Here is a 112,582-nt window from a genome sequence, read left to right on the forward strand (position 1 = left end):
TATACGCCGGCATAGGTGCCGTTCATGAAGAACGACATGAGCACGCCAGCCAGCATGATCTGCCCGTCGCTATGCGACAAGGCCAGTCCCAACGCGCTGGCCCCGCCCAGCAGCATGTAGCTGGCGATGGTCGCCTGCCGGCCGATTTTCTCGTTGAGCCAGGCCGCACTGAAGTAGCCCGGCACCTGCGCGCAATACATCGCCAACGAATACGAAAAGCTCTTGGTGATGCTCATCCCGCTCTCGACCAGCAGGCCCGGGATCCAGACAAAGAACGAGTAGTAGCTGAAGGTGATGGACAGCCACATGATCCAGGTCATGTAGGTAATGCGGGCCTGGCGGCCGCTGACCAGCAACGCGAAGTTGCCTCGCAGACTGCCACCGCCGCGCGCAGGCTCGGCCGGCTCGGGCCGTGGCTCCGCCAACACATGGCCCCGCCGCGCGAAGTCCGACTCGATCCGATCCAGGATGGCCGACGCCTCCTGCTCCCGGCCCCGGCTTTCGAGCCAGCGCGGCGACTCCGGCAGCGCCCGCCGCCACCACAGCAGCATCACGACCGGCAGCGCCGTGATGACCAGCACGATGCGCCAGCCGCTGGGGTACGCCGGTACGATGAAATAGCCCAGCAAGGCGGCCGCGACGAAGCCGAATGAGAAGAATCCGGCCAGCGCGCCGGTGAAACTGCCGCGGAAACGCCGCGCCACGAACTCCGCCAGGTAGGGCGCGATGATCGCGCTCTCGGCGCCCGTACCCATGCCGGCGACCACCCGCGCCGCGAAGAACGGCGGCCAGCTGTCCACCCAGGCGCTGACCAGCGACGCCACGCAATACAACGCCAGAGCCCACATCATCACCGCGCGCCGGCCGATCAGGTCGCCAAGCGTGCCCGCCAGCAGCGCTCCGAAGAAAAAGCCGATGAAAGTGCTGCTGCCCAGCAAGCCGATCTGCACGCTGCTCAAGCCCCACTCCGTGCGCAGCACCGGCAAGATGAACGCCAGCACCGCGGCGTCCATGGCGTCGAACATGTAGCCCAGGCCGCCCATCAGCAGCAGGTGCTTGTGAAAACGCGCAAAAGGCAGGCGCTCGATCCGCGCCGAGATCATGGACATGCGGTTCCCCTATGGTCGACGGCTGAGGCCGTACTTGATGAGAAAGCGCATGATAGGCACGCGGGATTTCATGAATCCAATTTATAGTTATGATGCCCTCTATCACTAGCGTGAATACTCTTCCATGACCTTCCGCACCCTGGACCTGAACCTGCTCAAGGTCTTCGAAGCCTTGATGACCGAAGGCAGCGTGACGCGCGCGGCCAACGCGCTGTTCATGACCCAGCCCGCCGTCAGCAACGCGCTGGCGCGTCTGCGCGAAAGCCTGGGAGACCCGCTGTTCGTGCGCGCCGGCAACGGCGTCATGCCGACCCAGCGCGCCGCCGTCCTCTGGAACGAACTGGCCGAGGCCCTGGACCGCATGCGTGGCGCACTGGATCCCGACGCCTTCGACCCGGCGCGCGCCAAGGTCGAGTACAGCCTGTCGATGTCCGATTACACGGCAGGGATCGTCATGCCTCCCTTATGCGGGCTGTTGGCCCGGGCCGCCCCGCAGGCGCGCGTGCGCACCCTGCCCAACAATGTGGTGGACATTCCCGACCAGCTCGAAGACAACCGCGCCGACTGCGTACTCAGCGCCTACATCAACGAAGCCCAGTACCCGGGCCACATCCGGTCGCGTTCGCTATGGCTGGTCGAGTACGCCTGCTTCATGCGCCGCGGGCATCCATTGGCTGCCATGAAGCGCCTCAGCACGCGGGCCTTTCTCTCAGCCCGCCATGTCGACGTCAGCCTCGGCGGGCAGACGCCGCCTTCGTATGACGTGTACCTGTCGGCCCGCGGCCTGTCGCGCGATGTGGCGGCCCTGGTGAACCACTACAACGTCGCCTACGAAATGCTGCGCCACACCGACATGATCGCCGTGTTGCCTCGCCACCTGGGCGCGCTGTCGCCGCATGCACCCTATCTGCACGCCATGCCGTTGCCCATGCTGGCGCCCCCGCGCACCATCACGCTCTTCTGGCACCAGCGCAATGACACCGTGCCGGCGCAGCGTTGGTTGCGCCGCACGCTGGTGGAGCTGTTCGCCAGCGGCGAGAACACGGTGACACCAGCAGCCTGAGCGCACGGCAGCCGCCGTCCGACGGTTCAGCGCGCGGCCGCCACCGCATCCAACACGATATCCGCCACCAGCTTGCCGGCTTCCCATTGCGGCATGTGGCCGGCGTCCGGCAGCAAATGCAGCGCGGTCCTTGGCGGCGCGTTCAGGGCGTGACGCCACGGAATGACGGCATCGCACCGGCCGTGGATCAGCGTGCAGCGGCAGGCAAGATTAGCCAGGTCCGCGACGATGCTCAGTTGCTGCACGCCATTCCAGCCGACTTCCCTGCACAGCTCGATCAGCGGCTCGCGGCGCGCCTGGGTGCTTTGCCGCAAGGCGTCGATGAAGTTGCCCGAGGGCGTCATGCCGGAAACGGTGAGCTTCTGCAGTTCGCGCTGCGCGGCCTCGTTGGTGCCGGCGTGCGTCATGCCAGTGAGAAAGCTCTGATCGATCTCCGTGCCTAGTCCGACCGGCGCGATCAGGATCAGGCCGTCCACGGCCATGCCGGGCCGGGACGCGGCCCGGGCTGCCACGGCGGCGCCGAAGGAATGGCCGATCAGCGTCACGGGACCCTTGCATTGGGCCGTGACGGTATCGGCCACCGCATCCACGACCTGCTCGAAGCGCGTGGCCTGCGAGCGCGTGGCGCCGTGGCAAGGCAGATCCATTACCAGCACGCGCAATCCGGCGCGGCTGAGCGCGTGCGCCAGGCTGGCCCAGGCGTCGCGGTCGCCGAACATGCCGTGGACGAGCACCGCGGTCTGGCTGCCCGCACGGCTTCCTTCCCACAAGGTCACGCGGACATCGCCGTGGCGTGTGGAAGCCCAGGCCTCACGTTTTTCTCCCGGCGCACCCCGGGCCTGCATGCGGTCTTGTCCGTCAATACCTGTCTGTTCGACGTCCGCCACGGTCACACGGCCGTTCGGGCCCGACCCTTGCACCCCGTCCAGCGCGATGCCTCGCTCGGCCGCAACGCGGCGGGCGGCGGGAGTGGCAAATTTGCGCGCACCCGGCGGCAAGACCTCCGCCGGCTGCAGTGCTGGTTTCGACGCCGGCGGTGCCTGCATGGCAGCGGGCGCATCCACCTGCGCAGCGCCTGCGGGCATGGCGGAAGCAGACTGCGCCGCCACGGCAGCGCGCGGAGCCGGCACTGGCTCCCCCTCGCCTTCCATCTGGATTCTTGCGATCACCGTGTCCGCATTCACAATGCCGTCCACGGCGACGAGATGTTCCACCATGATCCCGTCATCGTGCGCGGGCACCTCGATGATGGACTTGTCCGTTTCGATCTCGACCAGCACGTCACCGGCCTTGAAGGCCTGGCCCGGCGTCACGATCCAGGCGACCAGGCGGGCTGCGTCCAGGGCCTCGCCCGTCGGCGGAACGACCATATCCAGCGTTCTCGTCATGCTTGTTCCTTCGAAGATCGATGCGCGCCCCGGCCTGCGGAGCGCATTGCGCCAGCGCGGCGTCAGGCCGCCGGATTCATGAACTGGATGAACTCCGTGATGGCGCCTTCGGGCTCCATCAGATAGAACACCTTGGTACGCCCTTGCCGCATGACGCGCGGCGAGGACACGCTTTCGTAGCCGGCCTGCGTCGCCTGCTCATACACCGCATCCACATCCGCCACCTCGAAAGCCATGTGGCTGTAGCCGAAATCGCATTGGCGGCGCGGCTGCTTGTCGCCGTCGGGCGTGTAGTACTTGAACAGCTCGACCCGGTACCCGCCGTGGCGCAGCATGGCCCAGCGTATGGTCGCGCCCGGCAGGCCGACCACCTCGCCCAACGCGGGCTCGCAGCGGTGGTCCATTTCCCCCTCCAGCTCGAAGCCGAGGAAGCCGGTGTAGAAATTCCGCGCGCGCTCGAAATCATTGACGCAGACAGCCGTATGGTGCGTGGCAAGCAATTTGTCTTTGAGCATTTGTCTCTCCCAGGCGCAAACGCCTGCTTCAGCGTGAGCCGCCGCGGCGGCTATCCAGGGACCGCAGCGCCGTCTCCACGGCCTGCGCATCCGCCAGCGCCGCGCGCTCCAGCACCTTGGAAACCACGGGCGAGGAATTGGCGCCCGTGACGTGCACGATCTCGTGGTCCAACCAGTCGAACAGCCGGGACTGCGCCTCGCTCGCCACCCGCGAGCCGATCGAAGTGCCGCGCGTGGTCTGCTCCACGATCATCAGCGCCTGGGTGCGCTTGACGCCCGCCGCGATGGTTTCCCAATCGATGCCTAGCGGATCCAGCGTGCGCAGGTCTATCACCTGGGCATCGATGCCGGTCCGCTCCGCGGCCTGGCAGCAGATATCGACCATGACGCCGTAAGTCAGGATGGTGCAACGCGCGCCGTCGCGCGCGACGCGGGCCCGCCCGATGGGCACGATGTAGTCCCAATCTGCTGCCGGCACCTTGTCCACCTGCTTGAACAGGTCGTTGTATTCCACCATCAGGACCGGATCGTCGCAGCGCAGCGCGGCGTTGAGCAGCCCGATGTAGTCGTAAGGCCGCGACGGCGCCAGGATGCGCCATCCCGGGTATTGCGCGAACAGGCCGCTGGCGTCCATGGAATGCTGCGAGCCGTAACCGGTGCCGGCCGTGACCCGGCTGCGCACCAGCACGGGCACCGCGAACTTGCCGCCGAACATGTGGCGCACCTTGGCGATCTGGTTGAACAGCTGATCCGCCGCTACCAGCGCGAAGTCGGGATACATGATCTCCACCACCGGGCGCATGCCATTCAAGGCCGCGCCCAGCGCCAGGCCGGTGAAGCCGTTCTCGCAGATCGGCGTGCCGATAAGGCGGTCCGGAAAATGGTCGCCGATATCCTTGGTGGCGCCGGCCGTGCCCCCTTTCAGGCGATGCACATCCTCGCCCAGGATGAAGATGCCGTCATCGCGCTGCATGTTCAGCAGCATGGCGCGCGAGATCACATCCTGGAACTTGGCGTCCGCCAGATCGGCCGGCGCCTGCTCCTCCAGCTCGACGGCACGCAGGCCCTTGAGCTCGCCCAGGTCACCGCGGATGCCGCTGTCCACGCTGGCCGGGTCCGGCCACAGCTCGGGGCGGATACGCTGCGCGGCCTCGTCGCCGTAGTTCTCCAGCAACCGGTCCAGCGCGCCGTCTATCAACTCGTCGGCGCGGCGCTCCAGGCGGGTCATGCCGGTATCGTCGATCAGGCCGAGCGACTTCAGCTGCGCCGGGAAGGTCGAAATGGGATCACGCGCGCCCCAGGCCTCTTCCTCGTCCTTGTCGCGGTAGCGGAAAGCGCTGCCCTTCAGGGCGCCGGATTGGTGCAGGTAGCGGTAGGTCTGCGCTTCCAGCAACACCGGCCCGCGGTCGCGGCGGATGATGGCGCGGGCCTCCTGCATGGCCAGGCGCGCCGCGACGACATCCATGCCGTCGAACTCGATGGCCGGCACGCCCAGGGACAGGCCGCGCGCCGACAGGCGGGTTTCGCGGGTCTGCTCCGACACGTGCGTGGACACCGCGTACAGATTGTTTTCCACGAAGAATATCGTCGGCGTGTTGTACAGCGCCGCCAGGTTCATGGCCTCGTAGGCCGCTCCGCTCTGCATGGCGCCGTCGCCGAAGAAGGCCACGGACACGTGATCGCGCCCGCGCAGCTTGTCGGCGAAGGCGTAGCCCACCGCGTGCGAAGGGTTGCCGCCCACGATGGCATTGGAGCCATAGATGCCCGCCTCGGGATAGCGCAGGTGCATGGAGCCGCCGCGCCCGCCGCAATAGCCTGGCGTCAGGCCCAGGATCTCGGCATAGGTCCGATAGATCACGTCGCGGTGCGCGTCCAGCGCATCCGAGGCCAGCGGCGAATAATCCGCCGGCGTGGCGTGGTTCAGCGCCTTGGCCAGGAACTGGTGGTGCATGCGATGGGTGCCGTTGATCTTGTCCGCCGACTCCAGCATCGACATGACGCCCACGGCCGCCCCATCCTGGCCGATGCTGGAATGCGCCGGACCATGCAGGATGCCGGCCACGCTCAGCTTCAAGAGCTTTTCCTCGAAGCGCCTGATCAGTATCAGCTGCTCCAGCATGCGGACCATTTCGCGCGGCTCGATGGCCTGCGCGTCCGCGGCGGTGGCGCTGAGCCGCCACCAGGGCGTCTCGGTATGCAGGGCGGCAAGCCGCGAGGTCTTCGCGGCGGGCGCCGCGCCTTCATTGATATGCTTCATCGATGCTTCCCTTCAGTGGGCCGCGGCCAGGGCGGCGTCCAGCGGTTCGGTCTCCTGCGCGCGCAGCAGCTTCCAGATGTGCGTGCGCAAATGCACGAACGCCTCCATGTCCATCACGTCCTCGATGCGCTCCATGCTGTCCCAGGCCTCGCGCTTGCGCACGTCGGCCACGTTGATGATTTCCTTGATCTGCCCGGGGCGGCCCGTCAGCACCACCACGCGGTCGGACAGGTACACCGCTTCTTCCACGCTGTGGGTGATGAACAGCACGGTGCGCGGATTGAGCCGCGACAGCTTGACCAGTTCTTCCTGCATGACCACGCGGGTCTGGGCGTCCAGCGCGCCGAAGGGCTCGTCCATCAGCAGCACGTCGGGGTCCAGCGCGTAGCTGCGGGCGATGGCCACGCGCTGCTGCATGCCGCCGGACAGCTGGTGCGGATAGGCCTGCTCGTAACCCGACAGGCCCATCAGTTCTATGTAGCGCGCCACCGTCTTGGCCCGCGCCTCGCGCGTGGCGCCCTTGCACTTCAGGCCAAAGCCGATGTTCTCGGTCACGGTCTTCCAGGGAAACAACGCGAACTGCTGGAACACGACGGCGCGGTCCGGGCCTGGTTCCTCCACTTCCTTGCCGCCCACACGCACGCTACCGGCCGAGGGAAACTCCAGGCCGGCAGCCATGCGCATCAGCGTGGTCTTGCCGCAGCCGGACGGCCCGACGATGGAAACGAACTCCCGCTCGCCCACCTCGAAACTCACGTCATCCAGCGCCAGGAAGCTTTCCCCGCCCCGGCTGAACGTGCGCTGCACCCGTTCGAAAGTAATCTGACTCATGCTTGCGTTCCTTTATAGAGAGCCGCGGCCGCAGGCCTACTTCGCGACATCGGCGACGAAGGCCCTGAGCTTGGGATCGTCCTGGATCATCTGCAGATACTTGCCCGTCACCATGGTCTTGGGATCGGGGATCTTCTTGACCACGCCCGCGGACACCATGAATTCCCCCACGCTGTTCCACCAGCCAACCATCTCCGAGGTACCGCCCGGGCCGGGCGCGAACAGCTTGGTCTGCTCCGCCAGGTCGAAGGCGGGCCGGTCGCGCAATTCCTGCTCCAGGTACTTGTCCGGGAACTTCACGCCCACGCTGCCGAAGAAGGCTTTCAGGTAGGCCCTCGCCTCTTCAGGATGCGCTCGCTGCCAGGCCACCGCGCGCAAGTAGACCGCCAGGAAGCGGGCGACCTTGTCCGGATGCTGCTTGGCGAATGCCGGCGTCGTGAACAGGTAGCTGTGGATCGGCATCTTCAGTTCGGCGCCGGTGCAGATCACTCTTGCGCCTATGGCCTCTTGCAGGATGTAGGTGTTGGGCGCCCATACCGAAGAAATGTCGTACTTGCCGCTCATTACCGCCGCGTTGATGTCGGGCGGAGACAGATTGACGAAGCGATAGTCCTCGGGCTTGAGCCCGAACTTCCTGGACAGGCATTCCGCCGCGCCCCACTGGCCGGTGGAGTTGCTGGTGACGGGAATGGTCTTGCCCTTGAGCAGCGCCGGATTCTTCAGGTATTCGTCGGCCCGGTCCTTGGTGGCCATCAGCGTGATGATGGCGGCCTCGCCGTCGGCGATGCCTATGGTCTGCAAGCCGTACTTCGACGCCCCCAGCAGCGACGGAATATTGCCCGCCCCGCCCACGTCCCATGATCCGGACGCGCCCGCCGCGATTTCCAACGCGCCGGAGGCGAAGGTCGAGATCTCCGGCTTCAGACCCACCTCTTGCCACCAGCCTTTCTCGCTGGCGATGTACCACTCCAGCGCCCACCGCTGCGGCTGCTGGCCGATGCGGATGGTGAACAACTCTGCGCCCGCGGGCGCGGCCTGGGCCGCCGCCTGTCCGGGTCCCCCCAGCCAGCACCCGATCACGAGCGCTGCCAAGGCCTTGAGGCCTTTGTAGTGTTTCATCTGTCTCTCTCCAGTATGGAATGCCGCTACCTGCACTGCCTGCCTGTACTCCCTCCTTTTTTCTGGATCAACGCGACCAATTACGCTGCACCCGGCGCTGCAAGGCGCGCATGCCGTAGTCGATGCCCGCGCCTATCAGGCCGATGGTGATCATTCCGCTGATCACGATGGCGGGCTCCAGATTGCTGCCGCCCTGCACGATCATGTAGCCCAGCCCGGTGGAACCCACGATCAGTTCCGCGCCAATCAATGACTGCCAGCCGAACCCCGCCCCGACCCGGATGCCGGCGACGATGTGCGCCAGCGACGCCGGCAGCAGGATCTCGGTCAGCGTCACCCAGCGTCCGGCCCCCAGCATCTGGCCGGCCTCGATCAGGGCACGGTCGATCTGCTTGGCGCCGCGGTAGGCGTTCAGCACGCAAGGCGCGAAAGCCCCGGCAAAAATCACCAGCGTGGGCGACAGGAAGCCGGTGCCGAACCAGAAGATCGCGAACGGCACCCAGGCAATGGGAGGAATGAAGCGGAACGCCTCGAACACCGGCGCCACCGCCCAGTCCAGCGCCTTGAAGCGTCCCATGAACAGCCCCAGCGGCACGCCCAGCAGGACCGCGATGGAAAAGCTGATCAGGAATTTCTCCAGGCTGGCCAGCAGATGCATCTGCAGCACCGAGCCCGCATAGGGTTCGCGCGTGTGTTCGGCCATGCTGCGCAACACCGTCAGCGGTCCCGGCAGGAAGGCCGGCGACACCAACCCCATGCCGGAGAGCAGCGCCCAGCCGCCAAACAGCGTGGCGATGCCCAGGGCCGGCATCAGCCAGCGTTCCAGCACCCGGCGCGAGACGATGGCGTGGCCGCTGCCACGGAGTGCCCTGTTCACGCTTTCCATGGCATCACCCTGCGTTCGATTTGCGCCAGCAGCGCCGACATCAGCATGCCCATGCCGGCCACGGCAGCCATGGCCACCACGATCATTCCCGAGTTCAGGTCGCGGGTGGCGATGATCAGCACATGGCCCAGGCCGATGAAGGAGCCGACCAGTTCCGCAGCCACCAGCACCATCCAGCAGGCCTGCAGCGAAGTCCGCAGGCCCGTGAAGATGGCGGGCAGCGCGCCAGGCACGATGACATCCAGCAGCATGCGGCGGCCGACGGCCCCATTGACCCGCGCCGCCTGGATCAGCGTGTCGTCGATGTTGCGCACGCCGGTATAGGTGTTGATCACGGTGGGCGCGAAGGCCGCCAGCCAGATCACGAAGACCTTGGCGCTGGTGCCCAGTCCGAACCACAGGATGGTCAGCGGGATCCAGGCAATCGGCGCGATGGGGCGGACGATCTGGAACACCGGGTTGACGTAGGCTTCAACCAGCCGGCTCTGCCCCATCAGGATGCCCAGCGGCACGCCCGTCAGCGCCGCCGCCGCGAAGCCATACAGCACCAGCCCGGTGCTGGACGTGATGTGCTGCAGCAGCGTGCCATCGGCATAGCCCTCGCCGGCGATCTCCAGCAAGGCATCCCAGGCATCAACGGGTGACGGCAGTTGCACCGCGCTCAGGAGTTCCAGCGGCCCCGTGACCAGATACCAAGCCAGCAGCAACGCCACGACCGAGGCGCCGCTGACCAGCCAGCGCAAGGACAGGCGCCGACGTACCGGCGCGGGCGGATTGGCGGGGGGGCTGACGACAGTCATGGCGGCGCTCCGGTCGAGCAGAGCCAGGGCGCCGGCGACGGCGCGGGGGGACAGGGGATGCCGGGCCATGTCAATGCGTCCTCAGCACGATCTTGGCCGACGCCGCGCGGCCGCCGTCCAGGTCGGAGAAGGCCTGCGCACCCACTCCCAGCTCGCGCTCCTCGACCCAGGACAGATCGCCGAAGACGCCCCGGTGCAGCGCGTCCACGGTCGCCCACAGATCGGCGCTGGTATAGGTGTAGGCGCCGATCAAGGTGATCTCGTCCAGCGTCAGCCGCCGCATGTCGATCTCGCTGGCCCAGTCCTGCAGGCCAATGTGCAGCATGACGCCGCCCGGTTGGACCGCGGCCAGCGCGGCCGGACGCGTGAGCTTGCCGCCCACCGCGTCCACCACCAGTTCATAGGCGCCCTGCGCCGGAGCAGTCTGGCGCGGGTCAAAGGCCATGCAGCCCGCATGCCGCTGCGCCGAGGCGCGCCGCAGCGGGTTGGTTTCGGCCAGGCTGACGCGGCAACCCTGGCTGCGCAGCAGCAGCGCCGTCAGCAGGCCGATGGCGCCGCCGCCCACGACCAGCGCCCGGGCTTCGGCCAGCGGACGGAACAGTGCCCGCTGCGCCAGCGCCACGCCGTGCAAGGCGGTGGCCGCCGGCTCGGTCAGCGCGGCGGCGGCGGCCGGCATTCCCTGCGGCACGGGAATCAGGCAGCGCTCGGGTATGGCCATGAATTCGGCGAACGCGCCGGGACGCGTCATGCCCACCATGCCACGGTTGCGGCACAGATTGTTGCGGCCCTGCACGCAGAAATCGCAGAGGCCGCAATGGATCAGCGGGTTGCCGGTGACCCGCTGGCCGGCGCGGCTGCCGCCCACCCGCGTGCCGACGAATTCGTGCCCCAGGATCAGCGGCGGATTGCGGCGCGGGTCATGCCCGTGATAAGCATGCATGTCGGAGCCGCAAATGCCCACGGCCTCGATGCGCAGCAGCGCGTCGCCGTCCGCCTGCACCGGATCGGGTTCCTCGCGGAACGTCAGCTGGCTGGGCGCGGTATAGACAAGGGCTTTCATGGCGGGACTCCACGGATGTGCCGGTCAGCGGGCCGAAAAGCCGCCGTCTATGAACAGGGTCTGCCCGGTGATGTAGGCCGAGGCCTCGCTCGCCAGGAACACGGCCGCGCCGTGCAGGTCCTCCAGCCGGCCGTTGCGTCCGATCATGGTGCTGGCAGCCAGCGCCTGCACACGGGCCGGATCGCTCATGACGGGCGCGGTCAGCGGCGTCTCGAAAAAGCCCGGCGCGATCGCATTGCAGGTAACGCCATGGCGCGACCAGTACTCGGCGATGGCGCGGGTCAGCTGCATCAGGCCGCCCTTGGACGCGCCATAGGGCGCACTGTCGGGGAAAGCGCGCACGCACTGCAGCGAAGTGATATTGATGATGCGGCCCCAGCCGCGCTCGCGCATGGCCGGCGCCAGCGCGCGGGTCAGCAGGAACGGCGCGGTCAGGTTGATCGCCAGCGAACGGTCCCAATCCTCATCGGCGGTGTCCTCGAAGGGCTTGCGCACATTGATGCCCGAGGCGTTGACCAGGATGTCGGGCGCGCCGAACGGCCGGGCCGCGCGGGCGGCAAAGCCGCTCAGCGCATCGCGGTCGGCCAGATCGCAGGGCAAGGCGCGTGCGCGCAGCCCTTCGTCTTCGAATTCGCCTGCGGCAAAGGCCAGCTCCTGCTCGCGCCGCGCCACCAGCACCACGCTGGCGCCGGCCCGCGCCAGCGCCAGGCCGATGGCCTTGCCGATGCCGGAACTGCCGCCGCTTACCAATGCGACGCGGCCATCCAGGTCGAACAGGCGGGACATGTCGTTCTGCATGATGGTCTCACTCCCGCACGGGTTCGCCCAGTTCGAAAGATTCCTGGGGGAAGTACTTGGCCAGGCGGTCGTCCGCCGTGCGCGCATGCGCCTCCATGCCTTCCAGGCGCGAGATCCGGGCAGTCACCTGGGCGGTGTCGCGGCTGGCCTGGCGCGTCATGCGCTGCCAGGTCACGGTCTTGATGAACTTGTGCACCGACAGCCCGCCCGAATAGCGCGCCGCGCCCTTGGTGGGCAGGATGTGGTTGGTGCCGCTGGCCTTGTCGCCGAACGCCACCGTGGTTTCCTCGCCCAGGAACAGCGAGCCATAGCAGGTCAGGTGCCGGAACCACCAGTCCAGGTCTTCGCAATGGACCTCCAGGTGTTCGCTGGCGTAGCGGTCCGAGACCGCCACCGCCTCCTCGCGCGTATCGCACAGCACCACCTCGCCATAGTCGCGCCAGGCGGCGCCGGCCGCGTCCCGCGCGGTGGGCGGCAAGGACCCGATCAGCTCGGGCACCCGCTGCAGCACGGATTCGGCCAGGACCCGGTCGGTGGTAATCAGCCAGGCCGGCGACTCGTGCCCGTGCTCGGCCTGCCCCACCAGGTCGGAGGCAACGATGGCCGGATCCGCCGAGGCATCGGCGATGATGCAGACCTCCGACGGGCCGGCGAAGACGTCGATGCCCACGCTGCCGAACAGCATGCGCTTGGCCTCCGCCACGAATTTGTTGCCCGGCCCGACGATGATGTCGGCCGGCTTGCCGGTGAACAGGCCGTAGGCCATGGCGGCGATCGCCTGCACGCCTCCCAGCGTCATCACGGCGTCCACCCCTGCCACCTTCATGGCGTACAGCACCTGCGGATGTATGCCCTCGCCGCGGTAGGGCGTGGAGCAGGCGATGACCGTGGGGACCCCGGCCGCCTTGGCGGTGGCAATGCTCATGTAGGCCGACGCGATGTGCGCATAACGCCCCGTGGGCACGTAGCAGCCCGCCACGTTGACAGGTATCAGCCGCTGCCCGGCGACCAGGCCCGGCGCCAGTTCCAGTTCGAACTCGCGCACCGAAGCCATCTGCGCCTGCGCGAACTTGCGTACCTGGCCGGCAGCGAATTCGATGTCGCGCTTGATGCCGTCGGGTATGGCGGCGGTGCGCCGTTCGATCTCGGCGGCGCCGACCGGGATGTCCCCCTCCCATTTGTCCAGCCGCCGGGCGTAGTCGCGCACCGCGGCCTCGCCGCCGGACTTGATGTTCGCCAGCATCTCGGCGGCGACTTCACGCGCGGCGGCCTCGTTGCCCTGGGGCTGCCTGGCCGCGGATTTGAGCTTGCTTACTGCCATGGTGTGGCCTCGCGGAAGAAGGATGAAGCTCAGTTGGTCTTGTTGGCGAAGGTCTTGAGCGCCGGGGTCTGGTCGACGCGCTTCATGTAGTCGTCCGTGATGTAGGTCTTGGGATCCGGCACCTCGGTTATGGTGCCCACGCCCTTCAGGTAGCCCGACAGGGCTTCATAGGCGTTGTCCAGCGTGGACTTGCCGCCGGCGCGCGACATCAGCTTGAGCTGCTCGTCCAGCGTGAAGATCGGCCGTTCCAACTCCTGCCCCAGATAGCCGTCGTTGAGCTTGATGCCGTTGGCCTGGAACAGCTTGCGCAGGTAGCCCATGGCTTCCGCCTTGTTGTTTTTCTCGAAGCTGACGGCCCGCAGGTACACCGCCAGGAACTTGGCGACCGCGTCCGGGTTCTGCTGCGCGAATTCGCCGCGCGCCACCAGCGCGCCCGGGATCATCACGCCGGCGTCCTTGCCGCTGCATACGACTTCGGCGCCGATCTGCTCGTTGAGCGTGTAGAAGTTGGGCGCCCAGGTGCCGGCCAGCATGCCGTTGCCGCCGGTGAAGGCGGACACCAATTGCGCCGGGGCCAGCGTCACCACGCTGACGTCGCTGCGCTGCATGCCCCATTTCTTCAGGCAGGCCATGGTCGCGTATTCGCCCGTGGAGTTGGGGCTGAGCAGGATCTGCTTGCCCTTCACTTCCTTGGCCGCATTGCTGCGCACGGCCGCGGCGTTCTCTTTGCGCGCCATGACGCCGTTGGCGGTCGATTCATCATTGGTGACGCCCAGCGTCACGATGCCGTAGCGCTGCGCGCCCAGCACCGCCGGCGGCGACCCCGTGCCGCCCACGTCCCAGGACTTGGACGCGGACCCGGCGATCTGCTGCGCGCCCGCGGGATACACCACGAATTCCGGCTTCAGGCCTGCTTCGGCCCACCAGTTCTTTTCGGTGGCGATGTAGATCGGCAGCGCCCAATAGGCAATCTGGTAGCTGACCTTAATGGGCGTCGGCGCCTGGGCCGACACGGACGGGCTCAACAGCAAGGCGCCGAGCGGCGCCAGGCACAGACCCAGGATGCGGGGGATTCTCGACATGCTTAGTCTCCAGATAGTGGATTCCGGTCTGCATGCGCGAGCTGCCGCGGCATTCCCCGGATAGCAGGCCCGGATCTGCGTCTGGGCTCGGTTTTTTGAAAGCGCATACAGAGAATAAGCGCGCAGCCATCTCATTCAACCCCGAGAAAACCCTAGAAATCGCCCACGGCGTTTCAATAACTGTATATTCACACCATCCAATTTCTGAAAGCGCTTTCAAAAAATGAAGCGAAAGTCCGCTCCCCTATCCGGGGACACCCTGAAGTCGATTGCCGCCAGCGGCGGCATCTCCTCGGCCACCTTGTCGCGGGTGCTGAACCACCCTGAACAAGTGCGGCCGGACCTGCGCGCCCGCGCCATGGCGCTGCTGGCGCAAGCCGGCTACGTGCCGCACGGCGCTGCCCGTTCGCTGGCGTCGCGCAAGACCCGCACCATGGGCGCCATCATTCCCACCGTGGACAGTGCGCTGTTCGCCAAGCTGGTCGACGGCATGCAGCAGACCATCCATGAACACGGCTACCAGCTGCTGCTGGCCAGCACCAACTACAGCCCGGTGCGCGAAGCCGGCGAAGTCCGGGCGCTGATCGAGCGTGGCGTGGACGCGATGATGCTGGTCGGGCGCAGCCGCGACCCCGAGATCTACGAGCTGTTGCAGTCCAAGGGCATTCCCTTCGTCACCACCTGCCATTACGACGCCGCCGATGCCTGGCCCATGGTGGGCTGGGACAACGCCGCCGCGGCGCAGCGCATCGCCGACTATTTGCTGGACATCGGCCACCGCCGCCTCGGCGTGATCGCCGGCATTTCCAAGGACAACGACCGCGCCGCCGACCGCGTGGCCGGCTTCACGCGCGCGCTCAAGCGCCGCGGCATCGACCTGCCGCCGCAATACGTCATCGAAAAGCCCTACACCGTGCCGGAAGCCCGCCGCGCCATGGCCACGCTGCTGCGCCTGCCCGAGCCGCCCACCGCGGTCATGTGCGGCAACGACATCCTGGCCTACGGCGCGCTGCAGGAGTGCCTGTGGCAAAACCTGCGCGTGCCCGAGCAGATTTCGATCACGGGCTTCGACAACATCGAAATGGCCGCCCATTGCCGGCCAGGCATCACCACCCTGAACGTGCCGGCCTTCGAGCTGGGCCAGCGCGCCGCCAGCATTCTGCTGGCGGCCGACGCCGACACGCCGCCCGAGAACGTCTGCATCGAACTGGAACTGATCGTCCGCGACACCACCGCGCCGCCGCGCAGCAGCACCCGCGCGCGGCTAGGCAGCTGACCACACCGGAGCAAGCCCCATGGAACACACCGAACCACCCCGCATCGCATTCCTGGGCCTGGGCGTCATGGGGAGCGCGATGCTGCGCAACCTGGCCGCGCAGGGGTATGAAGTATCAGGCTACGACGTCGTGCCCGCGGCCATGGAGCGCTTGGCCGACACGGGTTTCCGGCGCGCCGCCACGCCGCTGGACGCCGCCCGCGACTGCGATGTGGCGATCACCATGCTGCCCACTTCCGCGCATGTCCGCGACGCCCTCTTCGGCGCCGACGGCGCGGCCGCGGGCTTGAATCCGGGCGCCCTGGTCATCGAAATGAGCACGGGCGACGCGGTCGAGACTGACCGCATCGCCGCCGATCTCGCGGGCCTGGGCCTGCGCTGCATCGACGCCCCCGTGGGGCGCACGCCGCGCGAGGCGGCGCAAGGCAAGGCGCTGATCATGGCTGGCGGCGCGCAGGCCGACTTCGACCAGGCCGCGCCCATCTTCGCCGCCATGGCCGACGAGATCGTGCATGTCGGTCCTTTCGGTTCGGGCATCCGGCTCAAGCTGGTCAACAACTACATGTCCATGGTCGGCATGGTGCTGACGGGCGAAGCGCTGATGTTCGCCGCCAAGCTCGGGCTGGACCGCGCCACCGTCGTCAAGGTGTTGTCCAACACCACCGCCGGGCGCGGACAGCTCCTGACCAATTTCCCCGGCAAGGTGCTGGCGGGCGACATCAGTCCCGACTTCCCCATGCGCATGGGCTACAAGGACATCAACCTGGCCATGAACCTGGCCGCCTCGGTGGGCGCGCCGCTGGGACTCGGCGGCTACGCCCGCGAGATGTTCGCGCTGGCCAAATCCTGGGGCCGGCAGGAGCAGGACTGCACCGCCATGTTGCTGCTGCTCGAAGACGTGGCCCATCTGGAGCGCGACGCCGCGGGGTCCGGCCATGAGTGAACACATCGCCACCCTGCCCGCGCGGCGGCCGCGCGCCTCGCGCCGCAGGATTACCGTGGGCGTGGCCGCCGTCGCCGTGGCCTTCGCCGCCTGGTGGATCGTGTCGGCGCTGGGCCTGGTCAACGGCGCGCGCTTTCCCACGCCGCTGACGACCTGGCAGGCCGCCGTGCAGCTGTCGCGCGATTCCGGCTACGCCGGCGGCACGCTGTTCCAGCACATCGGCCACAGCCTGCGCCTGGTGTTCCTGGGCTTTCTGGTCGCCATCGGCACTGGCGTGCCGCTGGGCCTGCTGATGGGATTCAGCAAACGCATCGACGCGCTGGTCGGACCGGTGTTCTCGCTGCTGCGCCCGATTCCGCCGCTGGCCTGGATTCCGCTGGCCATTCTGTGGCTGGGGCTGGGCGACCCGGCGAAGATCTTCCTGATCTGGGTGTCCTCGTTCACGCCGGCCGTGATCAACACCTATGCCGGCGTGCGCAACATCGATCCCACGCTGATCGAAGCCGCGCGCGTGCATGGCGCGGGCAATCCGCTGCGCATGCTGCGCGACGTGCTGATCCCCGGTTCCATGCCCATGATCTTCACCGGCCTGCGCCTGTCGCTGCAGACCGCGTGGATGACCCTGGTGGCAGCGGAACTCATCGGGGCGTTCATCGGCCTGGGCAAGGTGCTGGACACCGCGGCGCTGGACATCCGGCCCGGCATGATCCTCTACGCCATGGTCTGGGTGGGCCTGCTGGGCGCGGTGATGACCCGGGGACTGGAATGGATCGAAAAGAGGGCATTGCCATGGCTACGCTGACACGCGCCTCGGGCGACTCGCCCGCCTTCACCTTCGGCCTGTCGTGCCTGGGGCTGGCCGGATTCTTCATGGCCTGGCACCTGTTGAGCGTGGGCGGGGTCTTTCCGCCCAACTACCTGCCTGGCCCGCTGACCGTGCTGCGGACCATCGTGCAGTACAGCAACGAGCCCTATTCCGGCGCCACGCTCTGGACGCACCTGGGCGCCAGCCTCTACCGCTTCGCCTGCGGCTTCCTGCTGGCCGCGGCGGTAGGCATTCCGCTGGGCCTGCTGATGGGCTGGTACCGCTGGCTGGACGACGTGGTCAGCCCGTTCTTCGATGCGCTGCGCTTCGTGGCGCCGATTGCCTGGGTGCCCTTCGCCGGCCTGTGGTTTGGCACCGGCATAGGCGGCCCCACCCTGATCATCTTCGCCGGCGCCTTCCCGCCCTGCCTGATCAGCGCGTACCGCGGCGCCAAGTTCGTCGACACGCGCCTGCTCGAAGCCTCGCGCACGCTGGGCGCGAGCGGCCCGCGCATCGTCGCCGAAGTGTTGCTGCCAGCCTCGCTGCCGTCCATCCTGGCCGGCCTGCGGGTCAGCGCCGGCATCGGCTGGCAGTCGCTGGTGGGCGCGGAACTGATCGTGGTGGGCAACGGCATCGGCTACATGATGGTGCAGGGGCAGCTCAACGTCGCCACCAATATCGTCATGGCCGGCATGATCGCCATCGGCATCGTCGGCATTGGCATCGACCTTGCCCTGCGCCTGTTCGAACAGCGCCTGAAGGCGCGCTGGGGAAGATGAATGGACGATTCCACAACGGACCCGACCCTGTCGGTCATCGTGACCGGCGGCGCCAGCGGCATCGGCGCGGCGGTGTGCAGGCGCGTGGTGCAGGCGGGCGGCCACGTCGCCATCCTGGACCTGAACCTGGACGCCGCGCAGGCGCTGGCGCAGGAGCTCGGCCCGCGCGCCGCGGCGGCCCCGGGCGACGTGCTGGACGAGGCCGGGCTGCGGACCGCGGAGGAACAGCTGGCTGCCCGCCTGCCGCCGGTCACGGGGCTGGTGAACTGCGCCGGCATCGCCCAGGTTCCCACCGCCATCGAGGACTATCCGGTCGAGGCCTGGGAACGGGTGGTGGATTCCCACCTGAAGGGTACCTACACATCCTGCCGCGTGTTCGGCAGCGCCATGGCCGCGCGCGGCCGCGGCGCGGTCGTTAACGTGGCGTCCGTGCTGTCGTTCCGTCCCGGGCCGGTGCTGGCCTACGGCCCGGCCAAGGCGGCGGTCGTGAACCTGACCGAGGCTCTTGCCGTGCACTGGGCGCGGCGCGGAGTGCGCGTCAACGCCATCGCGCCGGGCTGGACCGACACGCCTTTTCTCAGGCCCAAGGAGCGTCAGGGGGAGCGCGACATGACGCCGATCCTGAATGCCACGCCGCTGGGCCGCCTGATGCAGCCGCGTGAGATCGCGGAGGTCGTGTTCTTCCTGCTGTCGCCCGCGGCCGCGGTGGTCACTGGCGCCACCATCCCGTGCGACGGCGGCGTCATCGCGGGATCGGGGTGGGCGCCCTACGGAGGCTTTCCGCAGGCCTAGCGCGTTTCCGTCTGCCGCAGCTTGTAGTCCAGGATGGGCTGACCGCCCGACAGGATGTCGGTCTGCATGGCGATGCGGGCGGCCTGTGGATCCTTGTTGCGGATCGCGGCCATCAGCGGGTAGTGGCCGTCGATCATGTCGCGTCCGCCTTCCGCGTAGATCTGCGCGATCAGCGGCCCCATCTTCAGCCATAGCCGCTGCAGGATCTCGAGCATGGTCGGCATGCCGGCGATCTTGCAGTATTCGAAATGGAAGCGCTGGTTCAGCCCTACCGCCGTGCGGATGTCCTGGGCCTTGAGCGCGTCCTCGTTGGCCTGCACCATGGCCTCCAGCCGCGCGATGTCCTCGGGCGTGGCGTTCTGCGCGGCCCGGGCAGCCGCCATGCCTTCCAGCTCCAGCCGGATGTCGCGGATCTCCAGGTACTCGGCCGTGCTGACCTCGTAGACCCGGATGTCGCGCGCGCTGCGCATGACCAGTGCGCCGTCCTGCACCAGGCGCAGGATCGCGTCGCGCACCGGCGTGACGCTGACGCCCATGCTTTCCGCCAGCTCCCGGATGCGCAGCCGGTCGCCCGGACGCAGCCTCCCCTCCATCAACGCCTGCGCCAGCCGCTCATAGACGAGCGCACCCAGGCTTCCATATTCCAGCTGGGAAAAGGCGGCGGCGGTCTGCGTGTCGGGGTTCTGCGTCATTGTGGTGGGAGGAGGGGCGCGTGGCAGGGATCAAGACGATACGACAAAGGCCCGCAGGCCGCCTGAGGGCGCACCCGTGGTTTCAGGAGATTTTCAATATGATGCATCATAAATAAGGAAAACCCCCTTCGGGAGCCATGTTAAACCCCTATCACGGCATCCTGCTGGAATCTGGAAATTGCTTTTCGAAGCCATAACAGCGCAAGCAACTTCAATAACCCAATGATTATCAACAATTAATTATTATCCAAGGATAAGCTCTGCTAGAAACTTGCTCGGGTAATCACTGATTCGGCGCTTTCTGCACTTGATGCATGATGCATCATCCTGAACTACAGATTCCGCCCAACAACGTGTCGGCCCACCCTCTGTGTACCGTCGAATCCGCAGCGCTCACCGCAGCCCTGCTGACCACCTCCCCGCCCGCCGTCTCCCTGGAGGACGCGGCAGCCGTGGCCCGCAGCGGATACGGCGCCGCCGATTGCCAACCATTGACCGGCGAGCGCGACCGCAACTTCCGCATGCGCCGCGGCGATGGCTCGTCGTTGACACTGAAATTCATCAACGCGGCCGAAACCGTCGCCGAGACGGAGATGCAGATCGCCGTGCTGCGCCATCTGGCAGGCCGCTGCGCCGTGCCGGTGCCGGCTCACCACGCGCCCCAGGGCGTGGGCGCCGCCGACTGGCTCTCGCACCAGCCGCCGGGTCCAGGCGAACCGGCGGTCCGGGTGCGGGCCTACAGCTTCCTGGAAGGCGAGCCCGGTTCAGCCCTGCGCGCGGAACCCGCCGCCTGGACCGCCCTGGGCCGCGCGGCCGGCGAACTCGACGCCGCCTTGGCGGATTTCTCGCATCCGGCCGCGGGGCGCCGGTTCCTTTGGAACGTGTGCGAGGCGCCGTCCATGCGGCCGCTGCTCGAAGCAGTCGAGGACGCGAAGCATCGCCGCCTGCTCGCCGGCTTCCTCGATCTGTACGCCAGCCACACCGCGCCTGCGCTACAGGGGCTGCCGCAGCAGATCATCCACAACGACCTGTCGGCCAGCAATCTGCTGACCGACGCCAGCGGCCAGGCGGTCGCGGGCGTGCTCGATTTCGGCGACATGGTCCAGGCGCCGCGCATCGCTGAAATCGCCATCGCGGCCTCCTACCAGATGACCCAGACCGACGCGCCGATGCGCGTGCTGGACTGCATGCTCGACGGCTACGCCTCGGTGCTGGCATTGAGCCCGCAAGAGCGCGCGCTGACCTTGGACCTGGTGCTGGCGCGACTGGCGCAGCGCATGGTCATCACCGCCTGGCGCGCGCGCCAGTTTCCCGGCAACCGCGACTACATCCTGCGCAGCCACGCCGCCGCCACCCGTCTGTTCGATGCCCTGATCGGCCCTTGGAAGAACGGGCGCGATCCTCGCGCCGCCGCCTCCGCTTCCCATTGACCCCCACGGATACCGCCATGTCCCAGGATCTGCCCTCATCCACTCCTCCATCCGGCGACCTGCTGGCGCGCCGCCGCCGCGCGCTGGGCGCGGCCTACCGTCTGTTCTATGACGAGCCCGTGCACCCCGTGCGCGGCGAGGACGTCTGGCTGAAAGACGCGCAGGGCAAGCGCTATCTGGACGCCTACAACAACGTGCCCGTGGTCGGCCACGCGCATCCCGCCGTAGTGGAAGCGCTGGCGCGTCAGGCGGCGGTACTGAACACGCACACCCGCTATCTGCACGAAGGCGTGGTGGAGTATGCGGAACGGCTGCTGGCGCTGTTCCCGGCCGGCCTGGACAACGCCATGTTCACCTGCACCGGCAGCGAGGCCAACGATCTGGCGCTGCGGGTCGCGATCGAGGCCACCGGCCGCACCGGCTTCATCGTCACCCGCAATGCCTACCATGGCGTCACGCGATCGCTGGCGGACATGTCCCCCTCGCTACGCCCCGTGGCCAGCCATGTACGCACGGTGCCTTCGCCCGACAGCTATCGCGGCGATCCGGCGCTGGCCGCCTCGCGCTTCGCGGAAGCGGTGGAAGCCGCCGCCGACGAACTGGCCCAGGCCGGCACGCCGGCGGCCGCGCTGATGGTCGACACCGTCTTCGCCAGCGACGGCATCCACACCGAATCCAACCAGGCGCTGGCCCTGGCCGCGGCGGCCATCCGGCGGCGCGGCGGCCTGTTCATCGCCGACGAAGTCCAGGGCGGCCTGGCCCGCGCCGGACGGACCTGGTGGGCCTTCCAGCGCGACGGCGTGCTGCCGGACATGGTGTCACTGGGCAAGCCCATGGGCAACGGCCATCCGATAGGCGCGCTGGTGCTGCGCTCGGACCTGGTCGAGGAATTCGGCCGCAAGTGCCGCTACTTCAATACCTTCGGCGGCAACACGGTGTCGGCCGCGGTCGGGCTGGCGGTGCTGGATGCGCTGCAAGGCATGGACGCGCCGAACCGCGTGGCCGAGGTTGGCGCGTACGTGGAGGCCGGCCTGCGCCGCCTGGCCGCGGCCCATCCCATCATCGGCGACGTGCGCGGCCGCGGCCTGTACTGGGGCGTGGAACTGGTGGACCCGCGCCGCCCCGCCGAGCCCGCGCCCGCCGTGGCGACGGCACTGGTCAACGGCCTGCGCCACGCCGGCGTGCTGATCGGCGCCAGCGGTCCGCAGGCCAACGTCCTGAAGATCCGCCCCCCGCTCACTTTCCAGAAGGCTCACGCGGACCTGCTGTTGCAAGCCCTGGAACAGCAATGCGCGGCCGTGCTGCCTTGACGCAACCGGACCGCCCTCTCGCAGTCTCCACGCTACAGATAGGAAAAAAGAAAATGAAGCAGCTTCCACCCAAGATGAAATCGATACTCGGCCAGCTCGCCCTGGGCGCCGCGCTCCTGGCCTCGGCGGCCTCCGGCGCCCAGGCGCAGACGCGCGGCGGCACCTTGAACGTCATCCTCAACCCCGAGCCGCCCACGCTGATCTACGGCCTGAACCAGCAGACGCCCACGCAGATCGCGGCGGGCAAGATCTATGAAGGCCTGCTGACCTATGACTTCGACTTGACGGCCAAGCCGTCGCTGGCGAAATCTTGGGAGATTTCGCCCGACGGCCTGGTCTATACCTTCCATCTGCAGCAGGGCGTGACCTGGCACGACGGCAAGCCCTTCACCTCCGAGGACGTGCGCTTCTCGCTGCAAGACTACCTGCCGCAAACCCACCCGCGCGCGCGCGGCAACCTGTCCCACGTGTCCAGCATCGAAACGCCTGACGCGAACACCGTAAAGATCACGCTGAAGCAGCCTTACGCGCCCTTCCTCAATGCGTTCGAAGTGTCGAGCGCGCCCATCATGCCCGCCCATCTGTACAAGGGTACGGACTTCCGCAACAACCCCGCCAACCAGACGCCGATCGGCACCGGCCCCTTCAAGTTCAAGGAATGGAAGCGCGGCCAGTACGTGCAGCTGGTGCGCAATGACGCATACTGGCAGGCCGGCCTGCCCTACCTGGACAACGTCTACTTCCAGGTCATCCCGGACTCCGCATCGCGCCTGCTGGCGCTGGAGAACGGTTCGGTGCAGGTCGCCAGCTTCGGCGACATCGACTTCGCCTTCCTGCCGCAGATCAAGGCCAACCCGGCGCTGGAGGTCACCACCAAAGGCTATGAGTTCGCCGGCCCGCTGTCGTGGATCGAACTGAACCACCGCGTCAAGCCGCTGGACGACAAGCGCTTCCGCCAGGCGATCCAATACGCCATCGACCGCGACTTCATCGCCAAGCGCATCTTCTTCGGCGCCGCGCGGCCCGCCACCGGCCCGATCTCGTCGGTGACGAGCTTCTACGACGCCAACATCCCGCAATACAAGTACGACCCGAAAAAGGCCGTCGCCCTGCTCGACGAAATGGGCCTCAAGCCTGACGCCAATGGCAAGCGCGTGTCGCTGCGGTTGCTCGGCCTGCCCTACGGCGACACCTGGAACAAGGTCTCCGAGTACGTGAAGAACTCCCTGGCCAAGGTCGGCATCGACGTGGTGCTGGAGAGCACGGACGCCGGCAACTGGGCACGCCGCTATGCCAACTGGGACTTCGACATGACGGTCACCTACCTGTACCAGTACTCGGACCCGGCGCTGGGCGTGGACCGCAGCTACCGCTCGGACAACATCCGCCAGGGCGTCTACGGCACCAACATCTCGGGCTACACCAACCCCGAGCTGGACCAGGTGTTCAGCGCCGCCTCGCTCGAGACCGACAAGCAGAAACGCCAGCAGCTCTACACTCAGGCAGCCACCACGCTGGCGGAAGACGCGCCGTCGGCCTGGCTGGTCGAGCTGTCGTTTCCGACCATCACCAGCAAGTCAGCGAAGAATGTGACGACTTCGGCCATCGGCGTCGCCGAGACCTTCGCCACGACCTACATCCAGAAGTAAGGAGAGGCTGGCCATGAAGCCCCTGCTGGCGGTCGCGTCCGTCCTGATCAAGTCCATCACGGTGCTGCTGGCCGTGGCGGTCATCAACTTCATGCTGGTGCGGATGGCGCCGGGCGATCCCGTCAGCGTCCTCGCCGGCGAGGCGGGCGCCTCCGACCAGCAGTACATCGACCAGTTGCGCAAGGAGTTCAACCTGGACAAGCCGCTGCCGGTGCAGTTGGCCGGCTACCTGGGTTCCATGGCGACGCTGAACCTGGGCTTCAGCTACCGCCAGCAACAACCGGTGTGGGACCTGATCGCGGACCGCCTGCCCGCCACGCTGGTGCTGGCGATCCCCGCGTTCCTGCTGTCGCTGCTGGGCGGCGTGCTGCTGGGGGTACTGGCGAGCAAGTACCGCGGCACCTGGAAGGATTCCGCCATCACCGCGGGATCGCTCGCCTTCTACGCCACGCCCATCTTCTGGGTGGGGCTGATGCTGGTGCTGCTGTTCTCGGTGCAACTGGGCTGGTTTCCGCCCTTCGGGCTGGAGGCCATGGGCTCCGGCAAGAGCGGCCTGGCGCGCGCGCTGGACATCGCCCACCACGCGGTGCTGCCAGTGCTTACCCTGGCGGCGTTCAACCTCGCGCTGTATGCCCGCATGACGCGGGCCTCGATGAACGAGGTGCAGACCGCCGACTTCGTCAAGACCGCCTGGGCCAAGGGCCTGTCGCCCGCCCGCGTGGTCTGGGTGCACCAGCTGCGCAACGCGGTGCTGCCTGTCATCACCCTGGCCGGCATCCAGGCCGGGCAGCTGATCGGCGGGTCGGTGCTGGTGGAGACGGTGTTCGCCTGGCCCGGCATCGGCCGCCTCGCCTTCGACGCGCTGATGCAGCGCGACTACCAGGTGCTGCTGGGCGTGTTCTTCTGCACTTCGCTGATGGTGGTGGCCTTCAACCTCATCACCGACCTGATGTACCTGCTGATCGACCCCCGTATGCGGAGTGCTGCATGAAAGGCCTGTCCAAACGCTTTGCCAAGAACGTCGGCGCCGTCGCGGGCCTGCTGGTGCTGTGCCTGATCGTGCTGATGGCGCTGGGCGCCAACGGCCTCTATCCGGAAAATCCCTGGGACCCGTCGGTCGCGCCCTTTCTCAAGCCGCTGCAGGAGTCCGGCGTGTGGCTGGGCTCGGACTCGCTGGGACGCGACATTGCCTCCGGCATCGTGCACGGCGCGCGCGCCTCGCTGCTGGTGGGCTGCGTCGCCACCGCCGTGGCGCTGGTGATCGGCCTGGCCGTGGGCATCCCCGCCGGCTTCCTGGGCGGGCGCAGCGACGAAGTCCTGATGCGCCTGACCGAGATCTTCCAGACCATCCCCAGCTTCTTCTTCGCCATCGTGCTGGTGGCCATATTCCAGCCCTCCTTCGCCTCGGTGATCGCGGCGGTGGGGCTGGTGAGCTGGCCGCCGGTGGCGCGGCTGGTGCGGGCCGAATTCATGCGCGTGAAGTCCAGCGAATTCGTCGAGGCCGCGCGGGTGCAGGGCCTGTCGAACCTGCGCATCGTCCTCGCCGAGATCCTGCCCAACTGCCTGTCGCCGTTGATCGTGATGGCTTCGCTGATGGTGGCCAACGCCATCCTGCTGGAAAGCGCCATCAGCTTCCTGGGCCTGGGCGATCCCAACCTGATGAGCTGGGGCTATATGGTGGGCGCGTCGCGCTCGCTGCTGCGCCTGGCGTGGTGGATGTGCCTGTTCCCCGGCATGGCCATCTTCCTGACCGTACTGGCCATCAACCTGGTGGGCGAAGGCCTGAACGACGCGCTCAACCCGCGTCTGCACCGCAAGGGACAATAACCGTGAACGGCTTGCTCCAGATCGAAGACCTGTCCATCAAGCTGCCCGCCGGCGCCGACCGGCCCTACGCGGTCGAAGGCGTCAGCCTGGACATCGCGCCGGGCGAAATCGTCTGCGTGGTGGGCGAATCCGGCTCGGGCAAATCCACGCTGGCCCACGCCGTGCTGAGCCTGCTGCCGCGCGGCGTGAACGTCAGTAGAGGCGCGATACGGCTGGACGGCCAGGCGCTGACCGGCCTCAGCCTGGGCGCGCTGCGCAAGATCCGCGGCAAGCGCATTGCCATGGTGTTCCAGGAGCCGCTCAGCGCCCTGAACCCGCTGATGCGCTGCGGCGACCAGATCGTCGAGATGCTGCGCGAGCATGGCGCATCCGATGCCGCGCAGAACGCCGAACGCCTGGCCGCGCTGCTGGTGTCGGTGGGCCTGGACGACCACCGCCGCATCGCGGACTCCTATCCCTTCCAACTGTCCGGCGGCCAGCGCCAGCGTGTCATGATCGCCATGGCGCTGGCGCTGGAGCCCGAGATCCTGATCGCCGACGAACCGACCACGGCGTTGGACGTGACCACCCAGGCCCAGATCCTGGAGGTGCTGCAGGACATCCAGAAACGCAAGAACCTGGGCGTGCTGTTCATCACCCATGACTTCGGCGTGGTCTCGGAAATCGCCGACCGCATCGTGGTCATGAAGGATGGCCGCGTGGTCGAGACGGGCGCCGCCGCGCAGGTGCTCAACCACCCCCAGGCCGATTACACCCGCCGCCTGCTGGCCGCGGTGCCCTCGTCCGTGCCTCCGCCGGCGGCCCCGGTCGCGGCCCAGGCGCTGCTGTCCGTGAGCGGGCTGCGCAAGACCTATGTACGCAAGGGCGGCCTGTTCAAGCCGGCGCGCCAGTTCCCGGCGGTGCGCGAGGTCAGCTTCGAGATCGCCCGCGGCGAGACCGTCGGGCTGGTGGGCGAATCCGGATCGGGCAAATCGACCATAGGCCGCATCATCGCCGGCCTCATCGGCGCCGACGGCGGCTCGGTGCGCCTGAAGGACGCCGACCTCACCGCGCGCGGCGCCTTCGACGACGTCGCCGTGCGCCGCTCGGTGCAGATGGTGTTCCAGGACCCCTACGGTTCGCTCAACCCGCGCCACCGCGTTTCCACCATCCTGACCAGCGGACTGGTCGCGCAAGGCGTGCCGCGCGAACAGGCGTTGCGGCGCGCGCGCGAACTGATGGAACTGGTGCGGCTGGACGCCTCGGCGCTGGACCGCTATCCGCATGAATTCTCGGGCGGACAGCGCCAGCGGCTGGGCCTGGCGCGCGCCATCGCGGCCCAGCCCGAGCTCATCATCGCCGACGAGCCGGTATCGGCGCTGGATGTGTCGGTGCAGGACCAGGTGCTGACGCTGCTGAAGGAACTGAAGGACAAATTGCATCTGTCGATGCTGTTCATCACCCACGACCTGCGCGTGGCGGCTCAGCTCTGCGACCGCATCGTGGTGCTGCAGCAAGGCGCCATCGTCGAGCAAGGCCCGGCCGCGCAGGTGCTGCAGGCGCCGTCGCATCCCTACACGCGGCAGCTGATCGACGCAGTACCCGGCCGCCAGTGGAAATAGACCCGATGCCCAACGCCGCCCTCTTCCCGTTCATCCCCCCGGCTATCCAGGAATCCCAACGATGAAGGCCCTGCTTTCCCCCCTGCACGACGCCGACTGGACCGGCAACGCCCTGGTCCGCGGCCTCCTCAAGCCGCACCACGACGCGCGCGGCCGCGGCCGCGAGATCGAAGCGGCGCTGCGCGACCTCGGGCTGGATTGCCAGACCGTCGGGCCGCTGGCCCAAGGCGTGCCGGAGCTGACGCAGATCCACACGCCCGGCTACCTGGCCTATCTGCAAAGCGCCTGGGCCGAATGGCGCAAGGCGCCCGACGCCTCGTTCGAGGTACGCCCCAATATCTGGCCCAACCGCCACTACCCCGACATGCGCGCCACCACGCCAGTAGCCATGGCCGGCCGCTACCTGGCCGATGGCGCCACGCCCATCGTCGAGGACACCTGGCGCAACGTCTACGCCAGCGCCGAAACGGCGGTGGCTGCCGCCCAGGCCGTGCTGGACGGCTCGTCCAGCGTGTACGCGCTGGTGCGGCCCAGCGGCCACCACGCCATGGCTGACATGGGCATGGGCGGCTGCCTGCTGGCCAATACCGCGCTGGCCGCGCAACGCCTGGCCGGGCAATGGGGCCGCGTCGCGATCCTGGACATCGACGTGCATCACGGCAACGGCACGCAGCAGATCTTCTATGGCCGCGACGACGTGCTGACCGTCTCGATCCATGGCGATCCCGCCAGCCTCTATCCCTTCTGCAGCGGCTACGGCGATGAAACCGGCAAGGACGCGGGCGAGGGCTACAACCTGAACCTGCCGCTGGCGGCGGGCACCGAAATCGCCGGCTATCTCAGAGCCTTCGAGCCCGCCCTGGAGCGCATCGAACAATTCAAGCCGCGCGCGCTGGTGGTCGCCACCGGCTACGACACCTTCCGCGGCGACGCCTTCGGCAACCTCAGCCTGGACACGCCCGACTACGCCCTGCTGGGCAGGCGCATCGCGCAACTAGGCCTGCCCACGCTGTTCGTGCAGGAAGGCGGCTACGCCATCGACGCCCTGCGCGCCAACACCCGCTCAATGCTGGAAGGCTACCTGGGCCATGCCCGCTAGGCCCGCCGATCGCCACAGACCTGGAATCCCATGCAATCCTCATCCACACCCCGCGTCGCGCTGATCAGCGGCGCCAGCCGCGGCATAGGCCTGGCCATCGCCCGCGAACTGCTGGCCAACGGCTGGTGCATCAGCGCCGGCACCCGCAGCGCCACCGAAGCCTTCGACGGCTTTCCTTCCGCGCAGGTGCACCGCGCCCGCTTCGACGCCGAGGACCCCGCCAGCGAGGACGCCTGGATCGAATCCGCCATGGCGCGCTTTGGCCGTATCGACGCGCTGATCCACAACGCCGGCATCCTCAGCAAAACCCCGGTCGTCGAGGCCACGGACGATGAATTCGACCGGCTCTTCGCCGTCAACGTCAAATCGCCCATGCGCCTGACGCGCAAGGCCTGGCCGCATCTGATCGCATCGGGCGCGGGCAAAGTGCTGGTCATGGCCTCGCTGGCCGGCAAGCGGGTCCGGGCGCCCGAGGGCACGCTCTACGCCATGAGCAAATTCGCCGTGCTAGCGCTGGCCCATGGCATCCGCCACTGCGGCGATCCTCACCAGATACGCTGCACCGCCATCTGCCCGGGTTTCGTGGCCACCGACATGGCGGATGGCGTACCTGCGGAAATCAAGACCCGCCTGACCCAGCCCGAAGACATCGCCCGCATGGCCCGGCTGGTGCTGGAACTGCCGCCCAGCGCCAGCGTGGCCGAGATCCCCATCAGCTGGCAGGTGGAATCGGAGTACTAAGCATCCTGGCCCGCAGCCTCCAGCACCACGGCGCGGAACTCCTGCATCAGCGGCGACCAGGTGGCGCCGTGGCGCGTGACCAGCGCCATGCTGCGCCGCAGGGGCCGGCCCAGCGCCACCGGCAGCTCGGCGATATCCGGGGCCAACGCGCTGTGCGGCATCAGCGCCAGCAGGTCGGAGCCGGCCAGCAATGCCAGCGCGCCCCCTGAAAAATGCTGCACTTCCAGCGCCGCCGACGGCGGCGCCAGTCCCGCTTCGGCATAGCGGGCCTCCAACGCCTGGCGCGCCACCGAGCCCTGCATGGGCAGGATCCAGCGCTGGCCGGTCAGGTCGCGCAGCGCCAGCTTGCGCCGCGAGGCCAGCGGATGCTTGCGGCTGGCAGCCACGCACAGGCCGTCCTCGCGGATCGGTTCCTGGTGCAGCGAACCCGGCACGTCGGCATAGATCGGCGTCACCGCCAGGTCCAGCTTGCCGCCCGCGACCTGCTCATTGAGATCGTCCGACTGCCCTTGCGTCAGCTGCACCCGTAGCGCTGGCCGGCGCGGCAGCAGGCGGCGCAGCGCCGGTATCACCACGCTGTCGACCGTGGCGCCGGTGGCGCCGATGCGCAGCAGCCCGGCCTCGCCCAGGCGCAACTCCATCGCATTGCGCACGGCGTCGCGGTATTCCGCCCACAGCCGCTGCGCATGTTCGCGGAACGCCAGGCCCGCCGAAGTCAGCCGCAGGCCGCGCCCGCCGCGGTCCAGCAAGGCCAGTCCGGTGTCGGCTTCCAGCCGTTGCAATGATTTCGACAGCGCCGGCTGGCTGACGCCGCAGGCGGCAGCCGCGCGGTCCAGGTTGCCGTGCTCCACCACGGCCAGGAAATATTCGATGTCACGTAGCGACAGATTCATAATCATTGGTTATGCATAAACTCAGCTTCAGGAATATTAAGCCGAGCCCGCGCTCCTAGAATCCCTGGATAAACCCGAGGACCGACAGGAGGCGCAGCGCGTGGACAAGAAGCCCAATATCGTATTGATCGTGGCCGACAACCTGGGATGGGGCGAGCTGGGCTGCTACGGCGGCGGCGCCCTGCGCGGCGCGCCCACGCCCAATATCGACCGGCTGGCCGCCGAAGGGCTGCTGCTGCAGAACTTCAACGTGGAAAGCGATTGCGTGCCTACGCGCTCCGCGCTGATGAGCGGCCGCCACCCCATCCGCACCGGCTGCCTGCAATCCGTGCCTCCGGGCCTGCCGCAAGGATTGGCGCGCGACGAAATCACCCTGGCCCAGCAATTGTCGGGCCAGGGCTACGCCACGGCGCACTACGGCAAGTGGCACCTGGGCGACATCCCCGGCCGCTATCCGTCCGACCGCGGCTTCGACGAGTGGTACGGCATTCCGCGCACCACCGACGAAAGCCAGTTCACCTCATCCATCGGTTTCGACCCCTCGGTCGCCGACATTCCGCACATCATGCAGGGCCAGGCTGGCGCGCCTTCGGAAAACATCAAGGTCTACGATCTGGAGACCCGCCGCGGCATCGACGCCGAACTGGTCGAGCGCTCCGTCGGCTTCATGCGCAAGCATGCCGCGGCCGGGCGCCCCTTCTTCCTGTACCTGCCGCTGGTGCATCTGCATTTTCCCACCCTGCCGCATCCGGACTTCGCGGGCCGCACCGGCGCCGGCGACTTCGCCGACTCCATGGTGGAAATGGACCACCGCGTCGGCCAGATCGTGCAGGCGGTGGACGAGCTGAATCTGCGCGACGACACCGTGTTCATCTTTTGCAGCGACAACGGCCCGGAATTCCGCAAGCCTTACCGCGGCACCGCCGGCCCCTGGACGGGTACCTACCACACCGCCATGGAAGGCAGCCTGCGCGTGCCCTTCATGATCCGCTGGCCGGGCAAGGTGCAGCCGGGCCAGGTCTCCAACGAGATCGTGCACGTCACCGACCTGTACACCACGCTGTCGCGCATCGGCGGCGCATCCATTCCGCAAGACCGGCCCATCGACGGCATCGACCAGACCGACTTCTTCACCGGCGCCTGCCCGGCGTCGGCGCGCGAGGGCTTCCTGTTCTATATCAAGAACGACCTGCGCGCAGTCAAATGGCGCGACTGGAAGCTGCATTTCTATTGGGAGCCCGAGGTCAACGAAGGCAAGGGCAAACTGGAGTCGCCGTACCTGTTCAACCTGAAGCAGGACCCCAAGGAAGAAAGCGACATCCTCATCTTCAATACCTGGGTGCTGGGGCCTATCCTGAAAATGGTGCAGTCCTTCAACCAGTCCTGCGCCGCGCATCCGAATACGCCGCCCGGCAAGCCGGACCCGAGCTGAAACGCGCGGCGGCCTGAGCAAAAGAACATCAAGGGGAACACATGAAATTCGCTATCCGCTGCTGCGCGCTGCTGCTGGGCGCCGCGCTGACCGCCACCGCCAGCGCGGCGGACGCCAAGCTGGAATGGCCCGGCAAGCAGATCACCTGGGTGATCGGCTTCGTGCCGGGCGGCACCGCCGACGTACTGACCCGCATCGCCGCCCAGGAACTGGCCCGGCGCAGCGGCCTGAACGTCATCGTCGAAAACCGCCCCGGCGCCGCAGGCGCCATCGCGCTACAGCTGGTGGCGCGCAGCAAGGCCAGCGACGGCTACCTGCTGACCGTACCCGGTCCGTTGATCTACCCCACGCCCCAGCCCGAAATCGGCCGCGAGCTGGCGCCCGTGATCCTGATGGCCCAAGGCCCCATGGTCATCGTCGGCCCCGCCAAGGACGCCAAGCCGTCCTTGCAGGACGTGCTGGCCGATGCCCGCCAGCGGCCCGAGGCCTGGAGCTACGGCAGCTCAGGCAACGGCACCTCGCAAAACCTGGCTGGCGAACTGCTCAACCAGTACGCCGGCACCCGCATCGTGCACGTGCCCTACAAGGGCGGCGGCCAGGCGGTGGCCGACGTGGCCGGCGGCCAGATCCCCCTGGCCATCCTGGGCTCGGCCCCGGTCATGCCCCAGATCAAGGCTGGCGTACTCAAGGCCTACGCCGTCACCACGCCCTACCGCCTGGACAGCCTGCCCGACGTGCCAACCGTGGAAGAAACCGGCTTCAAGGGTTACGCCGCCACCCAATGGTTCTCGGTCGCGGCCAGCAAGGACATCCCGGCCGCGCAGCTGGATCAGGTCAACGCCGCGCTACGCGCCGCCGTGGCCACGCCGGAGTTCAAGGCGGCCCTGGAAAATGCCGGCATGATCGCCGGCGGCGGTTCGCGGGATGAATTGCAGTCATTCATCCAGGCGGACAGCGCCAAGTGGCAGAAACTGATTGATAGCGGGGCGGTGAAGCTGGCGAATTGAGCGCGGCGGCGCACTAGCGCGCCGCCTCCTCGGATTCGAACAAGCTCTTGCCGTGCCGGTGCAGCAGCGCCAGCAGACGGCCGGCGGCCGGCGACAGCGGCAGGTCCTTCAGATAGGTCAGGCCGAAGTTCCGCTGCAGTGTCGTAGCGGCCAACGGAATCTCCCGCAACTGGCCGCGGCTGGCCCGGATCGTCCTGCGCGAAACAAAGCTCAGCAAATGCGTGTCCGCGATAACGCGCGGAATCAAGGGAATCGAATTGGTCTCGATCTGCACCATCAGCGGCGGCAGCCCGCGAGACGCGAACACCTGGTCCAGCCAGCCGCGGCTGGCCACCGAAGCGTTGGGCAGCGCCCAGCGGTAGCGGCCCAGGGTTTCAAGATCGACAGGCTGTTGGCCGAAAATGGGATGGCTGCGCTCCGCCGCAACAACAACCATGTCCCTGAGCAAGGTGTCGCAGGCGAACTCGCTCTCCTGCTCGGGCACGAAACCCAGGATCAGGTCCAAGCCTCCATCGCGCAACTCGACGCGCAACTCGTAATTCATGCGGATGGCGAGTTGCAGGCGGACGTCCGGCGCCTCTTCCAGCAACAGGCGCGAAATGGTGGGCAGCAGATACTCCGCTCCCAACGGGCCGCTGCCCAGCCGCACCAGACCCGCCGTTCCGCTGCCCAGCGCGGCGACTTCCGCCCGCGCCGCCTCGGCCGCGCCCAGCAGCGGCCTGGCCCGCGCCAGCAGCGCCGCGCCCGCCGCGCTCAGGCGCTGGCCGCGGCCGTCCTTCTCGAACAGGCGCGCGCCCAGCGAGGCCTCCAGACGGTCCACCGCCTTGGTCAGCGTGGGTTGGCTGCGGTGCACGACTTCCGCCGCGCGCCGGGTGCTGGCGTGCTGAGCGATGGCGACGAAGTACTTCAGGTCGCGCAGGTCCATGAGGCAGATCTCCGCAAGGCAAATTGATCAATAAAACGATTCGTTTGATGAAAATTTTAAAGTAGACGGAATCAATTGGCGAAATCCACAATGCTCCAAAAATCATGGAGACAACCGTGGCCTTCGCCTCGCAGCCGCACACCGTACTGGTCACCGCACCCAAGCTGGCTCCCGCCGGCGCCGAACTGCTTGCACAGTCGGGCGCCCGAGTGCTGTATCTGCCCGCCCTGGGAACCGCCGAAGATGTCGCGCGCATCCTGGCGCGGGAACCGGTGGATGCCGTTATTTCAAGAACGGTCGATCTGACTGCCAGCGCCATCGGCTCCTGTTCCACGCTGAAGGTGATCTCCAAGCACGGCGTGGGCGTCAGCAACATCGACGTAGCCGCGGCCACCGCGCGCGGCATTCCCGTCTACATGACGCCAGGAGCCAATGCGCAATCCGTCGCGGAACTGACGCTGGGCCTGTTGTTCGCCGTTGCCCGCCGCCTGTCGTGGATGGATGCCGAAATCAAGGCTGGCCGCTGGTCCCGCACCCAGGACGGCCTGGAACTGAGCGGCCGCCGGCTGGGACTGGTGGGTTTCGGCCAGGTCGGCCAGCGCGTTGCGCGGGTATGCCAGGCCCTGGGCATGATCGTGCACGCCCACGATCCTGCGTTGCGTGGCGGCGCCAGTCCCGTCGCGGGCGTCCAGTGCTGGGAGGATCTGGACGCCATGCTGGCGCAAAGCGACGTGCTCAGCCTGCACGTGCCGCTCAATCCGCATACCCGCGGGCTGATCAATGCCGAACGACTGGCCCTGCTGCCACGCGGCGCGATCCTCATCAACACGGCGCGCGGCGAAGTTGTGGACGAAGCCGCCTTGATCGGCGCGCTATCCGCCGGACGACTGCGCGGCGCCGGCCTGGACACGATGACGGTGGAGCCTCTGCCCGCGGACAGCCCGCTGCTGGCGCTGCCCAACGTGGTGCTCACGCCGCATGTCGGCGGCTCCACTCCGGCCGCCCTGGATGCCATGGCGGCGGGCGCCGCCCGCAATGTCCTGGGCTGGCTGCAGGGACGGCCCGCGGATTCCGGCGCCTGTGTCAATCCACAGGTTCTGGCAACCCCTTCCCATCCCCTCTGACGACATGGACTCCTGAAGCATGACCGTAGAAGCAAGCACCAAGAACTGGCCGCCCGGCTATCGCATCAATCCGCGCGCCGAAGGCGCCGACCCCGCCGTCGTCGCCGCATTCCTGGGACTGCCCGTGGCCGCCATCGGCGACGCCATGAGCCGCAACGTGGGCACGGTGGGCCTGCGCCAATACCATGCCCGCCTCGACACCACGATGTGCGGCCCCGCCCTCACCGTGCGGGTGCGCCCCGGCGACAACCTGATGATCCACAAGGCGCTGATGATGGCGCAGCCCGGCGACGTGCTGGTGATCGATGGCGGCGGCGACCTGACGCAGGCGCTGGTGGGCGGCCTGATGCGCACCACCTGCCTGGCCAGGAAACTGGCCGGGCTGGTGATCGACGGCGCAGTGCGCGACCTGACCGAATGGGCCGAAGACGGCATGCCGATATATGCGAAGGGCCACACGCACCGGGGCCCGAGCAAGGACGGTCCCGGCGAAATCAATGTGCCCATCAGTTGCGCCGGACTGGCCGTGCTGCCCGGCGACCTGATCGTGGGAGACGCCGACGGCGTCATCGCCATCTCCGCCGCGGATGCCGCCGGCGTGTTGGCCAGGACCCTGGCGCACCTGGACAGGGAGGAAGTCATCCGTGCCGGCAATCGCAGCGGCACGTCGGATCCTGAACGCTTCGACGCAGTCCTGCGCGCCAAGGGACTGCCGATCTGAGCCAAACGTCCCGTGTCGAGGACGGAACATAAAACCAGAACCCAAGAGGAGACATCCATGCAACGACGTCAATTCCTGCAGGCAAGCCTGCTGGCGCTGGCCACCCCCGCCGCCCTGGCGCAAGCCGGCTGGCCTCAGCAAGCCGTACGGCTGATCGTGCCGTTTCCGCCCGGCGGCGGCACCGACACCGTATCCCGACTGCTGGCCGAGAAACTGACCACCCTGAAGAAGTGGAACGTCATCGTGGACAATCGTCCAGGCGCGGCGGGCAACATCGGGCTGGATGCCGTGGCCAAGGCCCCAGCGGACGGCTATACGCTGGGCATGGCCCAGACTTCCAATCTGGCGATCAACCCCGCGCTGTACTCAAAGATGCTGTTCGATTCGCTGACGGATTTCCAGGCGATCGGCGAAGTGTGCGCTCAGCCCGTCGTGCTGGTGGTGCGCGACGATTCCCCGTTCAGGACGCTGGCTGACTTCGTCAAGCAAGCTGGGCTACATCCGGGCAAGTACACCTTGGCCCAGGCCGGCATGGGCACCGTGGGCCATCTGGCCGGCGAAATGCTGGTGCGCAGCGCCAAGATCAAAGTGCTGCAGGTGCCCTACAAGGGCGCGGGCCCAGCCATGAACGATCTGCTGGGCAATCAAGTGGATACCTATATCGGCAGCAGCGCATCGGTCATGTCGCAATTGCAGACAGGCAAGATCCGCGCGCTGGCAGTGACGTCCGCGCAGCGCCTCAAGGCGCTGCCCGACGTGCCCACTGTGGCCGAACAGGGCCATCCCGGCTTCGAAGCCACGACATGGCTGGGCCTGGTAGGTCCGGCGAAGCTGCCCCCGGAATTGGTCCAGGCCATCAACCGGGAACTCGTGCACATCCTGGCACAACCTGATGTGCAGGAACGGCTGGTCGCCGAAGGCAATGTTCCCACGCCAGGCACGCCGCAAGCCTTTCAAAAACTCATCCGCGACGAACACGCGAAGTGGGGAAAATTGATTCGCGAAGCCAATATCAGGATCGATTGAATCGGACGGCAAGCCGGCATCCGCCGGCTTGTCCTATCCTGAACAGTTCGCCTGAGTATCTCGCCTTGTCAGGCTCGCTGCCCCGCCCTCAACTCATATACACGCCGCCATTGATCGCGTAGTTCGCCCCCGTCACGAACGCCGCCTCGTCCGATGCCAGCCAGGCGCACAGCCCCGCCAGATCCTTGGCCGTGCCGAGACGGCCCACCGGCACGCTTTCGATGATGCGGTCCAGCAGGGCCGGCGGAAACGCCTTCACGGTATCGTCGGCGATGAAGCCCGGCGACGCCAGGTTGACGGTCACGCCGCGCGCCGCGACTTCCTGGGCCAGCGAGCGGGTGAAACCGATGACGGCGCCCTTGGCCGTGGCGTAGTTGATCTGGCCGATCTGGCCTTTCTCCGCCGCGACGGAGCCGATGTTGATGATGCGGCCCCAGCCCCGGTCGGCCATGCTGTCGACCACCTGCTTGGTGGTGTTGAACAGCGTATCCAGATTGCTGCGCAGCACCGCCGACCAGTCCGCGTGGCTCATCTGGCGGAACCGCATGTCCAGCATGGCGCCGGCATTGTTGACCAGCACGTCGATCTCGCCGACTTCGCGCCGCACCTTGGCGAAGGCCGCCTCGGTCGAGACCCAATCCGTGGCGTCGCCCTCGGACGCGATGAAGTCGTAGCCCAGGGACTTCTGTTCCTTCAGCCAGTGCTCCTTGCGCGAGGAGCGCGGCCCGCAGCCCGCCACCACGCGGTGTCCCGCAAGTTGCAGCGCCTGGCAGATCGCGGTGCCCGTGTGGCCCATTCCGCTGGTGACGTAAGCAATGCGCAAAGCCATGTACTTCCCCTTTTGAAAAGACGGTATCGCGCCGCCGCTCAGGCCACCTGGCCGACCAGCGGAAACAGGCCGAACGCCAGCGCCGCGGCCAGCATCACCAGGCAGACCATCGTGGCCCACTTCAGCGCATAGCGCTGGTGGTCGCCAAAGTCCACGCCGGCCAGGCCGACCAGCAGGTAGGTCGACGGCACCAGCGGGCTCAGCAAGTGCACCGGCTGGCCGATCAGGGAGGCGCGCGCCATCTCGACGGGCGAAATGCCATAGCCCTGGGCCGCCTCGCTCAGGATGGGCAGCACGCCGAAGTAGAAGGCGTCGTTGGACATGAAGAAGGTGAACGGCAGGCTGACCAGCGCGGTGATGCCGGCCAGGTACGGACCCATGGCATCCGGAATGACGGCCAGCAGGCTGCGCGACATGGCCTCGACCATGCCGGTGCCAGACAGGATGCCGGTAAAGATCCCCGCCGCGAAAATCAGCGACACCACCGACAACACATTGCCCGCGTGCTGCGCGACGCGGCGGCGCTGTTCGGCCAGGTCCGGATAGTTGATGACCAGCGCGATCGCGAAGGCGATCATGAACAGCACCGGCAGCGGCAGCACGCCCAGCACCAGGCTCACCATCAGCGCCAGCGTCAGGCCGGCGTTCACCCACAACAGCTTGGGGCGGCGCAGGTCCTGGTCGACCTCGATCTCGGGCAGGTTCTTGGGGCCGTCCTCGTCGTAGCCCGCGTGCAGCGACGCGCCGTCCGGCAGCGACAGCACGCCCAGGCGGCGGCGTTCATGCAGGCCCAGGAAGAAGGCCAGCACCAGGATGGATACGATGGCCACGCCCATCACCGGCACCAGCGGCACGAAGATGTCGCCCGCGTCCACGTGCAGCGCGCTGGCGGCGCGCGCCGTCGGGCCGCCCCAGGGCGTCAGGTTCATGACCCCGCTGGCCAGCATCGCCAAACAGGTCATGGACAGCGCGTTCATCTTCAGGCGGCGGTACAGCGGCAGCATCGACGCCACCACGATCATGTAGGTGGTCGAGCCGTCGCCGTCCAGCGAGATCACCAGGGCCAGCACGGTCGTGCCCACCACGATCTTCAACGGATCGCCCTTCACCGCGCGCAGGATGCGGCCCACGATGGGATCGAACAGGCCGGCGTCGATCATGACCCCGAAATACAGGATGGCGAACATCAGCATCACGCCGGTGGGCGCAATCTTGCGGATGCCGTCCAGCATCATCTTGTCGATGCCCGACCCGAATCCGCCCAGCAGGGCGAAAATAATGGGGACAAGGATCAGCGCCACCAACGGCGACAGACGCTTGGTCATGATCAGCGTCATGAACGTGATCACCATGCCGAAGCCAAGCAGGGTCAGAAGCATGAGGGTTATCTCCGGCTAGTCGTTGTTATGCATGTGTCGCGCCTCCGGCTGGGGAAGCGCGACCGCAAGACTAGAAATAAAAGCTGTCGGCAACCTGTCGTTTTTGAACAAGCGTGCAACGTGGGAAGGCCCGTCCAGCCATGCGACAATCGCCGCTATGCGCATACTGGTGATCGAAGACGACGCGGACCTTGCCGACGCACTCGTGCGCCGGCTGCGCCGTCTCGGCCATGCCGTCGACTGCCAGAACGACGGCCTCAGCGCCGACGGCGTGCTGCAGTACGAAACCTTCGACCTCGTCATCCTGGACATCGGCCTGCCCCGCATGTCGGGCTTCGACATCCTGCATCGCCTGCGCGACCGCGGCAGCAAGACGCCAGTGCTGGCGCTGACCGCCCGCATCGACATCGAAGACCGCGTCCACGCCCTGGATACCGGCGCCGACGACTACCTGGCCAAACCCTTCGATTTCCGCGAACTGGAAGCCCGCTGCCGCGCCCTGCTGCGACGCCCCAGCGCCCAGGCCGCCGGCGTGCTGCGCTTTGGCGAACTGGTCATCGACAGCGCGGCGCGCCAGGTCACGCTGGCCGGCCAGCGCATCGAATTGCCGAAGCGCGAATACAGCCTGCTGGAAATCCTGCTGGCCGGCATGAACCGCGCCGTCAGCAAAACCGAAATCGCCCACAAGCTGTTCGCCTTCGACGACGATGCCGCGCCCAACGCCATCGAGGTCTATATCGCGCGACTGCGCCGCAAGCTCGAAGGCTCGCCCCTGCGCATCGAAACGCAGCGCGGCACCGGCTACCTCCTGACCGCCACCGATGACCACGACAGCCCCGCCGCGTCCGGCCCTGGCCGGGACTGAACCCGCCCGGCCCGCCGCCGCGCAGGGCCGCATCTCGATCAAGCGCCGCTTGCTGGCCATGCTGCTGGCGCTGTTCGTCGCCGCCTTGATCACGCTCTACCTGCTGGTGCGCGGCTACGCGAATCAGACGGCCGACACCACCTACGACCAGCTGCTGCGCTCCTCGGTGCTGTCCATCGCCGACAGCCTGCAGCTGGTGCAGGGCGAATGGCGCATGGACATGCCCTATGCTTCGCTGGCGCTGCTGGAGCAGGCGCCGCGCGACCGCGTGTTCTACCGCGTCGGCGACGCCGGCGGCGCGCTGATCTCCGGCTACGAGGGTCTGCCGGCCCCGCCCGCCCGCGGCAACGACGGCCCGGCGTACTCGCCCCGCCTGTATGACGCCAGCTACCAGGGCGAGCCGGTACGCGTTGCCTGGATGGAGCGCAAGATCGCCGGCCCCCGCAACGCCGAGACCGCGCTCATCCAGGTTGCGCAAACTCGCGAAGCACGCAACGCGCTGGCGGCGGGCATCCTCTGGCAAGGCACGCTGGCGCTGATCGGCTTCACCGCCGCGGCGCTGGCGCTGGCCTACTGGGGCCTGCTGCGTTCGCTCTCGCCCATCCGCCGCATCGAACGCGAGCTGGCGGCCCGCAGCGCAGCCGATCTGCATCCCATCGCCGCTCCCGTGCCCGAGGAACTCGACACGCTGGTGCACTCGCTGGACGGCTTCATGGCGCGCCTGTCGGAGAATCTGGACACCTTGCGCCTCTTCATCGCCGAGGCCGCGCACCAGCTGCGCACGCCGCTGGCCGCGCTGCATGCGCAGATGGAAGTCGCGCTGGACGAAGAAGATCCCGCCGAACAGCGCCGCAGCCTGCTGGCCGTGCTGCGCAACGCCGAAAAGCTCTCGCGTCTGGTCAACCAGTTGTTGAGCGACGCCAGCGTCATCCACCGCAGCAACGTGCGCCAGTTCCAACCGGTGGACCTGGCCGAACTGTTGCGCCAGGCGGTCTACGACACGGTGCCGCAAGCCGATCCCCAACCCGACGTGCGCCTGCATCTGCCCGCCTACCCGCCCGGCAGTCCTCCCTCCGTGCTGGGCGACAGCCTGATGCTGCGCGAAGCCTTCAAGAACCTCATCGACAACGCGCTGCGCCACGGAGCCACGGAAGACGGCCACATCGACGTGCGGCTGGAGCCGCAGGACGAAGGCTGGCGCATTGCCGTATCCGACCAGGGACCGGGCATTCCGCCGGCGCTGGCCAACGCCGCTTTCGAGCGTTTCGTGCGCGGGCCGAACCCGCGCGCGCCCGGCGCCGGCCTGGGCCTGTCCATCATCAAGCGCGTGGTCGATATCCATCAGGGCCGGCTGGCCCTGAGCAACTGCGTCGGCGGCGGCCTGGACGCCGTGGTCACGCTGCCGGCCCGCCCCCATGAAGCTTGATCTCCTGAAACCCCTGCGCCTGCTGGCGGCGCTGGCCGCGTTGCTGCCGGCCGCGGCCGGCCATGCCGCGGAAACCAGCGCCGAGGGCCTGACGCTGGGGCCAGCCGACAGCAAGAACGTGCTGGTCGTGCACGCTTCCAACAGCGTGCAGGTGTTCCGCGGCGTGCTGGAAGACTTCAGCAGGCTCCACCCCGGCTTGCGGCTGGAATACACCGAACTGTCCACGCAGGATCTGTACGCCGGGACCGTCGCCCGCAGCGCGCGGACGCCGGCGTCCCGGTCCGGCCCAGACATCGTCATCAGTAGCGCCATGGATCTGCAGACCAAGCTGGTCAACGATGGCTACGCGCAGGCGCACGTCTCGCCCGAGACCCGCGCCCTGCCCGCCTGGGCCAACTGGCGCGATGAAGTCTTCAGCATCGGCACCGATCCCATCGTCATGGTCTACAACACCGGGAAGCTCGCTCCCGCACGGGCGCCGCGCACCCGGCGCGAATTGCTGTCCCTGCTGCAGGCGCCGGACCAGCCGTTGGCAGGCGCCATCTCCACCTACGACGTCGAAGGCAGCGGCATCGGCTACCTGGCGGCCACGCAGGACACGCGCCTGGACAGCATGGCCGGCGCGCTGCTGGCCGAGCTGGGCCGCAACCGCGTCACCGTGCACGCGTCCACGGAAGACGCGCTGGACAAACTCGAACGCGGCGAGATCACGCTGGCCTACAACCTGCTGGAGTCCTACACCCGGCACCGCATCGGCCAGGGCGCGCCGCTGGCCATCGTGTATCCGCAGGACTACACGCTGATGCTGTCGCGCTCCGCCATCATCCCCAGGCAGGCGCCGCGTGCGGATCTGGGCGCGATGTTCCTGGACTACCTGTTGTCGCCCCGCGGCCAGGAAATGGTCGCCGGCCAGTCCGGCATGCGGCCGGTAAACGCTTCGGTCAACCCTGAAGCGGGCGTGCGGCCGGTGGGACTGGGCGTGGGGCTGCTGGTGTATCTGGACCCGCTCAAGAAGCGGCATTTCCTGGACCTGTGGCGCGCGGCGGTCCATCCGCCGGTCGGCGGCGCACAGCCCTGACGCAGTTTCCCGGCACGCTGGTAAGCATGGCCCGGTAGGCGCGCACCAGTTCCCGGTTGATGAGGCGCCCGGCTACGCATCCGGCCCCCTTTCATGCTCGCCCAGTACCCATTTTTTTCATCTGACCCGGGATTTTGCGAGGATAATTTCCTCAGGGCAGGACCGCCGGCAATCAGACCGGCCAGTTGCCTTCGCGCCGCCAGACCACGGCCGCGCTGCGCTCCTCCCGATCTGGCCGGAGCCACCTCTACAACGATCTGTGATGCGTGACGGCGTTTGCGTCTGAACCAGAGTTGGAGGCACCAAATGGCTGAACACCAGATTGCCGTCCAGAGCGCGATCGAGGCGCTGGACCACCTGGCCAGTCCCGATCCGCACTGGCATGACGTCCTGCTGAGCTCCCGCGAGCTGGCCCAGCGCGAGAAGACGCTCGCCATCGGATGGACAGCTATCGAAAGCGCACTCACCGATGTCGGCGAAGCGGTGCTGCTGGTCAGCCGCGATGCAATCGTGGACAAGATGTCCGCGCTCGCCGTGCGGTATCTGGACGACGCGCGCGGCTGGAATGTGCGGGGCGGCAAACTGCTCCATCCCGACGCAAAAATACAGGCGCTGTTCGACGCCTATTGCCAGGCGGTTGCGCGCGACGGCAAGGCGCGATCGCTGGCGGCGGCCGCCGGCTGGGGCGAATTGACCTGGGTCGACATCAGCGCAGCCCCGCAAGCGCTGAGCCTGCCCGGCAACCGCATGCTGCTGGTGCGCATGCGGCGCAAGAGCGCCTTCGCCCAACCCGACGTCGACCGGCTGGAATCCGTGTTCGCCATCACCCACGCCGAAGCGGCGGTGCTGGCTGGACTTGCCATGGGCCATAGCGTGGAGGAAGTCGCCACCCTGCGCCATGCCTCCGTGCTGACGGTGCGCAAACAGGTGGCGTCCCTGCTCAACAAGATGGAATGCAACCGCCAGTCCGAGCTGGTCAGGCTGGCCTCGCTGCTCTAGGCGCGCTGGCAAGCCAGCGTGACGTACTCAATATTGAGTATGTGGCGTCCACCCGCGCCGGCCTACGATGAGCACGAAGGCATGAGGCCCGGACGCCCTATCCGGCCCGAGTCGTAAACCTGGCGGCGTGGCTCCGCGCCAGGAGCGCGTCCGCGCCCGCCGCGGGCCGGGTCGGTCTGCCCAAGAAAAACACCAATGCGCCAATCCGGTCGCGCAGCTGTCCCTGCCCCGGGCTGCATTGCCGCAAGCCCCCATGGACACCGGTTTCCAATGCTGCGGTCACTCACGTCATCAGGAGCATTTCATGAACACTGCCCTAACCGTCCGCGCCGCGATTCCCGTCGTCCTGGCAGCCTGCGCCCTGCTCGCAGGCCCCGCCGTCGCGCAAATGTCCGCCGCGCCCACCACCGCGGCGCCCCCGTCCGACGTCCAGCTCAGCCGCGATCAGGTCGAACGGGATCTCGCTGCCTGGAAGCAATCCGGCGTTGAAAGAAACTGGGATAGCGACAGCACCCCGGACATCAGCAGCCCCGAGTATGTTGCCGCCTACAAGAAGTACGTGGACACGGTCAGGCCTGCCAACGCCCCGCAGATGCAGCAGTCGCAGGGCCAGAGCAAGTGGTGATGCGCCGCCAGGCGCGCCCGGCAGCCCGCAGGCGTTTCCGCCTGACTCACACGGCGGCGAACGCCAGCGGGGCTCAGAACGTCACTTTGACCGAGGGCGCGCTGCGTTGCGCCTCGCCATGGAACACGGCCTCTATGTTGTTGCCATCTGGGTCCAGCACGAAAGCCCCGTAATACCCCGGGTGGTAGTCACGCAAGCCCGGCGCTCCGTTGTCCTTGCCGCCATTTGCCAGCGCCGCCTCGTAAAAAGCATCGACCATGGCCTGGCCCTGCGCCTGGAACGCCAGGTGATGGCGTCCGGTCAGCTCTCCTGCCGCCGCCTTGCTGTCGAGCGTGGACACAAACAGTTCGTCGGCCCAGAAATAGTTGTCGCCCGTGCCGCCCATGGGAACCTTCAACACGTCGAAAACCGCCTGATAGAACCGCTGGCTGGCCGCCAGATCCCGCACCACCAGCTGGATGTGGTCGATCAGCCGGCCGCGATGGATTTCGTTGGTCTGCATGTGGCGCTCCTGTCGGAAAGGGAGCCTTTGAATATACCCCCGCCATGCGGCCTCGTCGCCTCGGGTCAGGTCAGGTAGGAAGCGACCTCTTCGGATGTGAGATAACGCGTGAACGTCATGGACGGCTGCTGCGCCTCGTGCATGGCGCCGTTGAAGCCCGACCAGTTGCGCTTCATGCCTTCCTCCGTCTCCAGCGCGATCAGCACCCGCTTGCCGTGCCGCGACGCGTTGTGGCGCAGCGAGGCCTCGCCCCAGGCAAAGCGCATGGCGTCGATCAGTTCGCCATTGGCGTAGGCATCGGCCTGCAGCCATTGGAAATCCGCGGTATCGCCATCCTGGTCCGGCTCGCGCGCCGCGATCTCGCGCTGCACGCCCAGCGCCTGCGCGTGCCCGCCGATGATGATCTGCAGCAGTGTGAACGCGTGGAAGTTGTTGTTGACGGCATGCGCCCGCGCGACAAAGCCCGTCATGGAAGCAGGCAGCACCACCACCAGCTCGTCCTCGTAGCCCAGCTGCGAGGCCAGCCACAGATAGTGCAGGTTCTCGAACGGCAGGCTGTCGTTGCTGGTGGCCATGGGATGCAACAGCGCCATCAGATCCGAGTCGGACACCAAGCCGGCATGATTGCCCCGGTCGCGCAGCGCCATGGTCATCATCGGCAGCACCAGCAGGTCCACCGCCTGATGCAAGGCTTCCACTTGCCAGCGCCGGTCCGCAGGCACATCGGCCATGCTTGACCGGGCGTCCAGCCAGGCCCTGCGGTCGGCCTCCTCCACCTCATCGTCGTCATCCTCGACCTCCTGCGCGCAATACGGGCTCAGCGTCTGCAGCCACTGCCGCAACAGGCCTTGCAGGACAGGGAAGAGAATCGCCGGATCGGCGCCGTCTTCCACCAGCGAACCGCACATCAAGGCCACGGCGGCGGCGCGGCCGGGGTGCAGCGCGGGCAACAGACCGGCGCAGGTCCGCAGGCTGGCGGTAGCCTGCCCCGGCTCGCGGGCCTGGGCAAGAAAGGCGCTGACTTCGGGGCGCTGGAAAAACTGCTCCAGAGGGTCCAGATCATCGGCAGCGGTGACCGGAGTGCAAAGCGCAGCGGAAAATGTCGTGTCGGAAGCGGGCATGGAGATGGGCAGGCATGAAAATAGCGGCGTTCGCCTTGCGGCAGCCCGGAGTTTACTGAAGCGGCTCCGGACGCGACAGCACCCAGCCCGCGCACGCCAGCATGCCCAGCCCCACGCCCAGGGCCAGCCACCAGGCGGGATGCGCGCCCCAGGCAAAGCCCGCGTAGCCCAGCGCCATGCCGGCCACCGCGTAGCGCTTACCCTTGCGGCTGATCGCGCCTTGTTCACGCCATAGCCTGAGCGTGGCGCCGAAGCGCGGATGCGTCAGCAGCCAGTGTTCCAGCCGCGGCGAAGACCGCGCAAAGCACGCCGCCGCCAGAATCAGGAAGATGGTCGTCGGCATGACGGGCAGCAAGGCGCCTATCAGGCCCAGCGCCACCATCAGGAATCCCAGCAACAGCCACGCGGCGCGCACCGGCCCGCTACGACTGGCGCCGTGCGGGCGCGCGCCGCAACGCGCCCACGCGCGACTCACGCGAGTTCCTGCTCGACATAGCCGCGCACGGTCCCGAATGCCGCCTGGGCGCCCGTCACGACGAGCTGCTCCTGTTCCGGCGTCAGCGGCACCGCGTCCAGGGCCGCGGCGAACCCGCGCCAATGCCGGGCCACGCCTTCGGGATGTCCGTCCAGATGCCGCGCGCCAAAATCCCGGTCCAGGCCCAGCCGGCTGCCGGCCAGCTTATAAAGAACGGCCGCGCCCAGCGTTGAGCCTTCGGACACGTACAGCCATCCCAGCGCATGCGGCAGGGGCGTGGCGGCGCCGATGGCCGACGGCTCGGACGGCGCGGCGGCGCGCAGGTCCGCCAAGTCCTGCGCGACCCGGTCCAGACGGCGCCGCTCGCTCAGGTCGGGCAGCAGCGCCGCCAGGTCGGCCCGCGCATAGAGCGCGTCGACGTCGCGCATGAACCGGTATTGCACGCGCAAAAAGCCTGCGTACCGCTCGCGGCTGTCGAATATGCCGGCGTCCATGATGCGGCGGTCCAAGGTATCGTGCGTGGACGTCGTGAGCGCCTTCAGGCGCCTGGCTCGGTCGGCAAGAGTGGGGGATGCTTGTGTCATGGCAGACTCCTCGGGTTAGAACCTGGTCTGCAGCCCCACGCGCAGCGTGCGGCCAGGCGCGGGCATGAAGCTCATGGCCAGCGGATCCAGGTAGTAGCGGTCGGTCAGGTTCTGCAGCGAGACATTCACAACGGTGTGCTCGCGCAGCTTGTAGTTCAGGAACAGGTCGAACAGCGTGACCTGGTGGTAGACGAGTTGCGGCGTGGTTGCTCCCGTCTGCCAGGGTTGATCGGCCTTGGCCGTGGGGCCCGAGGTGTAGGTCATGCGGCCGCCCACGGTCAGCGTTTCATTGAAAAAACGCAGGCCGGTCGTCAGGTTCACCGCCAGCCTGGGCGGGTTCTGCGTGTTCGTGTACGAACCCATGAAGCTGCCGGGCGTGCAGTTCGGCGTATCGCCGGTCTTCTGGTATCTGTTCGCAGCCGCCCGCAGGCGCGCCGCGAACGCCGCATCGCAGGTCTCGGTCTTCAGGTAGTAGGTGGCCGACAGGTCCGCAAACACGCGTCCGGCGTCGTAGCGCGATTGCAGCTCCAGGCCGCTGGTCTTGTAGCTATCTGCGTTGCTGAACCGCATCAGACCGTTCATGCCTGGCGAGGGATCGTAGTAGCGGGTGATGTAGTTCTTGATGTTGTTGTTGAAGTACGCCAGCTTGACGGCCGCCGAATCGCCGTCCGTCAGCACATTACCGCGCAGCGTGCTGGCGCCGACCTCCCAGCTGTTCGAGCGTTCGGGCTTCAGACCCTTGCCCGGATCGGTCTGCAGCACTCCGCGGCTCGTCTCGAACAAGGACGGCAGGCGCAGGCCCTGCGTGTAGGACGCATAGACGAAGGTATCCGGCACCAGCTCGAAATTGAAGCCCGCCGACGGCGCAAAGCCGCCGCCGCTACTGCGCTGCTTGCCGGAATAGCCGAAGCCCGTGACCACCTCCGAGATTTGCGACGGGTAGGCGCGGGTCTCGGTCGCGCCGAATTCGTCGAACCGCACGCCTTCATAAGGATTGTTGGTGTTGCCGAATACGATTCCGTTATTGAGCCGGGGATCCGTGGCGTCGGTGTACTGCCCGTTCTGGTCCGGGAACCACATCATGTTGCCCCAGCCTCCCGGCTTGGACACGGACACGTAGCGCAGCTCGCGCTCCTCGCGCCGCGCGCTGGCGTAGACGCCATTGTCCTTGTTGGTGTAGTGGCTGTAGCGGCCGCCGCCCCACAGGGTCAACTTGTCGGTCGGCTTGTAGTCCAGCTGCCCGCTGAAGCTGAACTCCTGCCTGGAGGCGTCGCGCAGCATGCGGTTGGAGTTGATATCGTGCTGCGTGGTGACCACGCCTTTCTGCGGGCGGATGTCTTCGATCTGGAACGATCCGCCCAGAGCCAGCTTGAAGTCGCCCACGCCTGTCTGGAACCGCGAGGTATTGCCCAGGTCGCCGCCTATGCGGCGGTCTGCCTGCCGGGTCCAGTTGCGGTCCGAACGGTACGCCTGCGAAGCCGGCGCAAGCACCGAAGTCAGTTGGCTGGTCTTGGCATCGGTCATCCACAGGTTGGCCGTCAGGTCGACCAGTGGATTGCCCGCCGGTTGAAAGTCGTAGCGCGCCGTGTAGGTATCGATCTTGGTGTCGCTCAAGGGGTACTGATAGATGCCCGCGGTCCCCATGCGAAAGATGTCCGACGGCATGATCTCACCCATGCGGCCGTCGAAGCTGCGATAGCCCAGCTTCAGCGTATGGTCGTCGGCCGGGCGTATCGTCACCTTCAGCAAGATCGACTCGGTGTCGGCCGAGGAATTCAGTACTTCTTCCCCCGCGTTGTACACGGTGGCGACACTTTTCTGCTCGCGGCCATACTTGTCGTAGACGCGATAGCGGTCCTGCCCCCTCTTGCCGCTGAAGTAATTGCCCTGGTTGCGGCGCGCATAGGCGGCAACCAGATCCAGCTTGTCATTCGTGTACCCCAGCGCGATGCTGCCGGACTCCGCCCGCGACCCGAACAGGCTGCCCCGGCTGTCGTGCGGCGGGGACGCCAGGCTCCCCTTGCGGGCGTTCGGGTCGCGATAGGCGGGCGCGACGCCGTTGTTCCAAGCATCGCCCGTCAGGCGCACGCCGAACGTATTGCCATCCACCAGGATGTCCTGGATCCCGATGGTCTGCATCTCCACCGAACCGCCTATGGCGCCGGACTTGATCGAGGGGCCCTTGTTGATCGTGACGCTGCTGATGAGGTCGGCGTCGATGTAGCTGCGCTGCTGCGTACCCGCATAGCCCCGGTACACGTCCAGCGCCTGTTCCGAACCGTCCACCCGCACCGCCACGCGGCTTTGCCCCTGGATGCCCCGGATGTTCACGTCCAGCCCGCCGCCGTTGCGGCTGTCGCCCACCTGCACGCCGGGCACGCCTTTCAACAGGTCCCCAGCCGAAACGCGGCCAAAGCGGTCGATGTCTTCGCTCGACAGGTACACGGAGGAACGCGGTGCGAGGTAGACCTCTTTCTCGGGCAGGGCGTCGGCGGCTATCAGCACCGAAGGCAAGGCGAATGCACCAGCGGACGCCCCCTGCGCAGGCGCCAGCGCGTAGCTGCCGTCCTGCCGCGGCACTAGCCGCAACTGCGTGCCCGCCAACAGCGATTGCAAGGCGCTGCGCACCGTGTAGCGCCCCGCCAAGGCAGGCGCCGTCAAGCCGCGCGTCAACGCCGGGTCGAACGACAAGAGCAGTCCCGACTGGCTGGCGAAACTGCCCAGCGCCGCGCCCAGCGATCCAGCGGCAATGTCGTAATTGCGCGGCGTGGGATCGTCCAACCTCGCGGCGGCGCTTGCCGGCGCGGCGGGAGCGGCTGCCTGCGCTTTCTGCACGGGAGCGGCGACGGTAGCAGCAGGCAGGCCGATCAGTGCGCAACGCAGCGCAAACGCAGCCGGGCGCAAGCGCCATGGGGATTGAGGTCCGGGGGAAGAACGGCGTACTCGATGCATGCTTTTCCTAACTCGTGGGGTCTGGGTCCCGCGCCTGGCGCGAGTTCTCAGACCCCTTGCCGCACGAGATCGGAAAAGGGATATGTTTTTTGCGGAATTATTTTTCGCGCGTAGCCGACCGCGCGGATCGCCGCCATCGAAATCGTCTGGTCCAGCCATGGAAACAGGGCTTGCGCTGTTGCTTGCTGACTTCACATCGCCCCCTGAATATTGCGAAGCGCCAAAACCTGAATGATAATTGTTTTTATTCAATTGCCAATACTGCATTCGGTCAGGTCCCTTCCTGGCGCTGCCTGAATCGCCCGTCCCCGTGATGACCACCCCAAGTCCATCGTTCGCCGCCCCACAGCGCGACAGCATCGCCGCCCTATACATCGAGAACCACGCCTGGCTGCGCAACTGGCTGGCCTACCGGCTGCACTCCTGGGGCGCGGGCATGGCGGACGACCTGGCTCACGACACCTTCGTCCGCATCCTGGCCAGCCGCAGCGACGCGCGGCGCGAGTCCATCCAGCAGCCGCGCGCCTACCTCACCACCGTGGCCAAGGGCGTGTTGTTCAGCTGGATGCGCCGCCAGACGCTGGAACGCGCCTGGCTGGATGCGCTGGCCGCGCTGCCCCAGCCGCAGCACCCATCGCCCGAACGGCAGAGCATCATCCTGGAGGCCCTGCACGAGATCGACGCCATGCTCGACACGCTCAAGCCCCGCGTCAAACAGGCCTTCCTGATGGCGACGCTGGACGGCATGAAGCAGCAGGAGATCGCGCAAGCGCTGAAGGTGGCCGTGCCCACCATCAAGAGCTACATCCACAAAGCCTATCTGGCGTGCCTGAGCCTGATGCCCGATGAATGACGCCACCCTCGCTCCGCACATCCTGGAGGAAGCCGCCACCTGGCTGCTGCTGATGCAGGACGCGCCGCTCGCGCCCGCCCAGCAGGTCGAGTTCGAACGCTGGCGCGGCAGCAGCAGCGATCATCAGCGCGCCTGGAAGCGCGCCGAACGGTTGCTCGCCCGCATGGGCTCCCTGCCGCCCGTCCTGGCGAAACCCACGCTGCAGCGCCCCGCGCACGCGAGCAGGCGCGCCATGCTGCGCAGCCTGGTCGTCCTGCTGGCGGCGGCGCCTTTGAGCTGGCTGGCATGGCGGCATCAAGCCTGGCGCGAATGGCTGGCGGCCGACTACGTCACGGCGGTGGGCGAACGCCTGGACATCAAGCTGGAAGACGGCGCGCAAATCGCGCTGAACACCGACACCGCGCTGGACGTACGCTACGACGAGCGGCAACGACTGCTACGCCTGCGCAGGGGCGAAATCCATATCGCGACCGCGACGGACACGCAGCGTCCGCCGCGCCCCTTCCTGGTGCAGAGCGACCACGGCCTGATGCTGGCGCTGGGAACACGCTTCACGGTGCGCCAGTTCACGGACTGCACGCTCCTGGCCGTGTACGGAGGCGCCGTGCAGATCCACCTGGACGGCACGGGCGCCATGGCCCGCGCCAACATTATCGAATCGGGCCAGCAGGTCCGGTTCGACCGCGACAGTCTGGGCGCAATCGAAGCCGCGAATGCCAATGCCCTGGCCTGGCGCAGGGGCCTGCTGGTGGCCGACGATATGCCCGTGCTGCAATGGGCCGAGGAACTGATGCGCCACGGTGGCGGCACCATCGATTGCGACGCGCCAATGCGCTCGCTGCGGGTCTCTGGCGCCTTCCCCATCAACGACCTGCCCCTGGCCGTCGGGATGCTGGCCCAGACCTACGGCCTGCGCACGCGTCGCGACGGATCGCGCATAAACATCAGCCGCTAGGTATTGATTTTTCTACGCGACCTGCCACAATGAAATCACGCATTTCCTGTTGGCCGACAATCCGTTCCTGGTCCCTGACCACCTCCGCGCCTTCCAACGCGTGTTCAAAGGAGCCCACGATGCCGCCGATACTCCTCCCCTCCGTTCGCGTAGCGAGCCCGTCCTTCCCCTGCTCCAGGTAGTAGTCCATACGCCAAGTTCCGGCCACGGCGGCATTTCGCCAAGTGGACTGATGCGCTTGCGTTACGGCTGCAAGCCGGCATGGGCTCGCGCACTCGAACACGGCCGCCGACGGCTTACGGTTAACTTTCGCCGTCGAATGCCGTAAATGAAGTGAAGACAGACATAGCTATCCCCTCCGTTCCCAGTCGCAAGGAGTTGCTGTCATGTCCAAGCTCCAATATCGCCTTTCCCTGCTTTTGCTGTCCGCCTCCAGCATCCTCCCCGCCGCCCACGCCGCGGATGGAACCATCCACTTCCAGGGAGCCATCGTCGAGGCGGCTTCGTGCATGCCGCAGGTTCAATCCCGAAAAGTAGCCGTCCGCCTGGAATGCGATGCCGAACGCGCCCGCGCCGCTGGCAAGCCTGCCCGCGACCGCGTGAGCGCCAGCCGCGTGCAGGTCGACGTGCAGCCCGTGTCCCTGAAGGCATCGCGACCCGGGCAGAAAGATACCCAGGGCTACATCGTCACGCTCGCCTACCTGTAGTCGTCAGTGCCTGCAATCTGGCGGCCACACGTGCCGCCGGATTGCCTGCGCTTCGCCCTTGCCATAAAATGCGAAACAATCTTATTTGCATTTAGGCTGCTACCGTCAGCCCAGGGGAGAAGCCCATGGAGGCTGACAACTGCGATCCGCGTCAGCAAGTCGGCACGCTGTACCGCGACCATCACGCGTGGCTGCAGCACTGGCTGCGGCGCCGGCTGGGCAATGTGGGCGACGCCGCCGACCTCGCGCATGACACCTTCGCGCGCATCCTCGATTCGCGCCTGCCTGCCGTGCTGCATGAACCTCGCGCCTATCTGACCACCGTGGCGCGCGGCATCCTGGTCAATTGGTATCACCGCCGCGCGCTGGAACAAGCCTACCTGGAGGCGCTGGCGCAACTGCCCGAGGATCAGGCGCCCTCGCCGGAACGCCAGTTGATCGTCCTGCAAACCCTGCATGAAATCGACGCCATGCTGGATGCCTTGCCGACGCCAGTGCGGCGCGCCTTCCTGCTGTCGCAAATAGAAGGACTGACGTACGAAGCGATCGCCGACAGGATCGGGGTATCGCTCATCACCGTGAAGCGCTACATGGCGCGCGCCTTCCGCCTGTGCCTGGCGTGCATGGAGTGAATCGCCGATGAGCGCCGTGGACGACTCCATCCTCGACCAAGCCGCCGAATGGCTGGTCGTCATGCACGCCGGCGCCGTGTCGGCCGAAGACCGCCGCGCCTGGATGGACTGGCGCGCGCGCAGCGCCGCGCATGAACAGGCCTGGTTGCGCGCCGAGCGGCTGCTGGGCACGCTGGGCGACCTGCCCCCCGCACTGGCCATGCCGGCGCTGGATCGTCCCGGCTCCCGCCGCGCGGCCCTGGCCAAGCTGGCCACCCTGCTGGCGGTGGCGCCCGCCGCCTGGGGCGCCTGGCGCTGGTCGCAAGCCGAGGGCTGGACCGCCGACTACCGCAGCGCCACCGGCGAACGCCGCGAGATCCGCCTCGATGACGGCACGCGACTGACGCTGGACACGGCCTCCGCGGTCGACGTGCGCTATGACGCCAACCAGCGCATCGTCCTGCTGCGCACCGGAGAGATCTACATCGAGACAGCAGCCGACCCTCGCCCCTTCGAGGTCCACACGCGCGATGGCAGACTGCGAGCGCTGGGCACCCGCTACACGGTGCGGCTGCAGGAGGACGGCACGCACCTTGCAGTTCAGGAAGGCGCGGTGCGCATCGCCACGGAACACGACACGCTGGTCCTGAACGCCGGCCAGCAGACCACCTTCTCGGCGCGCCGCATCGACGCCGCAGCCCAGCTGGATCCAGGCGCCATCGCCTGGACGCGCGGCATGCTTTTGGCCGACGGCATGCCGCTGGGCCTGCTGGTGGCCGAGCTGGCGCGCTACCGCAAGGGCGTGACGCGTTGCGATCCGGCCGTCGCCGCCTTGCGCGTGTCCGGCACCTTCCCGCTAGCAGACACCGACCGCTCGCTGGCCATGCTGGCCGCCACCTATCCGGTAGCCGTCGCTTCGCGGCTGGGCGGCTACTGGATCACGGTAGGCCCGGCCTGAAACGGGCAGGACGCAGACCGCGTCCCGCCGCCTAGCCCTTCACCACTTGTACGACACGTTGGCGATCACGCTGCGGCCCGCGCCCAGCAAGCAGGCATTGTTCAGGAAGCAGCCCGCCACGTAGTACTTGTCCGTCAGGTTCCGCACATTGACCGACGCGCTCAAGCCCCTCAAGGACGGATCGGCGCGGCCGAAGTCATAGCCCACCATGGCGTCCACCAACGTGTAGGCCGGCACCTTGAAGGTGTTCTGCGCGTCGCCATAGCTGGACCCCGTGTAGCGCACCCCTGCCCCCAACGTCAGGCCTTCGAGCGCGCCGCTGGACAAGGTGTAGTCGGTCCACAAGGACAACAGATGCCTGGGCACGCGCACCGGGGCCTTGCCCTTGTTGCTCAGGCCCGCGAAATTGGGATTGTCCTTGGTCACTTCCACGTCGTTGTAGGTGTAGGAGGCGATCACGTTCAGCCCGCGCACCGGACGCAGCACGCCCTCCAGTTCGATGCCGCGCGACGTCACCTCCCCTTCCTGCACGCTGAACGAGGTGTTCTGCGGGTTGGTCGTCAGCACATTCTGGCGCCGCAGATCGAACGCCGCCAGCGTCACATAGCTGTCCGAGCCCGGCGCCTGGTACTTCACGCCCACCTCGTACTGCTTGGCCTTCTCGGGCTTGAACTGCGCACCGTTGATGTCCGTGCCCGTCAGCGGCGAAAAGGACTCGCTATAGCTCACATAGGGAAAGAAGCCGCTCTCGAAGGCATAGCCCAAGCCGGCGCGGCCCGTGAAGTCCTCCGCCGCCGTGTCCGTGCGCACATCCCGCAGCACATTGGTGGTGCGCTGGTTGACCCAGTCATAGCGGCCGGCCAGCGTGGCTACCCATTGGTCCAGCTTGACCTGGTCCTGCAGGTACACGCCCAACTGGCGGCTGCTCTCGTCCGTGCTGAGCAACGAGGTATAGCGCGAGGTGTCGATGCTGACCCGCACCGGGTGATAGATATTGATCGGCGGCGCATTGCCCGTTTGCGTATCCGCGGTGCGTTTGCTGTACTGATAATCCAGCCCGACCAGCAAGGTATGGTCCAGCGCGCCCGTCGCGAACTTGCCCACCAGCCGGTTGTCCACCGAGTACGTGTCGCTGTCGTAGTCGCGCAGCTGGTAGTAGCGCGCAATGTCCGTGCCATTGATCACGCCGCTGTTGCGGAACAGCTGATCCTCGTAGCCCTTGAAATGGCCATAGCGGAAATTCTGCTGGAAGGTCCACGTGTCGGAAAACGCGTGGCTGAGCTCGTAACCGATATTGGTGAGTTCGCCCTGCTCCTTGTCGAAGCCCGGCTGGTTCAGCGAGCGATGCCGCGGCACCCGGCCATTGGGGTTGGAGCCGTCCAGCACCGAATACGGCAGGTTGCTGGTGAACAGGTTGCGGTTGCGCTGGTAAGAAGCCAGCAGCGTCACCGAGGTGCGCGCGCTGGGCGCCCAGGTCAGGCTGGGCGCCACGTATATGCGGTCGTCCGGCACGCCGTCGATACTGCTGTCGGCGTTGCGGCCCAGGGCGACCAGCCGGTAGGCCAGCGTGCCCGGCTCATCGATCACGTCGCCAATGTCCATCGAACCCTGGACCCGGTCATGGCTGCCCGTGGACAGTCCGACTTCCCGATGCGATTCGAACAAGGGGCGCTTCGACACGAAATTGATTATGCCGCCCGGAGAGCCCTGGCCGTACATCACCGACGACGGTCCTTTCAGCACCTCGATGCGGTCCATGCCATAAGGCTCCGGCGCGAAATATCCGGTATTGCTGTTGCGCAAGCCGTCCGTGTAGGCATTGGTCGAAATCTGCTGGAAGCCGCGCACCATCAGCGTATTGTCGGTCGGGTTGTCCCCCGCCACGTTGGCATAGACGCCCGCCGTGTAGCTCAGCGCGTCGCTCACCGTCTGCACGCCCTGCACCGCCATGCGCTCCTGCGTCACCACGGAAATCGACTGCGTCGTCTCCATCAAGGGCGTCGCCGTCTTGGTCGCGGACGTGGCGTTGCCGACCAGATATGGATTCGCGCCCGAATAGCCCGCCGCGCCCGTCACCGTGATCGCCGGCAGTGTCGCCGCGTCCGACAGCACCTTGCGCAAGGTGTAGCTGCCATCGGCGCGCGGCGCCATCTCCAGCCCGCTACCGGCCAACACGCGCCGCGCCGCCTCGGCCCGGCTCAACTCCCCGGAGACACCGGGGCTTTGCAGACCGTCTGTCCAGGACGGCTCGAACGCCAGCGAAATCCCCGACACCAGCGCGAAGCTTGCAATGGTCTTGCCCAGCGGACCGGGCGGGATGTCATAAACCTGACGGGCCTGTACAGCGGCGGGCGCCGAAGCGCCCTGCCCGTGGACCACGCCTGCGGTCAGGGTGCCGGCCAGCACAGCCATGGAAATCGCGCGGCGGCGCCTGATGGAGGGGGAACGCATGCAAATAGCCTCTCGAACTGGGGTGGATAGTTGCTATGCCAGTTGAGAAAGCAAAAAGTATCAGGGGACAGGAAAATATTTTGTGGAATGCGGGCTGGCAGAGGTTTGGGAAACCCGCATCGCACCAAGATCAAGCGGCGTTCAGCGCCTTGGTCAGCACCGTGAATACCCGCTCGTCCGTGGACTGCGCAACATTGAACCGCAGGAAATCCCCGGCAGCCAGCGACTGGCTGAACGCGTTCCCCGGCGCCACCACCACTCCTTCCTTCAGGCACAGGCGGGCGACGGTGGCCGCATCCTTGCCCTCGGGCAAGCGACACCACAGGAACATTCCCGCGCGGGGCGTCAGCCAGGGCTTGATGCCCAGCTTCAGAAGCTTGGCGGCGGTCTTTTCCATCTGCTGCGCCAGGCGCAGCCGGGTCGATTCCATGTGCCTGCGGTAGCCGCTGCCCGTCAGCGTCCTGAAAATGATGTCGGCCGCCAGCCGGCTACCGCCAAAGGTCGTGGCGACTTTCAGGTCGGTCAGGCTTTCCACCCAGTCGGACCGCAGCGCGATGTATCCGCAGCGCACCGACGCCGACACCGTCTTCGAGAAGCTGCCGATGTGTATGACCCGCGACAGCCCGTCGAACGCCGCCAGGCGCGGCGCGGGCGTGTGCTCGAAATCCGCGAAGATATCGTCCTCGACGATTACCAGCTCGGAATCGTCCGCCAGCTTCAACAGACGATGCGCAACCAAGGGCGACAAAGTCGCCCCCGTCGGATTGTGAATGCCGGAGTTCGTGATGTAGAGGCGCGGGGCATGCTCGCGCAGCGCCGCTTCAAACGCCCGGACGTCCGGACCGTTCGGCGTATAGGGCACCCCCACCGCCTTGACGCGATGCGCCTTCAACAGCGCATGGAAATTGAAGTAGCAGGGATCGTCCACCAGAACAGTGTCCCCCGGTTCCAGCAGAAAGCGCAGGATCAGGTCGATCGACTGGGTTCCGGAATCGGTCAGCATGATCTGTTCCGGCCCGGCCTCTATCCCCATGCCCGCCATCCGCCGCGCCAGCAGCTGCCTCAAGGGCGCGTGGCCCAAGGGCGTCCCATACTCAGTCAGTTCCGCGGCTTCGGCCCGCGCCATGCCGCGCATGGCGCGCCGCAGCCCTTCCTCGTACATCCAGCTGACCGGCAGCCACCCGCAGCCCGGCCGCAAGCTGTCCGCATCGGCCGCCAGCGACTGGCGCGATACCCAGAGCGGATCGACTTCCCGGTCCAGCTTCGGCCCCATCTCGGTAAGCGCCAGCGGCGCCACGGGTCCCGCCACATAAAACCCCGCCCCGGGACGCGACACCAGCACCCCCTCGGCCGCCAGCCGCTCGTAGGCTTCCACCACCGTGGACACCGACACGTCCAGCGTCCTGGCCTGCACTCTCACCGAGGGCAGGCGCGCGCCAGGCAAAGCCGTGCGTGCCGCAATCCGCCCCTGGATCTCGCCCATGACCTGCTTGATGAGAGTGCCGCCACGCGCCATGGAATGCTCCGCTGTACTGGCTTTTATTACATAACAGTTCCGTAAAATTGTACTGGATTGTGCGTGGACTCGGGTCAGCCGCCATGCTGTACTGACGCCCGGAATCAAGGAGCTTCAGATGGACAAGGCCACCAGCGGCTGGGTAAACGGTTTTATCGGTGTAGTGATCTTCGCGGGCTCCCTGCCCGCCACCCGGGTCGCCGTGGCGGACCTCGATCCCATTTTCCTGACTTGTGCGCGAGCCGCCATCGCCGGCCTGCTCGGTCTGGCGCTCCTGATGCTGCTGCGCCAACCCCGGCCCTCTCCGTCCGACACCCCCTCCCTGGCGCTGACCGCATTAGGCGTCGTCGTCGGCTTCCCCCTGCTGACGGCCCTGGCCCTGCAGCACGTCACCTCGGCTCATTCCATCGTCTTCCTGGGCCTGCTGCCGCTCAGCACCGCCATCTTCGCGGTGATACGCGGCGGCGAACGCCCGCGCCCGCCGTTCTGGATGTTCTCCATCGTCGGCGCCGCCTGTGTTGCAGGCTATGCCGCCTGGGGCGGCCTGGAGGCCTCGCCCACGGGCGACCTGCTCATGCTCGCCGCCATCATCGTCTGCGGCCTGGGCTACGCCGAAGGCGCCAAGCTCTCCCGCAAGCTGGGTGGCTGGCAGGTCATCAGCTGGGCGCTGGCGCTGTCGCTGCCCGTCATGCTGCCCATCGCGCTGCTGACCATGCCCGCTTCGTTCGAGCACGTCAGCACGCCAGCGTGGATAGGCTTCGCCTACGTGTCGCTGTTCAGCATGCTTATCGGGTTCGTGTTCTGGTATCGCGGACTGGCGCAGGGCGGGATTGCCGCTGTGGGGCAGTTGCAGCTGTTCCAGCCTTTCATGGGCCTGGGCTTGGCGGCGCTGCTGCTGCATGAGAATGTCAGCTGGACGATGTTGATCGTGACACTGGCGGCAGTGGTTTGCGTGGCGGGCGCAAAGCGGTACGCGTAGGGCTGGCGGACAAGTGTGAAGCTGACGCCATCCCTGGCTGGCCCATGGCTAGCGACGCGGCGCTTGGCGTTGCTCAGCGTATGCTTTAAGTGATTGCATGGTTTGAGGAAGCCCCTCCCGAATCTGCTTGGCAACACGTGGCCCGAAAATAACAGCAAGGGCGCCAGAGAACCATACGCGGTGAGCGACTTCCGAGCCGCCATCCACCGGCGAAACGGTGTGCTCGAAGTGCATGCGGAACAGAGGGATGTAGCCCTCTACGGTGAACGATCGGCCCTCGGATCGCTCTGTGACAACCATGGGCACGCCCATGCCCTTGCGGGGAACTATCCGGCCTCTTGTTCCAACTACGAATGGCCCGTTCAATTGGGCTTGCTTGGTGTCCGGGTCCCAAAGGTGCCATCGGTCGACTTCGCTCCAAATATGATCGATGACCATGGGAGGCACTGCGATTTGGATACGTTCTTCGATATGCATGAAAGGGCTGATTCCTCGGCAGGACAACGGTGTCAGACTACAATTTCGCAGCATCTGGGTAGGCAAATTGTAGCCGGGCACCTATTTCCTACACACGGACGGGTCATAGCTCCACGTGCTCAATCCGGTTTCGCCCGTTGTTCTTGGCCGCGTACAGTTGCTGATCTACGGCCTTGACGAAACCAGCACGGTCTGTCTGCCCGTCTGGCACCACCGTGCCTGCTCCGATGCTGACGGTAACGCGCCTGCCATGCGGTGACAGCGCGTGCACGATAGCCTTCTTCTGGAGCAACCGCTGGCAACGGTCAGCAACCTTCCGCGCGACTTCGGCATCGGCTTCGGGCAGCAGCACGACAAACTCTTCCCCGCCGTATCGCGCAACCAGATCGCGCGGGCCGTCCAGCGCAAGGTTCAAGGTCTGCGCGATATCCACCAGGCACTGGTCGCCCTGGGTGTGGCCATACAAATCGTTGTACTGCTTGAAAAAGTCAACGTCGAGCAACAATACGGACAGGGGCTTTCGTTCGCTGTCCGCGCGCGCCCATTCCAGTTCGAAACCACTATCGAAGCGACGCCGGTTGGCAATATTCGTCAAGCCGTCCTTGAAGGACAGCGCCTCCAACTCCTTTTGCAAGGTCAGCAGCTTTTCCTCGGTCTTCTTGCGTTCGGTGATGTCGAACATGAAGCCGATCAGCGCTTGGACTTCGCCTCTGTCATCGCGCATGACGTGCACGACGTCGCGGATCCACACATAGCCATTGTCCTTGGTCAAGGCTCGGTAGTCTGCCTCATGATCGACGCCGGCCTGGGATTGGCTGACGCAAAAATTCACCACGGAATCGCGGTCGTCCGGGTGCATGCGCATGGCCCAGTCCTCCACGCTCACCCAGCTTTCAACCGTCCAGCCCAGCAACGCCTCGATCTGCGGACCGATATAGGCGAACTTCTTCGTGGCCCAATCGATCTTCCAGGGAATCGCCTTGGTCGATTCCAGCAAGGTCCTGTACACCGCGTTGCCATCAAGAAGCGTGCTTTCGTCGGACATACTCAATCCACCCTTGATCCACATGAACCAGCCACTTTAGCCTGAACCCGTCAGCGACTCTAGACGATGCGGATATGGAGTCGGCTGCGGTGGTTTGCGTGGTGGGAACCAAGGGATGCGCCGAATGACAAGGCCGCACTCGACGCGCCCCTATCGAAACCCATCAAGGCGCCAGCACCTCGATGATCCGACGCCCGATATACGCCGCATGCGTCTCAAGCGCAAAATGTCCGGTATCCAGTAACTCAACCTGCGCGTCCGAATTGTCCCGCTTGAACGCCTCGGCCCCAGGCGGAATGAAGAATGGATCGTTGCGGCCCCAGATGGCCAGCGTCGGGATTTTCGCCGCGCGGAAGAAGGCCTGGAAATCCGGATACCGCTTCAGGTTGTTGGCGTAGTCCAGAAACAGATCGAGCTGGATGTCCTTGTTGCCCGGCCGCTCAAGCAACGCGGCATCGAGCGTGTAGCTTTCCGGCGCCACGTCGTCCGGATTGGCCACGCCATGCACGTATTGCCACTTGGTTCCCTCGAAGTTCAGCACGGCGTCGGCGATGACCTGCCGGTTGGCGGCAGTCGGCTCTGCCCAATAGGCACGGACCGGCGCCCAGGCATCGCCCAAACCTTCGAGATACGCGTTGCCATTCTGCGAGACCAGGCCGGTCACCCGCTCTGGGTAGGCAAGCGCCAGGCGCAGCCCGACGGGCGCCCCATAGTCGAAGACGTACATCGCATAGCGCTTCAGGCCCAACGCATCGACGAACGCACCGAGCGATACAGCCAGGTCGTCGAACGTGTACCGATAGCCACGCTCCTCGGGAACTTCCGTGAAGCCAAAGCCGGGCAGATCCGGGGCAATCACGCGAAAGCGCGTGGCCAGAAGCGGGATCAGGTTGCGAAATTGATGAGAGGAACTGGGGAACCCGTGCAGAAGCAGCAGCACGGGCGCATTGGGATCGCCTGCTGCACGATAGAAAAAATTCAGGCCGTCGGCTTGCAGGCGACGTGTTTGGATCTGGCTTTCAGGGGTGCTGGACATGACGATCTCCGTGGTCAGGGACTGGATCAATGGCCGGATTCCTCAGGCCGTTCGCGCCATTCTTTCTCGTTTTAAGTAACCTGTCAATTTAAGTTTTAACGGTTACTTAAATAGAGGAAGACTATTACCAGGAGAGGTTCATCCAAAAAAAATCCGGCCTAGCGGCCGGATGGGTGAGCAAGCAAGCGCTCAGGAAGCCGCGTCCTGGGCTTCCCTTTGGCGAAACGCCGCCACCTTATGACGGTTACCGCAAAGCGACATGCTGCACCACCTGCGCCGGTGGGATCGCGTGCGATCGTAGAACCAGAGGGAACAGAGCGGGCTTTCGCATTTGCGCACCAGTTCGAAATCCCCATGCGCGAGCAAGTCCGCGGCGGCCTCCGCGGCAGGCAGCAGCCATTGATTGGGGGTGGCCGCGTCATAGCGGCGTGCCAGGCTCGGCGCGCCCGCCACAACGGTAAGCTCGAGATGACTGCCGCCGGCCGCGAGCGCCTGGTTGAGCGCGTTAAGCTTAAGCGGCAAACCCGCCTTTCGTTGCGCGACCAACACACGCACGGTCTCGCGCAAGGCTCGCGCGGATTCGAGCAGGCCCTTGGGGGCCTTGCGCTGGGCAGACTCAAAGCCCGAGACTTCCAGCCATGCCAGCACATCGTCATCCGATTGAAGGCGGTCGCGAGGCCCGTCGTCGGATTGCTCGATGGTGTTGATCAGATCCAGAGCGATGTGGTCGCCCAGCAGGCGAAATTCGGGCGCGGGGGTAGTTTTGGTCATGGCATTCTCCACCCCCAATGTAACCACTTAGATTTAGACTATCAAGTTACAGAAGAAAATCGCCTGGCCACGTCCGACAGGCATGGAACACGCAACGCCATTTGCCTGGCCGCGCTACATGAAGCTGTGCCATTTGCTGCAAAGACCCGGAACGCTGGTCTTGACCACAGACTCCTGAGTCGCATCGACAAAGTCGACCAATCTCGACCGGCAACTCGACCCGTCCTCGATCATCACGAGCTCATAGTTGTGACCTGCCTCTGGAACGAAACTCCGGGAAACGAAGCACTGTTCCCGGGCATAGGCCGTGACGCGGCCGTAGCCGATGAAATCCAACGACAGCGGTTTACCTGCGGGCACGCGCACTTCGGTGTTGTAGAAATTCGATTTGGACGATGCCGCCGTCCACTTGCTGTCCGGCATGGCCAGATCTTCGTTGTTTCTATGGGCAAATCCATCCCTGGCGGCTATCACCCCTGCGCCGGGGTGATACCAGTTGATGCACTCGCTGTTAGGCACCCCACGAACCATGCCGTTTGTGATCACCCGCAAGTTCGCAGTCTCGCCCTCGGCAGGACTTTCGAACTTCGTCGAAAACGACTTCACCACCGCAATGTTCCCGCATCCCGAAAGCGCCACGACAACAACCATACAAGCAAGCCGCAAGTACACGATTCCTATCCTCTTTCCACATGATCGCGCTGATCAAACGCCCGCCCTATGCGGGAGACCTGGCGCCAGCGATAATATTATTACAACAAATATTTTTTTAATTCAAAATAAAACATTATTAGACGTCCTTCACCTTGAGTTCGAGGCCGTCAGCGTGATGACCGACGACCTCGACGCACTGATCGCGCAAGTGCTTGCGGACGGCGAGGCGATTGCGCTGCTGGGCTGACAGTTCCGGTATATTCGGCCGACCCGTCCCCTAGAATCCCAGGCCCCTCGATGCTTTGCTCACCGTTCGGTATGCACCACCGTAACGTCCGCGCCGTGCTTGCGCTTGCCGTCCTGTCCCTTTCGGCCACCCAGGCCGCCGCCACGCCCCGCACCGTCTACAGCGGAACGCTGCAGGGCGCTGGCGACATCGTGCTAGAACTGGACACCGAAGCGGCGGCCAACGGCAGATTGACCGGCCGCTACTTCTACGCCAAGCACGGCGTGGACATCCCGCTGCAAGGCACCGCCGGGGAACTCTTCGAGCCCAAGCCCCTCCAGGGAGGCACGTCGGCTTCCAAACTGGCGGATAAAGCCGCAAGCTGGCAAGGCACGCGCGACGCCAACGGCTACCGCGGTCTCTGGACCGACGTCCGCACCGGCAAGCAACGCCGCTTCGACCTGAAGCAGGTCGCCCAATACGACACGGCGCAACTGGAAAAGGACCGCAAGCAGGCCCGCGCCAGTCAGGTCAATCTCGGCGATGTCGACGTCCAGGCAGGCATCAATGCCGTTCGCGCGCCGTACGAAACGCTGAAGCTGGCGGAACACGCCCAGCCCGTTGGCAAGGAGATCGGCCATGGCGTAGTGGCCTATCGCATGTGGCGCGACCCGCGCACCAAGTTCACGTATCCCCGGTTGACGCGCCATCCCGACGCGCAGGTCCTGCAGCGCACGAACTATCTGCTGGAACAGCGCCATTGGCAGAAAAGCCTGGGCGCGCTGGATTGCATGGCGTCGGCCTACACCAGCGGCAATCCCGGCGCTGGCACGCTGGGCGGCTTTGATGAGGAAGCGGTGAACGTCACCTGGCTGTCCGGCGCGCTGATGACGGTGACCGAGTCGGGCAGCCTGGACTGCGGCGGAGCGCATCCCTACAACCATTTCGAGCCCTATACCTTCGATCTGCTGCGCGGCGAGTACCTGGACTGGAATCGCGTGTTCGACGCGTATGCGCCGGGCAAGCGCAGCTTTGGCGGGGAAAAGAGTGCTGCCCTGCTCGGGCTGGTGCAACAGGCCGTCAAGGCGGGAACGGCCGTGCAGCAGTCCGAGGATCACCCCAATCTGGAAGATTGCGCGGACCTCTGGCCCGACTATCTGGCGCTAGGAGTCCAGGCGCCCGGTGCGCTGAGCCTGTCCGTGTCCGGAGTCGGACACTCGGCGGGCGCTTGCCTGGGCACGCACGCCAGCGTGCCGTTCAAGGCCTTGGCGCCTTATCTGAAGCCGGGCGGACAGGCGTATCTGGTTTCCGACTGAGCGGGACGGATACGCGTGCGCTCGCACAGCCTCGGATCAAACACGGCTGGACCGCCCTACTTGCGCTGCGCGAAGTACGCCTGATACCACTTCTGCGCCCTGTAGTCCCCCACGCCACGCGCGAGAGGGCACATCTCGTCTGGGTCCTCATCCGGTCCCAGCCATGTTCCAACCAGCGTCCAGGTTCGCCTGTCCCGATTGACATATATCTCGGCCTTCCAACCCGCCGTCTGCACGTACTCGCCCGACGGCAATTCCTTTTGTAGCGCCTTCAACGATTCAGGCAAGGCGTAGCTGCAGAGAGGCTCTCTCTCCAGTCCGTACTCGTCCAGGTTGGGCTTCCCGGGAGAAGCGCCGAAAGCTGGCACGGCGAGCGCCGCGGCCATAAGGGACGTGATGAGTCGGCAACAGGTATTCATGGGCGGACGTCCGGATATCAGTCGGGCGGCAAAGAGAGGGCACTACTCCCGTGCCGCGAGCCCCCCCGGCCTGATCCATCGTATGCATGCCAGCGCCACACACGCAAGCCCACGCTCTCCCTTGGCGGACAGGCAACGCCAACAGCTCAATCCTTTGGATTCATCCCTAAGGATTCTTGACCACCGGCGCGCCCGGTGGCAAGAATCACACGACGATTGCAACGCCAGGAGTACATAGCGATGCCGATGCCACTCTGCAGATCCGCCCCGTTCGCCATGGCGCTCTGCACTCTTGCCGCCGTAAATTCCGCCCTTGCCGCTGAATGGGAACGCGAACGCGATGAGATCGGCTTCTACAAGGAACCAGTGTGCGACTATGGCTTTCGCGTCAAGAGCGCTCTCGTCAATATCGCAAAGCAAGTGCCGACGGGTGTCACAGCGACAAATGCACAATGGGAGATGGAGGTCTTCAACAATCCCGAATCGAAGAGCTGGACGCTGGTTGGCAAGAGCAGGGCCGGCGATGCCAACCCCGCGAAGCTTTGCCGGATAAGCAGCGGCCAGCAATCGCCATACGAAGAGCAGCCATGGTTCAAGAAGTACTTCGGCAGGTAATTTCGGCTTCGTGCAGAGCCACTACGCGTTGGAATACGGCGCGTAGTCGGCGATGTCCGCCAGCGGCCAGTATTCGCCTGCCAGCCGCTCCCGCGGGAACGAGGTGATGTCGGCAGTGCTCAGGCCCACGCTATCCACAGAAATGATTTGCGTCGCAAGCCGGCGATAGCCCGCGCGGAAGTGGTTGGCGCCCTTGATGGCGATCAGCTTGTACGCAGTCACGTCGATACCATGCAAAAAGAATGGCTCTTCGTCGTAGATCTGTTCGGCACGCGAGGCGACGATCACGTCCACGCCCTGGATGACCAGGCGGCACATGGCGCCCAGGTCAAACTTCACGCCTTCGAACATCGAGCCCGCGCGATTGACGAAGCGGCCGTCGGTGATGGCCTTTACATAGGCATGCACGCGCAGCGGCTGTCCTTGGAAGCGGCCCTGCTTGGCGCCCAGTGACACGCTGATGGTCGCGCCGACGCCGGCCTGGCGGGCTTGTTCGACCACGGACGCATCGTTGATGGACGCGAAGCAGCAGGTGCCGGGGGTGGGCTTGGCGTCCAGGATGGCGCGCAACAGATAGGTGCCGTCGCCAGGCGTGCCGCCGCCTGGGTTGTCCGCGTATTCGTTGACGACGACGGGACCGCGTCCGGCGGCCAACGCCATGGCAACGCCCTGCTCCGGGCTCGGCAGCGATGGACGGAACGCCTCCCGGTGCTCCCAGATCCATTGCGCGACTTCGTCCGCGCAGCGATCGGCCAGTTCCTGGTCGCCCGCCGTGGTGCAGACCACGGCCGGGCATGGCGCGGCGATATCCGCAAGGGGAAAGCCGTGGAACCACGAACAGTCGATGACGCCAGGCAGCGCGGCCAGCCTGGCGCACACGGCATTGACCTCGGCCGGAATAAAACCATCCTGCGTCGTGACGATGTAGGGCAACATGGGCAGGCGGCGCATGACGGTTACCGGCTTCAGCCGGCCGCCGATGATATCGAGCAGCAGCCCCATCGCTTCGACCGCGCGGTCGTGAAAGTCGGTATGCGGATATAGCTTGCAGGGCAAGGTCAGGTCGCACGCCTGCCGCATGGCCTCGGTCATGTTGCCATGCAGGTCGTAGACGGCGGCGATGGGCACATCGGCGCCGACCAGTCGGCGGACCGCCAGGCACAGATCGCCCTCGATATCCTCGATGCCGTCGGCGACGCCGGCGCCGTGCAGCGCCAGCAGCACGCCGTCCACCGGCAAGGCGGCGTCGATGCCGTCCAGGATCCTGCGCTTCATCTCGGCATAGGCCTGGGCCTCGATCGTGCCCGAGGGCGTGGCCTGGCCGACGAAGGTGTAGACCAGTTCGGCCCCATTCTGCCTGGCGCCTTCGATGAAACCGCCGACCTGGTGATTCGATCTGTCGAAGGCTTGCAGTATCTCGTCCTTGCCGTATTGTTCGAACGCGCGCAATGGCGTCTGGCCGGCGAACTCGGCGGCATAGGTGTTGGTTTCATGGATCAGGCCGGCGACGGCGAGTCGCGGCGCAGTGGCTTGAGTGCGTGCCATGGTGTGTGTGCCTTGCCTTCAGCGATTGACTTTCTTGGGATCGAAGCTCAGCGCGATCAGGGCGCTGACCAGGAGCGAGCCGGCGATGATGTAGATGGCGGGCGCGGTGCTGTGGTAGATATCGCGGATCCAGCCTATCAGGTAGGGACTGACGAAACCGCCCAGATTGGCCAGGCTGTTGATGATGCCGATCGAGGCGGCCGCGGTGGCGCCGCCCAGGAAGGCGGTGGGCAGCGTCCACATGATCGGCGAGAAGCTGATGATCCCCGCGGCGGCCACAGAAAGCGAGATGACGGCCAGCGTCAGGTTGGTGCCCGCGGATACGCTGGCGACCAGTCCCGCCGCGCCCAGCACCAGGATGAAGACCAGGTGCCAGCGGCGTTCGCGGCGCAGGTCCGAGCTGCGCCCGACCAGGATCATGGCCACCATGGCGACCAGATAGGGAATGGCGCTCAGCAGGCCGATGCGCAGGCCGCCTTCGGCGCCGGCGTCCTTGATCAAGGTGGGCAGATAGAAGCCCAGCGTGTATAGCGCCATCATTGCCGGAAAGGTCATGGCGACGATTTTCCAGATGCGCGCATCGCGCAGCGCCTGCAACAGCGGCATGTGCTCGCGGCCCGCGTTGTCGGCGGCGATGTCGTGTTCGATCAGCTTGCGCTGTTCCGGCGTGAGCCACGCGGCATCCTGGACGCGGTTGGTCAGGATCAGCAGCACCCCGATGGCCAGCGGAATGGTGGGCAGCGCTTCCAGCACGAACAGCCATTGCCAGCCCGGATGCCCGCCGACCAGATGGAATCGCTCCATGATCCAGCCCGACAGCGGATTGCCGATGAGGCCGGCCACCGGAATGCCGGCCTGGAAAATAGCCGTCATCTTGGCGCGGCGGCGATTGGGAAACCAGTAGGTCAGGTAGAGGATCACGCCGGGATAGAAACCGGCTTCGGCCACGCCCAGCAGAAAGCGCACCGTGTAGAACTGCCAGGGCGCGCTGACGAAGGCCATGATGCCGGACAGGATGCCCCAGGAGATCATGATCCGCGCGATCCAGAGGCGCGCGCCCACGCGGTGCATGATCAGGTTGCTGGGCACTTCGAACAGCATGTAGCCAATGAAGAACAATCCCGCGCCCAGGCCATAGGCGGCCTCGCTGAACCGCAGATCGGCCAGCATGTTCAGCTTGGCGATGCCGATGTTGATGCGGTCCAGGTACGCGACCACGTAGCAGAGCATCAGAAAGGGTATGAACCGCAGCGCGACCTTTCTGTAGGTCGCGTCTTCAAAGGCTTGCTGGTCCGGGCGCGCGGCGCGGCCGGCGTGGATGGTTGCACTTCCGCTCACAGGTTTTCTCCTCGGTATTTGGTTTCTTGTGTATTGCCGCTTAGGCCGCGCGACGCTGGCTCAGCAGCCTGGCGTGGTTCTGGAAGCCGCGCAACGCTTCAGGCGGCACCAGCGATCCGCCGGTAGCCCAGATCACGTGCGTGGCTCCAGACATGTCGATGCCTTGCGCATAGGCCCGTCCGGCGGCGGAGCCGTCGAGCCAGCCTGGTCCTGAAACCGCGGCGGCGGCCGACGGTTCGACCTCGACGCTCAGGGTTTCCTTGAGCGCAAGCAGGTTCAGGTAGAGCTCGTCATCCGACACGGTGAAGACGCCGCCGAGCTGGGGCCGCATCAGCGAAGCCACCAATTCCGATGCCTGGCCCACAGCCAGGCCGTCGGCTTCGGTGCGGTTGTCCAGGCCGATGTCGTACACCGACACGGGGCCGTTCGCTTCCGACGCAAGCTGCACCAGAAGGCAAGGCGACGCGACAGGCTCGGCGAAGAAGCAATGCACGTGAGACCCGAACAAAGCCTTCAGGCCATGGCTGATGCCGCCGGGCGCGCCACCCACGCCGCAGGGGATGTATACGAACAGCGGATGCCCGGCGTCGACTACGCGGCCTGCTTCGGCCAATTGCCGCGCCAGTCCGCGGGCCGCGGCGGCATAGCCGAAGAACAGCAGCTCGGATTGCTCGTCGTCGACGAAATGGCTGCGCGGCGCGGCCAATGCCTGCGTCCGCCCTGCCGCGACCGCCTCGGCGTAGTCGCCAGCGTGTTCCACCACGCGCACGCCGCGCTTGCGCAGCCGATCTTTCTTCCATTCCTTCGCATCGGCGGACATGTGGACCACGGCATCGAATCCCAGCGCGGCCGCCATGACGCCAATGCTCATCCCCAGGTTGCCGGTGCTGCCCACGGTCACGGCATACTGGCTGAACAACGTCCGGGCCTGCGGCGTCGCCAGGACGCGCCGGTCCGTCGCCGCATCCTTGAGCAGGCCATGCTCCTGCGCAATGGATTCGGCAATGGCCAGCACCTCATGAAAGCCGCCACGCGCCTTGATCGATCCGGCAACAGGCAGCTCGTCATCACGCTTGAGATACCAGCTGCCCGACGCGGCGGCGCCGCCCAGCGCCTGTTGCAGCGGCTTGGCGGACATCAGCCGGGACTCGATCTGCCCGCCGGAGGCAGCCAGCTCGGGAAACAAGGCGGCCAGCAGCGGCGCGCAACGCGCCAGACGGCTTTCCGCCTCGTCGATCAGGTCCAGCGATGGCGCCGATGCGGGCAACGGCCCGCCCCTTGCGGGGTTGAGCCATAGCAAAGGCGTTCTTGATTGAAGATTTTCTAATAGCTGGGGATTGAAATCGGCGGTCATCGTGGACTTGCAGGTTGATGGTTCGGCGCAAATCGTAGGTTCCGCAGGCGTGCAAGAATAGCGATCATTTCTAATTCAGCCATTAGTTTGACTTATGCCAGCCCATTTCGACTCCACGCTGCTGGGCGCCCTGCGCTGCTTTGACATGGCAGGCCGCCATCTCAGCTTCACCCGGGCGGCGGCGGCCATGAACCTCACGCAAAGCGCGGTGAGCCAGCAAATCCGTCAGTTGGAAGACCGCCTGGGCTACCTGCTGTTCGTGCGCCAGCAGCGCGGGCTGAAGTTCACGTCCAAGGGCGAAACGCTATTCGCGACGGTCAGCCGCGCGCTTGGCGATATCCAACAGGAAATCGAGCGGCTGGGCCTGCCGACGTCCGCGCTGCAGGTCAATTGCCTGCCGTCCTTCGCGCTGCAATGGTTGATGCCGCGCCTGACGGAATTTCATCGCTTGCAGCCGGATGTGTCGGTGCGGCTGAAGGCGGAGTTCCAGCCGCTGGACCGCAAGCTGATGGAGGAAGAAGACATAGACATCGCCATCCGCTATGACCCGGCGCACTACAGCCATTTGCAGGCCGACGCCTTGCTGGACGAATATCTGCTGGTGGTAGCGACGCCCGAATACCTGGCCGCGCACCCGGCGTTTCGCGCCGGCAAGTCCATCGATGGCGTCGAGTTCCTGCACGACGCCTCGCCTTGGGTGGGGGCCGCGGAGTTCATCGAGTGGCGCACCTGGATGCAGGCGCACCGGCCCGCATGGATCCGCCACCTGGAGGGCCCCCAGTTCAACCTGGCCAGCCTTGCCATCGGCGCCGCGCTGAGTCATCAGGGCGTGGCTATCGGACGCAGCGCGATGGTCTACGACGAGATCCGCAGCGGACGGCTGGTCGACGTGTTCGGCAAGCACGCGCCCGCGCCGGCGCGCTATGTGCTGCTGTCGCGCCGGCCTGAAGAACGGCGCACCCGGATCTTTTCCGAATGGCTCAAATCCGAGTGCCGCAACTTCGACGACCAGCGCTCGGCGCTGATCGGGTGCGCGCGCGGGTAGCGCTCCGCTCAGAAGCGATACGCCACGCCTGCGCTGAACGACCTGCCGTTGCCGGGCAGGAAGATCGGCATCGCGGGCGTCGCCGTATTGCGGATGGCGTAGCTGCTGGCATAGGTCTTGTCCGTCAGATTGTCGGCTTGCACATACCCGCTCCAGTGCGCGTCGTGTTCGTAGGCGACCTTGAAGCCCAGCAGCGCATAGGCGTTCTGCTGCGTGCCCGGCACGTTGGCGTGGTTCGTTTCGGTATCGCTCATCAGCCAGCGCAGATTGGGGCCGAAACGCCAGCCGCCCAGACGGTACATCACCTCCGCGCTAAGCAGGTGACGCGGCACGCCGGCGATGCGGTTGCCCTGGTACTCGCCGCTGCGGAAACGGAAGTCGCTGAAGGTGTAGGCGATGCGGTAGTCGAACAGGCCGTCGCCGGGCGCGGGCAGGCTGCCATTGATGCCGGCTTCGATGCCCTGGTGGCGGGTGCGGCCGGCGTAGTTGTAAGTGCCTGCCGGCGTACCGTTGGCGTTGGTGACGGACATGAGTTCGTCTTCGACGTTGCTGCGGTACAGGGACACGGTCCAGTTCAGGTCGCGGCCAGCGACGAGGACCGTGCCGTCTCCGCCGACTTCATAGGTCAGCGCGCGCTGCAGGTCGAGCTTGCTCATGGACGTGACCGCGGTGGCCGGGTTCATGGGCGCGGGCACTTCGCCATTGACGATTTCCCAGAAGGTGGGGGCTTCGTTACTGCGGCTGATGTTGGCGTACCAGCGCTGGGCGGCGGCAGGCTGCCAGATGATGCCCAGGCGCGGCGTTGCGTAGTTCCAGTCCTGATCCAGGGTCTTGCCGCTGTTGCGTTCGCGCGCGTCGCGCACGGCCTGGGTGTACTTGAGGTCGCCGATCAGGCTCAACTGTTCGGTCACATGCCAATCCAGGCCAACCAGCGCGCTGCGGTTCTCGGCCTTGAGGTCATAGGCGCCGAAGCGTTGCAGGCGGCGGCCGTCGGCGGGTCGTATGGCGTAGAAGTCGCGGTCCATATCACTGCGCTGCCAATCGAGCGCGACGCGGTAATCCACGCTGCCGGCCTTGCCGGCCAGCTGCCAAACCAGGCCGTAGGTATCCCCGTCCGTGACGTTGGCGACCTGGGGATTGGTGAAATCGTCGTTGGTTCGCTGCCAATAGATGCCCGCAGTCTGGTTGAGCGCGTCCGTGCCCCAATAGCTGCGGTTGGCGATGCGGAACTGGCTGGTGTCGCGGTGCGGATCGCGCTTGTAAACATTGTTGGCCAGGTCCAGCGGCGTATTGCCGTCGCCCAGCACGCTGCGCGGATCCTGAAGCATGCGGGCCTTGGGCACGGGCTGGGGGATATCGAACTTGAGGTCGGTGTAGGACAAGTAAGTGCGGTTTTCAAAGGTGCCGCGGCGAAAGCCCAGGTTGCCCTGGAAGCTTGAGCGCTCGGACGAAGAATGGTGGCGATAACCGTCGGACTTGTCATAACCGAAACTGAAGCGGCCATCCATGCGCTCGCCTTCAAAGCCCTTGGATAGCGTGAGATTGCGGGTGCCGAAGCTGCCGGTTCCCAGGCGGATGACGTCGCTCTGGGTGCCGGTGAGAGACTGGAAATCGACCTCCCCGCCCAGCGTGGTCGCGCCCGGCGACAGCGCGTTGGCACCTCGCCGCACCGTGACCAGGCCGGCGTTGCGCGGCTCAAGCAGGCTGATGATGAAGGACCCGTCGGCATCGTTGAGCGGCAGGCTGTCCTGCATCAACAGGATCCCCCGGCTCAAGGGATTGCTCTGGATGCCCGAACCGCGGATGTTCAGGCGCGGCTGATCCAGCCCGCCGAAGAATTCCTGCACGATGACGCCGGGCTGATAGTCCAGCGCGTCGCGCAGGGTAATCAGGCGTACCTCCCGCTGCGGCTGGGCCAGATTGGTGCCGCCGGGCACGGTCTGCAGTTCGGCCTCGGCCTGCTGCGGACCGGGGTCGAGGGCGCGCGTCAGGGATAGTCCGGATACGACCACAGGCGCCAGCGAGGGCACGGCCTGGCTGGCCGGGGCCACGCGGAGCTGGCCGGCTTCCTGGGCCAGGGCGGGGGACAGGCCGAGGGCGCTGAGAGTGAGGCTGGACGCCAGTTGGCGCAGGACGGGGGACGTCATGGGAGTGCTTCCGCGTAGAGCTGAATGGGCTGGGTTACCAGGACAGATGGAACATGGCTTTGGCCAGCAGGACGATGCCGGCCATGTGACAGAAGACGCTGAGGTGCACACGCCTGCGCAGCGCGCTGTGCAGGCGCTGGCGCCGCGCCAGCGTCATGGCCGTGACCACATGGACCAGCACGCTGGCGGCGAGCGCGATCTTGATCGACAGCAGCAGGCCGAAGGACGAACTGCCGGGGCTGGCAAGCGCGCCTCGGTACTGCCAGGCCATGCCCAGGCCAGCCAGGTACAGCACGGCCACCGCCCAGGGCACCACGGCGCGCACGCGCGGGCCAAGCTGGCCGCCCAGCGCGCGGCGCACGTCGGCAGGCAGGCGCTTTTGCACAGGCTCCAGAAACAGCACCTCGAAGGTCACGGTGCCGACGAAGACAAAGGCGGCGCACAGGTGCAAGACGAGCAGAAAAGGATAGGTATTCATGGAGAGTCCGCTATCGAAAAACAGGAAATCGGGTTGGACGCATGCTTCAGGGCTGCCCGCCCGCCGCCAGCAGCAGCTCGCGCAAGCGTTCCGCGTCGGTGTCGGGAATGCCGCCCGGCGGGCCATTGCCGGAAGACTCCAGCGGACTCTCCAAAGCGATGGGCGTGACGTTGCCCCGATGCACCATGACGCAACGGTCGACCAGCCCCAGCAGTTCCCCTGGGTCGTGGCTGATGCACAGCAAGGCCGCGCCGCTGCGGGCCAGTTCCTCACCGCAGCACGCGGCGAGCTGGCGGCGCAACGCCGGGTCCAGCGCGCTGAAGGGCTCGTCCAGCATCAGCAGGTCCGGGGTCAGCGCCAGGGCGCGGGCCAGCGCGACGCGCTGCGCCATGCCGCCGGACAGCTCGCCCGGCCAGGACTGCATGGCGGCGTCCAGCCCCACCCGAGCCAGCCATTGCGCGGCCAGGGCGCGAGCCTGGCGCTGCGCGTGTCCGGCCCCCCGCAGCGGCAAGGCGACGTTGTCCAGCGCGTGCCGCCACGGCAACAGGCGCGGTTCCTGGAACATCAGCACGGGATGGCGAAAGCCATTGCGCAAGGTTCCGCCGCTGGGCCGGACCAGGCCTGCTGCCAGGCGCAGCAGGCTGCTCTTGCCGGCGCCGCTGGGGCCGATCAGGCCCAACCGTTCACCGGGGCGCAGGCGCAGGTTCACGTCCTGCAGCACGGTCTGCGCGCCGTAGCGCAGCGACAGCGATTGCATCTCAAGCATGGCTGGGCTCCATCCAGCGGCCCAACCGGCGCTGCAAGGGTTGCAGGAAGGCGAATTCCAGCAAGGCCACCAGGCCCAGGATCAGCAGGACCCAGGCGAACAGTTCAGCGGTGTCGAAGGTGCTGCGGGCGTTGGCCAGCGCATAGCCCACGCCATTCTCCGCGCCCAGCACTTCGGCCATCACCACCAGCCGCACGCCGCCGCAGGCGGCGATCAGCAGGGCCGCCAGCAGCGGCGCGCTGAGCGCCGGCAGATACAAATGGCGCAGGCGCAGCCAGGGGCCGTAACGGTAGACGTGGGTCATCTCGATCAGCTTGCGGTCCACGTGCAGCATGCCCTTGACCGTATTGACGTACATGCCGGGCGCCATCATCAGCGTCGTAATGAAGATGACCATGGGCGACCCCAGGCCGAACCACAGCATGGCCAGCACCACCACAACCACCGGCGGCATGGCCATCAGCAGCCAGCGCAGCGGTTCGATCAAGCCGCGCAGGCGCGCGCTATGTCCGGCCAGCACGCCCAGCGCGAAGCCGATGGACGCACCCGCCAGCACCCCGATGCCGATGCGCATCAGGCTGACGCCTGCGTTGGCGAAGAACTGCGGGCTGCGCACCAGCGGCACGACGGCGCGTAACGCTTCCCATGGCGTGGCCATGAGCAGCGGACCGAGCTGGCGCGCAGCCACGTGCCAGGCCAGCAAAAGCAGCAGCACGCCCGCCGCGCTCCAGGCGCGCGAGGTGCGTGCAGGCATGCCGAGGATGGGACCTTTGGAATACGGGTTCATCGGACCTGCCCTCATGGTCCGTAGAAGCCGGCGGGCGGCAGGCCGCCCCCGATGGCTTGCGGGAAACGGCTGGCCAGCAGGCGGTACAGCGCCTCCAGCTCGGGGCGCGCATCGCGGGCGCTGCGGCTCTGCAGGCGCGTGCCACGAATCGCGGTCTCGATCGCCGCCTGGGGCAGATGCGGCAGATGCTCGCGCACCAGCGCGGCGCAGTCGGCGGGATGCTCGACGCACCAGCGCGCGGAGGCGGCGTAGGCCTGGTCCACAGCGCGGCACAAAGCCGCATCGCCCGCCACGCCGGCCGCGGCCATGACACCCGCCTGCGGCAGCGTCGGCTGCGCGGGGAAGGCGGCGCTCCAGGCCTGTTCCAGGCTTTGGCCGCGATGCAGCGCCGGCGCCCCTGCGGTCTGTTCAGCCCGCCACAACAGCAGCGAGGCCATGGGTTCGACCAGCAGCGCCTGCCCTGCCTGGCCATTGAGCATCAGCGCGATGGCGTCCTGTCCGTCGCGGGTACGGCGCAAGGCGACCGGCGCCAGGCCGCGCGCGGCATGCGCCTCCAACAGGGTATCCAGCAGCACGGCGGGCAGATCGCGTTGAAACGGCACCACCAGTTCGCGGCCGGCCAAATCGTCGAAGGTCCGCACCGCCGGATCGCGGCTGACCAGCCACAGAATGCCCCATACGGAGATATTCAACAGACGCACAGGCATGCCGCGGTTGTGCAGCAAGGCCGGCAGCGTGCTGGGAGCGGCGCTGAAGTCCAGCTCGCCGTTCACGAGCAGCGTGCGCAGTTGATCCGGCGTCTGCCACAGGCGGAAACGTAGCTGCCCGGCGTGATCCGCCAGCGCGCCGGTGGCCGCCATGTGCATCAGGGGATAGCTGACCACGGCGCCGGGGCCTGCCAGCGTCAGGACGGTGCGGCGATCCGGCAATGCCGCGCGCAGGGTTCCCGCCGCGGGCAAAAGCGCAGTTCCCAGGGCAGCCGCGCAGAAGCGGCGGCGCATGTGCAAGTCGTTCATTGAATTTCAAATAAGAATTGTTATCGTTTAAGATTCTCCCATTCACACTGAAAGACCCAGAATGACAAATATCAATCTGGCCGGCGCGGCCGTGACCGCGTTGCTGGCAAGACATCCGCTGCTGCAAGGCCTGCCGCCTGGCATGGACCAGGAGGTCGCGGCCGACCTGCTGCGCGGCGCCAGTCCGCTACGGGCCGAGGCGGGGCAGATCCTGTTCGGCGAAGGCGACGAAGCCTCCAGCTACGTGCTGATAGAAAGCGGCCAGGCCGAGGTCATGCGCTACAGCTACAACGGCGACGAACGCGTGTTCCGCGTCTTCGAGCCGGGCCAGTTGATGGCAGAGGCGGCCATGTTCATGCCTCACGGCCGCTATCCGATGCAGGCTCGCGCCCGCAGCGAGCTGCTGGGCTGGCGCCTGGGCCGCCGGCAGTTGCGCGACGCTTGCCGCCGCTGGCCGGATCTGGCGCTCAAGCTGCTGGCCGCGCTCAGCAAGAGCCTGTACGACCAGGTGAACAAAGTCGACTGGATGACTTCCAGCTCGGCGCCCGAACGGCTGGCCAACTACCTCATGGGCCTGCATGAACGCCAGGGCGCCGCGCTGACGCTGCCGCTGAACCAGCGCCAGCTTGCCGCCCACCTGGGCATCCGCGCCGAAACCTTGAGCCGCCTGCTCAACGATTGGCAGACGCAGGGCTACATCAGCGGCAAGCGCCGCCAATGGGCGGTGCACGACTCGGCGCCTCTGGCCAGGCTGGCGACGACGGCGAAGCGGCCATTCTGACGGCTGGGCTGGACTGGGCTGGCGCCGCGTAGTGGCCGGCGATGATTCCAGCCGCGACGCCAATGACTTTCGTCATCGGCGCGACGGCGGTGCGCGTCGGACAATGCGGGCAGACCCTCTCCCCTGCTCCCATGTCCGAATCCGCTCCTCCCCTTGCATCTGTCCCGGCTGCCCCTCCGATAACCGAAGCAGACGTCCGGCAACTGGTGCACCGCTTCTACGCGCAAGTGCGCCAGGACGAAACGCTGGGTCCGATATTCAACTCCCGCGTGACGGACTGGGACCACCACCTGGATCTGTTGTGCGATTTCTGGTCGGCGCTGCTGCTGGGTACGCGCCGCTTCAAGGGGGCGCCGATTCCCGCGCATGCGCGCATCCCGGATCTTTCCTGGCCTTTGTTCCAGCGCTGGCTGGCCCTGTTCCATGAAGTCACCGCCGGGCTTGGCCATCCGGCCTTGCAAGCCCAGGCCGACGCCATGGCTGAACGCATCGCGGCCAAGCTGTGGAACGTGTGGCAGCAGCGTCAGGATCTGCCGAGCCTGCCCGACTCGCTGCCTGAAGGCGTGCGGCCCTACCGCGACAGTCCAGTGTTCACGCCCGACAACCTGCCGGCCGGCTTGCGCGCCGCGCACACGACCAAGGCCGGCACCTGGGGCTTGTTAAAGGTGCACGCCGGCGTGCTGCGCTATACACAGGATGATCCGCCGCACGCCGAAGTGGTGCTGACGGCCGGACAGCAAGTGCTGATAGAGCCGCAGGTGCGGCACCATGTGGCGTTCGAACTACCGGGCAGCTTTCAGATCACGTTCTGCCGCGCGGACGGCCCGGAAGGCCCCGCCTGACCGGAATCGCCGAGGTGGCGCCGCCGCGCCGCATTCTTCCAAGCCCCTTTACTTCAGGCAGCTGCGGCGCTCAGATGCTCATAAAGAATCGCCGCTCCTATCCCCATCAGCGCCAGCCCGCCCAGGATCTCGGCCCGCTTGCCCGCGACGCTGCCCAGCACGCGTCCCAGCATCACGCCTATCGTCACCATCAGGGTCGTGGCCAGGCCGATGGCGATGGCCGCGACCACGATGTTCACGTCAACGAACGCCAGCCCCACGCCCACGGCCATGGCGTCGATGCTGGTGGCGAAGCCGGTTGCGGCAAGCAGCCAGAAGGAATGGCGGGTGACGGGCGCGGCGTCTTCGTCGTCCTCCTTGAGGCCGTTGCGTATCATCAGCAAGCCCAGGATACAGAGCATCGCGAAGGCGATCCAATGGTCCCAGGCAACCACGTACCTGGCCGCGACGGAGCCCAGCGCCCAGCCTATCACTGGCGTGATGGCTTCGATCACACCGAAGATCAGCCCGGTGCGCAGGGCTTCCGGAAATCGAGGTTTATGCAGCGCGGCGCCTTTGCTGATGGCCGCGGCGAAGGCGTCCGTGGACATGGCGAACGCGAGAACGATGATGGCGATGGCATTCATTTGAGGAAAGATCCAACTGGGCGGAAACGGCACGGATCTTCCGCGCCGCCCAGCGTCGCGCGAAAAATCCGTGGTCTCGCCAAGCGTGAATGCCGCTTGCGCCATGGCCGGGAAAGCCAAGAATGTTGACGCAAGCCCCTGCGGAACTGGCCGCAGGGAGGCTACTCCCCAAAGAGTAAAGGCAGTCTAGCAGAGCCAGCCGACCGGAGTGTTACAGCGCTATTCCCCACGTATCCCCGCCTTCTCGATCACCTCCTTCCAACCTTTCCCCTCCCTGTCCAGCCAGGCCTCGGCCTGCGCCTTGCCCGCAAACGGCTCGCGCATGCCCAGCATGGCCATGCTCTGCTGGAACTCCGGCATGGCATAGACCTTGGCCAGCGTATCTTCCCAGATCCTCGCGATTTCCTTGGGCGTCCCTTTGGGCGCCATCACCAGGAACGCGAACGACACGTCATAGTTCTTCAGCCCTGCCACGCCCGATTGCGCCGCGGTGGGGACTTCAGGCAGATCGGCGTCGCGTTCCTGGCCCGACACTGCCAGCGCTTTCAGCTTGCCAGCCCGCACATGCGGCAGGACGCCAGGCGTAGCGACAAAAGCGGCCTTTATCTGATCACCCAGCAAGGCATTCACAGCCGGAGCGTTGCCGCGATACGGCACGTGCGCGGCTTCAATGCCGGCGGCGAGCCTGAGCTTTTCGAACGCGAGGTTGCCTGGGCTGCCATACCCGGCGGAGGCATAGGTGACGCGATTGGCTTTGGCGTAGCGCAGGAATTCGTCCAGCGTGTTGATGCCGAGCTCGGGGCGAACCGCCAGAGCCAGGCCGAAGGAGCCGGCCAGGCTCAGCGGTTCCAGCCGTTGGGTGACGTCCTTGTCCAGGCCCTTGAAGATGTAGGGATTGACGGTCATCAGCGTGTCCAGCGTCATCAGCAACGTGTAGCCGTCTGGTGCTGCCTGGGCCACGGACTGCGCGCCGATATTGCCAGAAGCGCCGGAGCGGTTTTCAACGACGATGGTCTGGCCCAGGATCTTGCCCGCGTGCTGGGCGATGGCGCGGGCTTCGAGGTCCAGCGGACCGGCGGCCGGGAAATTGACGATGAGTCGGACGGGACGCGCGGGGTAATCGGACGCCATGGCAACCGAGGTTCCGGCCGCGAGCAGCGCCGTACAGAACAGCAAGGACTTGATCATGCTTTCTCCTGGGTAGCGCCGGCCGCGAGGCCAGCGCCGTTGCGGGGCGTCAGGCAATGGCGGTGGGATGCGGACTGGTCTCGGCGTGGCGGATCATGCTGCGCGACAACTCCAGCAGCAATTCGGCGCGCAGCGCGCTGGCGGCGGGGTCGTCCCACAGATTGCGCAACTCGTGGGGATCCTCACTGAGATCATAGAGTTCGCCCCAGGTCGCGTCGGCATAGACGCTGAGCCGGTGGCGCGGGGTTTGCAAGGTGCGCATGCGGGTGCGGCCGGAAAAGCCGAACATGATGCGCTGGCCCTCTTCCTCGATCAGTACCGCATCGCGCACGGTGTCGACCTCGCCAGACATGAGGGGCAGCAGGGACGCGCCCTGCATGCCGTTGTAGGCAGGCAGGCCGGCGCGCGCCAGCACGGTCGCAGCAATATCGGCCGTGGAGCACAGCGCCTGGCTGCGCGAAGCAGCAGGCGCTGCCTGTGGATCGCGCCAGATGAACGGCGTGCGTATCAGGCTCTGATAGTGAATCGGACCCTTGAGCAGCAATTGGTGATCGCCGAAGTAATCGCCGTGGTCGCTGGTGAAGATGACGACGGTGTTGTCGTCCAGCCCGGTCTCGCGCAGCGCCTGCATGACGCGGCCTACCGTGGCGTCTATATGGCTGATGGAGCCATAGTTCAGCGCGATCGCCTCGCGCGCCTCGCGCTCGGTGCAGGCAAAGATGGCAGGGGTGTGCTTGACGGCCTTGCCCTGGTCGCGCTGCTGGTGCATCCAGGCCACGTGCGGCGGCGGCTGATGGCCCGGCGCGGCGCTGGCATGGAAGGACTCCGGCAGGGTCACGTCTTCAGGCCGGTACATGTCCCAATACTTGCCGTGGGGCGTGAAGGGATGGTGTGGGTCGGGAAACGAACACTGAATGAAGAAAGGCTTGCTGCTGGCGGCATGCTCGCGCAGCTGCGCGATGGTCTGGTCGCCGATGTAGGCGGTGGTGGAGCATTCCTCAGGCACGCGGGTGCGCCAAGCCTGGTGATGCTCCGTCAGCACATAGCCGGGTGCGGGCAAGGCGTGTTCAGGGCCCCACAAACGCCGCGCTTCGGGGTGCTCCCGCGCCAGCCAGCGCTCGTAGTGGCCCCAAACCTGGTCGCCATGGTCCACCGCCAGCGCCACGCGCTCGAAGCCATAGAACGGCGTATCGAGGTCATGCTTGGGATCCGTGCGCCATAGCGGCCCCCATTCCTGGTCGTAGTTGCCGGGTTCGGCGATCCAGGCCTCGCCGCGAGCGCCGTCACCGGCCGGCGGCCAGATCGCGGGCTTGCCGGTCATGTTCTGCAAATGCGACTTGCCTATCAGCGCGGTGGCATAGCCCGCGCCGCGCAGCCTGTCGACAAAGGTGGTGGCTCGCTGCGAAAGGGGAATGCCGTTGTGGCGCGCGCCATGCACCGAGGGCATGCGGCCAGTCATGAGGGTGGCGCGGTTGGGCATGCAGATGGGCGACGCCACATAGAAGCGGTCCGCTGACCAGCCCTGCCCCGCCAGCGCGTCCAGCTCCGGTGTGCGCAGCATGGCATTGCCATAGCTGCCCAGATGGTCCGCGCGTTGCTGATCCGTGATGAATAGCAGGAAATTCGGCTGCATCGTGTCTCCTCGCCGCCGGCTTTGCGCCGGCTTGGCTCTGTTGTCAGGCCATTATGTGTAGCGGAGACATAATTTGATAATGAATTAATATTACCGAGCCATAACCGTGAATTTATGTCTCAAGGACGCACGCATGGACTGGACCCACCGCATCCGCCTGCGCCACCTGGCCATCCTGGTGCGCCTGTGCGAGACCCGCAACCTGAGCCAGGTCGCGTCGGAACTCAACATCACGCAGCCAGCGTTGTCGAAGTGGCTCAAGGACCTGGAAGAAGACATCGGCCTGACGTTGTTCGACCGTCATGCGCGCGGTATCGAGCCCACGCATTACGGCCTGGAACTGCGCAGCCATGCGCGCGAGATCCTGGGCAAGCTGGGACGCGCCCAGGACAGCATGGCGCAATTGGCCCGCGGCGCTACCGGCACGCTGGCGGTGGGCGTCACGCCCAATATCGCGCCGGTGCTGCTGCCGCCCAGCATCCAGCGCTTCCGCGAACGCTACCCGCGTGTGCTGCTGCGCCTGGCAGAGAACACGCTGGACTACCTGCTGCCCTTGATGCAGGAAGGCACATTCGATGTGCTCGTGGGGCGCCTGGAGCAGCACTCGCTGCCGCGCAACCTGCACTACGAAGAACTGTATGGCGAGCCCATCTGCCTGGCCGTCGGCACTGCGCACCCGCTGGCGAACAAGCGCAAGGTGACTTGGCAGGACGTGCAGGAATATCCCTGGATCGCGCCCGGAAATTCGACGCCGATGCGTATACGCATCGATTACGAACTGGCGCTGGCTGGCCAGCCCGCACCCTGGCACCAGGTGGAATCGTCATCGGTGCTGGTCAATGTGGCGCTGCTGGACGGATCGGACCTGGTGCTGCCGATCTCGGAGCGGCTGGCGCGGCATTTCGCGAAGCAGCACATGATCAAGGTGCTGCCGCTGGCGATGCGCAGCCGGGGAATCACAGGCATGGTGTGGCGCGATGCCGCGCTGGCGTCGGAGCATGCGGCGTACTTCATGGAGTGCATGCGGCTGGCGCGCTGATCGTCATGGGAAATGGCAGATAATTGACGCGATTCGCCGCCGCAGATCCAGAGACGGACGCGCCGGCGCACGGCCCGCCTTGAACGGAAATTTCCATGACCCGATCCGAGTACCAAACCGAATTGCTGCGCATTCTCCGCGCCCACGACGCCGCGGCCCGCTCGACGCTGACGGCGTTGATCGCCGCCCTGCCGCCCAAGGCGCGCGAGATCCACTTCGTGATATTCCCCGACCAGGACGGCGAAGGCACGTTTTCCGTGGTAGCCAGCCTGGACGGCCCGGACCTGTTCGTGCTCAACAAGGCCATCGAAGGCCACCGCTACCTGTTCGACGTCCGCCATACGGAAGACGGCATCGAACCCGAGGTTCCCCTGTTCGCGTCGGACCAAGCCAGCTTCAACGTGCAGGACGTCATCGTCGACACGGCGATGCATTGGGTGGCGGAACTGTGGGCAGTCAGCGGCCAGGGCCGTTCGCCGCTGTCGGGGCTGGTATATGGGGAAGAAGGCTACGGAACACGCGAGCCGCTGGTATTGCCGGCATAGGCTGCGCGGCACGACCCCTATCAGGCGTTACAGCCCGTCGCCAGAGCGAACCGCGCTCACCAGCTCACGTGGAACATCGCCTTGGCCAGCACCACGATCAGCACCATGTGGCAGAACACGCTGACATGCATGCGCCGGCTCAAGGCCCCGGTAAGGCGCTGGCGCCGCGCCAGCGTCAGGGCGGTGGCGACATGGACCAGCACGCTCAAGGCCAGCGCGATCTTCAGCGACAGCAAGAGGCCGAAGGACGAGGCGAACGGATCGGCGAGCGCGCTGCGATACTGCCAGGCCAGTCCCAGGCCGGCCAGGTACAGCAGCACAACCGACCACGGCAGCACGGCCCGCACGCGCGGCGCCAATTGGCTGCCCAGCGCGCGGCGCACGTCAGGCGGCAGGCGCTTGTGCACGGGCTCCAGGAACAGCACCTCGAAGGTGACCGTGCCGACAAACAGGAAGGCGGCGAGCAGGTGCAGGATGAGCAGCAAGGGATAGGTGTTCATGGCTGCGAGTGGGAATGGCCATCAACCGGGATTGTCTCATCCGAGCCGTTCGCTGCAACATGACAAACATCAAAAGCGCCCCGCTGACGCTGGACGCGCCGCCCCGCCGCCCCGATCAGAACTTGTAGCTCACCTTCATCCAGACGTTCCGGGGCGTCCCGTAGCTGTAGCCGTTGTAGCCTCCCAAGCCGCTGTAGTAGTACTTGTCGGTCAGGTTTTCCACATTGATGGAAGCGGAGACATGCTTGTTGAAGTCATAGCGCGCCATCAGCCCAAACAAGGTGACGCCGCCCTGGGTGGCACGTCCCAGGCCGCTGGCCTCGTCGTAGTAGATGCTGCTCTGATAGCTGACGTTGCCGCCGACCGTAAGCTTGTTCCACTCGCCCGGCAGCCGGTAACTGGCGGCAAGGCGGAACAGCCGCTGGGGCGTGCTCGGCAGCAGTAAGCCGCCGTTGGCGTCGCGCTTGGCAAAGTAGGTGTAGCCGCCCATCAGCTGCAAGCCGGGCGCCACTTCGCCAGCCAAGGTCAGCTCGAAACCCTTGCTGCGCGCGCCCTTGACCGCGCGGTAGGGCGTGCTCCCGTCCGGCAGCGGCGGGCTCGACGGATCCTCGACCGCGACGTTTTCCTCCTGGGTGCGGAAGATCGCGAAGCTGGAGTTCAGTTTGCCGTCCAGGTGTTCGCCCTTCAGGCCGATTTCATAGTTCTGGCCGGTCTGCGGGGGCAGCACCACATTGCTGGTGTCGCGCGACGTGGTGGGAATGAAGATCCGGGTATAGCTGGCGTAGGCGGAGAAGTCCTTGCTTACGTCCACAACCACGCCGGCATAGGGCGTGAAGACGCCGTTTTCCTTGGCGGTGGGATTGGTGGTCCAGAGATTGGCGGGGCCGTTGTAGGACGATGAGTTTTCTTCGTACCACGTAGCCCGGGCGCCGAGTATCACCGACACCGGGTCTGCGACCTTCAGCCGCGCCGAACCGTAGATGGCGGTTTCCTTCGCGTCCAGGAAAGTGTTGAAGAAGGTGTAGGGCATGGACGGTTTGGGGACGTCGCGCAGCTCATAGAAATTCACGGGACGGCGATCCGCGCCACCCGGATTTGCCGAGTTCAGATTGAGTTCGCTGCTGTAGCGGTTGTAGCTCATCCCCAACACGGCGCGGTGTTCCCTGCCAAACGCCTGGAACGGCCCTTCGGCGTAGATGTCGAAGGATTTGTTGGTCGAGTTTGCCGGGTTGTCGCGCAGTTCGATGGTGGAGGCGCCGGACGGATCTATGGGCCGGTACGCCAGCAGATAGCCCCAGGCCGCCCTTCTTTCATTCTTCAAGCGGCTGGCGTCCATCTTGATGTGCCAGTCGCTGCTGAAGCGATGGTCCAAGGTGGCGAATATCCGGTCCGTGTACATGTCCCATTGGCTCCAGGGCGTCACGGGATTGAAGGACCGGGGAAGGTTGGTGCGCGTGCCGTCGCTGTAGAACAGTGGCGCCTGGCCGAAGTTGGCCCCGTCGATGGCGGTCTTCTGGTGCTCGTAGCCCAGGCTGACCGTGGTGTCCGGCAGGATGTCGGCCTCAAGAATGCCATAGAAGACATCGTCCGACCGCTTCTTGTAGTCGATGAAACTGTCGCCCGCGGTGCGGGCGGCGACGACCCTGGCGCGCAGCGTGCCGGCGCTGTTCAGCGGGCCGCCCAGGTCGGCTTCCGCGTTGTAGCTGTTCCAGCGGCCGACGCCGGCGGTGACATGCCCCGCGAATTCCGATGTGGGGCGCTTGCGCACCAGATTCACCGAACCGCCAGGCTCGCCCACGCCGTTGAGCAGGCCCGCCGCGCCCCGCACGACTTCCACCCGGTCATAGATGGCGGTGTTGATCATGCCCGCTTCGGCGGATGGCGTTTTGAACGACAGCGTAGGTACGCCATCGAGCATGGTGTTCAACGCGAAGCCGCGCGAAGTGAACTGCACGCGTTCATCCAGCCGGTCGACGGCGATGCCGGGCGTCTGGCGCAGCACCTCGTCCAGCGTGTTCAAGTTCTGGTCGTCCATGTGCTGCCGCGTGACGACGCTGATGGATTGCGGGGTTTCGCGCAGCGACAGCGGCATGCGGGTGGCGGCGCTGGTCGCCGGCACGGTGTAGGAGCCCGTGCCTTCGGAGGGACCTTCGTCGCCCGCGCCAGTGACGGTCACCGCGGGCAAGGCCGTGACCTCGCTCTGCGGCAGTCTGCGCAGGGTATAGCCGCCGTCGGCGCGGCGCGCCGGCTCCAGGCCGCTGCCGGCCAGCAACTGGCGCAACCCGTCCTCGAAACCATAGCTGCCGCGCAGTCCGGGCGATTGCAGGTCGCGCGTCAGAGCGGGATCGAACGACAGCAGGACGCCGGCCTGGGCGGCGTAGGCCGAGAGCGCCGCGCTGAGCGGTCCGGGTTCGATGGCCACGCTCACCTGCCCGGCCGGAGTCTGCGCGTGGGCGGGCGCCATCAACCCGGCCAACGGCAGCGCGAATACGCTTGCCGCGAGCAAGGCAGGAAGGGAGACGCTTGCGCGCAACGGGGGAAGCTGACGGGGCATGACATGCACTCCAGATATTGGTCTTACCCTCGTAGCCAGATAAGACGCAGAAAGTGCTAGTCGCCGTTACAAAATAGTCTCGCCGCGCGGCACCAGCGACACCCAGTAACGGGTGCGATAGCGCAGGCCGAGTTGCAGGGTGTCCGCCACCGTGGCCAGCACCCGGTCGGGTTCGGCCAGCGGGAAGGCGCCGGAAATGGGCAGATGCGCCACTTCGGGCGCGCAATCGATCCAGCCCCTGCGGTAGCGTTGGAGTTCGCGCAGGAAGTCATTCAAGGGCATGCTGTCGACCTGCAGCATGCCGCGCTGCCAGGCGGAGGGATCGCCAACCAGCGCTTCGGCGCCGTCGATATGCCCGCTGGTGAAGCGCAAACCCATGCCCGCCGGCACGATGCGCGCCGCATCCGCGGGCGCCCCCGGCAACGCCACGCGCACGGCCCCTTCCAGCACCTGCACCGCCGATACGCCATCGTCGCGCCTGACGACGAAGCGCGTGCCCAGCGCGGTGATGCTGCCTTCGCGGGTGCGCACGATAAAGGGCCGCGCAACCTGCTGCGGGTCCGGTGACGTTTCGATCAGGATTTCACCGCCGTGCAAGGCAATCAGCCGCTGCTGCGCATCGAACAGCACGTCCATGGCCGTGGCGGCATTGAGCACTACGCGGCTATGGTCCGCCAGCAGCACTTCGCGCCGCGCGCCGACCGGCGTGCGGTACTGCGCCACCCAGCCGCGCCAAGCTTCATCGACCTGGGCGTAGCCGACAGCCCCTCCCGCGCCGATCAGCACCAGCAGCTTGCCCAGCGCAGCCCGGCGGGCGGATGAGCGCGGCCGCCCCAGCACCGGCAGCATGCCCTTGGGCAGCGCCTCGAAACGGCGCGTCAAGGCTTCGGTGCGTTGCCAGGCGCGCTCGTGCTCGGGATCGGCTTGGCGCCAGGCCTGCCATGCCTCCCGGTCCGCCTGGCTGACGGCGCCCGAGGTCAGCCGCAGAAACCATTCCACCGCGCCGTCCAGCGCTTGCGGGTCGATGCGCCCTGCTTCGCCGGCGCTCATGGCGCGAACTCCAGGCATTGCCGCAAGGCGCGCGCGATGTACAGCCGCACCGAGCCGATCGACACGCCCAGGATCTTGGCGATGTCCGCGTGCGTCAGGCCTTCAAGCTGGCAAAGCAGGAATGCGCGCCGCACCGCGACGGGCAAGCCGTCCAGCATGGCATCGATCTCGCACAAGGCTTCAAGCGCCATGGCGCGCGACTCTGGCGACGGCGACTGCGCTTCGGGCAGGTGCGCCAGCGTTTCCAGATAGGCGCGTTCGAGATCCCTGCGCCGCAGGTGGTTGACCATGAGACCGTGCGCGATGGTCGCCAGATAGGAGCGCGGCTCGCGGATGTCGCCCGGTTCACGGCGGGCCAGCACACGCAGGTAGGTGTCGTGCACCAGGTCGGCGGCGTCGCAGGCGCATCCCAACTTTTTACGCAGCCAGCCCTGCAGCCAGCCTTGATGTTCCTGGTACAGCGTGTGCAGGGGATGCCGCGGAGAGGGGTCGGAGGCGGCCATGAAGACGCACGGTTATAAATGAGAATAACTATAATTTACAATATTGTGCCCGCGCCGGGTGAAATGACTGCGCCCGGCCGCTGTATCCAGGGGCCGGGCGCAATCGGGAGATTCAGGAGGGGAGCTGGCGTCTTACTTCTTCGACGCGTCCTGCTCCACCACCATGTCCAGCACGTACACCTGCTTGGGCGCGTCCGCCGGCGGGTTCTTCCAGTCGTAGCGCTTCACGCGCAGCACGGTGCGCACGCCCTCCTGGTGCTGGAAGCCTTCGATGGACTGATACAGCGGATGCCACTTGTCCTTGGTCGGCTGCTGCACGCCGGCCTCGTTGTAGCGGCGCTCGCGCACCATCAGGCACTGATAATTGGGAATCAGCGGATGGCTGCACTCGGTCTTCTTCGCGGCGACTTCCAGGAACATGGTTTCGCCGGCGCTGCCGTACAGGGTCTCGGGCGTGGGTTCACCGACGAACTTCAGGACGCTGCCGTCCTGCGCGACCAGCTCCAGTCCGGGTTCGGAGGCGTGTCCGCTGAGCGTGGCGCGCAGCTCGCCCTTCAAGCGCTGGCCGATTTCGGCGTCCAGGCGCATCAGGCTTTGCTCGCAGGCCTTCATGGTCGACGCCAGGTTGGCCACCTGCAGCACGCCGTTCTTGTAGGTGTAGCCGCCGAACTGCGCATTGCAGCCGCCGCGGATGTTCAGGGCGTCCTGCGAGAACGACAGGCGCAACTGGTGTTCGACGCCGGCCTGCAGCGCGGCAATGGGCTTGCCAGCCGCGTCGGTGGCGGAAGCCAGGCGCCAGTAGTAGGCGGGCAGATTCACGTCGGGGCTGGCGGGCGTAGTAGCGGTAGTGGACATGGAGGACGATCCTTCACGGGGAGAGGAGGTCGGAGCGCAAGCTTGCAGCAGCGCGGCGCATACGGACGCAAGGAGGATGGTTTTCTTCATGGTTCGTTCCTGTCAGCCGGATGGCACTGATGAAAAGCGGGATTCTACGTTCGGGGGATGGACGTTTCAGGCGTACAGCCATCCAGTCGGTTTCAAAATCTTGCTGCAGATCCGGCCCGAAAAACACCCACGGAGCCGCTCAATCTACGGGTTTTCCCTAGAAGCATCTGTCGTTCTTCCGTGCCAGCGGGTAGCGTTGGGGCCTCCGCGGGCTTACAACTCAATACATAACCCTCAAAATACTGCAAGTATTGCCAATACACCTCGAACTGCACGCAATCCGCTCGAATCACCGCAACACAAGGCCGACCGCGCTAGCGCGATCGGTTCACTGGCGTCACTGGGCAGGGTAGCCCGCGCCGGTCAGGCAGGCCCGGGCCCATTCATAGTCGTCGTCGCCCACGATCTCTCCATCGATCTTCGGCAGCGGCTTGGCGGGGTAGGAAAAGTCCCGCGCTTGCGGCTTCATGTTCCATTTTGTCTCGCCCGCGGTATCGGAGCATGCCTCGTCCGAGTTGTTGAAGGAGCACGACGCGGCCATCCGGGGCTTGCCATCCACCACGTTGGCGACATAGCGCTTGGTATAGACGCTGCCTGAGGCCCAGTACTCGTCTACGGAGCAGATGCGGTCCTTGTTCTGGTAATGCCGCGTGGCGAAGCAGCCGTAGTAGGCATGCTCGCCCGGCAAGAAGTCGCATGAAGTCGAGTAGCCGGCGTAAGCGCCGCCGGTGAATTGCGCCTGGAACTGCTGTTGGCTGACGGCGCGGCTGATCAGGTCCGGCAGCGCAGCACCCTTGCGCGTGGCCTTGAGTTCGGCCGTGCGGTCGCGGATCAGCTCGCGGGCGACCGCGGCGGCCGTCTTGCCCTCGGGAACCGAGCCCGGATCCTCGATCAGGTTCGCGAGCGCCGCGTCGCGCGCCGCGATCCAGCGCTTCTGGTTGTGCGCCAGCATGGCGCGGATGTCGCCATCGGGCGCCTGCTTCAGTAGCGCCGCGTAGGCGCGGTTCAGGTCTGCATCCGCCGACACGGTCTTGCGGTCCGAGCAGATCAGCTTTTCCACGGCGTTGCCGGCCTTGCCGCAATCGATCGCGTAGGCAGGCGCGGCAAGCGCGCAGAGGCTGGCCACGCACAACAAGCGACCCGCGGAAATTCCAGATTTCATGTGACGTTTCTCTTTGAGAATGCGCCGCACAGCGTCCCGATGCTTGCAGACCCTGTGGTCTGTCATCGCGAGGTGGCGGCAAGGCTGCAATTTTGCACGGGACTTTTTAACAGACTGGAAACAGAGTTCAACGCTCTGCAACGCAGCGGCGAATTACAGGGCTCGTCGGAATATTCCCCTTCCCCAACTCGTCTACTCGGTGGCAAGCCGTATCGGAGGCGACGCGGCGCGCCACCGATCAATCAGCCGACCGCGCCGGACGCCCGGCGCCGGTCGGCGCAGAAATGGAAATCTTGATATGAAGTCGATCAGATCGTTTGCCTGCGGCATTGCGCTGGCGTGTACAGCGGCCGGCGGCGCCTGGGCCGCTCCCAGTCTGAACGTGTACGGCCCCGGCGGTCCCGCGCCCGCCATGAAGGAAGCCGCCGCGGCGTTCGGCAAGCTCCATGGCATCGACGTCGCCGTCACTGCGGGCCCGACGCCCGCCTGGGCCGACAAGGCCAAACAGGACGCCGACGTGATCTACAGCGGCGCCGAGAACATGATGAGCGGCTTCGCAACGGCGCTGCCGGGCGTGTTCGAATTGCGCGAGGCCCGCACGCTGTACCTGCGGCCCTCGGCCATCCTGGTGCGCCCGGGCAATCCCAAGGCCATCAAAGGCTTCAAGGATCTGCTCAAACCGGGCATCAAGGTCATGGCGGTGTCCGGCGCAGGCCAGACCGGCCTGTGGGAAGACGTGGCGGGCCGGCTCGGCGACATCGAAACCGTGCGCGCCTTCCGCGCCAACCTGGTGCTGCCGGAAGCCGGCAACAGCGCCCAGGCCCGCGGCCAATGGACCGAAGACCAGACCATAGACGCCTGGCTGATCTGGAACATCTGGCAAGTGTCGAACCCGGAGCTGGCCAGTGTGGTCGAGGTGGAAGAGCCGTACCGCATCTATCGCGACGCGGGCGCCGTCGTCACCAAAAAAGGCAAGGGCAATGCGCAGGCGCAAGCCTTTGTCGACTTCCTGACCGCGCCCGAAGGCCGGGCGATCTTCAAGAAGTGGGGCTGGAAAACGGATTGAGGCCGGACTGCCTGACGGCAAATACATAAGGCACCGCGTCCTTCGGTCTCTCGGAAACCGCGGCCTTCCGAATCTCTAGATAATCCGCTCCCGCATCGCCTTGATCGCCTGGGAGCGGACTCTCCCTGCGCGCCTTCATCGATCGCACTACCGGCCAATCCGCCGTCGGCGTCGGAACTACGACGACTAGTGATAATGACGCCCGAAAATAAGACAAAATAAAACAAAAATAGTCACAAAATTGCTAATATGTTTTAATTGTGATTAAATGTGAATAAATGAATAACAATTTCACAACTAATAATATTTAATCACATTTGTGGAGAAGCAATGAAGTGGGCTGCTGTTGCGGGCTTGGCCGTGGTGTTGGCGGGTTGCGCCAACCCTCAAGCGCGAAAGGACTTTTCACGAGATCTGGCTGGCGGCAATCTGCCTGCGGCCACCAGTAACGCGGTGCTGGCGGCAGGTCCCGAAGGCGCCGCTCCGACGGATCTGCCTTGGGCCCTGGAAGCCGGAACCCTCTTGCGGCAAAGCGGCCTGCCCGAGCGGTCCACGCAAATGCTGGACGGCGCCGAAGAGCTGATGAAGGACGACGACACGCGCAATGTGGCGGCCAGTGTCGGCAATCATGCCCTGTCGCTCGTGGCCAATGACAACGTACTGCCCTACGCTCCAGCCGTGTACGACACGGTCATGCTCAATACCTACAAGGCTTTGAATTTCTGGCAGCTAGGCGACCATGCCAACGCGCGTGTCGAATGGAACCGCAGCGATGACCGCCAGCGTCGCGCAGCTGAACATTTCGAGGCCGAAATCAGCAAGCAGCGCGATGAGCTGAAAGAGGGCGAAAACTCCGACCTGGTCAACCGCAGCCTGTCCAGCACGGACGAAACCCTGCTCCAGGCCGGCGTCGACTTGTCCCAATGGACGCCTTACGCCGGTTACGTCAACCCAGCCGCGCTCTACCTGCATGGCCTGTACTTTCTGATCAACGGCGACGGGCAGGCTGATGCAGATAAGGCACGCACCAGCCTGGAGCGCGCGTATGCGCTGACCAAGAATACGCAGGTCAAGATCGACGCGGCGGCAGCCCAGTCCAAGAGCGGCAAGCTCAAGCCTGCGGTCTGGATCGTCTTCGAGAACGGCACGGCTGCGCACAAGGAGCAATTGCGGATCGACCTGCCCCTGTTCCTGGTGAGCGGCAACATCAAGTACACCGGCATTGCCCTTCCGGTCATGCGCGAAGGCACGCCCGCCTACCCTTACCTGAGCGCTGGACGTCAACAAACGCAAGTCCTGGCGGACATGGACACCATCATCCGCGGCGAATTCAAGACCCGTTTCAACGCCATCCTGATCAAGGAAATCGCGCGCGCCACGGCCAAGACCGTGCTGCAGAAGCAGCTGAACGACTCCAGCCCGCTACTGGGGGCCTTGGCCGGGATAGCGCAGGCTGCTTCGACGCAAGCCGACCTGCGTTCGTGGTCGACGCTGCCGCACAACTTCCAGCTGATGAACGTGCCTTATCCCCAGTCGAACCAGCTGACGCTGGGCGTCCCCGGCCATGAAGACATCGTGGTCGATCTACCCCAGGAAAAAAGACCGGTAGTCGTGTATGTGCGAGCCCTGAATGCCGCTATTCCGCCTCGCGTCGACATTCTGGCCTCCAAATAACGATCTACTAGGAACACCATGAGCGTAAAGCTTTCTCTTACGGCCGCCTTGCTGGCGGCGACGCTGGCCGGCTGCGCACCCACGACGCAATACGTCAACCAGAAGACCGATAACGTCGCGGTGATGGGGCTGGACTACAAGGACTTCGAATCGGCGGCCAACAAGATGGTCAACGACATGCTGAACTCGCCATTGATGGTGCACCCGAAGGCTGCCCAGGGCGGACGTTTCGTGATCGCGATGTCCAATCTCACCAACGACACGGCGCAACGCATCGACACCGACCAGTTGACCAAGAAGATTCGCGTGAGCCTGCTCAACTCTGGCCGCTTCGTCATCACGACGGCAGTCGGCCTGAACGGTCCCGAAGACGCAATGACCGCAAAATCGCGCGCGTTGAAGGGCTCGAAGATGGTCAATCAGGCCACGGTGAAGAAGGACGGCCGCGTGGTCGCCCCGGACTTTTCACTGTCCGGCAAGATCCTGCAGCGCAACAACCGCGTCGATAGCCGCACACAGCAAGTCGATTACTACTTCCAGCTGACGCTCACCAACCTGGACAACGGTCTGGCGTACTGGGAAGGCGAAGAAGCGATCATCAAGCGCGGCGACAACCGCACGGTGACCTGGTAAGGGTCATGGACGAATAGGCCGCCTGCCTGCAGCAGGCGGTCTTTTTTTCGAGAGCAGATTCATGATGAAGAAATGGATGTTGGGCGCGGCAATGTTCTGCGTCGCCCACGCGGCAAGCGCCGAAGATGTCACGGTGCCCGCGGTCGGGTACGGTGACACCTTCGAGCAGGCCGTCGAATCGGCCCTGGGCAATGCCATCAAGCAAGTCAATGGCGCAGCCGTTGCCACGCGCTCGGCCAGCCCGAAGGCTTACGTACAGGTCAAACGGGATGCCGAAGGCCAGGCCTCGGCTGAACTCGACGCCAAGCGCACCGAGCAGAACACGGACAGCGGCTTGATCAAGGATACGGTCACCAACAACGAGCAAACCCTGAATGCCAGCGCCTCGGCGCAGGCCCAGGCGTCCAGCAAGACGACGGTCGAGGCAGGCGTCGGCAGCACGAATGATGTGCGCGCGCAGGGCAAGGTGAAAGGTTACTCGGTGACCAAGCAGGAGTGCGGTGGCAGCAAAGGCTGCATGGTCGAATTGTCGGTAACGATCGAAAAGTTCGAGTACCAGGCAAAGTCTCCCAAGCTGGAACGCGACAGCATCGCCATCGTCACGACCGGCAAGTTGCGCCGCAGCGCCCTGTCGGCGGACATGCGCCAATCGGTTACCGACAAGCTGGTCAAGAGCGGACGCTTCACCGTTCTGGACCGCAGCAATGACGCCGCCTTCGAAAAGGAAAACGACTTCCTGGCCAGCGACAACGTATCCGACCAGCAGCGCGCCCGTCTGGGCCAGGCGGCAGGGGCGGATTTCCTGTTGATCATCGACCTGACGCAAGCCAGCGTTTCGACCCGGGTCCAGGAAAACAACGTCGAGCTCACCGGCGAATCGACCCGCGAAGTCTCGCAAGCCACCCGCGCCTCAGTACGCTACACCCTGGTCGAGGCTGCGACCCGCGCCGTGAAGTGGTCGGACTCGGCCTCGTTTGCCTCGGGCGGCAACAAGATCAGCGCGGCTATGGAACAGTTCCAAGGCAAGATGGTCGGCGACATCATTGAGATCGTGAACCCGGCCAAAGTCGTGGCAGTGCAGAACGGCCGCGTGATCATCAACCGCGGCATGGGCAGCGTGAACGAAGGTCAGGTCTACGACATCTACGCCACTGGCGAGGAACTGGTCGATCCCGACACCGGCGAGAAACTCGGCGCAACCGAAGAAAAGGTGGCCTCGATCAAGATCGGCGAAATCAAGGCGAAAGTGGCCTATGGCGCCGTGGTAAACGGCCAATTGGAATCCATTGCCAAGGGCTCGATTGCCCGCATGGCCGCCCCGCCCGCCCAGCCGGCCAAGAAAACACCGCCCAAACGAGCCGCGCCGCCGAAGTCCGATCAGAAGATAGATTCGGCGGGAGGCGTCATTCTCTGACGTCCCCCATCGCCCCTGCGGACGAACCCGGCTGCAGGGGCGCCGAAAAACAAAGCCCGCATTTCCTGATGGGAAATGCGGGCTTTTCATTTGGGCGCCGTTGAAGGCGCACCAACACCTCAGCCGGCTACGCGGAAACGCTCGGCGTCGTCCATGAACGCCTTTTCGCCGAAGCCGTTTTCGTTGGAGCCGAACGGCATCTGCGCGCGCAGCTTCCAGTAGGCCGGAACGTTCCATTCACGCGCGACCGGAGCATCGATCAGCGGGTTGTAGTGCTGCAGGCTGGCGCCCACGCCGGCGTTGGCCAGGGTGCTCCAGACCGACAGTTGGGCCATGCCGCCCGCCTGCTCGGACCAGACCGGGAAGTTGTCCGCGTACAGCGCGAATTTTTCCTGCAAGCCCTGCACCACGCCCTGGTCCTCGTAGAACAGCACGGTGCCCACGCCCGCGGCGAAGCTCTTGAGCTTGGCTTCGGTCTGGGCAAAGCTCTCGGCCGGCGCGACCTTGCGCACTTCCTCGATGGCGATGTTCCAGAGCTTTTCGCTCTCGGCGCCGAACAGGATTACGGCGCGCGAGCTCTGCGAGTTGAACGACGAGGGGCTGTGCTTGATTGCGTCCTGGATCAGGGAGGTCAGTTCCTCCTTGGAGATCGACAGGTTGCGGCCCAGCGAGTACTGCGTGCGACGCTGCTTGAGGGCGTCCAGATATGCGTTGCTCATGGCGATATGGCCTTCCGACGAGTAGATAGGGGAAAATGCTTGAGGAATTCTAACGACCCACGATTGTTCCGAATACGTACCAGAGCCAAAAAATACCCTATCAATCAGAACAAACTGTTCTGTTTATGGACCAAATCGGCTCGGTACCAGACAAGAGACGGCCCAACTAAAGGACTTAGCGTGCACTACATCCAGGACCCGGACAGCCCAGCCGCCGCCGACATCGGCTTTGACGATTTCCTCAAGGTCGACATCCGCGTCGGCACGATCCAATCGGCGCAGGCCTTTCCCGAGGCGCGCAAGCCCGCCTACAAACTGACGATAGATTTCGGCGCGGGCGTGGGCATCCGGAAAAGTTCGGCGCAGATCACGGCGCGCTATACGTTGGAAGAACTGGCCGGCAAGCGGGTCATGGCGGTGGTGAATTTCCCGCCGCGCCAGATCGGGCCAATGAAATCCGAGGTGCTGGTGCTGGGTTTCGCGGACGAAACCGGCGGCATCGTGCTGGCGGTGCCGGATAAGCAGGTTCCCAACGGCACGCGCTTGACCTGACCCCCTGAACTCCTCCATCGGGGCTTTCCCCTATTACTTGTCTGCCGTCAAAAAACTATCGTATTCGAGAATTATCAAATAAGAGAATTCTCGCTTCCGACAAAATGACAGCAGAACCCCTATACGATTACGCCGTGATCGGCGCCGGCATCGCCGGCGCTTCCGTGGCCTACCGCCTGAGCGCCACGGCCTCGGTCGCCGTGTTGGAACGCGAGGCCCAGCCGGGCTACCACTCCACCGGCCGGTCCGCGGCCATGTTCATGGAGACCTACGGCACGGCCCAGATCAAAGCGCTCACCCGCGCCAGCCGCGCCTTCTACGAGAATCCGCCGCAGGGCTTCAGCGAGCATCCGCTGCTCAGCCCGCGCGGCGTGCTGTACATCGCCACGCCCGAGCAGCAGGACTTGCTGCGCGAGGTGTACGACGATTTCCGCAGCCAATCGCCCAATGTGACGCTGATCGACGCCGAACAGGCCGTCGAACGGGTACCTTGCCTGCGCGGCGATCAGATCTGCGGCGCCATCGAAGAGCCGGACGCCCGCGACATCGACGTGCACGCCCTGCACCAGGGTTTTCTGCGCGGCATGACGCGCCAGGGCGCGGTGCTGCACAACCAAGCCGAAGTCGTGTCGGCCGCGCACGCGGACGGCGTCTGGACGCTGACCTTGGCCGACGGCCGCAGTCTGCGGGCGCGGGCGCTGGTCAACGCCGCCGGCGCCTGGGCGGACCACGCCGCGGCCCTCTGCGGCGCTTCGCCGGTCGGCCTGCAGCCGTGCCGGCGCACCGCCTTTACGTTCTCCGGTCCGCCGGACGTGGACTTTGCCCATTGGCCGGCCGTGGTCGGGGTCGATGAAAGCTATTACTTCAAGCCCGATGCCGGCCAATTGCTGGGTTCTCCGGCCAACGCCGATCCGGTCGCCGCACACGACGTGGTGCCGGAAGAACTGGACGTAGCCACTGGCATCTACCGCATCGAGACCGCGACCTCGCTCACCATCCGCCGCCCCAAGCACACCTGGGCCGGCCTGCGCTCCTTTGTGCGCGATGGCGATTTCGTGGTCGGCTGGGATGCCGAAGCGCCCGCCTTCTTCTGGCTGGCGGCGCAAGGCGGCTATGGTATCCAGACGGCCGCGGCGACCTCCGAACTGGCCGCCGCGCTGCTCACGCGCCAGCCGCTGCCGGCCCACCTGCATGCGCACGGCGTGGACGCCGCGGCCGTGCGTCCCGCGCGCCTGCGCTGAACCTTCCCCTAGCCTGCGAGAGTCCATCATGACCACCATCGCCCGTTATCCCAGCCCCCTGCCCCTGCCGTTCTCCCGCGCCACCCAGGCCGGCGGCTTTTTGTTCCTGTCGGGCCAGATCCCGATGGACGCCAACGGCCAGGTCGTGCGCGGCGACATCACCGTCCAGACCCATGCCGCCATCGAGCGCATCAAGGAAACGCTGGCCTTGGCGGGCGCCACGCTCAAGGACGTGGTGCGCGTCACGGTGTGGCTGACGGACCTGGAACTGTTCGCGCAGTTCAACGACGCCTACCGCAGCCATTTTTCCTCTGACTTCCCCTCGCGCTCGACGGTCGAGGCCAAGCTGGCCATGGGCGTGGACGTCGAAATCGAAGTGCAGGCCTGGCTGGGCGCGGCGGCAGTGCACGGCGGCTACACGCCGGGCCCCGTGTCCGAAGCCTGAGCCCGCAACGCGGGCCGGTTCGATTGCTTGACACCGCCTGGCCGATGCCGGGCGGTGCGGCCTTTCCCTCGCGCTCGCGGCAACGCCTGCGCCCCCTGAGCACATCCTTACGCGGAGCGGCAGCATGAAAATATTTTCCGGGTCCCTGGCGACCGAGACGAACACCTTCTCTCCCATCCCGACCGGGCTGTCCGCCTACCGGGCTCGCGGCTACTACCCTGCGGGCCAGCATCCGGACCGCATGCAGATGTTCTCGGGGCCGCTGTGGGCGGCGCGCCAGCGCGCCCAGGGCAAGGACTGGACCCTGATAGAAGGCCTGACGGCAGGCGCGACGCCGGCGGGCATCACCACCCGCCACGCCTATGAAACCCTGCGCGACGAACTGCTGGACGATTTGCGTCGCGCGGGCAAGGTCGACATCGCCCTGTTCGGCCTGCACGGCGCCATGGTGGCCGACGGCTATGACGACTGCGAAGGCGACCTGCTGCGCCGCGCACGCGAGATCGTGGGGCCCGACGCCGTGATCGGCGCCGAACTGGATCCGCATTGCCACATGACGGCGGACATGGTGGAAAGCGCCGACTTCCTGGTCTGCTTCAAGGAGTATCCGCACACCGATATCCTGGAACGCGCCTACGACCTGGTGGACCTGTGCGTGGCCCGCGCCGAAGGCCGCATCAAGCCCACGCGCGCCGTATACGACTGCGAGATGATTTCCATCATGCACACCAGCCGCGAACCCATGCGCGGCTTCGTCGACCGCCTGCTCGCCATGGAAGGCAAGGAAGGCGTGCTGTCGGTGTCCATCGCGCATGGCTTCCCCTGGGGCGACACGCCCGACATGGGCTCCAAGGTGCTGGTCTATACGGACGGCGACCAGGCCCAGGCCGAAGCCCTGGCGCGCGCGCTGGGCGAAGAGATCATCGGCTTTCGCGAGCAATTGGCGCCGCCTTATCCCGGCGCCGACGCAGCGCTGGACCAGGCGCTGGCGCTGAACGACTTTCCGGTGGTGCTGGCGGATTCCGCCGACAACGCCGGCGGCGGCGCGCCCAGCGACGCCACCTTCATCCTGGAACGCGTGCTGGCGCGCGGCATCGCCGACGTCGCCACCGGCCCGTTCTGGGATCCGGTGGCCGTGCAGCTCTGTTTCGAGGCCGGCGCGGGCGCGCGCATCCAGCTGCGCATCGGCGGCAAGGTCGCGCCAGTGTCCGGCCAGCCGCTGGACCTGGACTGCGAAATCCTGGCGCTCAAGCGCGATGCCGTCATGACTGGACTGGCCGGCACGCCCGCGCTGCTGGGCGACACCGCCATCGTGCGCAGCCAGGGCGTGACTCTCGCGCTGACCACCAACCGCACCCAGGCCATGGGCACCGACCTGTTCACGCAGTTCGGCGTGGACCTGCAGGCCATGAAACTCGTCATCGTGAAATCGTCGCAGCACTTCTACGCCTCGTATTCGAAGGTCGGCCGCCACGTCATCTACGTGGAGACGCCGGGCGCCATCACGACCGACTACAACGCGCTGCCCTACACCAAGCGCAAATTGCCGAAGTGGCCGTTCACGGCCTGAGGCGCGATCCATCACCGCCCGGCATGGGCGCAGGAATAACCAAGGGGATAACAATGATCAGACGTTTCAGTTTGCTGGGCGCAGCCGCCCTGCTGGCCATGGGAGCCGCCACCGGCGCGCTGGCGCAGACCAAGACCCTGCGCCTCGTGCCGCACGCGGACCTCAAGACGCTGGACCCGCTGTTCAACACGGCCTACATCACGCGCAACCACGGCTACATGGTGTTCGACACCCTGTTCTCGCAGGACAGCCGCGGCCAGGTCAAGCCGCAGATGGTGGATAGCTGGACCACGTCCGAAGACGGCAAGACCTGGACCTTCACCTTGCGTGCCGGCCTGAAGTTCAACGACGGCACGCCGGTCAAGGCCGAGGACTGCGTGGCGTCGATCCAGCGCTGGGCCAAGAAGGACACGCTGGGCCAAGCCATGATGGCCGCCGGCGCCGAACTCGCCGCCACCGGCGACAATACCTTCACCCTGACGCTCAAGGAGCCGTTCGGCCTGGTGCTGGACGCCTTGTCCAAGCCTTCCGGCATGCCGCCCTTCATCATGCCCAAGCGCCTGGCCATGACGGACCCGAACACCCAGGTCACCGAAATGGTCGGCTCGGGTCCCTTCCTCTTCAAGCGCGACGAATGGGTGCCGGGCAACAAGGTCGTGTACGTGAAGAACCCGGCCTACGTGCCACGCGCCGAACCGGCCGACGGCCTGGCGGGCGGCAAGAACGTCAAGGTGGACCGGATCGAATGGGTCTACATCCCCGACGGCAACACGGCCACCGCCGCCCTGATGAACGGCGAAGTCGACATGATCGAACAGACCACGCCCGACTTCCTGCCCGTCCTGGAAACCAATAAGGACATCACCCTGAACACGTCCGTCGCGACGCAGGGCATGGTCATCCTAAATTCGCTGCATCCACCCTTCGACAACCCGCTTGCCCGCCAGGCGCTGTACCACCTGGTGAACCAGAAGGAAATGCTGTCGGCCATGGGCTACCCGGAGAAATACCGCGTCGACTATTGCCCCAGCCTCTTCGTCTGCGGTTCGCCCCTGGCCAGCGACGCGGGCGCGGCGCCCTACGCCAAGACCGATCCGGCGCGCGCCAAGCAGCTGCTGCAGGAAGCCGGCTACAAGGGCGAGAAGGTCGTGGTCCTGTATCCCACGGACCACCTGAGCGCGCCCGCCGTGATGGTGCTGACGCAGAACATGAAGAAGGCCGGCATCAACGTCGACCTGCAATCCATGGACTGGGCCTCGCTGGCCGGACGCCGCCTGAAGAAGGATCCGCCGGCGCAAGGCGGCTGGAACGTGTTCCTGACCTGGGGCGGCTATTACGACGCCAGCACGCCGGTGACCAACCCCTGGATGTCCGCCGCTTGCGGCAACAGCCTGCCTGGCTGGCCCTGCGACAAGGAGCTCGACGCGCTGCGCACCAGCTGGATCCGCGAAACGGACCCGGCCAAGCGCAAGGACATCGCCGCGCAGATGCAGGCGCGCGCCTACCAGAGCGTGCCCTATGTCATGTGGGGAGAGTTCAAGCCCGTATCCGCGTTCCGCGGCCTCACGCACACCGAGCTGCTGAAGACCGGCATCCCGGTGATGTGGAACATCGAGAAGCCGTAAGGCAGGGGCCGGACGCCGCTTGCGTCCGGCCGCAAGCCGGGGGAAACCAGCGTGAAATACATACTGCGCCGCATCGCGGCCGTCATTCCTGTCATGGCCGTGGTCGCGGTCGTGGTGTTCCTGCTGATCCATCTGTCGCCGGGCGATCCCGCGGCCGTGATCGCGGGCGACAACGCCACCGCCGACGACGTGGAGAAGATCCGCCAGAACCTGGGGCTGGACAAGCCGCTGCTGCAGCAGTTCGGCATCTGGGTCAGCCACATCGCCACCGGCGACCTGGGTACGTCCATGTCGACCCAGATGCCGGTCTCGCAGCTGATCGGCCAGCGCATGGGGCCGACGCTGTCCATCGCCATCTTCACCATGTTGTTCGCGGTGATCGTGGCGATTCCGCTGGGCGTGCTGGCGGCCTGGCACGCCGGGCGCTGGCTGGACCGGCTGGTCATGATAGGCGCGGTCTGCGCGTTCTCGGTGCCGGTATTCCTGATCGGCTACAGCCTGGTCTATGGGTTTTCGATCAAGCTGGGCTGGCTGCCGGTGCAGGGCTACAAGCCGCTGGCGGACGGCGTGGTGCCCTACCTGCGCCACCTGGTGCTGCCCTGTCTGTCCCTGGGCCTGGTCTATATGGCGCTGCTCACGCGCATGACTCGCGCCACCATGCTGGAAGCCCTGTCCGAGGACTACATCCGCACTGCCCGAGCCAAGGGCCTGGCGGCGGGCCCCATCGTGTGGCATGCGCTGAAGAATGCCGCCAATCCCATCGTCACGACCATCGGCGTGGGCGTGGCCCTGCTGATCGGCGGCGTGGTGGTCACCGAAACCGTGTTCGCGATTCCCGGCCTGGGCCGCCTGACCATCGACGCCGTGCTGCGCCATGACTACCCCGTCATCCAGGGCGTGCTGCTGGTGGCCTCGGGCATCTATGTCCTGATCAACCTGCTGGTCGACCTGAGCTACCGGCTCTTCGATCCGCGCATCCGCTATTGAACGGGGGACTACGCATGACTACCGATACCCTGTCCCTGCCCGCGCGGCGGCCGCGCCACCGCCGCATCCTGCGCGCGCTGCGCCGCCATCCCATGCTGTATATCGGCGGCGCCATCCTGCTGGCCCTGGCCGCGATCGCGCTGGCCGCGCCCTGGCTGGCCACCGTCGACCCGCAGGACATCAATCCGCTGGCGCGCATGAAGCCGCCTTCCTCGGAACACTTCTTCGGCACCGACGCGCTGGGCCGCGACGTCTATTCCCGCACCGTCTGGGGCGCCCGCGTCTCGCTGGTGGTCGGCATCGTGGTGGCGGTGGTCTCCACCGTCGCCGGCGTGGCCCTGGGCATGGCGGCGGGCTACTTCCGCCGCATCGACGCCTTCATCATGCGCATCATGGACGGCCTGATGGCCATCCCCGGGGTGCTGCTGGCCATCGCCCTGATGGCCACCCTGAAGGGCGGCCTGGGCACCGTGATCATTGCCATCGTCATCCCGGAAGTGCCGCGGGTGGTGCGGCTGGTGCGGGCGCTGGTGCTGACGATACGCGAGCAGCCCTATATCGAGGCCGCCATTTCGTCCGGCACGCGCGTGCCCGCAATCCTGCTGCGCCACATCCTGCCCAACCTGTTCGCGCCGCTGATGGTGCAGGCCACCTTCATCGCGGCATCCGCCATCCTGACCGAAGCCGTATTGAGCTTCCTGGGCGTAGGCATACCGCCCCACATTCCCAGCTGGGGCAACATCATGGCCGAAGGCCGCAACTTCGTGGCCGTGGCCTTCCACATCATCCTGTATCCAGGCCTGTTCCTGGGCGTGGCCGTCCTGGCCGTCAACCTGGTGGGCGACGGGCTGCGCGACATGCTCGATCCCCGCCTGGCCAAGAAACTGTAGGAGCGTACATGCAAACCCAACCTGTCTTGCGCGTGCATGACCTCACCACCTGTTTCGACGGCGACGAAACCACGGTAGTCGCCGTGGACCGGCTCTCCTTCGACCTGATGCCCGGCGAAACCCTGGGCCTGGTCGGCGAATCTGGCTGCGGCAAGAGCGTCACGTCCCTGTCCATCATGCGCCTCTTGCGCGCCCCCGGACGCGTAGCGGGGGGCAACATCGAATTCGACGGCCACGACCTGCTGACGTTGCCCGAGAAAGCCATGCGCGCGATCCGCGGCAACCAGATCTCGATGATTTTCCAGGAGCCCATGACCTCGCTGAACCCCGTGTTCACGGTGGGTAAGCAGATCAGCGAATCCCTCATGCTGCACCAGGGTCTGTCGCGGCGCGAGGCCATGGCGCAGGCCGAATCGCTGCTGGAACTGGTACAGATATCCGACCCGGCGCGTCGCGTGCGCGAGTATCCCTACCAGCTGTCCGGCGGCATGCGCCAGCGCGCCATGATCGCCATGGCGCTGGCTTGCCAGCCCAAGGTCCTGATCGCCGACGAGCCCACCACCGCGCTGGACGTCACCATCCAGGCGCAGATCCTGCACCTGCTGCGGGAAATCCAGCAACGGCTGGGCACCTCCATCGTGCTGATCACCCATGACCTGGGCGTGGTGGCGCAGATGTGCCAGCGCGTCATCGTGATGTACGCCGGGCGCAAAGTAGAGGAAGGCAGCGTCGACGACATCCTGGACCACGCCCAGCATCCTTACACCCAGGCGCTGATCCGCTCCCTCCCCGACTTTGCCGCAGGCCAGGACCACACGGCGCGGCTGGCCGAGTTGCCCGGCATCGTGCCGGTGATGACGCCCGAGTCGCGTGGTTGCGCCTTCGCGGCGCGCTGCCCGGAAGCGCAGCCGCGCTGCACCGAGCAGGCGCCGCCCGCCGCCGACGCCGGCAGCCGTCACCGCGTCTGGTGCTGGGCCCGCGCGGCCGAACCCGCCCCCGCCGCCCTGACCGCCTGAGGCCCGCCATGAACCTGCACGACATTCCTCTTTCGAGCGCCGTAGCCGCGCCCGCCGCCGAGGCTGCGCCCATGCTGGAAGTCATCGGCTTGAAGAAGCACTACCCCGTGGACAGCGGCAGCGGCGCCAAGGTGCTGCGCGCGGTCGACGGCGTTTCCCTGTCGGTGCCGCGCGGCCAGACGCTGAGCCTGGTGGGCGAATCCGGCTGCGGCAAGTCCACCACCGGCAAATGCCTGATCCGCCTGACCGATCCCACCGAAGGCCGCATCCTGCTGGAAGGCCGCGACCTGGCCGCCATGAACAGCCGCGAGCTGCGCGCCATGCGCCAGCGCATGCAGTTCATCTTCCAGGATCCATTCTCATCGATGAACCCGCGCATGCGGGTGCGCGACATCATCGGCGAGCCGCTGCGCGCCTTCGGCCACAGTCGCGCAGCGATTCGCGAGCGCGTCGCGCAGCTGCTGGCCCGCGTCAGCCTGCGCCTGGATGCCGCCGACCGCTATCCCCACGAGTTCTCCGGCGGCCAGCGCCAGCGCATCGTTATCGCCCGCGCATTGGCGCTGGACCCAGGCCTGATCGTCTGCGACGAGCCGGTGTCGGCGCTGGACGTGTCGGTGCAGGCGCAGGTCATCAACCTGCTGATGGACCTGCAACGCGACCTGGGGCTGACCTACGTGTTCATTTCGCACGACCTGAGCGTGGTGCGCCACATCAGCCACCGCGTCGCCGTGATGTACCTGGGCAAGATCGTCGAAACCGGCACCCGCGACGCCATCTTCGAACGCCCCGCCCACCCCTATACCCGCGCCCTGCTGGCCGCGGTGCCATCGGCCCGCCAGGGCGAACGCAAGCCCGTGGAAGTTCTCAAGGGCGAGATCCCCAGCCCCTTGTCGCCACCCTCGGGCTGTGCTTTCCGCACCCGCTGCCCGATGGCGCAGCCACGCTGCGCCGAAGAGACGCCGCAACCTCGCCAGATCGCCCCCGAACAGCAGGTCGCCTGCCATTTCGCCATCCACGCCTAGCCGGAGATACCCATGTCCCAGACCGACGCCACCCCGTTCGACTACATCCTTGCCGGCGGCACCGTCATCGACGGCACCAACTCGCCGGGCCGGCTTGCCGACGTCGGCGTGCGCGGCGACCGGATCGCCGCCGTCGGCGACCTGAGCGCCAGCAGCACCCGCCGCCGCATCGACGTGGCGGGCAAGGTGGTGTCGCCGGGCTTCATCGACTCGCACACGCACGACGACAACTATCTGCTCAGGCATCGTGACATGACGCCCAAGATCTCGCAGGGCGTCACCACCGTGGTCACCGGCAACTGCGGCATCAGCCTGGCGCCGTTGGCGCATGCCAGCCCGCCCGCGCCGCTGGATCTGCTGGACGAGGGCGGCTCGTTCCGCTTCGAGCGCTTCTCCGACTACCTGGAAGCCCTGCGCACCGCGCCGGCGGCCGTCAACGCCGCCTGCATGGTGGGCCATTCAACCCTGCGCGCCGCCGTCATGCCCGACCTGAAGCGGGAAGCCACGGCCGAAGAGATCCAGGCCATGCAGGCGCTGGCCGACGACGCTTTGGCCAGTGGCGCGATAGGCATCTCCACCGGCGCGTTCTACCCGCCCGCCGCCCATGCCAGCACCGAGGAAATCATAGAGGTCTGCCGCCCGCTGGCCACGCATGGCGGCGTCTACGCCACCCACATGCGCGATGAAGGCGAGCACATCGTGGAGGCGCTGGAAGAAACCTTCCGCATTGGCCGCGAACTGGACGTGCCGGTCGTGATTTCGCACCACAAGGTCATGGGCAAGCCCAACTTCGGCCGCTCCAAAGAGACGCTGGCCCTGATCGAGGCCGCCATGGCCAGCCAGGACGTGTCGCTGGACGCCTATCCCTACGTGGCCGGCTCCACCATGCTCAAGCAAGACCGCGTGCTGCTGGCGGGCCGCACGCTGATAACCTGGTGCAAGCCTTATCCCGAGCTGAGTGGACGCGACCTGGAAGAAATCGCCGCCGAACGCGGCAAGTCCAAGTACGACGTGGTGCCGGAGCTGCAACCCGCCGGCGCCATCTACTTCATGATGGACGAGCCCGACGTGCAGCGCATCCTGGCGTTCGGCCCCACCATGATCGGGTCCGACGGCCTGCCCCACGACGAACGCCCCCATCCGCGCCTGTGGGGCACCTTCCCCCGCGTACTGGGCCACTACTCGCGCGACCTGGGCCTGTTCCCGCTGGAAACCGCGGTCTGGAAAATGACCGGCCTGACCGCCGCCAAGTTCGGCCTGGCCGAGCGCGGCCAGGTGTTGCCCGGCTACTACGCCGACCTGGTGGTCTTCGACCCCGCCACCGTGGCCGACTCGGCCACCTTCGAGCGCCCCACCGAGCGCGCCGCGGGCATCCACTCGGTCTACGTCAACGGCGCGCCCGTCTGGGAAGACCAGTCCTTCACCGGCCAGCACGCCGGCCGCGTCCTCAACCGGACGGCAGCCTGAGCCCCGCCAGCCCTTACAATCCGGCATACGCGGCGGGGCTTGCGGGCCCTGCCCCCAACCAACTCCTACCTGCCAGATCGCTACATGGCCCTACCCGGCACTACATCCCCGCCCGAGATCGTGGGCAAGGAAGAAATGGGCGCTCGCCTGCGGGCCGAGCGCAAGGCGCGCAAGATGACCTTGCAGGCGCTGTCCCGCGCCAGCGGCATCGCGGTGTCGACGCTGTCGAAAGCGGAGCTGGGGCAGATCGCCCTGAGCTACGAGAAATTCGCCGCGCTGGCGGGCGCGCTCGGCATAGACATGACCCGCATGTTCATGCTGCCGGACGCCTCGCAGGCCGCCGTCGCCCCCACCTTCGTCAAGAACAAGCTCAGCGACGCCCGCGACTACGTCACGGAGAACTACCACTACCGCCTGCTGATGGGCGAATACCCCGGCAAGAAGATGACGCCCATGCTGGCGCTCATCGACTCGCGCAAGGTGGTGGAATTCGAGGACTACATCCGCCACCCGGGCCAGGAATTCGCGGTGGTGCTGTCGGGCAAGGTCCGCATCCAGTTCGAAAACGGCGACAGCGTCGTGCTGGGCAAGCTGGAGACCGCCTACTTCGACAGCAGCATCGGCCATGTGTACCTGTCGATGAGCAAGAAGCCCGCGGAAGTGCTGGCGGTATGCAGCGACGTGGGCGAGGTGCCGTCGCGGCTGAAACCGCCCGAATGATCCGTGATTTAGCGCTGTGCGGCCCCTAGCCCAGCAGTTCGGCGCTGTGCTCGCCCAGCCCAGGCGCCGCGCCCGCGGACGCTCTGGGACTGGCGGAAAACCGCAGCGGCGTGGCCGCGCAAAGCAGTTCGCCTTCGGTCGGGTGCTCCACGGTCTCGAAGAAGCCCACGTCGGCCAGATGCGGGTCACGCAGCAAGTCATCCAGGCTGTTGGCCGGTCCCGCGGGGATGTCGTGCTCCAGGAACAGCGCCAGCCATTCCGCCGCGTCGCGTTCCAGCAGGCTGCGGCTGACTTCCTCGTACAAGGGTTCGGCGTGACGGATGCGGTCCCCCATGGTCAGGAACCGCGGGTCGGCGGCCAAATCAGGCCGATCCAGCAAGGCGAACAGGCGCTGCCACTGCGCGTCCGTGTTGGCCACCAGACAGACATGGCCCTCGCGGGTCTTCAAGGGCCGGTGGTAGCGGCTGAAGACCCGCTCATAGCCGCGCGGCGCGGCCGCCGTCTGCGAGCCGCTGAAGATGCTGTCGGCCAGATGCTCGACCAGATTGAAAGAAGCCATGGTTTCGAACATGGGAACCTCCACCTGCTGCCCCTTTCCGCTGGCGGCTCGCGCCACCAGCGCCGACGCGATGGCGCCCGCCAGATAGACGCCGCACAGCTTGTCGGTGAACAGCATCGGAATGAAGCCCGGCTCGCCATACATCCTGGCATGCAGGCCGGCCACGCCGCTCATGCCCTGGATCACGTCGTCATAGGCGGGGCGCTCGGCGTAGCGGCCGTCCTGGTGAAAACCGAGAGCCACGGCATAGACCAGCCGCGGATGGCGCTGCGCCAGGCTGTCGTAGTCTATGCCCAGGCGCTTGGCGGCCGCGGGCCGCATGTTGTGCACGAAGACGTCGGCGCTGGCCAGCAATGTGTCCAGCCGCGCCACGTCGGCGGCATTTTTTAAGTCCAGGACCACGCTGCGCTTGCCGCGGTTCAGGTTCAGGAAAAACGATCCCATCCTGGCGTTGCGCGACTTGCCGACCATGCGCATCGGGTCGCCCTGCGGCGGCTCGACCTTGATCACATCGGCGCCCATGTCGGCAAGCAACTGGGTCGCCATCGGTCCAAACACGAAGTTACTGGCGTCTATGACGCGCATACCGGACAAAGGGCCTGTCATGCTCGTTCCTGGTTAGGGGTTGCCCTGTTCGGGCCTTGAGTAGATGGAAGGGCTGCCGGCGCGGACTGCTCGCGCGCCTCGCGCAACAGATCGCGTCCAATGATCAGATGCTGGACCTCGGTCGCGCCCTCGTAGATGCGCAGCGCCCGCACGTCGCGGTACAGCTGCTCCATGATGTGCCCGGTCCGCACGCCCTGCCCGCCATGCATCTGCAGGGCAGCGTCCACCACCTGCTGCGCATGCTCGGTGGCAGCCAGCTTTGCCATGGCCGCATCGCGCGACGAGCCTTGCCCCGCATCGCGCGCCCAGGCGGCGCGATAGACCAGCAGCGCCGAAGCCTCGGTCTGGGTTGCCATCTGGCTCAGCCTGGCCTGGGTCAGCTGGAAATCGGCCAGCGTCTTGCCGAACATCTCGCGCTGCAGCGCATGTTGCGTGGCCTCTTGCAGCGCCCGGCGCGAGAAACCCAGCGCCGCCGCGCCCACCGAGGTCCGGAAGATATCCAGCGTGCGCATCGCGAGCTTGAAGCCCTGCCCCGGCCCGCCCAGCAACTGCCCGTCCGCGACACGGCAGGCGGTGAACTTCAGGGTGGCCAGCGGATGCGGGGATAGGACGTCGATGCGCTCCGCGATCTCCAGTCCCGGCGTATCCGCGTCCACGATGAAAGCCGATATCCCCTTGGCGCCGGCGCTGCGCGGATCGCGCGCAAAGACAACGTAATGGTCGGCGATGCCGCCGTTGGAGATCCAGGTTTTCTCGCCGTCCAGGACATAGGCGTCGCCATCCTGCCTGGCCGAGCACAACAAGGCGCTCACGTCGGAGCCCGCCTGCGCCTCCGACAGCGCGAACGCCGCAATATGGCGTCCTGCCCGGGCGGGAGCCAGATACCGCTGCCGCTGGGCGGTGGTGCCGTCCAACGCAATGGCGGCCGAACCCAGGCCCTGCATGGCGAATGCGAAGTCGAACAACGCGCCATGTTGCGCCAACCGGTCGCGCAGCAGGCAGACGGCGCACGTGTCAATGCGGGCGCCGGGGGCTAGCGGGTCCGGCACGGCGTGAGCCAGCAGGCCCGCCTGGCCCATGCCGGCCACCAGGCGCCGGCATTGTTCGTCCATCTCCGCCCGGCTTTGCGGCGCGGTCCAGGCGGGCCTTGCCTCCAGCCAGGCGTCGGCCTGCCGCAGCAGGTCCCGATGCCGGGGCTCGAAGAACGGCCACGCGAGCGTAGCTTGCATGTTCATGGAGAAGCGTCCTGTCGTGTGGGCTGGGCGCTATTGCTTGGGGATGTTGGCGCTCTGGGCCGTGGCAATCTCAAGCTCGATCTCTTTCCTCTGGAACTTGGCCAGCGCGGCTGCGTCGCCAATGAAGGAGATGAAATTGCTCTGCGCCAGGAAGGCTTGCGTCTTGGGATCGGCGTAGATCTCCAGCAGCGCGTCCTGCAGGGTCTTCACGACCGGCGCGGGCGTCTTGGCCGGCGCGAACATGGCCCACCACGCGACCTTGAAGAAGTCCTTGTAGCCCAGTTCCTGCAAGGTGGGCACGTCCGGCGCGCTGGCCAATCGCTTATCGGTCGTCACCGCCAGCAAGCGCAGCTTGCCCGCCTGCACCAGGGCCTGCGCGCCGCTGTACTCAGCGATCACGAAGTCAACTTGCTTGCCCGCCAGATCATTCAAGGCCGGCCCCGCGCCCTTGTAGGAAATGCCGTTGGCGCTGGCCTGCGCCAGCGACAGGAACCATTCGCTGGCAATCTGGTAGGTGGCGCTGCCCGCCCCGTAGTTCAGCTTCTTCGGGTCCTTCCTGGCGGCCGCCACCAGGTCCGCGACCGTCTTGTAAGGCGAGTCCTGGTAGACATAAAAGCCCATGGGCGCCTGCGCCAGCACCGCCACCGGCGCCAGGTCGACCAAGGGGTCATAGGGCAGCTTGGCGAACGCCGCGACGTTGGTCGCCACGGGCGCATTGGCCGCCAGCAGCAGCGTGTAGCCATCGGGCGCCGCCGACACGACGGCCTGGGTCGCGATAATGCCGCTCGCCCCTGGGCGGTTCTCGGCGATCACGGGCTGGCCCAGCTTGGCCTCCAACTGGCGCGCGGTGTAGCGCGCCAGCGTATCGGTGCCCGTGCCGGGGGGATACGGGACGATCAGCCGGATCGGCTTGTCCGGAAATGCATGGCTGATCTGAGCGCCCAGCGCCAGCACGGCGCCTGCGAGCAAGGTGGTCAATCGTTTCATGTCTCCAACTCCTTTGTGTGCTCTGTTGTCTTTTGGAATTGCGGGCGCCAGCGTTTCGCGGTCAGGAAGATGACTGCGGATGCAAGGCGACCCGTCCGATGACCTCGCGGGAGGCCAGCGCGGCCAATGCTGCCGCGTATGCCTCCAACGGGTAGGTCTGCTGGGTGTAGGGTTTCAGCGCCCCTTCGACGACCCAATCGAACATCGTGGCGAAGGCGGCGCGCACCGCCGCCCTGCGCTCGGGCGGGACGGATACCCTGCCCCAGCCCATGTAGTAGCCCCAATAGATGCCAATCGCGGTGGCGTTCTTGACCAGCAGGATATTGGCGGGGATTTGCGGAATGTCGCCGCCAGCGAATCCCATCGGAATCAAGCGTCCCTCAGGCGCGACACAGCGCAACGACTCCTCGAATACCTTGCCGCCCACCGGATCGAAGATCACGTCGGCGCCGCGCCCATCGGTCAGGGCCAGCACCGCGTCGCGGAAGCCGCCTTCCCGGTAGTTGTGCCCATGGTCGGCGCCGTGCGCCCGCGCCGCGTCGAGCTTGGCCTGGGTGCTGGCGCACGCGATCACGCGCGCGCCCAGCCGCTTGGCGATCTCGATGGCCGCCAGCCCACTGCCGCCGCTGGCGCCGTGCACCAGCACCGTCTCGCCCGGCTGCAAATGCGCGCGCCAGCGCAGCGCGCCATAGGCCGTGGCGTAGATGGTTGGAAACTGTACGGCGCTATCGAAATCCACACCGTCGGGCAAAGCGAATGTCGTGTCGACCGGCGCCACCACTTCGCTGGCAAAGCCGCCCGATTGCACGCCGGCCACCACCCGGTCGCCCGGACGGAACAGCGTCACGCCCGGGGCGCATTCCCGCACGATGCCCGCCACCTCGGTGCCTGGCGTCAGGGGTAGCGGCGGCCGGTTCTGGTGCTTGCCCTGCAACACCAGCAGGTTGGCGAAGCTCACGCCGCAGGAATGCACTTCGATGCGCACGCTGTCCGCCGGCAAAGGCGGCGCGGCGCAGGTCTCGACGCTGACTTGGCTGGGATCGTCCAGCCCGCGGCAGATGACGGCTCGCATGGTTCTCTCCTAATCGGCTTCGGGCAAGGCGCCATGACGCCCCGCACCCTGCTCGAAACGTTGCGCGCCAGCGCGCGCCTCCAGTTTTCGCGCGGCGGCAGCGTAGGCCATCTCCGCAGCAACCGCATCCCGCTCGGACAAGGCGATCTGGGCATAGGCCGATTGCCGGTCCGAGCGCATCGCGATCTGCGGGAATTGCGCCATCTGACGGGCCAGCGCCTCGGCCTCGGCACGCGCTTGTCCATCCGGCACCACTCGGTTGACCAGCCCGAAGCGCTCGGCTTCCGGAGCCAGCACAATACGGGCGGTCAGCAACATGTCCAGGGCGCGGCTCATGCCTATCAGGCGTGGCAGCCGCACGGTCGTGCCATCGCTCATCGGCACGCCCCAACGGCGCGACAGTACGGCGAACGAGGCGCTTTCCTCCGCGATGCGCAAATCGCACCACAGCGCCACGCCCAACCCGCCCGCGCAGGCATGCCCCGCCACCGCCGCGATGACGGGCTTGGACAGCGGCGCATGCAAAGGGCCGTCCGGGCTGCCTGCCCAGGGCTCGTAGTCGGTGCCGCCTGCCAATTCCTTTAGATCAGCGCCTGAACAGAAGGCGCCGCCAGCGCCGCACAGCACGGCCACCCGGGCCTGTTCGTCCGCATCGAATTCGCGCAGCGCTCGCGCCAGTTCGGCGGCAGCCTCGCGATCCAACGCATTGCGCACCTCGGGCCGGTTGATGATTACCGTGGTCACAAAGCCGGCGCGTTCCACCAGGATTTTCGGAGCCATGAATCGCTGTCGTCCTGTAGTTTGAATAATACCAAGCAGTATTAAAATGATTGGAAAAAAAGCCGCGCGGAACGGTCCGTTCGCGCGGCCCGGCTTTACTGCGGATGCGGCAACAAGGCACTGACCGCGAAGCCGGCCAGTTCGCTGGCAACGCGCTCGCGGTCCTTGGCGGTTTCGTTCTTCCGCGGGTGATACCAGCGCGAAGTCCAGTTCAAAGCCCCCAGCAGCGGCTTGACCAGCAGCTTGGCGTCCATGGCGCGGAAATCGCCGCACTGCACGCCTTCCTCGATCACACGCATATACAAGGCTTCATTCGCCGCCCGCAACTTGAGGATTTCCTCCAGTTCGGCACGTTCGGACGCGGTGGTGCGCCCCGTCAGATGCAGTTCCAACCCTTGCGCCGCGACGCGCAGGTAGGCCAGATGCTCCATCATCAGCACGGTATGGTCATGCGCCATCTTCCGCAGCTTGACGGCCGGCCGTTCGGCCGACAGCGCATGCGGCTCGATCGCTTCGCGGGTCAGTTCCATCGCGCGCCGCTGCACGGCGAAGAACAGCGCCGATTTATTGCGGTAGTAGTAATAGATGATGCCTTTGGTCGCACCGTAGGCCACGCTGATGTCGTCCAGCGACGCCGCTGAAAAGCCCAGGTTCATGAACACGGACGCGGCCGCATCGAGAATGGCGAGCCGCTTCTCGATCCCTTCCGTGCTGTCTATCAGGCTGGGCCGTCCCATAATGTCCTTGCTGTGGCGGAAATAAACGCGAAATTCTACCCTCAGGCCTGCCGGCCGGCGCCCGCGAACTCATCGCGGACCGCCTGCGTATGGGCGCCTATGGCGGGCACTTCGCCCAGGCGGCGCGGCTCGCCCCGGATCTGGACAGGCGGCGCCACGATGGACGCCACCCCGTGCGCGGTGCGTACCTCCGAGCGGCGCAGGTGCGGATGCGCCGACAATTCCTTGACGCCGTTGACTGACGCATAGGCAATCTTCGCCAGCGTCAGACGCCGCCGCAATTCTTCCAGCGCCACCGTACTCAGCAGAGCTTCGATTGCGGCTTTCAATTCCTCGGCATGCAGCACGCGGTCGCGATTGCTGCGGTAGCGCTCGTCGTCGACCCATTCGGGCTTGAGCAGCACGTCGCAAGCGAAGCGGCGCCATTCGCCGTCGTTCTGCACGCCGATCAGGAGCGACTGGCCGCCCTGGCAGGCGAAGGCGCCATAGGGAGCGATGGTCGGATGTCCGAGGCCTACGCGCGGCCACACCGTGCCGGCGTAGTCGTAGTGCAGCAGGGGCACGGTCATCCAGTCGGCCATGGCGTCGAACAGCGACACGTGCAGGGCGCTGCCCTGCCCTGTCCGCTCGCGCTGCAACAGCGCCTCCAGGATGGCCGCGTGCGCATACATGCCGGTGCCGATATCGCAGGCGGATATGCCCACCCTGCCCGGGGCCTCCGGCGTGCCGGTCACCGACGCGATGCCCGATTCGGCCTGCACCAGCAGGTCGTAGGCGCGCATCTCCGCATAGGGGCCCGACTCGCCGTAACCCGTGATGTCGCAGGTAATCAGCCGGGGATTGGCGGCCCGCATTTCCTTCCAGCCGAAGCCGGCGCGTTCCGCCGCGCCCGGGCCCAGGTTCTGGATCAGCACGTCAGCCTGCAAGATCAGCGTGCGCAGCAGCGCCAGATCCTCAGGCTGCGAGAAATCGAGAACGATTGATTCCTTGCCCCGG

Annotated in this window: 108 protein-coding genes and 1 riboswitch (1 of these 109 cut by a window edge); of the genes, 53 read left to right on the top strand and 55 right to left on the bottom strand. The window is 66.2% G+C overall.

Translation table 11 applies throughout. From position 1 onward, the window contains the following. The coding region (locus tag IPU70_RS15565) for an MFS transporter (protein ID WP_207468513.1) at positions 1 to 1,109 on the bottom strand (1,109 nt) is incomplete at its 3' end. Between the two features lie 124 nt (positions 1,110 to 1,233). On the opposite strand from IPU70_RS15565, the gene IPU70_RS15570 reads away from it, so the two are divergent. Further along, positions 1,234 to 2,172 carry a LysR family transcriptional regulator gene (locus IPU70_RS15570; protein WP_207468514.1) on the top strand — a complete coding sequence of 313 codons (939 nt, stop codon included), beginning with the start codon at positions 1,234 to 1,236 and terminating at the stop codon, positions 2,170 to 2,172. A gap of 26 nt (positions 2,173 to 2,198) precedes the next feature. Here IPU70_RS15570 and IPU70_RS15575 read toward each other — a convergent pair whose 3' ends face one another. The 11 genes from IPU70_RS15575 to IPU70_RS15625 form a co-directional block, all read right to left on the bottom strand. Further along, positions 2,199 to 3,560 (bottom strand): alpha/beta fold hydrolase, encoded by a 1,362-nt coding sequence (locus tag IPU70_RS15575; RefSeq protein ID WP_207468515.1) that lies wholly within the window; start codon positions 3,558 to 3,560, stop codon positions 2,199 to 2,201. Positions 3,561 to 3,622: 62 nt separating this feature from the next. Next, positions 3,623 to 4,075, bottom strand: a complete 453-nt coding sequence (locus tag IPU70_RS15580) for a VOC family protein (protein WP_013392093.1) — start codon at positions 4,073 to 4,075, stop codon at positions 3,623 to 3,625. A gap of 28 nt (positions 4,076 to 4,103) precedes the next feature. Next, entirely contained in the window at positions 4,104 to 6,332 is a 2,229-nt protein-coding gene (locus IPU70_RS15585; RefSeq protein WP_207468516.1) for a thiamine pyrophosphate-dependent enzyme, read from the bottom strand. A 12-nt stretch (positions 6,333 to 6,344) separates the two neighbouring features. Further along, positions 6,345 to 7,163, bottom strand: coding sequence for an ABC transporter ATP-binding protein (locus IPU70_RS15590; RefSeq protein WP_013392091.1), 819 nt, complete (start codon positions 7,161 to 7,163; stop codon positions 6,345 to 6,347). A gap of 36 nt (positions 7,164 to 7,199) precedes the next feature. Then, complete coding sequence (locus IPU70_RS15595; RefSeq protein WP_207468517.1) at positions 7,200 to 8,282, bottom strand: ABC transporter substrate-binding protein; 1,083 nt, start codon at positions 8,280 to 8,282, stop codon at positions 7,200 to 7,202. 67 nt (positions 8,283 to 8,349) lie between these two features. Then, complete coding sequence (locus tag IPU70_RS15600; protein WP_207468519.1) at positions 8,350 to 9,168, bottom strand: ABC transporter permease; 819 nt, start codon at positions 9,166 to 9,168, stop codon at positions 8,350 to 8,352. After that, positions 9,156 to 9,968: an ABC transporter permease gene (locus IPU70_RS15605; protein WP_207468521.1), complete on the bottom strand. Its 813-nt coding sequence runs from the start codon at positions 9,966 to 9,968 to the stop codon at positions 9,156 to 9,158. The genes IPU70_RS15600 and IPU70_RS15605 overlap by 13 nt, the downstream gene beginning before the upstream one ends. A 70-nt stretch (positions 9,969 to 10,038) precedes the next feature. Next, positions 10,039 to 11,028: an alcohol dehydrogenase catalytic domain-containing protein gene (locus IPU70_RS15610; protein ID WP_207468523.1), complete on the bottom strand. Its 990-nt coding sequence runs from the start codon at positions 11,026 to 11,028 to the stop codon at positions 10,039 to 10,041. Positions 11,029 to 11,052: 24 nt separating this feature from the next. After that, positions 11,053 to 11,826, bottom strand: a complete 774-nt coding sequence (locus tag IPU70_RS15615; RefSeq protein WP_207468524.1) for an SDR family NAD(P)-dependent oxidoreductase — start codon at positions 11,824 to 11,826, stop codon at positions 11,053 to 11,055. Positions 11,827 to 11,833: 7 nt separating this feature from the next. Next, positions 11,834 to 13,147 carry a histidinol dehydrogenase gene (gene hisD, locus IPU70_RS15620; protein ID WP_207468525.1) on the bottom strand — a complete coding sequence of 438 codons (1,314 nt, stop codon included), beginning with the start codon at positions 13,145 to 13,147 and terminating at the stop codon, positions 11,834 to 11,836. A 29-nt stretch (positions 13,148 to 13,176) separates the two neighbouring features. Then, complete coding sequence (locus IPU70_RS15625) at positions 13,177 to 14,229, bottom strand: ABC transporter substrate-binding protein (RefSeq protein ID WP_207468526.1); 1,053 nt, start codon at positions 14,227 to 14,229, stop codon at positions 13,177 to 13,179. Positions 14,230 to 14,452: 223 nt separating this feature from the next. On the opposite strand from IPU70_RS15625, the gene IPU70_RS15630 reads away from it, so the two are divergent. The 5 genes from IPU70_RS15630 to IPU70_RS15650 are packed head-to-tail and all read left to right on the top strand — an operon-like array spanning position 14,453 to position 18,824. Beyond that, entirely contained in the window at positions 14,453 to 15,505 is a 1,053-nt protein-coding gene (locus IPU70_RS15630) for a substrate-binding domain-containing protein (protein WP_207468527.1), read from the top strand. Between the two features lie 19 nt (positions 15,506 to 15,524). Further along, positions 15,525 to 16,448 (top strand): NAD(P)-dependent oxidoreductase, encoded by a 924-nt coding sequence (locus tag IPU70_RS15635; protein ID WP_207468528.1) that lies wholly within the window; start codon positions 15,525 to 15,527, stop codon positions 16,446 to 16,448. Beyond that, positions 16,441 to 17,250 (top strand): ABC transporter permease, encoded by an 810-nt coding sequence (locus IPU70_RS15640; protein WP_013392081.1) that lies wholly within the window; start codon positions 16,441 to 16,443, stop codon positions 17,248 to 17,250. The genes IPU70_RS15635 and IPU70_RS15640 overlap by 8 nt, the downstream gene beginning before the upstream one ends. Then, entirely contained in the window at positions 17,238 to 18,032 is a 795-nt protein-coding gene (locus IPU70_RS15645) for an ABC transporter permease (RefSeq protein ID WP_207468529.1), read from the top strand. The genes IPU70_RS15640 and IPU70_RS15645 overlap by 13 nt, the downstream gene beginning before the upstream one ends. Beyond that, a complete protein-coding gene (locus IPU70_RS15650) occupies positions 18,033 to 18,824 on the top strand; it encodes an SDR family NAD(P)-dependent oxidoreductase (RefSeq protein WP_207468531.1) in 792 nt (263 codons plus the stop codon). Here the strand turns inward: IPU70_RS15650 and IPU70_RS15655 are convergent. Continuing rightward, complete coding sequence (locus IPU70_RS15655) at positions 18,821 to 19,516, bottom strand: GntR family transcriptional regulator (RefSeq protein ID WP_207468533.1); 696 nt, start codon at positions 19,514 to 19,516, stop codon at positions 18,821 to 18,823. The two genes, IPU70_RS15650 and IPU70_RS15655, sit on opposite strands and share 4 nt — an antisense overlap. 314 nt (positions 19,517 to 19,830) lie before the next feature. Here IPU70_RS15655 and IPU70_RS15660 point away from each other — a divergent pair, with 314 nt between their 5' ends. The 8 genes from IPU70_RS15660 to IPU70_RS15695 all read left to right on the top strand — a co-directional run bounded on the left by IPU70_RS15660 (position 19,831) and on the right by IPU70_RS15695 (position 29,173). After that, positions 19,831 to 20,946 (top strand): phosphotransferase, encoded by a 1,116-nt coding sequence (locus IPU70_RS15660; RefSeq protein ID WP_207468535.1) that lies wholly within the window; start codon positions 19,831 to 19,833, stop codon positions 20,944 to 20,946. A 17-nt stretch (positions 20,947 to 20,963) separates the two neighbouring features. Next, a complete protein-coding gene (locus IPU70_RS15665; RefSeq protein ID WP_207468536.1) occupies positions 20,964 to 22,256 on the top strand; it encodes an aspartate aminotransferase family protein in 1,293 nt (430 codons plus the stop codon). A gap of 53 nt (positions 22,257 to 22,309) precedes the next feature. Then, the gene (locus IPU70_RS15670) at positions 22,310 to 23,905 is read left to right on the top strand and encodes an ABC transporter substrate-binding protein (protein WP_371818955.1); all 1,596 of its coding nucleotides are present in this window, start codon (positions 22,310 to 22,312) and stop codon (positions 23,903 to 23,905) included. Positions 23,906 to 23,918: 13 nt separating this feature from the next. Beyond that, the gene (locus tag IPU70_RS15675) at positions 23,919 to 24,896 is read left to right on the top strand and encodes an ABC transporter permease (RefSeq protein WP_088155783.1); all 978 of its coding nucleotides are present in this window, start codon (positions 23,919 to 23,921) and stop codon (positions 24,894 to 24,896) included. After that, complete coding sequence (locus tag IPU70_RS15680; RefSeq protein ID WP_207468538.1) at positions 24,893 to 25,732, top strand: ABC transporter permease; 840 nt, start codon at positions 24,893 to 24,895, stop codon at positions 25,730 to 25,732. Before IPU70_RS15675 ends, IPU70_RS15680 begins: the two co-directional genes overlap by 4 nt. 2 nt (positions 25,733 to 25,734) lie before the next feature. Next, positions 25,735 to 27,333 carry an ABC transporter ATP-binding protein gene (locus IPU70_RS15685; protein ID WP_207468539.1) on the top strand — a complete coding sequence of 533 codons (1,599 nt, stop codon included), beginning with the start codon at positions 25,735 to 25,737 and terminating at the stop codon, positions 27,331 to 27,333. Positions 27,334 to 27,394: 61 nt separating this feature from the next. Further along, positions 27,395 to 28,432 carry a histone deacetylase family protein gene (locus IPU70_RS15690; RefSeq protein WP_207468540.1) on the top strand — a complete coding sequence of 346 codons (1,038 nt, stop codon included), beginning with the start codon at positions 27,395 to 27,397 and terminating at the stop codon, positions 28,430 to 28,432. Positions 28,433 to 28,462: 30 nt separating this feature from the next. Then, complete coding sequence (locus tag IPU70_RS15695; protein ID WP_207468541.1) at positions 28,463 to 29,173, top strand: SDR family NAD(P)-dependent oxidoreductase; 711 nt, start codon at positions 28,463 to 28,465, stop codon at positions 29,171 to 29,173. Here the strand turns inward: IPU70_RS15695 and IPU70_RS15700 are convergent. Beyond that, the gene (locus IPU70_RS15700) at positions 29,170 to 30,072 is read right to left on the bottom strand and encodes a LysR family transcriptional regulator (RefSeq protein ID WP_242702526.1); all 903 of its coding nucleotides are present in this window, start codon (positions 30,070 to 30,072) and stop codon (positions 29,170 to 29,172) included. The two genes, IPU70_RS15695 and IPU70_RS15700, sit on opposite strands and share 4 nt — an antisense overlap. Positions 30,073 to 30,166: 94 nt before the next feature. Here IPU70_RS15700 and IPU70_RS15705 point away from each other — a divergent pair, with 94 nt between their 5' ends. Both IPU70_RS15705 and IPU70_RS15710 read left to right on the top strand, forming a co-directional pair. Further along, complete coding sequence (locus tag IPU70_RS15705) at positions 30,167 to 31,498, top strand: arylsulfatase (RefSeq protein WP_207468542.1); 1,332 nt, start codon at positions 30,167 to 30,169, stop codon at positions 31,496 to 31,498. Between the two features lie 41 nt (positions 31,499 to 31,539). After that, positions 31,540 to 32,505, top strand: coding sequence for a tripartite tricarboxylate transporter substrate binding protein (locus IPU70_RS15710; protein ID WP_207468543.1), 966 nt, complete (start codon positions 31,540 to 31,542; stop codon positions 32,503 to 32,505). Positions 32,506 to 32,518: 13 nt separating this feature from the next. Here the strand turns inward: IPU70_RS15710 and IPU70_RS15715 are convergent, their stop codons facing one another. After that, positions 32,519 to 33,430 carry a LysR family transcriptional regulator gene (locus tag IPU70_RS15715; RefSeq protein ID WP_207468544.1) on the bottom strand — a complete coding sequence of 304 codons (912 nt, stop codon included), beginning with the start codon at positions 33,428 to 33,430 and terminating at the stop codon, positions 32,519 to 32,521. 116 nt (positions 33,431 to 33,546) lie between these two features. Between IPU70_RS15715 and IPU70_RS15720 the strand changes: the two genes are divergently transcribed. The 3 genes from IPU70_RS15720 to IPU70_RS15730 are packed head-to-tail and all read left to right on the top strand — an operon-like array spanning position 33,547 to position 36,301. Next, a complete protein-coding gene (locus IPU70_RS15720; RefSeq protein WP_371818956.1) occupies positions 33,547 to 34,554 on the top strand; it encodes a hydroxyacid dehydrogenase in 1,008 nt (335 codons plus the stop codon). A 19-nt stretch (positions 34,555 to 34,573) separates the two neighbouring features. After that, positions 34,574 to 35,275, top strand: coding sequence for an RraA family protein (locus IPU70_RS15725; protein ID WP_207468546.1), 702 nt, complete (start codon positions 34,574 to 34,576; stop codon positions 35,273 to 35,275). A gap of 57 nt (positions 35,276 to 35,332) precedes the next feature. Continuing rightward, positions 35,333 to 36,301 carry a tripartite tricarboxylate transporter substrate binding protein gene (locus IPU70_RS15730; RefSeq protein WP_207468548.1) on the top strand — a complete coding sequence of 323 codons (969 nt, stop codon included), beginning with the start codon at positions 35,333 to 35,335 and terminating at the stop codon, positions 36,299 to 36,301. Positions 36,302 to 36,389: 88 nt separating this feature from the next. Here IPU70_RS15730 and IPU70_RS15735 read toward each other — a convergent pair whose 3' ends face one another. Together IPU70_RS15735 and IPU70_RS15740 are read right to left on the bottom strand one after the other, a co-directional pair. Continuing rightward, complete coding sequence (locus IPU70_RS15735; protein WP_207468549.1) at positions 36,390 to 37,130, bottom strand: SDR family oxidoreductase; 741 nt, start codon at positions 37,128 to 37,130, stop codon at positions 36,390 to 36,392. Positions 37,131 to 37,168: 38 nt separating this feature from the next. Continuing rightward, the gene (locus tag IPU70_RS15740; protein ID WP_207468550.1) at positions 37,169 to 38,509 is read right to left on the bottom strand and encodes a CitMHS family transporter; all 1,341 of its coding nucleotides are present in this window, start codon (positions 38,507 to 38,509) and stop codon (positions 37,169 to 37,171) included. A 157-nt stretch (positions 38,510 to 38,666) separates the two neighbouring features. On the opposite strand from IPU70_RS15740, the gene IPU70_RS15745 reads away from it, so the two are divergent. From IPU70_RS15745 to IPU70_RS15765, 5 genes are all read left to right on the top strand, one after another. Beyond that, on the top strand, positions 38,667 to 39,374 hold the full coding sequence (locus IPU70_RS15745) for a response regulator transcription factor (RefSeq protein ID WP_207468551.1): 708 nt from the start codon (positions 38,667 to 38,669) through the stop codon (positions 39,372 to 39,374). Further along, entirely contained in the window at positions 39,331 to 40,800 is a 1,470-nt protein-coding gene (locus IPU70_RS15750) for a sensor histidine kinase (protein WP_242702527.1), read from the top strand. Before IPU70_RS15745 ends, IPU70_RS15750 begins: the two co-directional genes overlap by 44 nt. After that, positions 40,790 to 41,878 (top strand): ABC transporter substrate-binding protein, encoded by a 1,089-nt coding sequence (locus IPU70_RS15755; RefSeq protein WP_207468552.1) that lies wholly within the window; start codon positions 40,790 to 40,792, stop codon positions 41,876 to 41,878. Before IPU70_RS15750 ends, IPU70_RS15755 begins: the two co-directional genes overlap by 11 nt. Before the next feature lie 306 nt (positions 41,879 to 42,184). Next, on the top strand, positions 42,185 to 42,877 hold the full coding sequence (locus IPU70_RS15760) for a LuxR C-terminal-related transcriptional regulator (protein WP_207468553.1): 693 nt from the start codon (positions 42,185 to 42,187) through the stop codon (positions 42,875 to 42,877). A gap of 304 nt (positions 42,878 to 43,181) precedes the next feature. Beyond that, positions 43,182 to 43,502 (top strand): DUF4148 domain-containing protein, encoded by a 321-nt coding sequence (locus IPU70_RS15765; protein WP_207468554.1) that lies wholly within the window; start codon positions 43,182 to 43,184, stop codon positions 43,500 to 43,502. A 73-nt stretch (positions 43,503 to 43,575) separates the two neighbouring features. On the opposite strand, the gene IPU70_RS15770 is transcribed toward IPU70_RS15765, so the two are convergent. The 5 genes from IPU70_RS15770 to IPU70_RS15790 all read right to left on the bottom strand — a co-directional run bounded on the left by IPU70_RS15770 (position 43,576) and on the right by IPU70_RS15790 (position 49,136). After that, positions 43,576 to 44,004, bottom strand: a complete 429-nt coding sequence (locus IPU70_RS15770; protein ID WP_207468555.1) for a VOC family protein — start codon at positions 44,002 to 44,004, stop codon at positions 43,576 to 43,578. Between the two features lie 65 nt (positions 44,005 to 44,069). After that, positions 44,070 to 45,125 (bottom strand): hypothetical protein, encoded by a 1,056-nt coding sequence (locus IPU70_RS15775; protein ID WP_207468556.1) that lies wholly within the window; start codon positions 45,123 to 45,125, stop codon positions 44,070 to 44,072. 52 nt (positions 45,126 to 45,177) lie between these two features. Further along, a complete protein-coding gene (locus IPU70_RS15780; protein ID WP_207468754.1) occupies positions 45,178 to 45,525 on the bottom strand; it encodes a YbaN family protein in 348 nt (115 codons plus the stop codon). Positions 45,526 to 45,596: 71 nt separating this feature from the next. Then, positions 45,597 to 46,184, bottom strand: coding sequence for a biliverdin-producing heme oxygenase (locus tag IPU70_RS15785; RefSeq protein WP_207468558.1), 588 nt, complete (start codon positions 46,182 to 46,184; stop codon positions 45,597 to 45,599). Between the two features lie 15 nt (positions 46,185 to 46,199). Continuing rightward, on the bottom strand, positions 46,200 to 49,136 hold the full coding sequence (locus IPU70_RS15790) for a TonB-dependent receptor (RefSeq protein ID WP_242702528.1): 2,937 nt from the start codon (positions 49,134 to 49,136) through the stop codon (positions 46,200 to 46,202). 313 nt (positions 49,137 to 49,449) lie between these two features. On the opposite strand from IPU70_RS15790, the gene IPU70_RS15795 reads away from it, so the two are divergent. After that, the gene (locus IPU70_RS15795; protein WP_207468559.1) at positions 49,450 to 49,989 is read left to right on the top strand and encodes a sigma-70 family RNA polymerase sigma factor; all 540 of its coding nucleotides are present in this window, start codon (positions 49,450 to 49,452) and stop codon (positions 49,987 to 49,989) included. Beyond that, positions 49,982 to 50,944: a FecR domain-containing protein gene (locus tag IPU70_RS15800; RefSeq protein WP_207468560.1), complete on the top strand. Its 963-nt coding sequence runs from the start codon at positions 49,982 to 49,984 to the stop codon at positions 50,942 to 50,944. Before IPU70_RS15795 ends, IPU70_RS15800 begins: the two co-directional genes overlap by 8 nt. On the opposite strand, the gene IPU70_RS15805 is transcribed toward IPU70_RS15800, so the two are convergent. Beyond that, positions 50,934 to 51,134, bottom strand: coding sequence for a hypothetical protein (locus IPU70_RS15805; protein WP_207468561.1), 201 nt, complete (start codon positions 51,132 to 51,134; stop codon positions 50,934 to 50,936). The two genes, IPU70_RS15800 and IPU70_RS15805, sit on opposite strands and share 11 nt — an antisense overlap. 196 nt (positions 51,135 to 51,330) lie before the next feature. Here IPU70_RS15805 and IPU70_RS15810 point away from each other — a divergent pair, with 196 nt between their 5' ends. The 3 genes from IPU70_RS15810 to IPU70_RS15820 all read left to right on the top strand — a co-directional run bounded on the left by IPU70_RS15810 (position 51,331) and on the right by IPU70_RS15820 (position 53,220). Next, a complete protein-coding gene (locus IPU70_RS15810; protein ID WP_207468562.1) occupies positions 51,331 to 51,651 on the top strand; it encodes a type 1 fimbrial protein in 321 nt (106 codons plus the stop codon). 125 nt (positions 51,652 to 51,776) lie between these two features. After that, a complete protein-coding gene (locus tag IPU70_RS15815; RefSeq protein WP_207468563.1) occupies positions 51,777 to 52,283 on the top strand; it encodes a sigma-70 family RNA polymerase sigma factor in 507 nt (168 codons plus the stop codon). 7 nt (positions 52,284 to 52,290) lie between these two features. After that, positions 52,291 to 53,220, top strand: a complete 930-nt coding sequence (locus IPU70_RS15820) for a FecR domain-containing protein (RefSeq protein ID WP_207468564.1) — start codon at positions 52,291 to 52,293, stop codon at positions 53,218 to 53,220. A gap of 39 nt (positions 53,221 to 53,259) precedes the next feature. On the opposite strand, the gene IPU70_RS15825 is transcribed toward IPU70_RS15820, so the two are convergent. Together IPU70_RS15825 and IPU70_RS15830 are read right to left on the bottom strand one after the other, a co-directional pair. Next, a complete protein-coding gene (locus tag IPU70_RS15825; protein WP_207468565.1) occupies positions 53,260 to 55,671 on the bottom strand; it encodes a TonB-dependent siderophore receptor in 2,412 nt (803 codons plus the stop codon). A gap of 130 nt (positions 55,672 to 55,801) precedes the next feature. Beyond that, complete coding sequence (locus tag IPU70_RS15830) at positions 55,802 to 57,187, bottom strand: PLP-dependent aminotransferase family protein (RefSeq protein WP_207468566.1); 1,386 nt, start codon at positions 57,185 to 57,187, stop codon at positions 55,802 to 55,804. Between the two features lie 118 nt (positions 57,188 to 57,305). Between IPU70_RS15830 and IPU70_RS15835 the strand changes: the two genes are divergently transcribed. Continuing rightward, a complete protein-coding gene (locus tag IPU70_RS15835; protein WP_207468568.1) occupies positions 57,306 to 58,166 on the top strand; it encodes a DMT family transporter in 861 nt (286 codons plus the stop codon). Positions 58,167 to 58,214: 48 nt separating this feature from the next. On the opposite strand, the gene IPU70_RS15840 is transcribed toward IPU70_RS15835, so the two are convergent. The 5 genes from IPU70_RS15840 to IPU70_RS15860 form a co-directional block, all read right to left on the bottom strand. Further along, the gene (locus IPU70_RS15840) at positions 58,215 to 58,643 is read right to left on the bottom strand and encodes an SRPBCC family protein (RefSeq protein WP_207468570.1); all 429 of its coding nucleotides are present in this window, start codon (positions 58,641 to 58,643) and stop codon (positions 58,215 to 58,217) included. 103 nt (positions 58,644 to 58,746) lie between these two features. After that, positions 58,747 to 59,688 (bottom strand): sensor domain-containing diguanylate cyclase, encoded by a 942-nt coding sequence (locus tag IPU70_RS15845; protein ID WP_207468571.1) that lies wholly within the window; start codon positions 59,686 to 59,688, stop codon positions 58,747 to 58,749. A gap of 163 nt (positions 59,689 to 59,851) precedes the next feature. Then, positions 59,852 to 60,724: an alpha/beta fold hydrolase gene (locus IPU70_RS15850; protein ID WP_207468573.1), complete on the bottom strand. Its 873-nt coding sequence runs from the start codon at positions 60,722 to 60,724 to the stop codon at positions 59,852 to 59,854. Positions 60,725 to 60,913: 189 nt separating this feature from the next. Beyond that, on the bottom strand, positions 60,914 to 61,495 hold the full coding sequence (locus IPU70_RS15855; protein WP_207468575.1) for an ABATE domain-containing protein: 582 nt from the start codon (positions 61,493 to 61,495) through the stop codon (positions 60,914 to 60,916). Positions 61,496 to 61,609: 114 nt separating this feature from the next. Next, entirely contained in the window at positions 61,610 to 61,918 is a 309-nt protein-coding gene (locus tag IPU70_RS15860; RefSeq protein ID WP_207468577.1) for a hypothetical protein, read from the bottom strand. A 106-nt stretch (positions 61,919 to 62,024) separates the two neighbouring features. On the opposite strand from IPU70_RS15860, the gene IPU70_RS15865 reads away from it, so the two are divergent. The 3 genes from IPU70_RS15865 (at position 62,025) to IPU70_RS15875 (ending at position 64,725) form a co-directional block, all read left to right on the top strand. Beyond that, positions 62,025 to 62,396 carry a hypothetical protein gene (locus tag IPU70_RS15865; protein WP_207468579.1) on the top strand — a complete coding sequence of 124 codons (372 nt, stop codon included), beginning with the start codon at positions 62,025 to 62,027 and terminating at the stop codon, positions 62,394 to 62,396. Positions 62,397 to 62,467: 71 nt separating this feature from the next. Then, the gene (locus tag IPU70_RS15870) at positions 62,468 to 63,691 is read left to right on the top strand and encodes a hypothetical protein (RefSeq protein WP_207468581.1); all 1,224 of its coding nucleotides are present in this window, start codon (positions 62,468 to 62,470) and stop codon (positions 63,689 to 63,691) included. A gap of 659 nt (positions 63,692 to 64,350) precedes the next feature. Beyond that, positions 64,351 to 64,725 carry a hypothetical protein gene (locus IPU70_RS15875; RefSeq protein ID WP_207468583.1) on the top strand — a complete coding sequence of 125 codons (375 nt, stop codon included), beginning with the start codon at positions 64,351 to 64,353 and terminating at the stop codon, positions 64,723 to 64,725. Between the two features lie 21 nt (positions 64,726 to 64,746). Here IPU70_RS15875 and IPU70_RS15880 read toward each other — a convergent pair whose 3' ends face one another. The 3 genes from IPU70_RS15880 to IPU70_RS15890 are packed head-to-tail and all read right to left on the bottom strand — an operon-like array spanning position 64,747 to position 68,962. Further along, positions 64,747 to 66,270, bottom strand: a complete 1,524-nt coding sequence (locus IPU70_RS15880; RefSeq protein ID WP_207468585.1) for a M81 family metallopeptidase — start codon at positions 66,268 to 66,270, stop codon at positions 64,747 to 64,749. 18 nt (positions 66,271 to 66,288) lie between these two features. Further along, positions 66,289 to 67,608: an MFS transporter gene (locus IPU70_RS15885; protein WP_207468587.1), complete on the bottom strand. Its 1,320-nt coding sequence runs from the start codon at positions 67,606 to 67,608 to the stop codon at positions 66,289 to 66,291. A gap of 40 nt (positions 67,609 to 67,648) precedes the next feature. Then, a complete protein-coding gene (locus IPU70_RS15890) occupies positions 67,649 to 68,962 on the bottom strand; it encodes a D-serine ammonia-lyase (protein WP_207468589.1) in 1,314 nt (437 codons plus the stop codon). 94 nt (positions 68,963 to 69,056) lie between these two features. Between IPU70_RS15890 and IPU70_RS15895 the strand changes: the two genes are divergently transcribed. Further along, on the top strand, positions 69,057 to 70,007 hold the full coding sequence (locus IPU70_RS15895) for a LysR substrate-binding domain-containing protein (RefSeq protein ID WP_207468592.1): 951 nt from the start codon (positions 69,057 to 69,059) through the stop codon (positions 70,005 to 70,007). Positions 70,008 to 70,015: 8 nt separating this feature from the next. On the opposite strand, the gene IPU70_RS15900 is transcribed toward IPU70_RS15895, so the two are convergent. From IPU70_RS15900 to IPU70_RS15920, 5 genes are read right to left on the bottom strand one after another with little or no spacing between them, the layout of a single operon-like run. Beyond that, the gene (locus tag IPU70_RS15900; protein WP_207468594.1) at positions 70,016 to 72,154 is read right to left on the bottom strand and encodes a TonB-dependent receptor domain-containing protein; all 2,139 of its coding nucleotides are present in this window, start codon (positions 72,152 to 72,154) and stop codon (positions 70,016 to 70,018) included. 34 nt (positions 72,155 to 72,188) lie between these two features. Further along, the gene (locus IPU70_RS15905) at positions 72,189 to 72,632 is read right to left on the bottom strand and encodes a CopD family copper resistance protein (protein WP_207468596.1); all 444 of its coding nucleotides are present in this window, start codon (positions 72,630 to 72,632) and stop codon (positions 72,189 to 72,191) included. Positions 72,633 to 72,678: 46 nt separating this feature from the next. Next, the gene (locus IPU70_RS15910; RefSeq protein ID WP_207468598.1) at positions 72,679 to 73,398 is read right to left on the bottom strand and encodes an ABC transporter ATP-binding protein; all 720 of its coding nucleotides are present in this window, start codon (positions 73,396 to 73,398) and stop codon (positions 72,679 to 72,681) included. Then, complete coding sequence (locus IPU70_RS15915) at positions 73,391 to 74,185, bottom strand: ABC transporter permease (protein WP_207468600.1); 795 nt, start codon at positions 74,183 to 74,185, stop codon at positions 73,391 to 73,393. The genes IPU70_RS15910 and IPU70_RS15915 overlap by 8 nt, the downstream gene beginning before the upstream one ends. 11 nt (positions 74,186 to 74,196) lie before the next feature. Continuing rightward, positions 74,197 to 75,201 (bottom strand): ABC transporter substrate-binding protein, encoded by a 1,005-nt coding sequence (locus IPU70_RS15920; RefSeq protein WP_242702529.1) that lies wholly within the window; start codon positions 75,199 to 75,201, stop codon positions 74,197 to 74,199. A 61-nt stretch (positions 75,202 to 75,262) separates the two neighbouring features. On the opposite strand from IPU70_RS15920, the gene IPU70_RS15925 reads away from it, so the two are divergent. Both IPU70_RS15925 and IPU70_RS15930 read left to right on the top strand, forming a co-directional pair. Further along, positions 75,263 to 75,982 carry a Crp/Fnr family transcriptional regulator gene (locus IPU70_RS15925; RefSeq protein ID WP_207468602.1) on the top strand — a complete coding sequence of 240 codons (720 nt, stop codon included), beginning with the start codon at positions 75,263 to 75,265 and terminating at the stop codon, positions 75,980 to 75,982. Between the two features lie 206 nt (positions 75,983 to 76,188). Continuing rightward, positions 76,189 to 76,824: a DUF1971 domain-containing protein gene (locus IPU70_RS15930; protein ID WP_371818957.1), complete on the top strand. Its 636-nt coding sequence runs from the start codon at positions 76,189 to 76,191 to the stop codon at positions 76,822 to 76,824. A gap of 53 nt (positions 76,825 to 76,877) precedes the next feature. Here the strand turns inward: IPU70_RS15930 and mntP are convergent, their stop codons facing one another. The 3 genes from mntP to IPU70_RS15945 form a co-directional block, all read right to left on the bottom strand. Continuing rightward, positions 76,878 to 77,450: a manganese efflux pump MntP gene (mntP, locus tag IPU70_RS15935; protein WP_207468604.1), complete on the bottom strand. Its 573-nt coding sequence runs from the start codon at positions 77,448 to 77,450 to the stop codon at positions 76,878 to 76,880. A 7-nt stretch (positions 77,451 to 77,457) separates the two neighbouring features. Further along, positions 77,458 to 77,632: riboswitch (yybP-ykoY riboswitch) on the bottom strand. A gap of 37 nt (positions 77,633 to 77,669) precedes the next feature. Continuing rightward, complete coding sequence (locus IPU70_RS15940) at positions 77,670 to 78,638, bottom strand: tripartite tricarboxylate transporter substrate binding protein (RefSeq protein ID WP_207468606.1); 969 nt, start codon at positions 78,636 to 78,638, stop codon at positions 77,670 to 77,672. A gap of 49 nt (positions 78,639 to 78,687) precedes the next feature. Further along, positions 78,688 to 80,271 carry a sulfatase gene (locus IPU70_RS15945; RefSeq protein WP_207468607.1) on the bottom strand — a complete coding sequence of 528 codons (1,584 nt, stop codon included), beginning with the start codon at positions 80,269 to 80,271 and terminating at the stop codon, positions 78,688 to 78,690. A gap of 133 nt (positions 80,272 to 80,404) precedes the next feature. Between IPU70_RS15945 and IPU70_RS15950 the strand changes: the two genes are divergently transcribed. Next, entirely contained in the window at positions 80,405 to 81,310 is a 906-nt protein-coding gene (locus IPU70_RS15950) for a LysR family transcriptional regulator (protein ID WP_207468608.1), read from the top strand. A 95-nt stretch (positions 81,311 to 81,405) separates the two neighbouring features. Continuing rightward, on the top strand, positions 81,406 to 81,855 hold the full coding sequence (locus IPU70_RS15955) for a DUF6389 family protein (RefSeq protein WP_207468609.1): 450 nt from the start codon (positions 81,406 to 81,408) through the stop codon (positions 81,853 to 81,855). A gap of 56 nt (positions 81,856 to 81,911) precedes the next feature. On the opposite strand, the gene IPU70_RS15960 is transcribed toward IPU70_RS15955, so the two are convergent. From IPU70_RS15960 to IPU70_RS15985, 6 genes are all read right to left on the bottom strand, one after another. Continuing rightward, positions 81,912 to 82,355: a CopD family copper resistance protein gene (locus IPU70_RS15960; RefSeq protein ID WP_207468610.1), complete on the bottom strand. Its 444-nt coding sequence runs from the start codon at positions 82,353 to 82,355 to the stop codon at positions 81,912 to 81,914. A 115-nt stretch (positions 82,356 to 82,470) separates the two neighbouring features. Then, the gene (locus tag IPU70_RS15965) at positions 82,471 to 84,909 is read right to left on the bottom strand and encodes a TonB-dependent receptor (RefSeq protein ID WP_207468611.1); all 2,439 of its coding nucleotides are present in this window, start codon (positions 84,907 to 84,909) and stop codon (positions 82,471 to 82,473) included. A 66-nt stretch (positions 84,910 to 84,975) separates the two neighbouring features. Continuing rightward, positions 84,976 to 85,959 (bottom strand): FecR domain-containing protein, encoded by a 984-nt coding sequence (locus IPU70_RS15970; RefSeq protein ID WP_207468612.1) that lies wholly within the window; start codon positions 85,957 to 85,959, stop codon positions 84,976 to 84,978. Further along, positions 85,956 to 86,462: a sigma-70 family RNA polymerase sigma factor gene (locus IPU70_RS15975; protein ID WP_207468613.1), complete on the bottom strand. Its 507-nt coding sequence runs from the start codon at positions 86,460 to 86,462 to the stop codon at positions 85,956 to 85,958. The genes IPU70_RS15970 and IPU70_RS15975 overlap by 4 nt, the downstream gene beginning before the upstream one ends. A 132-nt stretch (positions 86,463 to 86,594) precedes the next feature. Next, positions 86,595 to 87,317 (bottom strand): META and DUF4377 domain-containing protein, encoded by a 723-nt coding sequence (locus IPU70_RS15980; protein ID WP_207468615.1) that lies wholly within the window; start codon positions 87,315 to 87,317, stop codon positions 86,595 to 86,597. 427 nt (positions 87,318 to 87,744) lie between these two features. Further along, entirely contained in the window at positions 87,745 to 88,569 is an 825-nt protein-coding gene (locus IPU70_RS15985; RefSeq protein ID WP_207468617.1) for a lysozyme inhibitor LprI family protein, read from the bottom strand. A gap of 298 nt (positions 88,570 to 88,867) precedes the next feature. On the opposite strand from IPU70_RS15985, the gene IPU70_RS15990 reads away from it, so the two are divergent. From IPU70_RS15990 to IPU70_RS16005, 4 genes are all read left to right on the top strand, one after another. After that, positions 88,868 to 89,635, top strand: a complete 768-nt coding sequence (locus IPU70_RS15990; RefSeq protein WP_207468619.1) for a substrate-binding domain-containing protein — start codon at positions 88,868 to 88,870, stop codon at positions 89,633 to 89,635. 330 nt (positions 89,636 to 89,965) lie between these two features. Next, positions 89,966 to 91,309, top strand: coding sequence for a COG3014 family protein (locus IPU70_RS15995; protein ID WP_207468620.1), 1,344 nt, complete (start codon positions 89,966 to 89,968; stop codon positions 91,307 to 91,309). A gap of 18 nt (positions 91,310 to 91,327) precedes the next feature. Continuing rightward, positions 91,328 to 91,942 carry a penicillin-binding protein activator LpoB gene (gene lpoB, locus IPU70_RS16000; protein WP_013392004.1) on the top strand — a complete coding sequence of 205 codons (615 nt, stop codon included), beginning with the start codon at positions 91,328 to 91,330 and terminating at the stop codon, positions 91,940 to 91,942. A 61-nt stretch (positions 91,943 to 92,003) separates the two neighbouring features. Beyond that, positions 92,004 to 93,356, top strand: coding sequence for a CsgG/HfaB family protein (locus IPU70_RS16005; protein ID WP_207468621.1), 1,353 nt, complete (start codon positions 92,004 to 92,006; stop codon positions 93,354 to 93,356). 119 nt (positions 93,357 to 93,475) lie between these two features. Here the strand turns inward: IPU70_RS16005 and IPU70_RS16010 are convergent, their stop codons facing one another. Continuing rightward, positions 93,476 to 94,075 carry a nitroreductase family protein gene (locus IPU70_RS16010; protein ID WP_207468622.1) on the bottom strand — a complete coding sequence of 200 codons (600 nt, stop codon included), beginning with the start codon at positions 94,073 to 94,075 and terminating at the stop codon, positions 93,476 to 93,478. Positions 94,076 to 94,255: 180 nt separating this feature from the next. Between IPU70_RS16010 and IPU70_RS16015 the strand changes: the two genes are divergently transcribed. The 11 genes from IPU70_RS16015 to IPU70_RS16065 all read left to right on the top strand — a co-directional run bounded on the left by IPU70_RS16015 (position 94,256) and on the right by IPU70_RS16065 (position 105,610). Next, positions 94,256 to 94,627, top strand: coding sequence for a tRNA-binding protein (locus IPU70_RS16015; protein ID WP_207468623.1), 372 nt, complete (start codon positions 94,256 to 94,258; stop codon positions 94,625 to 94,627). 104 nt (positions 94,628 to 94,731) lie between these two features. Then, positions 94,732 to 95,868: an FAD-binding oxidoreductase gene (locus tag IPU70_RS16020; protein WP_207468624.1), complete on the top strand. Its 1,137-nt coding sequence runs from the start codon at positions 94,732 to 94,734 to the stop codon at positions 95,866 to 95,868. 28 nt (positions 95,869 to 95,896) lie between these two features. Continuing rightward, a complete protein-coding gene (locus IPU70_RS16025) occupies positions 95,897 to 96,313 on the top strand; it encodes a RidA family protein (RefSeq protein WP_207468625.1) in 417 nt (138 codons plus the stop codon). A 124-nt stretch (positions 96,314 to 96,437) separates the two neighbouring features. After that, positions 96,438 to 97,883, top strand: coding sequence for a M81 family metallopeptidase (locus IPU70_RS16030; protein ID WP_207468626.1), 1,446 nt, complete (start codon positions 96,438 to 96,440; stop codon positions 97,881 to 97,883). 53 nt (positions 97,884 to 97,936) lie between these two features. Then, the gene (locus IPU70_RS16035; RefSeq protein WP_207468627.1) at positions 97,937 to 99,508 is read left to right on the top strand and encodes an ABC transporter substrate-binding protein; all 1,572 of its coding nucleotides are present in this window, start codon (positions 97,937 to 97,939) and stop codon (positions 99,506 to 99,508) included. 51 nt (positions 99,509 to 99,559) lie between these two features. Further along, positions 99,560 to 100,495 carry an ABC transporter permease gene (locus tag IPU70_RS16040; RefSeq protein ID WP_013391996.1) on the top strand — a complete coding sequence of 312 codons (936 nt, stop codon included), beginning with the start codon at positions 99,560 to 99,562 and terminating at the stop codon, positions 100,493 to 100,495. A gap of 14 nt (positions 100,496 to 100,509) precedes the next feature. Beyond that, entirely contained in the window at positions 100,510 to 101,385 is an 876-nt protein-coding gene (locus IPU70_RS16045; RefSeq protein ID WP_013391995.1) for an ABC transporter permease, read from the top strand. 8 nt (positions 101,386 to 101,393) lie between these two features. Beyond that, entirely contained in the window at positions 101,394 to 102,401 is a 1,008-nt protein-coding gene (locus IPU70_RS16050) for an ABC transporter ATP-binding protein (protein WP_207468629.1), read from the top strand. Between the two features lie 8 nt (positions 102,402 to 102,409). Further along, complete coding sequence (locus tag IPU70_RS16055; protein WP_256439239.1) at positions 102,410 to 103,423, top strand: ABC transporter ATP-binding protein; 1,014 nt, start codon at positions 102,410 to 102,412, stop codon at positions 103,421 to 103,423. A 12-nt stretch (positions 103,424 to 103,435) separates the two neighbouring features. Then, positions 103,436 to 104,890 (top strand): amidohydrolase family protein, encoded by a 1,455-nt coding sequence (locus IPU70_RS16060; protein ID WP_207468630.1) that lies wholly within the window; start codon positions 103,436 to 103,438, stop codon positions 104,888 to 104,890. 84 nt (positions 104,891 to 104,974) lie between these two features. Continuing rightward, positions 104,975 to 105,610: a helix-turn-helix domain-containing protein gene (locus IPU70_RS16065; RefSeq protein ID WP_207468631.1), complete on the top strand. Its 636-nt coding sequence runs from the start codon at positions 104,975 to 104,977 to the stop codon at positions 105,608 to 105,610. A gap of 25 nt (positions 105,611 to 105,635) precedes the next feature. Here IPU70_RS16065 and IPU70_RS16070 read toward each other — a convergent pair whose 3' ends face one another. The 7 genes from IPU70_RS16070 to IPU70_RS16100 all read right to left on the bottom strand — a co-directional run. After that, on the bottom strand, positions 105,636 to 106,775 hold the full coding sequence (locus IPU70_RS16070) for a CaiB/BaiF CoA-transferase family protein (RefSeq protein WP_207468632.1): 1,140 nt from the start codon (positions 106,773 to 106,775) through the stop codon (positions 105,636 to 105,638). Beyond that, positions 106,772 to 108,010 (bottom strand): acyl-CoA dehydrogenase family protein, encoded by a 1,239-nt coding sequence (locus IPU70_RS16075; RefSeq protein WP_207468633.1) that lies wholly within the window; start codon positions 108,008 to 108,010, stop codon positions 106,772 to 106,774. Before IPU70_RS16075 ends, IPU70_RS16070 begins: the two co-directional genes overlap by 4 nt. A 30-nt stretch (positions 108,011 to 108,040) precedes the next feature. After that, positions 108,041 to 108,997 carry a tripartite tricarboxylate transporter substrate binding protein gene (locus IPU70_RS16080; protein WP_013391988.1) on the bottom strand — a complete coding sequence of 319 codons (957 nt, stop codon included), beginning with the start codon at positions 108,995 to 108,997 and terminating at the stop codon, positions 108,041 to 108,043. Positions 108,998 to 109,058: 61 nt separating this feature from the next. Then, complete coding sequence (locus tag IPU70_RS16085; protein ID WP_207468634.1) at positions 109,059 to 110,069, bottom strand: NADPH:quinone oxidoreductase family protein; 1,011 nt, start codon at positions 110,067 to 110,069, stop codon at positions 109,059 to 109,061. 9 nt (positions 110,070 to 110,078) lie between these two features. Next, entirely contained in the window at positions 110,079 to 110,849 is a 771-nt protein-coding gene (locus IPU70_RS16090; RefSeq protein WP_207468635.1) for a crotonase/enoyl-CoA hydratase family protein, read from the bottom strand. A 95-nt stretch (positions 110,850 to 110,944) separates the two neighbouring features. After that, positions 110,945 to 111,586, bottom strand: coding sequence for a TetR family transcriptional regulator (locus tag IPU70_RS16095; RefSeq protein ID WP_013391985.1), 642 nt, complete (start codon positions 111,584 to 111,586; stop codon positions 110,945 to 110,947). Positions 111,587 to 111,627: 41 nt separating this feature from the next. Continuing rightward, positions 111,628 to 112,582: the 3' portion of a CaiB/BaiF CoA-transferase family protein gene (locus tag IPU70_RS16100; protein ID WP_175213885.1), read on the bottom strand. Its footprint extends 185 nt past the window's final position; 955 of the gene's 1,140 nt are visible here — the last part of the coding sequence; its start codon lies beyond the right edge, outside the window; the stop codon is at positions 111,628 to 111,630.

Source organism: Achromobacter sp. SD115 (genome assembly GCF_017355315.1).
GTDB classification, from domain to species: Bacteria; Pseudomonadota; Gammaproteobacteria; order Burkholderiales; family Burkholderiaceae_B; genus Achromobacter; species Achromobacter xylosoxidans_B.

Coding starts and splice junctions, on each gene's coding strand:
- IPU70_RS15570 (WP_207468514.1), top strand. CDS start 1,234: ATGACCTTCCGCACCCTGGACCTGAACCTGCTCAAGGTCTTCGAAGCC.
- IPU70_RS15575 (WP_207468515.1), bottom strand. CDS start 3,560: ATGACGAGAACGCTGGATATGGTCGTTCCGCCGACGGGCGAGGCCCTG.
- IPU70_RS15580 (WP_013392093.1), bottom strand. CDS start 4,075: ATGCTCAAAGACAAATTGCTTGCCACGCACCATACGGCTGTCTGCGTC.
- IPU70_RS15585 (WP_207468516.1), bottom strand. CDS start 6,332: ATGAAGCATATCAATGAAGGCGCGGCGCCCGCCGCGAAGACCTCGCGG.
- IPU70_RS15590 (WP_013392091.1), bottom strand. CDS start 7,163: ATGAGTCAGATTACTTTCGAACGGGTGCAGCGCACGTTCAGCCGGGGC.
- IPU70_RS15595 (WP_207468517.1), bottom strand. CDS start 8,282: ATGAAACACTACAAAGGCCTCAAGGCCTTGGCAGCGCTCGTGATCGGG.
- IPU70_RS15600 (WP_207468519.1), bottom strand. CDS start 9,168: ATGGAAAGCGTGAACAGGGCACTCCGTGGCAGCGGCCACGCCATCGTC.
- IPU70_RS15605 (WP_207468521.1), bottom strand. CDS start 9,968: ATGACTGTCGTCAGCCCCCCCGCCAATCCGCCCGCGCCGGTACGTCGG.
- IPU70_RS15610 (WP_207468523.1), bottom strand. CDS start 11,028: ATGAAAGCCCTTGTCTATACCGCGCCCAGCCAGCTGACGTTCCGCGAG.
- IPU70_RS15615 (WP_207468524.1), bottom strand. CDS start 11,826: ATGCAGAACGACATGTCCCGCCTGTTCGACCTGGATGGCCGCGTCGCA.
- hisD (WP_207468525.1), bottom strand. CDS start 13,147: ATGGCAGTAAGCAAGCTCAAATCCGCGGCCAGGCAGCCCCAGGGCAAC.
- IPU70_RS15625 (WP_207468526.1), bottom strand. CDS start 14,229: ATGTCGAGAATCCCCCGCATCCTGGGTCTGTGCCTGGCGCCGCTCGGC.
- IPU70_RS15630 (WP_207468527.1), top strand. CDS start 14,453: ATGAAGCGAAAGTCCGCTCCCCTATCCGGGGACACCCTGAAGTCGATT.
- IPU70_RS15635 (WP_207468528.1), top strand. CDS start 15,525: ATGGAACACACCGAACCACCCCGCATCGCATTCCTGGGCCTGGGCGTC.
- IPU70_RS15640 (WP_013392081.1), top strand. CDS start 16,441: ATGAGTGAACACATCGCCACCCTGCCCGCGCGGCGGCCGCGCGCCTCG.
- IPU70_RS15645 (WP_207468529.1), top strand. CDS start 17,238: ATGGCTACGCTGACACGCGCCTCGGGCGACTCGCCCGCCTTCACCTTC.
- IPU70_RS15650 (WP_207468531.1), top strand. CDS start 18,033: ATGGACGATTCCACAACGGACCCGACCCTGTCGGTCATCGTGACCGGC.
- IPU70_RS15655 (WP_207468533.1), bottom strand. CDS start 19,516: ATGACGCAGAACCCCGACACGCAGACCGCCGCCGCCTTTTCCCAGCTG.
- IPU70_RS15660 (WP_207468535.1), top strand. CDS start 19,831: ATGATGCATCATCCTGAACTACAGATTCCGCCCAACAACGTGTCGGCC.
- IPU70_RS15665 (WP_207468536.1), top strand. CDS start 20,964: ATGTCCCAGGATCTGCCCTCATCCACTCCTCCATCCGGCGACCTGCTG.
- IPU70_RS15670 (WP_371818955.1), top strand. CDS start 22,310: ATGAAGCAGCTTCCACCCAAGATGAAATCGATACTCGGCCAGCTCGCC.
- IPU70_RS15675 (WP_088155783.1), top strand. CDS start 23,919: ATGAAGCCCCTGCTGGCGGTCGCGTCCGTCCTGATCAAGTCCATCACG.
- IPU70_RS15680 (WP_207468538.1), top strand. CDS start 24,893: ATGAAAGGCCTGTCCAAACGCTTTGCCAAGAACGTCGGCGCCGTCGCG.
- IPU70_RS15690 (WP_207468540.1), top strand. CDS start 27,395: ATGAAGGCCCTGCTTTCCCCCCTGCACGACGCCGACTGGACCGGCAAC.
- IPU70_RS15695 (WP_207468541.1), top strand. CDS start 28,463: ATGCAATCCTCATCCACACCCCGCGTCGCGCTGATCAGCGGCGCCAGC.
- IPU70_RS15700 (WP_242702526.1), bottom strand. CDS start 30,072: ATGATTATGAATCTGTCGCTACGTGACATCGAATATTTCCTGGCCGTG.
- IPU70_RS15710 (WP_207468543.1), top strand. CDS start 31,540: ATGAAATTCGCTATCCGCTGCTGCGCGCTGCTGCTGGGCGCCGCGCTG.
- IPU70_RS15715 (WP_207468544.1), bottom strand. CDS start 33,430: ATGGACCTGCGCGACCTGAAGTACTTCGTCGCCATCGCTCAGCACGCC.
- IPU70_RS15725 (WP_207468546.1), top strand. CDS start 34,574: ATGACCGTAGAAGCAAGCACCAAGAACTGGCCGCCCGGCTATCGCATC.
- IPU70_RS15730 (WP_207468548.1), top strand. CDS start 35,333: ATGCAACGACGTCAATTCCTGCAGGCAAGCCTGCTGGCGCTGGCCACC.
- IPU70_RS15735 (WP_207468549.1), bottom strand. CDS start 37,130: ATGGCTTTGCGCATTGCTTACGTCACCAGCGGAATGGGCCACACGGGC.
- IPU70_RS15740 (WP_207468550.1), bottom strand. CDS start 38,509: ATGCTTCTGACCCTGCTTGGCTTCGGCATGGTGATCACGTTCATGACG.
- IPU70_RS15745 (WP_207468551.1), top strand. CDS start 38,667: ATGCGCATACTGGTGATCGAAGACGACGCGGACCTTGCCGACGCACTC.
- IPU70_RS15750 (WP_242702527.1), top strand. CDS start 39,331: ATGACCACGACAGCCCCGCCGCGTCCGGCCCTGGCCGGGACTGAACCC.
- IPU70_RS15755 (WP_207468552.1), top strand. CDS start 40,790: ATGAAGCTTGATCTCCTGAAACCCCTGCGCCTGCTGGCGGCGCTGGCC.
- IPU70_RS15760 (WP_207468553.1), top strand. CDS start 42,185: ATGGCTGAACACCAGATTGCCGTCCAGAGCGCGATCGAGGCGCTGGAC.
- IPU70_RS15765 (WP_207468554.1), top strand. CDS start 43,182: ATGAACACTGCCCTAACCGTCCGCGCCGCGATTCCCGTCGTCCTGGCA.
- IPU70_RS15770 (WP_207468555.1), bottom strand. CDS start 44,004: ATGCAGACCAACGAAATCCATCGCGGCCGGCTGATCGACCACATCCAG.
- IPU70_RS15775 (WP_207468556.1), bottom strand. CDS start 45,125: ATGCCCGCTTCCGACACGACATTTTCCGCTGCGCTTTGCACTCCGGTC.
- IPU70_RS15785 (WP_207468558.1), bottom strand. CDS start 46,184: ATGACACAAGCATCCCCCACTCTTGCCGACCGAGCCAGGCGCCTGAAG.
- IPU70_RS15790 (WP_242702528.1), bottom strand. CDS start 49,136: ATGCATCGAGTACGCCGTTCTTCCCCCGGACCTCAATCCCCATGGCGC.
- IPU70_RS15795 (WP_207468559.1), top strand. CDS start 49,450: ATGACCACCCCAAGTCCATCGTTCGCCGCCCCACAGCGCGACAGCATC.
- IPU70_RS15800 (WP_207468560.1), top strand. CDS start 49,982: ATGAATGACGCCACCCTCGCTCCGCACATCCTGGAGGAAGCCGCCACC.
- IPU70_RS15805 (WP_207468561.1), bottom strand. CDS start 51,134: ATGGACTACTACCTGGAGCAGGGGAAGGACGGGCTCGCTACGCGAACG.
- IPU70_RS15810 (WP_207468562.1), top strand. CDS start 51,331: ATGTCCAAGCTCCAATATCGCCTTTCCCTGCTTTTGCTGTCCGCCTCC.
- IPU70_RS15815 (WP_207468563.1), top strand. CDS start 51,777: ATGGAGGCTGACAACTGCGATCCGCGTCAGCAAGTCGGCACGCTGTAC.
- IPU70_RS15820 (WP_207468564.1), top strand. CDS start 52,291: ATGAGCGCCGTGGACGACTCCATCCTCGACCAAGCCGCCGAATGGCTG.
- IPU70_RS15825 (WP_207468565.1), bottom strand. CDS start 55,671: ATGCGTTCCCCCTCCATCAGGCGCCGCCGCGCGATTTCCATGGCTGTG.
- IPU70_RS15830 (WP_207468566.1), bottom strand. CDS start 57,187: ATGGCGCGTGGCGGCACTCTCATCAAGCAGGTCATGGGCGAGATCCAG.
- IPU70_RS15835 (WP_207468568.1), top strand. CDS start 57,306: ATGGACAAGGCCACCAGCGGCTGGGTAAACGGTTTTATCGGTGTAGTG.
- IPU70_RS15840 (WP_207468570.1), bottom strand. CDS start 58,643: ATGCATATCGAAGAACGTATCCAAATCGCAGTGCCTCCCATGGTCATC.
- IPU70_RS15845 (WP_207468571.1), bottom strand. CDS start 59,688: ATGTCCGACGAAAGCACGCTTCTTGATGGCAACGCGGTGTACAGGACC.
- IPU70_RS15850 (WP_207468573.1), bottom strand. CDS start 60,724: ATGTCCAGCACCCCTGAAAGCCAGATCCAAACACGTCGCCTGCAAGCC.
- IPU70_RS15855 (WP_207468575.1), bottom strand. CDS start 61,495: ATGACCAAAACTACCCCCGCGCCCGAATTTCGCCTGCTGGGCGACCAC.
- IPU70_RS15860 (WP_207468577.1), bottom strand. CDS start 61,918: ATGCCGGACAGCAAGTGGACGGCGGCATCGTCCAAATCGAATTTCTAC.
- IPU70_RS15865 (WP_207468579.1), top strand. CDS start 62,025: ATGCCGTTTGTGATCACCCGCAAGTTCGCAGTCTCGCCCTCGGCAGGA.
- IPU70_RS15870 (WP_207468581.1), top strand. CDS start 62,468: ATGCACCACCGTAACGTCCGCGCCGTGCTTGCGCTTGCCGTCCTGTCC.
- IPU70_RS15875 (WP_207468583.1), top strand. CDS start 64,351: ATGCCGATGCCACTCTGCAGATCCGCCCCGTTCGCCATGGCGCTCTGC.
- IPU70_RS15880 (WP_207468585.1), bottom strand. CDS start 66,270: ATGGCACGCACTCAAGCCACTGCGCCGCGACTCGCCGTCGCCGGCCTG.
- IPU70_RS15890 (WP_207468589.1), bottom strand. CDS start 68,962: ATGACCGCCGATTTCAATCCCCAGCTATTAGAAAATCTTCAATCAAGA.
- IPU70_RS15895 (WP_207468592.1), top strand. CDS start 69,057: ATGCCAGCCCATTTCGACTCCACGCTGCTGGGCGCCCTGCGCTGCTTT.
- IPU70_RS15900 (WP_207468594.1), bottom strand. CDS start 72,154: ATGACGTCCCCCGTCCTGCGCCAACTGGCGTCCAGCCTCACTCTCAGC.
- IPU70_RS15905 (WP_207468596.1), bottom strand. CDS start 72,632: ATGAATACCTATCCTTTTCTGCTCGTCTTGCACCTGTGCGCCGCCTTT.
- IPU70_RS15910 (WP_207468598.1), bottom strand. CDS start 73,398: ATGCTTGAGATGCAATCGCTGTCGCTGCGCTACGGCGCGCAGACCGTG.
- IPU70_RS15915 (WP_207468600.1), bottom strand. CDS start 74,185: ATGAACCCGTATTCCAAAGGTCCCATCCTCGGCATGCCTGCACGCACC.
- IPU70_RS15920 (WP_242702529.1), bottom strand. CDS start 75,201: ATGAACGACTTGCACATGCGCCGCCGCTTCTGCGCGGCTGCCCTGGGA.
- IPU70_RS15925 (WP_207468602.1), top strand. CDS start 75,263: ATGACAAATATCAATCTGGCCGGCGCGGCCGTGACCGCGTTGCTGGCA.
- mntP (WP_207468604.1), bottom strand. CDS start 77,450: ATGAATGCCATCGCCATCATCGTTCTCGCGTTCGCCATGTCCACGGAC.
- IPU70_RS15940 (WP_207468606.1), bottom strand. CDS start 78,638: ATGATCAAGTCCTTGCTGTTCTGTACGGCGCTGCTCGCGGCCGGAACC.
- IPU70_RS15945 (WP_207468607.1), bottom strand. CDS start 80,271: ATGCAGCCGAATTTCCTGCTATTCATCACGGATCAGCAACGCGCGGAC.
- IPU70_RS15950 (WP_207468608.1), top strand. CDS start 80,405: ATGGACTGGACCCACCGCATCCGCCTGCGCCACCTGGCCATCCTGGTG.
- IPU70_RS15955 (WP_207468609.1), top strand. CDS start 81,406: ATGACCCGATCCGAGTACCAAACCGAATTGCTGCGCATTCTCCGCGCC.
- IPU70_RS15960 (WP_207468610.1), bottom strand. CDS start 82,355: ATGAACACCTATCCCTTGCTGCTCATCCTGCACCTGCTCGCCGCCTTC.
- IPU70_RS15965 (WP_207468611.1), bottom strand. CDS start 84,909: ATGCCCCGTCAGCTTCCCCCGTTGCGCGCAAGCGTCTCCCTTCCTGCC.
- IPU70_RS15970 (WP_207468612.1), bottom strand. CDS start 85,959: ATGAGCGCCGGCGAAGCAGGGCGCATCGACCCGCAAGCGCTGGACGGC.
- IPU70_RS15975 (WP_207468613.1), bottom strand. CDS start 86,462: ATGGCCGCCTCCGACCCCTCTCCGCGGCATCCCCTGCACACGCTGTAC.
- IPU70_RS15980 (WP_207468615.1), bottom strand. CDS start 87,317: ATGTCCACTACCGCTACTACGCCCGCCAGCCCCGACGTGAATCTGCCC.
- IPU70_RS15985 (WP_207468617.1), bottom strand. CDS start 88,569: ATGAAATCTGGAATTTCCGCGGGTCGCTTGTTGTGCGTGGCCAGCCTC.
- IPU70_RS15990 (WP_207468619.1), top strand. CDS start 88,868: ATGAAGTCGATCAGATCGTTTGCCTGCGGCATTGCGCTGGCGTGTACA.
- IPU70_RS15995 (WP_207468620.1), top strand. CDS start 89,966: ATGAAGTGGGCTGCTGTTGCGGGCTTGGCCGTGGTGTTGGCGGGTTGC.
- lpoB (WP_013392004.1), top strand. CDS start 91,328: ATGAGCGTAAAGCTTTCTCTTACGGCCGCCTTGCTGGCGGCGACGCTG.
- IPU70_RS16005 (WP_207468621.1), top strand. CDS start 92,004: ATGATGAAGAAATGGATGTTGGGCGCGGCAATGTTCTGCGTCGCCCAC.
- IPU70_RS16010 (WP_207468622.1), bottom strand. CDS start 94,075: ATGAGCAACGCATATCTGGACGCCCTCAAGCAGCGTCGCACGCAGTAC.
- IPU70_RS16020 (WP_207468624.1), top strand. CDS start 94,732: ATGACAGCAGAACCCCTATACGATTACGCCGTGATCGGCGCCGGCATC.
- IPU70_RS16025 (WP_207468625.1), top strand. CDS start 95,897: ATGACCACCATCGCCCGTTATCCCAGCCCCCTGCCCCTGCCGTTCTCC.
- IPU70_RS16030 (WP_207468626.1), top strand. CDS start 96,438: ATGAAAATATTTTCCGGGTCCCTGGCGACCGAGACGAACACCTTCTCT.
- IPU70_RS16035 (WP_207468627.1), top strand. CDS start 97,937: ATGATCAGACGTTTCAGTTTGCTGGGCGCAGCCGCCCTGCTGGCCATG.
- IPU70_RS16045 (WP_013391995.1), top strand. CDS start 100,510: ATGACTACCGATACCCTGTCCCTGCCCGCGCGGCGGCCGCGCCACCGC.
- IPU70_RS16050 (WP_207468629.1), top strand. CDS start 101,394: ATGCAAACCCAACCTGTCTTGCGCGTGCATGACCTCACCACCTGTTTC.
- IPU70_RS16055 (WP_256439239.1), top strand. CDS start 102,410: ATGAACCTGCACGACATTCCTCTTTCGAGCGCCGTAGCCGCGCCCGCC.
- IPU70_RS16060 (WP_207468630.1), top strand. CDS start 103,436: ATGTCCCAGACCGACGCCACCCCGTTCGACTACATCCTTGCCGGCGGC.
- IPU70_RS16065 (WP_207468631.1), top strand. CDS start 104,975: ATGGCCCTACCCGGCACTACATCCCCGCCCGAGATCGTGGGCAAGGAA.
- IPU70_RS16070 (WP_207468632.1), bottom strand. CDS start 106,775: ATGACAGGCCCTTTGTCCGGTATGCGCGTCATAGACGCCAGTAACTTC.
- IPU70_RS16075 (WP_207468633.1), bottom strand. CDS start 108,010: ATGAACATGCAAGCTACGCTCGCGTGGCCGTTCTTCGAGCCCCGGCAT.
- IPU70_RS16080 (WP_013391988.1), bottom strand. CDS start 108,997: ATGAAACGATTGACCACCTTGCTCGCAGGCGCCGTGCTGGCGCTGGGC.
- IPU70_RS16085 (WP_207468634.1), bottom strand. CDS start 110,069: ATGCGAGCCGTCATCTGCCGCGGGCTGGACGATCCCAGCCAAGTCAGC.
- IPU70_RS16090 (WP_207468635.1), bottom strand. CDS start 110,849: ATGGCTCCGAAAATCCTGGTGGAACGCGCCGGCTTTGTGACCACGGTA.
- IPU70_RS16095 (WP_013391985.1), bottom strand. CDS start 111,586: ATGGGACGGCCCAGCCTGATAGACAGCACGGAAGGGATCGAGAAGCGG.